This window comes from Asticcacaulis benevestitus DSM 16100 = ATCC BAA-896, from assembly GCF_000376105.1.
Taxonomy (GTDB): Bacteria; Pseudomonadota; Alphaproteobacteria; order Caulobacterales; family Caulobacteraceae; genus Asticcacaulis; species Asticcacaulis benevestitus.
In genome coordinates, this window is the sequence record NZ_AQWM01000003.1 from 110,860 (window position 1) to 224,133 (window position 113,274).

A 113,274-nucleotide genomic window follows, 5' to 3' on the forward strand; every position below is an offset into this window, starting at 1 on the left:
GGACATGCGCCAATCCACCGATCTCAATGACCGTATCACCAGCCTGCGCAGCGATCTCAACCAGGGCCAGCGCTCCGGCCGCATCAGCCGCAAGGAAGCGGCGCGCCTGACCGGCAGGCTAGATAACATCACCACCTTGAAGCGCAGCTATGAGCGTTCTGGTCGTGGTCTGACCCACAACGAGATCCGCACGCTCAATGCGAAGCTCGACACCCTGTCAGGCCAGATCCGCACGCAGAAGCTGGATCATAATCGCCACTAAGCTAGGATTATCCTCCCCTGTAGCGCAGCGCACGGCAACTTCGTTGTGAGGAAGGTGGCGGACTTGTCCCGCCGGAGGGGGCGCTCCCGTAATCTGTAAGAGCCCCCCTCCGTCACGGACTGCGCCGTGACACCTCCCCCGCTTCGCAGGGGAGGATAAAGGAACTCACAGCAACCAGTTATGGCGCAGGGGGCCATGGCCTTCGCCCAACCCCGGCGCCATCAGGATCGCACCCCCGACATAGTCACGCGCCAGCCCGACCGTTTCCTGAAGCGGCCGGGCTGCCCGCGTCAGGGCCGCGCACGCACTGGCAAGCGTGCAGCCGGTGCCATGGGTATGCTTCGTATCAATGCGTTCAGACGTGAAGCGATGCTCCCCTTCGGCGGTGAAGAGGAAATCGACGACTTCCGGCCCCTCCAAATGTCCGCCCTTAATCAGCACGTTCTTCGCGCCCATCCCGAGCAATGCCGCGCCGGCCTTGCGCACATCGTCTTCGTTTTCGATCCTGAGCCCGGTCAGGGCCATGGCTTCGGGCGTATTGGGGGTCAGCAGATCGGCCAGCGGCAGCATCAGCGCCTTCATGGCGTCGACCGCGCGGTCCTTCATCAGGGCGTGGCCCCCCTTGGCCACCATCACCGGATCGACCACGGTAAAGATGTGTGCGCTTTCCAGCACCAGCGACACCGCCTCCATCACCTCGATATCGGCCAGCATCCCTGTCTTGATAGCGTCGGCGCCGATATCATCGAGACAGGCCATGGCCTGCGCCGTGATAAAATCGGGCGGCACCGCCATGACATCGGAGACGCCAAGCGTATTTTGCACGGTCAGGGCGGTGATCGCGGTCATGGCGTAGCCGCCCAGGCAGGTGACCGTCTTGATATCGGCCTGGATGCCCGCCCCGCCGCTGGGGTCGGAACCGGCAATAATAAGAACGCGGTGCATAAGAACTCCGGGGCTTGGGTTTACGCGACTTAAATCACCGGACACTTGTCCTTGATGGCCAAATCGGCGCATTGTGCTCCCCACCAAATTCAAATAGGAGGTGTCCATGCCCCTGACAACCTCGTTTTACAAAAGCGCCATCGCGCGCGGCACCTATCGCCACTACAAGAACAAGCTCTATCAGGTCTTCGGCACCGTCACCCACTCGGAAAGCGAAGAGATCATGGTGCTGTATGCGCCTCTCGATCAGCCGGCCGGAGAGGCCCGCCTGTGGGTCAGGCCGCTGGATATGTTCACAGAAACGGTCGGGACGCCGGAGGGCACCGTGCCGCGTTTTGCCCTTATCGAAGCGGATGCCGAATCGTGAGCGACGCCGACCGCTGGATAGAGCTTGAGCCTGAGGCCTTCGCCGAGCGCGATCATCCGATCCTGAAAGCGATGCGTGGCACGCTGATTCTGGTGCGGCTCAATCAGATCGACGCCAATGACGAGATGATGAGTTTTGAAATCCTGGCCGGGCAACTGATCCGCGCCAACCGCTCGGAAGGCTTCGTGCTGTCGCTGGTGGGCAAGAAATCCGGCGAACTGCTGTTCCTGCCGCTGGTTCCGGCGGCCTTCAACCTGCAACCACCTGGGCAATACAGACTGACCTGCGGCACGGTCATTGAGGATCCGTTGTTTCTGGGCGCCTTTGATATCTATGCGGCGGCGCACTGATGACGATTCCCTGGGCCGACATGCTGCGCGATCCGTTCCTGCTGATCACCGGCGGGCTGTTCATCGCCATCGCCGTCTTTATGCTGGTTCAGAAAATGCGCCAGAAGCCTTAAACCTGTAGACCACGTTCATAACCGGGCTTGACTGCCCTATCGGCTTTGAAGCCGCCATGCAGGCGGCGTTTCCGAAGGCCCAGATGAACTATGGCGACCGTTTCTGGCCCGTTGTACGTGGCTTGGGTTTGGCAGCTAAGGAGCGGTGCCATTTCACTCTGAAATGATCTAAGAACGAGACTGGGGGAGAATTAAATGACTGAACATTTTCAAGCCATTGGCTACAAGCTCAAACTTGAGAACTACAATGGGTTCTTCAAAGCATGGCTTAAGAAAAATTATGTCACCAAATTCAAGCTGCTTATAGTCCTTGCATATGCTGCTTTTCTAGCAGCCATCCCGTGGACCAACAGGGGATGGGCGCATTTCGATATTGCCAGCATAATCACCTGTATATTGTTCTCAGCCCTTCTTGTTTTCGTGATTATACCCTTGGTCACCTATCTTTTGACCGTCGCTCAATATTTCAGTGGCGGAACTTCAAAAAAAGAAAACTCCATAGAAATTTCTTCTGCCGGCGTTGTTAAATCATCTGATACGACCCGGATTGAACTCAAATGGACTGCAATACACGACGTGATCGAGACACAAAAAACCATCCTCCTGTTCACGAACTGAAAGTGTGCGCTGATTATTCCCAAGCAAGCCTTTACATCTAAAGAAGAGGTTACAGCCTTTACAACGGCTGCCAGGAACTACTGGGCCCAGAACAAAACCTAAATAAAATTCCTGCATTTCCGCCTTGCGTCTCAGCCCACCTTACTGTATCAGCACGATAACACGCTACTACAGTGATACAGATGACGATTGACACCAAAATCAGCCATACGGATTCCGATGCCCTTGCCGAAGCGTTGCTTGGTATGGAGTCGATCGAAGAGGTGAAAGCCTTCCTCGATGACCTGTGCACGCCTTCGGAACTGCGGGCCTTCGCCGAACGTTTCAAGGTGGCGCGCCTGCTCGATGAAGGCCAGTTGTCGTATCGCGAAATTTCCGAGCGCACCGGCGCCAGCACCACCACCGTCACCCGCGTGGCGCGTTTCTTACGGGAAATGCCGCATCAGGGTTACCGGCGGGTGCTGGACAAGATGAAGACTGAAAAGAAGTAAGAAACCCCACCACCAACGCGCAAGCGCGCGTCGGTCCCCCTCCCCGGCAAGCGGGGAGGTATAGACACAAGAGTACGTTATGACTGAACCACGCTTACGCATCGCTGTTCAAAAATCCGGCCGTCTGGCGGATCGCTCCGGCGAGCTGATCTCCGGCGCGGGCCTGCGCATCATCAAGGGCGCCAACGAACTGCTGTATCGCATCGAAAACCAGCCGATCGACCTACTGCGCGTGCGTGACGACGACATCCCCACCTTCGTGGCCGATGGCGTCGCCGAACTGGGTATAGTCGGTTACAATGTGCTGGCCGAGCACTTCCCGGACCGCGATCTGGAAAGCATGATCGTCCAGCGCCTTGGCTTTGGTTCCTGCACGCTGAAAGTGGCCGTTCCGAACGATGTCGATTACACCGGCCCGCAGTGGCTGGAAGGCAAGCGTATCGCTACGTCCTACCCAAATATCCTAGGCAAGTGGCTGAAGGACCATGGCGTCACGGCGGAAATCGTCGAGATGCGCGGTGCGGTCGAGGTGGCCCCCCGCATGAAGATCGCCCACGCCATCTGCGATCTGGTCTCCACCGGCGCGACCCTCGAAGCCAACGGCATGAAGGCGACCGACCTGGTGCTGAAATCCGAGGCCGTGCTGATCAAGGCGCCTCATGCCCCCGCGCCCGAACTGGCCCACACCTATGACATGCTGCTGCGTCGCTTTGACGGCGTGACGGCCTCCACCGGCGCCAAGTACGTCATGATGAACGCGCCGCGCGTCCATCTTGATGAGATCATCAGGATGATCCCCGGCGCCGACGCCCCGACGATCATGCAACTGGCTGGCCGAGAAGACACGGTCGCCGTCCATGCGGTCTGTCAGGAAAACGTGTTCTGGGAGACGCTCGACAAGCTGAAAGCGGCGGGCGCCTCGGCGATCCTGGTGCTGCCGATTGAAAAGATGATGAAATAGGAGAGTTTCCCCCTTCCGTCATTTGCTCCGCAAATGCCACCTTCCCCGTAAACGGGGCAGGAAAATTCGGTTCTTATCCCGCCCCGTTTACGGGGAGGGGGGACCGCGAAGCGGTGGGAGGGGGAAGTCGTAGTGACAATGAAGACCTTTGTTTGGAAAAATCTCAGCGCGGCGGAACGGAAGGCGGCTTTGGCGCGTCCGGAAAACCGCCGCGATCCGCGCGTGGCCGAGACCGTGCGCACGATCTTTGATGACGTGGAAACCCGCGGTTTTGCCGCGCTCATCGACTGGTCGGTCAAGCTCGATGGCCACGCCCCGCGCTATGTGAAGCTTGGCCAAGACACGGTCGATGCCGCCCGCGCACAACTGGCGCCCGAAGACCTGGCCGCTATGGAACTGGCGGTCGACAACGTCCGCGCTTTCCAGCAAGCCGAGCTGCCGGCCGATGGCCCGCTGATCGCGCCGAAGCCCGGCCTCAGTCTGCAGCGCGTCTATCGCCCGATCACCACCGCCGGCCTCTATGTGCCCGGTGGCACCGCGCCCCTGTTCTCGACCCTGATCATGACCGCCGTGCCCGCACTGGTGGCAGGTGTCCCTAACCGCGTCTGCGTTATGCCGCCGGCGCGCGATGGCTCGATCGCGCCCATGATGATCGCCACGGCCGCCGCGTCCGGACTGGAATCCATGTGGCTCGTCGGCGGCGCGCATGCCATAGCCGGTCTGGCGCTCGGCGCTTTTGACGGCATCCCCGCCGCCGACAAGCTGTTTGGTCCGGGCAACAAGTATGTCGCCGAAGCCAAGCGTCTGGCCACCGAGCGCGTCTCCGGTCTGGCCATCGACATGCCCGCCGGTCCTTCGGAACTGCTGGTCATCGCCGACGATACCGCCAACGTGAAACTGGTCGCCGCCGACCTGCTCAGTCAGGCCGAACACGATGCCGACGCTCAGGTCATCCTCGTGGCGCTCTCCGCGGACATTGCCGCCAAAATCGCCGCGGAAGTCGAGGTTCAGGTGTCGCACCTGCCGCGTGAAACCATCGCGCGCGCCTCGCTCGAACAGGCCCGGCTGTTCATAGTGGCCTCCATCGCAGAGGCCGCCGAGGTCTCCAATCTCTATGGCCCGGAACACCTGGCCATCCAGATCGCCGATGTCGACGTCCTCATCCCGCAACTGACCGCCGCCGGCACCATTTTCGCCGGCGCCTATGCTGCGGAAACCTTCGGGGATTATGCCGCCGGCCCAAGCCACGTCCTGCCGACCGATGGCGCGGCCCGTGCCTGGGATGGCATCACCGTCCGCTCGTTCCTGACCAGCTTTGTCGTGCAGAAGGCGACCCGCGAAGGCGCTGCCGCCATCGCCCCCGCCGCGGCCCGCCTCGCCCGCCTCGAAGGCCTCGAAGCCCACGCGCTTGCGGCTGATTTTCGATTGGAAGTTTAAGATGTTTAACTCCCCCTTCTCTTCCCTGAATGCGTCCGGCGCGGGTCTCGAATCCCTGCCGCCATCGCTGGAGCCCCTGCGCGAGCGCATGGCCGATTATTACGGCGTGGAATCGCACCAGTTGCAGGTGACACGCGGCGCCTCGCACGCCATGGAGATACTCATGCGCCGCCTGCGCGTTCATGGCCATGAGTTCGTCTGGGCCGGGCCTGACCACTATCTCGAAGATCTGTGCAGCGTCTATAATCTCAGCATCCGCAAGCCGCCGGAAAATGCGCCCTTCACCAAGGGCGGCGGCTTCTGCCTGGTTCACAATCCACGCCAGACCGATGGCAAGGCATGGGACCTTATCGCCGCCCGCACGCTTGCGGTCGATCTCTTCCCGACGATCCTGGTCATCGATGAGAGCTATTTCGACGCCTGCACGGCGGACTCCATGGTCGAACTGGCGATCAACGAGCCCAACGTGGTGGTATTGAAAAGCCTGTCCTACCTCTTCGGCATGGCCGGTGCGCGCGTCGGTGCGCTGATCGCCAACACCAAGACCCTGCAAGGCCTGCTGAAATTCTGCGAACCGCACCCTCTGCCCACGCCCTCGGTGCGCGCCGCTGAGGCCGCCCTGTCGCCGTCGCGCGCCCTGACCGTGCAAGGCCGCGTCGATATGATCCGCACCGAACAGGCGCGCGTGCGCGAGGCCTTGTCGCGTTCAAAGCACCTGGAGAGCTTCGATCTCAACGACGGCCCCTTCATGCTGCTGCGCCCCAAGGCCCTGCTGCAAACCCAGACCGCGCTCAAGCGCTTGGGCCTGGCGCCGCAGGTCACGCCGACCGGCCTGTTACTTGCGCTCGGCGATATCGCCACCAATAACCGCATCCTGAAGGCGCTCGATGTCGCGCCGGCCGACAAGGCCCCGCGCGTCGGTGAAATCCTGCGTGACACCAAGGAAACCAAGATCTCGGTGCAGGTCAATCTCGACCAGCCCAAGCCGGTCAAGGTCCACACCGGTGTCGGCTTCTTCGATCACATGCTCGATCAGGTGGCCACGCACGGCGGCTTCTCTCTGCAACTGGCCTGCGAGGGTGATCTGGAGATCGACGCCCACCACACGGTCGAGGACTGTATGCTGGCCTTCGGTCAGGCGCTGAAGATCGCGCTTGGCGATCGCGTCGGCATGGCGCGCTTCGGCTTTGTGCTGCCGATGGACGAGACCGAGGCGAAGGTCTCTATCGATCTCGGCGGCCGTCCGTTCTGCGTCTTCAAGGGCGAATTCCAGTCCACGCACATCGGCGATTACCAGACCGAGATGACAGCGCACGCCTTCCGCTCACTGTCGGAAACGCTCGGCGCCTCGATCCATGTCGAGGTCAGTGGCGGTAATGATCACCACAAGACGGAAGCATGCTTCAAAGCGCTCGGCCGCGCCCTGCGTCAGGCCACGCGCGTCGAAGGCGACGCCCTGCCCTCGACCAAGGGAATGCTCGCCTGACCAGGGTCACGGACCCTGGACCCATTAGTTATTGGATTATAAAATGACCGGAAACGGTGCTGAAATTATTGTCGTCGAAATCGGATGTGCCAATACCGCTTCCGTCCTGTTCGCACTGGAACGGCTGGGTGCCAAAGCGCGCCTCAGCTCCGATCCGGCGGAAATCGCGGCCGCGACCAAGGTAGTGTTGCCCGGCGTCGGCGCAGCGGGTTTCGCCATGTCGCGTATACGTGAGTTGGGGCTCTATGACACCATTCGCGGATTGAAAGTGCCGCTGCTCGGTGTCTGTCTCGGCCAGCAACTGCTGTTTGAAGGGTCAGAAGAAGGCGATGTCGAATGCCTGGGCCTGATCCCCGGCCGGGTCACGAAAATGACCGCTTCTCAGGATTTGGTGGTGCCGCATATGGGCTGGAACCAGCTTGAGGTCATCGAGACCGATCCGTTGAACGCCGGTGTAAACGATGGCGACTACGCCTACTTCGTTCACAGTTTTGTCTGTCCGGTCAATGAGTTTACGCTCACAACCAGCACCTACGGCGCCCCGTTCGCCGCCATGGTGCGCAAGGGTAATGTGTTCGGCTGCCAGTTCCACCCGGAGCGCTCCTCGGCCACCGGCGCCAGGATTTTAGAGAATTTTCTGCGAGTAAGCCTGTGATCCTTTACCCCGCCATCGACCTGATCAACGGCGAATGCGTCCGCCTGGCGCAGGGGCGCTTCGACGCCGTGACCAAATACGATTCCGATCCTTTCAAGCGCCTCAACCTGTTCAATGAAGAGTTTGCCCAATGGGTGCATATCGTTGACCTCGATGGCGCCAAGGCCGGTTCGCCTCAGCAGCACGAACTGATCGGCCGTCTGGCCAGGGCGTCACGCGCCAAGATCCAGAGCGGCGGCGGGGTGCGCTCCCGCGAACACGTCCAGACCCTGCTTGATGCCGGCGTCTCGGCGGTCGTGGTCGGCTCGGCGGCGGTAAAGAACCCCGAAGAGGTGCGCGGCTGGCTGCGTGATTTCGGTAAGGACCGCATCACCCTGGCGCTGGATGTGCTGCCGACAGCCGATGGTGATTTCGACGCCGCCCTGCATGGCTGGGTCGAAGGCTCAGGTATCTCGCTGTGGGATGTGCTCGACTATTATCCCTTCGGCGTGGCGCAGCGCATTCTGGTTACCGACGTGTCGCGCGACGGCATGCTGATGGGCCCGAACATGGACTTGATGAAGGCCCTGCGCAAAAAGCGTCCCGACCTCGAAATTCAGGCGTCCGGTGGCGTGAAATCGGTCGAAGACCTGTATGATCTCAAGGCGCTGGGCGTACATGGCGCGATCGTTGGCAAGGCGATTTACGAAGGTCTCATAGACCTGAAAGCAGCGCTTAATGTCGGATAAGCTTCGCTTCCCGCCCTTAAGGCCATCCTTTTCTTATCGCGCTTTTGAGTCCAAAAAGTGCGTTACACTTTTTGGAAAGCGCTCGTAATGTTGGCTAAAAGTACACTGGCACGCCGCATCATCCCCTGTCTCGACGTCAAGGACGGCAAGGTCGTCAAGGGCGTGCAGTTTGTCGGCCACGAAATTCTCGGTGACGCCGTCGATATGGCCCTGCGCTACCGTGATGAAGGCGCGGACGAACTGGTGCTTTATGACATCACGGCCTCCAGCGAAGGCCGCACGGTCGATTACAACTGGGTGTCGCAGATCGCCCGCGCACTCGACATTCCGTTCTGCGTGGCCGGCGGCATCCGCAGTGCTGAGCAGGCCGTGAAATGTCTGAACAGCGGTGCCGACAAGGTGTCGATCAATTCCCCGGCGCTGGAACGTCCTGACCTGATCAATGAACTGGCCGAGATGGCCGGATCACAATGCGTGGTGGTCGGGATCGACAGCCGCGAAACCGATGGCGACTATTACGTCCACCAGTATTCCGGTGATCCGGACAAGATCCGCACGGTGGGGCGTCGCACGCTCGACTGGGTGGTCGAGGCCAAACAGCGTGGCGCCGGCGAGATCGTGCTCAACTGCATGAACCAGGACGGCGTGCGCAAGGGCTATGATATCAAGCAGTTGCGTCTGGTGCGCGACCTGATCGACATTCCTCTGGTGGCATCCGGTGGCGCTGGTGCGCCGGAGCATTTTGAAGACGTGTTCAATCAGGCCGACGTGTCCGGTGCGCTGGCCGCCAGCGTGTTTCATAAGAAAATCATTGCCATTCCGGATTTGAAGCGTGATCTTCGCGCCGCTGGAATTGTGGTACGACTGTAAGCAAGACACTCCACCACCACGCCGCATGTGCGGCGTGGTTCCCCTCCCCATCAGAGATGAGGAGGTATAAGAGAATGAACATGCCCGAAGCTCACAAACTGCCGAACGCCCTGACCATCAAGGATATCGACCAGATCGATTTCGCCAAGGAAGGCGGACTGGTGCCCGCTGTCGTGCAGCACGCCGACACGCTCCAGGTGCTGATGCTCGGCTATATGAACGCCGAAGCGCTGAAAGCCACCCTGCAAGGCGGCCTCGTCACCTTCTGGTCGCGCTCGAAAAACCGCCTGTGGAGGAAGGGCGAGACCTCCGGCGACACGCTGGAGCTCGACCACATCCTGACCGATTGCGACGAGGACGCCCTGCTGGTCTATGCCCGCCCCAAAGGCCCGACCTGCCACACCAAGACAACCTCCTGCTTTGGCACCGAGACCGCGCCCGGTATCGGCTTCATGGGCCATCTGGCGCATGTGGTGAAGGATCGCGCCAAGGCGCCGCCCGCCGATAGCTATACCGCCCGCCTGATGCAGAAGGGCATCGCCAAGATCGCCCAGAAGGTTGGCGAGGAAGGTCTGGAGACGGCCCTGGCCGGTCGCGCCGGTGATCTCGACGAACTGCACAACGAAGCCGCCGACCTGCTCTATCACCTCGAAGTGCTGTTGATGGCGCGCGACACCAGGCTGGAAAACGTGCTCGAAACCTTACGCGAACGCCACCGCGGCTAGGATTTACAGGCGCCCGTTTTTGTGATGACATGGCTCTCAAACGGGGGATGCGGCGTGATGGCCCAACATAGGTATCTTGTCGGCGCCAACGCCCTTTTTTCGCCGTCCGGGCGGATCAACCGGCTGCAATTCGCGCTCAATTTCTGGATGTTCCAGATCATCTATCTGCTGATACTGCTCGGCGTCGACATGCTGCCCGACGCTGTGAGCGACGAACTGATGTCAAAGCTCGACCAGCCGGTTACCTGGCTGACCATGGTGCTAACCGTGCTGCTTTACTACGCCATGTTCTGCCTGATGGCGATGCGCTTGCATGACATAGGCCTGACCGCCTGGCTGGCGCTCGTCCTCTTCGCCGGTATCGCCCCCAATCTGATCGGCGTGTTCGGCGGTCCGGCTTTGGCCGCCAACGAAGACCTGATGATCAACCTTTCCAATCTCTCCACGCTCGGCAATCTGGCGGTGCTGATCGCCGGCCTTCTGCTGACCTTCTGGCCAGGCATGGCCGGGGCCAATCCTTATGGTCAAAGCCCGAACGAAATCACTTTGCCGAGTTGCGAAATTTCTGATCGTTAAGCCTGTGGTTTTGGAAAAAGAAGCCCCAGACAAACGCTTTACAGCCTACCCGCGGCGGCTTAGGCTTGGGGTCTACGGATGGAGCTTTGAATGATCGGTTTTCTCTTTTCCCCGACCGGCCGCATAAGCTGCACGCAGTTTTTCAGCGCCATCGCGCTTGTCATGCTGACCATGCTCCTGATCGGCTTCGGCCTCGGCACCTTGCCGGCGCTCGATGCGTCCCTGATCCTGAGCGCCCTGTGGATCGTGCTGACCTGGCCGCTGGCCTGCGCCCTGATAAAGCGGCTGCATGATACCGGCCGCTCAGCCACATGGCTCTGGCTGTTGGCCCCGCAGGTCGCCATGGCGATTGCGTCGCTGGCCGTCGGCGGCTTCATGCCGGGTTTTGTTCTGTGGATCATGAATATCCTGGGCATCCTCAGCAATACCCTTTGCTGGGGCCTGATCCTGTTCCTTGCGGTCCGCACCGGTGACGTCGGCGATAATGCCTATGGTGCCGATCCGCATGACCAGCGTGGCGCAATTGCCGCAAATCTGCAATAATCTGCAACCGCACACATAAATTACTCGCATGTGGATTGCCACGGGGCGCGGTTCGGATCATGGTTACCGCCTTCATTCGCCGCTTCTGAGGTCCGATCCTGTGTCGTCTTTTTTTGACATGCTCACAGCCCTGATCGCCCTGATCATTTCGGCGGCCTTCCTGCATTTTGGCGGCGGCGAAAAGACGACCGCCCCCGACCCGGCGTCAGCCAGCCCGTCACAGCAGGAAACAGTGATGCCGTCGGATAATCACGCGGCCTCAAAGAATGACGACCAAAGGTCGTGAATCTAGCCTCGTCCGACAAAAAGCTTTGCTAAAAGCGTAAGTTGGCGATAACTTTCTCCTTCAGGGAGAAACCTGCTCAAATCTTAAATGCTGACATGCGATGGAGGATGCGCAAGCGACCGCACCGCATGGAAAGCTCGCAGCCGGAGACGTCCGGCTTCAGGATCACTTGGATGAAATCACGCCGCCCCCCGCTCAATCTGACCGAGCCGAAACTGAAATCGGCCGAAGCCCGCCTCAATGCCGCGGATGGCCTGTCAGACGATGCGGCGACATCAGACATGGAGATTGCTGCCCGCATCGCCGGGGAAACCTTGCGCGCACGCGATATCCTTGATGCGCCTCTGGATGCGCCGGATATCCGCCCTGAGCCAAGGCTGGAAGCGCAGCCGGGTTACCACTATAAGCCGCGTCCGGGTCCGTCCTTCCCTGAAGCGTCCCCCATTCATGAAACGCCACCTGAGAGCCAGATCATTCCACCGCCCGAAATCACACCACCCGTAACGACCGCGCCCGAGGAAAAGCCTGCTGAGACAAAACGTGACCTCAGCACGCTCAAGGTCAAACCCGAAGGCATCATGAAGATCACCGGCATGTCCGGCGCGCTGTTCTGGAGTCTCACCCTCTTTGTCAGCCTCCTGTGGGCGTGCGGTCTGACCGCCTTCGCCTTCGGGGCGCAGAGCAATCTCAGCGCCATGCTCTACGCACCATTCCGCATCGTGGTTCTGGCCTTCCTGGCGCTTTTCCCGGCGGGTCTGATCTTCGCCTCGGCCTTCGCCTTGCGTAACGCCGCCGCCCTGTCGCGTCAGGCCAGCCGTACCGCCGCCCTGGCCGATGCCTTGCTGGCGCCGGCCGCCGCCGCCGCGCACCAGACCGGCGATCTGGTCGATGCGCTGCGCGGTCAGGTCGATCACGCCGTCCGCGCCGTGCGACTTGCCCATGCCGATATTTCCGATCTCAGCACCAAGCTGAAACTCGAAACCGAACGCCTGCAGGACGCAGCCCAGATCGCCCGCGCCGCCACCCAGTCGGTGACGCGCTCGCTCGAATACGAACGTGAGGCCCTGGGTGCGCTCAGTGACTCGCTCGGCACGCAGGCCAACGGCATTATCGAAGCCGTCGACCGCCAGGCCCGCATGGTGGCCGACGCCTCCGACCTGGCTCAGACCCAACTGTGCGAAGCCGAGGCCAGCCTGGCGTCCAGCGCCGGCACCATGATGACCGCCGTCGCCGATGTCTCCGATGCCGCCCGCTCCGCCAGTGAAGATCTTGACCGTCAGGCCGTGCGGCTTGAAACCGCCGGCGCCGGCGTCGTCGATCAGATCCAAACGGTCGAGGAAGGGCTGGCGCAGCAGCGCGCCGGTCTTGTCTCCGCCGCCCTGTCCTTGCGCGCCGATCAGGACGATTTCGCCGTCCACATCGAAAACCAGCGCGCGCAACTCACCGAAGCCCTGTCGATCACCCGGCTCGCCACGGTCGATCTCGGCGAAACCTCGGCGCGCGGCATCGATGTGCTGCGCGATATCGTGGTGTCGGCGCAGGAGCATTTCCGCGCCGTCAATGGCGCCGCCGAGAACGAACGCACCGCCTTCGAGACACGCATCCACGGCACCTTGTCCAACATCTCGGTCATGGCCGCCGATGCGCGTGACGATCTGGTCGATGAAACCCGCCGTGCGCTCGAGCAGCTCAATATCGCCGCCGCCGAAGCCAAGCGCGCTGCCGATCAGGCCGCGCAGGCTGCGCAAGGCCGTGTCGACCGCCTCAACGAAACCATCTTCGAGGCCAGCAAGAAGGCCGATGAAGTGTTCGATGCCCGCTTCTCCGTTGCGCGCCGGCTGATCGAGGAATCCTCCGACCTGATCAGCGAAGCCGGTGACCAGACAGCGCAAAAAATCGACAACAGCTTCGCCCATACGCGCCAGACCCTGGCCGAGATGAACAGCGCGCTCATCGAACTCTCCAGTGGCGCCGATCAGTTGCCGAGCCTCGCCCAGGCGCGCATTGCCGAAATCCGCCAGAGCGTGGAAGACGGTATCAACGCCATGATGGCCGCCGCGCAAAAAGCCGCGCAGGAAACCGAGGCGGTCGACGCCGCCTTCCAGGAGCGCGTGAAGCGCAATTACGATATGCTGACCGAGGCCGTGCGCCTGATGGGCGTGATCGCCAACGACCTGCCGCCACCGCCGGTCGCAGTGGCACCGGCCACGACAGCACCTGCACCACGCGCCGAAACCCCCGCACCTCAGCCGGCGCCGCAACCCGCACCCGCCAGACCCGCCGCACCGCCCCTGCGCCTGCGTCTGACGCCGCAGACTTCGCCGCTTAACAATGGCGCCGAAACGCGCCCCTCGCCCGGCCCCCAATCAGCCCCCCAGCCCGCCCCGAAGCCTGTGGCCATGCCCGCCCCACCGTCGGTCGCCAAGCCATCGCCGGCGCGCGCCAACGCCAACACTCATGACGGCTGGTCATGGCGGGAGCTGCTGAACGGCATGGAGGGCCGTGAACCCGCCCCTGCGCCCGCTACCTCCGCGGCGCCGGCGACCGGTGCTCAGCCGCCGCTCGATCCGGAGTTCGACAGCCTCGATGATCTGATGATCGCCGAGGTCAACGCCATGGGGGTCGATGCCGCCTCGCTGCTCAGCCGTGCCCGCATCGAGGAAACCATCGGCGCGATCATCGCCGAGGACAATGAAGGTGCGCGCATGGTGGTCCGCCGCGTGGCGCCCGCCGCCATCCGAAGACTGAGCCGGCGGTTGCTGTCCGATGCGCAATTGCGTCAGCAGGCCAATGATTTCGCCACCTTCTACGACCAGCAGATCAATATGGCACTGATGTCGAAGGACGTCAGCAAGGCGCTGAATGAGGTGCTGTCGAACGATTCCGGCCGCGCCTATCTGTTGCTCGATGCCGCCATCAGTGACCTGATCTGATGCGCCTTATCATCCGCGACGAAACCTTCCCGATTGCCGGGCGCTTCACCATTGCCCGCGGGTCGAAAACCGAGGCGCGGGTGATCTATGTCGAGCTGGAAGACCAGGGCCATATCGGCCGCGGCGAGTCCGTGCCCTATGCGCGCTATGGTGAAAGCATCGGGCAATCCCTGGCCGATCTCGAACGCGCGCGTCACCAGATCGAAGGCGGCATCGGTTTCTCCGACCTGCACGATGTGCTGCCGGCCGGTGCGGCACGCAATGCGGTCGATTGTGCCCTGTGGGATCTGAACGCCAAGCTGACCGGCATCCCGGCCTGGCAGACGGCAGGCCTGAAACGCCTCGATCCGTTGAAAACGGCCTATACGCTCAGCCTCGATACGCCCGAAGCCATGGGGGCACAGGCCTCCGTCAATGGCCGTCGTCCGGTGTTGAAGCTGAAGATCGGCGGCCCGAACGATCTCGATCGTGTCGAGGCCGTGCGCAACAAGGCGCCGCACGCGCGCCTCATCGTCGATGGCAATGAAGGCCTGTCGTTCGAGGACCTGCAACGCATGGCGCCCGAAATGAAGAAGCTCGATGTCAAGCTGATCGAACAGCCGCTCAAGGTTTCCGAAGACGAGCAACTGCTCGGCTATGACAGCCCGGTGCCTTTGTGCGCCGACGAAAGCCTGCATACCCGCATGGAACTCGACCGCTGCTCGCGGCTTTATACCTATGTCAATATCAAGCTCGACAAGGCCGGCGGCCTGACCGAAGCCCTGGCGCTCAAGGCCGAGGCGAAAGAGGCCGGACTTGGCATCATGGTGGGCTGTATGGTGGCGACGTCGCTTTCCATGGCCCCGGCGATGATCGTGGCGCAGGGCGCGGATTTCGTCGATCTCGACGGGCCTTTATTATTAGCCCGAGATCGTGAACATGGTTTGGAGATCACCGGCTCGATCCTGCATCCGGCCAGGCCGGAGCTTTGGGGCTAAACGCTTGCCGCCATCAGCCGCTCGCGCTGGCTGTAAAGCCTTAGCCCGCAAAGCAATCCGACCAGAGCCACAACCGCCATCACGCCATAGCCGCGCCCAGCCAGCAGCGTATAGATGCCGCCCGACGCCAGGGTGCCGATGCCCATCATGACGCCATTGGCATAGGCGGCATTGACCGTCTGGCCAAGGCTCTGATAGCCCTTTGGCGTCAGGCGATGCACAAGTTCCAATCCGGCCAGAAAGGTGACCGCGAACGAAAAGGCGTGCAGACACTGCAGCGGATACAGCAGCCATAGCGGCGGCAAAAACGCCATGATGCTCCACCGCAGCACCGAGAAGACGCCGGCAATCACCAGCATGCGCCATGGCCCCACCTGACGGTGCAAACCTTCGCCGAAGGCCATGAAAGCCACCTCCGCCACCACGCCGATCGCCCACAAATAGCCGCAGGTGTCCGAGGACAGGCCGCGCTCTTTCCAGATGATCGTCGAAAAAGCGTAGTAGAAGCTGTGCGAGGCCTGCAGGCAGCCGACCGCCAGCAACAGCCAGACATAGCCCTCATCACGCATCAGCACTTTCAACCGGGCCAGGCCGCCTTCGCGCTGCGTGTCCGGCGCGATGTCAGGCCGCGTATGCTGCCCCAGAAGAAAGCGTGCGCACAGACCGCACATAAGCGCCGCCACGACAATCCAGATCAGGATGGCATCGCTCGGCGCCACCAGCAGCAGAAAACCGATGGTGATGTTGGCAACGATGAACGACGCCGAGCCCACCGCGCGCGGAATGGCTTAGGTGAACTCTTCCTTCATCGAGAGCTGCATGGTCATGGAATCGATCAGCGGCGCGATGCTGGTCATGCAACTGAAGGCCAGCGCGAACAGGCCAAGATAGATCGGGAAACGCGCCGTCGGAAACAGATCGCCCAGGCTCATCAGCGCATAGAAACAGCCGCCGCAGAGCGCCAGTCCGATGATCGGCGTGCGATAAAGCCGAAAGTTATCCGCCCACAAACCGCTGACAGGGCCGCTAAAGGCGCGCAGCAGCAGAGGCAGGGCCAGGATAGCGCCGATCTGGCCGGCGCTCATACCGTGGACTTTCAACCACAACGGCATAAAGGGCAAGGAGGCCCCCGTGCCGGCGAACAGAAGGCCATAGAATACGGCCTGGCGACGAAGGGTTGTGAGCGGGAAAGGGGTTGTGACAGCGGGCATTTTACGTCTTAGTAAGTTTGGACAACTCTACCACCCTGAACCTGAAAATGATGACCGATTCCATAAATTCCAAGCCAGCACGCGGCCTATATCCCGATATTGAGCCCTATGACAGCGGTCATATGCCCACCGGCGGCAAACACAAGATCTATTATGAGCAATCCGGCAATCCGGCCGGTATTCCGGTCGTGGTGCTGCATGGTGGCCCCGGTGGCGGCACCTCGCCCAACCTGCGCTGCTATTTCAATCCGGACGGCTATCGCATCATACTGCTGGATCAGCGCGGCTGCGGAAAATCGACGCCGCACGCCTCCGAGGACGTCTCGCTCGAAGACAACACCACCTGGCATCTGGTGGCCGATATCGAGGCGCTGCGCGAAAAGCTCGGCATCGAAAAATGGGTGGTCTTTGGCGGGTCTTGGGGCTCCACCCTCGCCCTCGCCTACAGCCTGACCCATCCTGATCGTGTGGCCGGCCTGATCCTGCGCGGCATCTTTCTTGTGCGACCGTCAGAGCTTGACTGGTTCTATCAGGATGGCGCCAGCCATATCTATCCGGATATCTGGGACAAGTTCATCGCCCCGATCCCCCAAGAGGAACGCGGCGACCTTCTCAGCGCCTATGTCAAGCGCCTGAACGGGCCCGACAAGGCCACGCAGGTGCGATGCGCCCTGGCCTGGAGCGGTTGGGAAGGCGATACCCTCTCCATCGAAGGGCCCAGCGACTCGGCGTCGAAATTCTCCGATCCGGCCTTCGCCCTGGCCTTTGCCCGCATCGAAAGCTGGTATTTCAAGAACGGCGGCTTCTTCGAGAGCGACAACTGGGTGCTGGAGAATATCGGACGTATCCGCGCCATTCCTGGCTGGATCGTGCAGGGTCGCTACGACGTGGTGACGCCGATGACGACCGCCTGGGAGCTGAAAAAGGCGTGGCCGGAAGCGAAGTTCAACCTGGTGCGCAAGGCCGGGCACTCTTCGAGCGATCCGGGCATTCTGGAAGGGCTTGTGGCGGCGGCCGATGAGGCGCTGGTGGCCTTGACCCGCTAATACAAAGCGTCATGAAGGGCGACTGCCTGCCGCCGCCTAAGCGGCGAGCCCTGCGGCGTTTGAGCTGAAAAAAGCGAATACCAATGAAGCGGTTCTACACCGCGCATGTTGGTATAAGTCAGGGCTCGTCGTGACGCACGCCGTCCCACGGCTCGCGTCGGGTCAGATATTGCAGCGGCCAGACATTTTCGCGTGTCCGTCCGCAGCGCGGGCAGTCCGGCTCATGCTTCTCGAAGACGCCATAGAAAAGATGGCCCTTGTCGGCGCCCTTGGTATCGACATGCTTGCCGCAACGCGGGCAGAGGAAGAAGAACTGCGACACCGCCACAAAGAAAAAGGCGAACGACCAGAACAGGCGCGCGGAGCCGCTCAGGGCGCCGATCAGACAGACCGGCAGCAGGATAAAACAGATAGCGGCGCGCGTTCGGTAGCTCATGAAGGTTCCAGGGCAGTCCAGAGACGCAAGGCCTGCTTCATGGCCAGAACGTCGTGGACTCGCACCATTTTTGCGCCTTTTGCGATAGAATGCAAATGCACCGCCAGCGTGCCGCCGACGCGCAGTTCCGGCTCGGCGGGCTCGGCGCACTCGCGTTCTTCCAGGGCGGCGATAAAGCGCTTGCGGGAAGCCGCCATCAGCAGCGGAAATCCATGCGAGGCCAGACGATTCGTAGCCCTGATCAGCGCCAGATTATGATCGAGCGTCTTGCCAAAGCCTATGCCGGGATCAAGCCAGATATGGCCGCGCGCGACTCCGGCGCGCAAGGCCACCTCGGCACGTTCGAGCAGATAGGATTCGACCTCGGCCACCACGTCCTCGTAATAAGGACTGGCCTGCATGGTGCGTGGCTCGCCCTGCATGTGCATCAGGATGACCTCGCGGCCGCTGCGCGCGGCTGCCTCCAGACTATGCGGCGTATAGCTGAGCGCGCTGACATCATTCCAGATGCTGGCGCCGGCCTTGAAGGCTTCCTCGGCCACTTCCGGCTTGAGCGTATCGATACTGATGGGGGTATCGCTGAGGCCGGAGAGCGCGGCGATCAGCGGCACGACGCGGCTGATCTCTTCCTCCAGCGTCACCGGATGGGCGCCGGGACGGGTTGATTCGCCGCCGATATCGAGCACATCGGCGCCCTCGGCGATCAGTTGCCGCGCGTGGCTGAGCGCGTGTTCAAAGCCGATAAAGCGCCCGCCGTCGGAAAAGCTATCCGGCGTAACGTTGACGATGCCCATGATCAGCGGGCCTTTGGCGGCATGGAGGTCGAGGAGCGTCATAACTTACCTTATCCTCCCCTGTTTACGGGGGAGGTGGCGCGGCGAAGTCCGTAAGGACACAGTCCGCGACGGAGGGGGCTTGCTGAAAGCGTCCCCCATATCGCGCATTTACCTTCCGTCATAGCCTAACCTCCGCCTGTGTCCGCCCCCTCCGTCAGCGACACCAGCCCTGCGGGCTTTGCCCGCAAGAACTGGGCGCTGCCACCTCCCCCGCTGCGCAGGGGAGGATCAATAAGAGGCTACGCCTTACCCAACCGCTTGATTTCCCAATGCAGATCGATGCCCAGTTTCGTCATGACATCGGCGCGGACGGCCTCGCCCAGACCTTCCAGTTCAGCCGCCGTGGCGTCGCCGGTATTGATCATAAAGTTGGCGTGCAGTTCGGAGAACTTGGCCGCGCCAAACAGCTTGCCGCGCCAGCCGGCCTCATCAACGCATTGCCAGGCGCTCTTACCTTCCGGATTCTTGAAGGTCGAGCCGCCGGTCTTTTCACGGATCGGCTGGGTCTGCTCACGGCGGGCCGTTATGGCCTCCATCCGCTCGGTGACCGCCGCCGCATCGTCAGGCGTGCCTTGGAACAGCGCGCCGGTATAGATGACGCCTTCGGGTTCCGAATGGCGATAGCGGAAACCCATATCGGCATTGGAGATCGTGATGCGCTCGCCAGAGCGCGTGATGGCATAGGCCTCGATCAGAATGTCCTTGGTTTCCGCCCCGTAGCAGCCGGCGTTCATGGTGAGCGCCCCGCCGATCGTGCCCGGCACGCCGCGATAGAATTCCAGTCCGGCAATGCCATTTTGCGCCGCCACCTTGGCAACATTGGCATCCAGCGCCGCCGCACCAGCTTCGATGCGCCCCTCGCCGCGCGGCGTCACATCGGCGAAATTACGACCAAGGCGAATGACCACGCCATCGATGCCACCATCGCGCACCAGCAGGTTCGAGCCGACGCCGATGGTCAGGACCGGAATGCCGGGATCGAGGTTTTTCAGGAATTCGCACAGGTCGGCGGCGTCTTCCGGCAGGAACACCATATCGGCCGGTCCGCCGACGCGAAACCAGGTGAAGGGCGCCAGATCAGCGCGATACATCATCTTGCCGCGCACCGGCGGCAGTTCGGCGATCCAGGCGTGAGAATCGTGACTCATGCTTTAAGGGCTTCCAGTTGTGCCGGCAAAGCATAGGCCCACTGCGTGATATCGCCCGCACCGAGCAGGACGACGATATCGCCTGCCTTGGCCTCGGCCGCCACCAGACCGGCCAGTTGCGACGGTCCATCAAGCGCTATGGCGTTGCGGTGACCAAAGCGGTGCAGCCCCTCGACCAGATGGGTCTTGTCGACACCCTCGATCGGCGGTTCGCCGGCGGAATAGACGTCGGCCACGATCACCGTGTCCGCGTCATGGAAGCACGACGAAAACTCGTTCATCAGATCACGCAGGCGGGTATAGCGGTGCGGCTGGACCACGGCGATAACCCGGCCAGCACTGACCTGTCGCGCGGCCTTCAAAACGGCAGCGATCTCGACGGGGTGGTGGCCATAGTCATCGATCACGCGGATACCATCCACCACGCCGGTCGTCGTGAAGCGGCGCTTGACGCCGCCGAAAGCACTCAGGCCGCGGCGGATATCATCCTCGCCGATTCCCAGTTCACGGGCGATGGCGATGGCGGCGGTGGCATTGGACACGTTGTGGTTGCCGGTCATCGGCAGCTTGAGCTTCTCCCAGGTGAAGGGCTCGATGCCCCCCAATTGACTAGAGGGCGGCGAGAACACGACATCGAACACGGCGCCTTCGGGGCCAAATTCGATGTTGGCGCAGCGCACCTCGGCCTGCGGGCTCGTGCCATAGGGGATCAGGCGGCGGTTGTCGATCTTGGCGGCCAGGGCCTGCACTTCCGGATGGTCGATGCAGACGGCGGCGAACCCATAGAAGGGAATATTCTCGACGAAATCGACAAAGCCTTTTTTGACGGCTTCGAAATCGCCCCAGTGATCGAGGTGTTCGGCGTCGATATTGGTGACGATGGCCAGGGTCGACTTCAGACGCAGGAAGGAGCCGTCGGATTCATCGGCCTCAACCACGATCCAGTCGCCATCGCCGACCTTGGCATTGGTGCCGTAGGCATTGATGATGCCGCCATTGACCACGGTCGGGTCCTTGCCGCCAGCATCAAGCAAACAGGCTACCATGGAGGTGGTCGTCGTCTTGCCGTGGGTGCCGCCGATCGCGATGGAAAATTGCAGGCGCATCAGTTCGGCCAGCATTTCGGCGCGGCGCACCAGCGGGATACGGCGGCGGCGCGCCTCGACCATTTCCGGATTGTCCTGCTTCACCGCGGTGGAATAGACCAGCGCGCAGACACCTTCCGACACGTGCGAGGCTTCGTGGCCGATGAAGATCTGCGCGCCCAGCTTTTCCAGACGCTCGGTATTGGCCGAGGCCTTGGCGTCGGAACCCTGCACCTTGTAGCCGATCTTGATCATGATTTCGGCGATGCCGCTCATGCCGATGCCGCCAATGCCGACAAAATGGACGGGACCGAGATCGAAAGGCGTCGGGCGCTTGGTGTGAAGGGTCATGCAGGGGTCGTTTCACAGAGAAAGAAATGGGAAGGGAACAGGGTTTAGACCATCCTTGCGAGCCTGTCACTGATCCTTTTCAGCCTTTCACAGCAACGGCTTTTATGGCAATAATGATGTCAGCAAAGAGGTTCCGCCATGGGCAAGATGTCAATATCGCTGGATGAGCAATCCCGGGCGTGGATAACCGGGCAGACGGAAGATGCCGAGACCTATGTCAATGCGCTGGTCCATCAGGATCAATTGCGCAAGGCGGCTGAGGCAGAGTTGCGTGATCTGCTTGAGAACGCACGAAACAGTGGCGTGACGAACCGCACGCCTCAGCAGATCATGATGGATGTCCAAGCGGAACTAAAGCTCAGTGGCCGCGTATAAACTGACGGCCGATGCCGAAGCCGACTTTCTGAGCCTCTATCTCTATTCAATCGAAACTTTTGGCCTGATACAGGCAAATAGCTACGCGCTTGATATGATAGATACTTTTGAAATACTGGCGATAAATCCTTTCGCCGGCCGAGATGTCAAAACGAATGCCCGCTGTTTCATACACGCATCTCACAGTATTTATTACGAGATCGAAGGCGAAGCTGTTTTAATTCTCCGCATCCTGCATCAGTCGCAGGACCCGATGCGCCACCTTTAATCCGCTTTTGGCGCCTTCGGTTTGAGCAGACTACGCGCAGGCCCCTTCCCCTTCCCTTGCGTCACATCTTCTCCATCATAAAGCTTGCGCACCAGGGTGTAGATGATCACGGTCAGCGGCATGGCAAAGAGCACGCCCATAGGCCCAAGCAATCCAGCGAAGCCAATCACGGCGAACAGGGTGATGATCACCGGAATGGAGGCGATCTGGCGCTGAACCGCCGGCGTGATGAAATTGCTCTCCATTTGGGATACGCCGACATAGATCAACAGCGCCCACAGGAAAGTCTGCCAGCCGGAGACCGCCGCCAGCAACAACCCGGGCCCCGCCGAGACCACCGGCCCAACGATCGGCACGAACTGCGCCAGACCCGACACCATGCCCAAAGCCAGCGCCGACGGCACGTGCAGGAACCACAGACCAAAGCCGGTCAGGGTGCCGACCAGCACCATAGAGATAAACTGACCGATAAACCAAAGGCGCAAGGCGCGGCCGGCCACGTTCATAGCGTCCCGCACCTTCTCTTTGTGGTCATCGGCAAACAGGAAAACCACGCCGTCACGGTACTTGCCGGGATCTATCGCCAGAATGATGCCGGCGATCGTGGCGACCAGCAGATTGGCCAGCGCCGAAAAGACGCTGCCAGCGATGAGCGGAAGCTTGGACGCCAGACCGCTGGCCTGCTGCCCCACCGTGTCCAGTTGCTTTTGCACTTCGTCGTTAAGGCCCAGTTGCTGCAGGCGCACCTGCAAGGCAGCCCAGGCCACAGGTATCTGCTTGGTCAGGTTCTGCGTCTGCGCCACCAGTTCGTAGCCGAACAGGAAGAAGGTCAGCGAAATCAGCGCCAGCACGCCGACCAGAACGGTCAGGACCGCCAGTGTGTCATTGAGCGGCGTATATTCGATCAGCGGTTCGGCCAGGGCCCGCAGCACAGTGGCGATCACGATGGCGCCGAAGATCAGCAGCCACAGGCTGAGCAGTTTGAAGATCAGCAGACTGGCGGCGATGGCCAAAATAATAAACAGCACGCGCTGAATGAAACCAATGTCGAGCGCCTTTTCGGTCATGACCCATCCTTGATTTTGGTTACGGTGCGTTCCACCAGATCGGCTAAAAGTTTGGCCGCATCAGGGCGCGCCACCGATTTCGCGGCACCGGCGCGCATCGGCAGCATCGATGAGGCCTCGATCATCAGGCGGATCTCTTCGCTCAAGCGTTCGGCGGTGAAGTCTTCCTCGCGGATGACGATGGCGGCCTTGGCCTCTTTCAGCACCTCGGCATTGTAGGTCTGGTGATCGTCAGCGGCGATCTTGAGCGGGATCAGCACCGAGGGCTTGCCGGCCACGGCCAGTTCGCAGACGGTCGAGGCCCCGGCCCGGCCGATAACGATATGGGCGCGGCCGAGGCGTTCGGCCATGTTGGAAAAGAACGGCGCCACCTCGGCGTCGATCTCCGACAGCGCATAGACCATCCGCGCCTGCTCGACCTGCTCGTCGCGCGCCTGCTGCTCAACGTGCAGATTGATTCGCAGCGACATCGGCAGCATGGCCAGGGCCTGCGGCACGGTTTCCGACAGGATCTTTGCGCCCTGCGACCCCCCGGTCACCAGAATATTGACGGTCGGATCAATGGCCGGATAGGGCTCATCGTAGAGCGCGCGGATATCCGGCCGCACCGGATTGCCGACCACCTGCACCTTGCCCTCAAGTTCATCGGGTGCCATGCGCAGCACCGGGAAAGCACAGGCGACGGCATCGACCTTCTTGACCAACTGGCGATTGGAACGGCCCAGCACGGAATTTTGTTCGTGGATCAGGGTGACATCCTTGCGACCGAGCGCGGCCATCAGAGCCGGATAGGACGGATAACCGCCAAAGCCGATCACCGCCCACGGCTTGAGCCTCGCGAAGGCCTTGCGCGCCTGCAGGATACCCTGCCCGATCTTGATCGCCGCCTTCGCCATGCCGATCGGATCGCCGTTCCTGAAGGTGGCGGCTTCCAGCGACAGGCGCTCGATGGCGGGAAAATGCTCGGCATAGGCGGCGCCGCGCTTGTCGGACGCCAGCACAACGTCCCAGCCGCGGCTGATGAGTTCGCGCGCCAGGGCTTCGGCGGGGAACATATGTCCGCCGGTGCCGCCCGCCGCCACGATGGCCAAAGGTTTGGTGGCAAAGGAAGAGGCCTTGCGGCGCGGTTTGGGTGGTTTAGGCGTCGCCAAGTGGAATCCCCGAAATCATCGTCGTCTGACCATAACGGCTCAGATATAAAAAGCTAAGGTCTTTTCGATGACATTTACCACTTCGTCGGATCGTCCTGTGGAATCTCTTCCTGACGCTTGCGGGTCAGGGCCAGAATAAAGCCGAGCGTAACCCCCAGCGCCAGCATGGAGGAACCGCCGTAGGAGATAAACGGCAGGGTCATGCCCTTGGGCGGAATGAGGCCGAGATTGACCGACACATTGATCAGCACCTGCGTCCCCAGCATGATGTAGAGGCCTGACGTGGCGATCTGGCGGAACGGGTCCTGCATCGCCATGGCCTTCAGCAGGCCGCGCACAATGATGAAGGTGAAGATGCCGATGATGATCAGGATCAGCCACAGGCCGTATTCTTCTGCCACCACCGAATAGATAAAATCGGTGTGGAGGTCTGGGATATAGCGCTTCATGGTGCCTTCATTGAGGCCGCGACCGAACAGCCCGCCATTGGCGATGGCCGCCTTGGCGCGCGCCACCTGGAAGCCGGAGTCAGCATCAGGCGAGATAAAGCCCATGATGCGGTTGCGGAAGTGCGGCTGGATGAAGAACAGCCCGACAAGCCCGACGCCAGCGGCCGACAACATGCCGATGATCCAGCGAAACGGCACGCCCGAGATAAAGAAACAGGCGCCAAAGGCAATGGTGATCAGGATCGATTGCCCGACATCGGGCTGGATCAGCAACAGGACGATGGCCAGCGCATAAAGGCAGAAGGCAACGGTCACGCCCGGCACGCCCTTGCCTTTCTGGCCCTCGCAGAACATCCAGGCGATCAGCACGATCAGGGCCGGCTTGAGGAATTCCGACGGCTGCACCGCGATCGGCCCCAGTTCGAGCCAGCGCCGGCCGCCCTTGGCGGCGTGGCCAATCAGCGGCAGCAGGGCCATGATCGAGATCGCACCACCATAGATCAGCACGCTGACGCGCTTGATGCCCTTGAGCGACAGCATCGAGATCATGATCATGCCCACCGCCGTCATCAGGGCGAAGACGAAATGACGCTTGGTGTAATAGAAGGTATCGTAGTGGCTGACATGCGGCGCCGCCACCGGCGACGACGAGAAGGAGAAGAAGAAGCCAAGCACCAGAAGGATCAGCGCCAGCGTAAGGGTGACGCGATCAAGCGTCCACCACCAGATGGCGGTCGGTGAGCGATCCGTGCGCGTAAACGGGTGGGCATAAGCCTGAGTCATGGCGCATCCTGGGGGCGATAATTGTACTGGAACATGCGCCAACAGGATTCAGCAAGTCACGGTTAATTTTGCCTTAACGCGCAGGTTGATTGCTGAAATTCCCACTGTTAGCAGCCCTGCTGATAATTATCTCGTGCTATGAAATGGGGAGCTTGACAGGCGCAAATCACAGGCCTATGGAGCCGATTATGCCGCCCTATTGCATTGCAGCATCGCGGATATTTCAAGGAACCTAACCCCATGCCCGGCGACAGTAGTCGATCTAATCCGCCGCAACGGACACGCATCCAGGCTTAGGGTTTCTTAGGCTCGCCTGTGGTGGTCGATGCGGCCTCTAACAAACAAGGTGAGCCATGGTCTTCTTTTTCGAAGATGCCAAAGGTGCGCGTCCGCTCGTTCGCATGTTGCGTCGTGGCGGCGGGCTACCGTGGGCCGATTTAGCGGCCTTCATCCTTCTGGCCGGCCTGACAGTGATGGTCATCCACGGCACGCAGCAGATGGAGGCGCCACTGGCGCAACTGAGCGCCAACCCCGTCACGCTCGATGCGGCGCGTCTGCCCGAATACGCCCTGCGCACAACCCTGCGCATGTTCGCGGCCCTGGGGGCGTCCTTACTGTTTACGTTCACGGTCGCCACCCTTGCCGCCAGAAGCAAGAAGGCCGAACTGATCATCGTGCCCGCGCTCGACATCCTGCAATCGGTGCCGGTGCTGGGCTTCCTGACCTTCACGGTGAGCATGTTCATGGGCTGGTTTCCCGGCAGCCAGCTTGGCGTTGAATGCGCGGCCATCTTCGCCATCTTCACCAGCCAGGCCTGGAACATGGCGTTCAGCTTCTACCAATCCCTGCGCACCGTGCCGACCGATCTCGATGAGGTGACGCGTCAGTTCGGCTTCTCGCCGTGGCGCCGTTTCGTCCGGCTGGAACTGCCCTACGCCATCCCCGGCCTCGTCTGGAACATGATGATGTCGATGTCGGGCGGCTGGTTCTTCGTGGTGGCGTCCGAAGCGATCACGGTTGGCAAAACGACCGTCACCCTGCCCGGCATCGGCTCGTGGCTGTCACTGGCCATCGCGCGCGAGGATTTCAGCGCTGTCTGGATCGGCGTGGGCGCCATGGCTGTGGTTATTATCCTTTACGATCAACTCGTTTTCCGCCCCATCGTGGCCTGGGCCGACAAGTTCCGCTTTGAGCAAACCGCCTCACAAAGCGCACCGCAATCCTGGCTCTATGATCTGGTTCGCCGCACCCGCCTCCTGCGTCAAGGCGTCGATATCCTGCTGTGGCCGCTACATAAACTGGCGGCGCTGGAGTGGTCGAAACTGCCGTCCGTGCCGAAGGTGCAGGTCTCGCTTGGCCAGAAAACCAACCGGGTATTGGATGTGGTCTGGATCGGCCTTGTCCTGACGGCCTGCGCTTGGGCTGTCTGGATTCTGGCTGATTTCATTGCCCGCCATCTGAGCTGGGGCGCTGTTATCATGGCGTTTGGACTTGGCCTCGCCACCCTCATCCGCGTCGTGGTCCTGATCGCCCTGGCCACCATCATCTGGGTGCCGATTGGCGTCTGGGTGGGCCTGCGTCCGGCCTGGGCCGAACGCCTGCAACCTATCGCGCAGTTCCTGGCGGCCTTTCCGGCCAATGTCCTGTTTCCGTTCGCGGTCATGGCGATCGTCGCCTTTCATCTCGATCCCAATATCTGGCTGTCGCCGCTGATGATCCTGGGCACCCAGTGGTACATCCTTTTCAATGTCATTGCCGGCGCCAGCGCTATCCCCGGTGACATGAAAGAGGTCGCCGGCATCTTTGGCATCAGGCGGTGGCAATGGTGGCGGCAGGTCGTCATTCCGGCGATCTTTCCCTACTACGTCACCGGCGCCCTGACTGCCTCAGGCGGTTCCTGGAACGCCAGCATCGTAGCTGAGGCCGTGACATGGGGCGATCGCCATCTTGAAGCCGCCGGCCTTGGCGCCTTCATCGCCAAGGCGACGGCCGCCGGTGACTATCCGCGCGTGGCGCTTGGCATCGCGGTCATGAGCGTCTTCGTCATCGCCTTCAATCGTTCCGTCTGGCGACCGATGTACCGCTTCGCCGAACGCCGTCTTCGTATCAATTAGTGCCTTGAGGAGTTTCCCAATGGCTATTGTCAATAACGCCCCCCGCACCGCCAGCCCACTGGTTGAGGTCCGCAATGTCCGTCACATCTATGGCAAATCGGGCGCCTCCGGCCTGCTGGTGCTCGATAATGTCGATCTGACCCTGCAGGACAATGAGATCGTCGGCCTGCTTGGCCGTTCCGGTTCCGGCAAATCGACCCTGCTGCGCTCCATCGCCGGCCTGATCAAGCCCACCGAAGGCACTGTTGCCTTCCCACCGGTTGCCGACTGTGCGCCCACCAGCGTCAGCATGGTCTTCCAGAGCTTCGCCCTGTTTCCCTGGCTGACGGTGCTTGAAAACGTCGAGGTTGGGCTGGAGGCCAAGCGCGTGCCCAAGGATGAGCGGCGCAAGCGCGCCCTGGCCGCCATCGACCTGATCGGGCTCGACGGCTTTGAAAGCGCCTATCCGAAGGAACTCTCCGGCGGCATGCGCCAGCGGGTCGGGCTGGCGCGCGCCCTGGTGGTCGATCCGTCGATCCTCCTGATGGACGAACCCTTCTCCGCGCTCGATGTCCTGACCGCCGAAACCCTGCGGACCGACCTGCTCGACCTGTGGTTCGAAGGCCGCATGCCGATCAAGTCCATCCTGATGGTCACGCACAACATCGAAGAGGCCGTGCTGATGTGCGACCGCATTCTGGTGTTTTCCAGCAATCCCGGCCGCGTCGTGGCCGAGATCAAGGTCAACCTGACGCAACCGCGCAACCGCCAGTCACCCGCCTTCCGCGCCCTGGTCGAAGACATCTATGCCCGCATGACCCAGCGCGCCACCGCCGATCAGCCGAAAGAAGGCCTGTTCTCCGGTATGGGCATCGGTATGGCCCTGCCGCGTGTTTCGACCAATACGCTGGCCGGCCTGATGGAGGCGCTTGTGGCCGATCCGTACAACGGCAAGGCCGATCTGCCGCAACTGGCCAGTGAGTTGCAATACGAAGCGGATGAATTGTTCCCGATCGCTGAAGTGCTGCAACTGTTGCGCTTTGCCGAACTGGAAGGCGGCGACCTGAAATTGCTGCCGGCGGCGCGTCACTATGTCGAGTCCGACGTCGATCAACGCAAGGCCTTGTTCGCGCAGCATCTGCTCAGCTATGTGCCGCTGGCCGGCCATATCCGCCGCGTGCTCGATGAACGCGCCAGCCACAAGGCGCCGGCGCGCCGCTTCCGCGATGAACTGGAAGATCTGATGTCGGAAGCCTATGCTGATGAGACCCTGAAGGTTGTCATTCAGTGGGGCCGCTATGCCGAGGCCTTCGCCTATGACGAAAGCGCCGATCAGTTCAGCCTTGAAAACCCCGAATGAACGGAGGCGACCATGACGATCAAAACGCACCGCCCTTCGGGGTGGATGGCTGGCCTGTGCGCTATTACGCTTATGGTGAGCCTCCTTGTGCCGGCGCCGGTCTATGCCGGCGGCGGAGCACACGTCATTGACGACGCTTCCGTCGAGACGCCCGGCGTCTGTCATCTGGAAAACTGGGTGACGCAATTTGATCAGGACCGAGGGCTGGTGAATCTGTCGCCTGCCTGCACGCGCAAAGTCTGGCCCAACCTGGAGATCGGGGCTTCGCTCCAGCACAGCTGGGATAGCGGGGAAGATACGACCATCGGTCCGGCGCTGAAGTACAACCTGCGTCCGGTTGAACGCGGCCTGGGCGTGGCCGTAAGCATGGGCGGTAACTGGAGTATCAGAAGCGGGCAGCTAGAGACGGCCAGCCTGATCGTGCCAGTCACCATTCCAATCGGCGACAAAGTGCAGGTCAATCTCAATGGTGGCTGGACCTATGGCAGCGCGCTGGAGCACCAGACCGCCGCCTTCTTTGGCGTTCAGGTTTTGGCTCAGGTCACACGCGACGTCAGCCTGATGGCGGAGGCCTTTCGCCGCGACCATGGCCGGGCGGGACATCAGATTGGGTTACGCTGGAACCCGCGCGGCGGGAATGTCGATATCGACATCCTTGTTGGCAGGCGTATTGATGGGGTTAATCCCGATGCCGTGACCGTTGGTCTGACGTTACGTCATTAAAATGAAAAGGCGATGGCCGACGCCTGCCTACCTTTTAAGCATTCGCACGGGCATCAAGTTCCCTCAGGAAGGCGACGCTGTCGTTCATCTGGTCAATGCCGTGGCGATGTTCGGCGGCCATGGCGCTGAGCCCGTTCAGCGAGCGCTCGATATGGCCACTTTGGGCGAAGATATCTTCAACCCTCAGCACTGTGTCCTGATAATGCTGGCTCTCATCCTTGAATTGCAGACGGGTAGCCTCAATTATACCGCCGAGCTGCTTTAAGGACGACTCGATCTCCCCGATAGCCGCCTGAGTATGTGTCAGGGTTGATTTGGTGTCGCTTGCCAGCTTTTTGACTTCGCCCGCCACGACACTAAAACCGCGGCCGGCCTCCCCCGCACGCGCCGCCTCGATGGTGGCATTGAGCGCCAGAAGGTTCGTCTGGGATGTTATGCCATCAATAACGGACAAGACCTGACGCAGGTTGGCAAGCGCCGCGTTCAGACTGGTGAATTTCTCGGAAAGCTGTTCTGTATTTGAATCATCCCCCGTCGCACGTTGCTTCTGATCGCTCTCCATCGCATGACGGATGCCGTCCATAATGCCGCCGATATCGCCGACCTCGGTGAGGACGGTTTCTATTTTGGCCGCGATGCCGAGATGGTTCGAGATTCCGTCAATAACGCCACCGCGCAATCTGTTGAGGATTTCCGCCCGGTTCAATTGACAGCGCGCGAAGTAGTTGACGAATTTGGCGTATTCGATCGGAAACTGATCAATAAAATCATCCTTGTAGTCCGAAGTTCCCGCTTCAAAAAACGCCACGGCGGTCAGGGTCTGGTTGACATTGATACCGAAGAGCTCTCCGAACGTGGAGAAGCCAACGGCCGGCGCCGGCCATATGTTTTTCGCGTTTTTGAGGATGGTCTCATTCGAAAGGCGGCGCAGGATACAGTCATTCAGCAGCACGCCGAGCAAAGGCGGCTTATCCTTCAGGAAGGCATCGACGTCACGACGGGTCTGATCAATAAAATCAGTGGCTTCCAGAAGGATAAGGTCGTCACCAGAGCCGACATCGCAATAGAAAGTCACCGTTTCGGTATTGAAATCGATGCCCGCGACCGAGCGTACAAACAACTCCCCGTCAATTTCGATCCCAAAGGCGCGGCCTTCAAGGGCCTTCTCCAAGCCTGAGGGCTGAACGCGCAGGGCGTCACAAAGCGCGCTGACAAACGGCACGACCTTGTTGGCGCTGGCATCATAGATGGCGCTGACGGTGCGCTTGTTCGGGTCGGCATCGACCACAACGAAATCATATCCGATTTTGCGGAAATTCTGGCTTTTCATCACGCTGTAGCGCTTGTCCTTCGCCACCTTGACAAAGGCGAGCACCGCATGGTTCTCGACAACCTTGTCACCGTCGAAGAGATAGGTGTTCTTGAAGTCAAGCTTACCGCCGGCAGAGCCGCCAATAAACAGGCAGGGGAAGCGCGCGGCCTTATAGACCCCTTCCATGAAATAGCTTTCCGATTTGGAAACACCATCGATAAAGGTCAGCGCGAAGGTGTCACGCGCATCAATGGACAGTCTGGGCCTGACATTTTCCAGGGATTTAACGATCCGCGAGACACGCTCTTTGCGCAGCAGGGTGGGCTGCCCTGAGCGAATATCTTCGCAGTGAAGGGGTACGCTGAACACTTCGACCTGCGACAGCAACTCCGGCGAAAAAATCTGCAACACGACATTGTCCCATGCGCCGCTCGCAGAACAGTAAAGCCCTTTTTCCGGGTCGTCGCACAACTCACCGGCTGTCGTGGTGGCGATGACGGGTGCCTGCCCGACAAGGTCTTTCAGCGCTTTGCAGGTTCGGGAGAAATCCACATGGGGTGAAATATAGGCCATAACAAGCGAGGGCGCCGCCCCCTTGAAATCGAAATCAGAAGCGGTGACTCCGGCAAAATCAGCATTGGTCCTGAGGGTGCGTATCCAGTTCGACGCAGGCACGGCCTCAAGTTTATCAGCCATGGCAAGAGGGGCTTGTGCCACATGATCAATTTTAACGGATTTCTCGTGGTTCCTGAAAAACATATTCGTCCTGCCCCGATCGCGTCGACTGAAAGTCCACTTTTGAGCAAGTCTTGTTTAAAAACCTTAACAACCCTATAAAATTTATGGCCTTGAGGCTGTGGTTATCACAGCGCTGAAACACCTTACGGACAAAGCACATCAGGCAAGCCCTTTCACAGCAAAGGCGCTCTGGATGTGACGGTAAAAGGTTAAGGTTCAGATCTTAGGGTCTCAGGCCCCAGTTCTCAGGCCTGGACGCCCAGCTTGATCTCAGACACGGCATCACGGAAGGCATCGCCACGCGCCTCGAAATCGGTGAACTGATCGAACGACGCGCAGGCCGGCGAGAACAGCACGATCTCTTCCCTGCCGCTCTTTTCGGCCGCCGCATAGGCCTGCGCCACGGCGGTGAACAGCAGGCGCGACTGCGTACAAGCCGCCGACTTGCCGATGGTGACTTCGAACAATTCGGCCGCCTCGCCGATCAGATAGGCGTGCTTGACGCGACCGAACAGGTCGCGCAGTTCGTCAATGCCGCCCGCCTTGGCCACGCCGCCGGCGATCCAGTAGAAGCTGTCGAACGACGACATCGCCTGACGCGCCGCGTCGGCATTGGTCGCCTTGGAATCGTTGATGAAGCGCACCTTGCCGATGCGGCCGATCTCCTGCATCCGGTGCGCCAGGCCGGGGAAGGTGCGCATACCGGCGACGATCTCTTCCATCTCAAGCCCGAGCGCCTTGCAGGCGCTATAGGCGGCGGCGGCGTTTTGCCAGTTGTGGCGGCCGGTCAGGGTGCGGACCTCCTTGAGATCGATCACCTGACGGGCGCGCACGCCCGTGCCATCGTAGAGCACGCCATTCAGCGCATAGACGCCCTGGCCAAGCGTGCGACGTGACGAGATCGAGATCAGTTTGACCGGCGAATTGACGCGCATGTCCGAGATCAGGGCCGCGGTGTAATCGTCGTCAGCGCCGATCACCGCCGTCTGTTTCGAGCTTTGCGCCATGAAGATGCGCTTCTTGGCCTTGATATAGCCTTCCATGCCGCCGTGACGGTCGAGGTGATCGGGCGTGATGTTCATCAGCACCGCCACATCGGGCGAGAAGCTCATGGTCAGATCAAGCTGATAGGACGAGGTCTCGATGACATAGATGCTGCCAGCGTGCATCTCAGGCAGGTCGAGGATGCCGATGCCGATATTGCCGCCGACATGAACGTCCCTGCCGGCCGCCTTGAGAATATGCCCGATCAGCGCCGTCGTGGTCGATTTACCATTGGTGCCGGTGATGGCCACCGTGCGCGGGCGCTTATGCGCCGGCAGCACCGCCAGGGTGCGGGCGAAGAGTTCGATATCGCCCATCACGGGCACGCCAGCGGCCTTAGCCAGCGGCACGGTCCAGTGCGGTTGCGGGTGGGTCAGCGGCACGCCGGGCGACAGCACGAGCGCGGCGAATTCGCTCCAGTCGGCGTTCTTCAGGTTCTCGACCGTAAAGCCCGCCTTGGTGGCCGGCAGCAGGTTGGACGGCTTGTCATCCCACAGCACCGGCTCGGCGCCGCCGGCCTTGAGCGCACGCGCCGCCGACAGGCCTGAACGGCCCAGTCCGAAGATAGCGACACGTTTGCCTTCAAAGCCTTTTACCGGGATCATGACACGTACTCTCTAGCGTAGTTTCAAGGTGGCGAGGCCCACCATGGCCAGCATGGCGGCGACGATCCAGAAGCGGATCACCACCGTCGATTCCGGCCAGCCGAGCTTTTCAAAATGGTGATGGATCGGTGCCATCAGGAACACGCGCTTCTTGGTGAGTTTGAAATAGCCGACCTGAATCATCACCGACAGCGCTTCCATGACGAATAGCCCGCCGATGATGGCCAGCACGATCTCGTGCTTGAGCGCCACGGCCACGGCACCGAGGCCACCGCCAAGCGCCAGCGAACCGGTATCGCCCATGAAGATCTTGGCCGGCGGCGCGTTGTACCACAAGAAGCCCATGCCGCCGCCGATAATCGCCGCCAGGATGACCGCCACTTCACCGGCACCCGGCACGTAGTGGATGATCAGATAGTTGGCGAACTTGGCGTTACCGACGAGATAGGCGATCAGGCTGAAAGCGCCCGCTGCGATCATCACCGGCACGATGGCCAGGCCATCGAGACCATCGGTCAGGTTGACCGCGTTGGATGCACCGACGATCACCACCGCACCGAAGACGATATAGAAATAGCCGAGATTGAAGATGAAATTCTTGAAGACGGGGATGACCAGCGAGGTTGCCAGATGCGGCGCATCGGCCGGCACCGGCGAATAGTACATCAGCACCAGCACCGCCACGACGGCAACAGCGACCTGCGCCACCAGTTTCTGGATTGAGGTCAGGCCGGCCGAGGTCTGCTTGGTCACCTTGGCATAATCGTCGATAAAGCCGAGCAGGCCATAGGCCATGGTGACGCCGAAAACGACCCAGGCGGCGGCCGAATGCGGATCGGCCCACAGGATGGTACCGACGGCGATGCCAGCCAGGATCATCAGCCCGCCCATGGTCGGCGTGCCCTTTTTGGTCAAAAGGTGGGTCGAGGGACCATCTTCACGGATCGGCTGTCCCTTGCCCTGACGGGCGCGCATCCAGCGGATAAAGCGCGAGCCCATGGCGACCGCAACGATCATGGCCGTGATCATGGCCAGGAAGATGCGCACGGTCTGATATTTCATCAGATTGATCAGGGGCCAGTGCTGGTGCAGGCTGGTGACGTGCTCGTACAGCAGATAAAACATGAAACGCCTTTTTAGAGGGCAGCAACGCGCCCGTGAAATCTACTCTGCCAATAATGCTTTTGCGATCAAACCGGCTTTGGAGCCGTTGGAGCCCTTTATCATGACCACATCCCCCCCTTGCAAGTCCTCAATGACCCGCGGCAGCAATTCGGCGGCGGTGTCGGCATGGCCACCGCGCAAGGCGGGCGGCAGGGCATCCCACAGATGACGCATCAAAGGCCCTGCCAGATACACCTTATCGATGTCATTGGCCGCGATAACAGGGGCCAGCGAGGCATGCAGAGCCGCCTCTTCCGTGCCCAGTTCGAGCATATCGGTCAGGACGACAATTTTTCGTGAGTCCGCCGCTTTGGGATGCTTACCGAGCGATTGCAGCGTGGCGGTCATCGACACCGGATTGGCGTTATAGCTCTCATCGATGACGGTGATCTGGCCGTCTTTGAACGCCTTGCGCCTAACCTTGCCGCGACCGTCGAGCGCTGCCGCCCCCTCCAGCGCCGCGATCGAGGATTCCAGATCGACATCGAGCGCTTCCAGCATCAGCAGCACCGACATGGCGTTCATCGCCTGATGCTTGCCGGTGTGGGAGAGCGAGAAGGCGATCTCCTTGCCATGGAAACGCGCGGTGATCTCGGCGCGATCGCCATTAATGACGTGCGAAACCAACTTCGCATCAACCCCACCGGCCTCACCAAAGGCCGCCACCAGCGCACCGGCGCCACGGGCTTCGCGTTGCAGGAAATCGAACCAGACATTATCGGCGTTAAGAATGGCGAGGCCGCCCGGTATCAGACCATCAAAGATCTCGGCCTTGGCGCGCGCCACCCCCTCGTCGCCATCGGGGAAGTTTTCGGTATGTGCGCCGCCGACCGTGGTGATGATGACGGCGTGCGGCGCCACGAACTCCGACAGGGGCGTGATCTCGTCAGCGTGGTTCATGCCGATCTCGAAGACGGCGCGCTCCGTATCGGCCGGCATCCGCGCCAAAGTGAGCGGCACGCCGATATGGTTGTTGAAGCTCTTGATGGCGGAATGCGCGCGGCCGGCACGTGTAAGCCCCTGCATCACCATCTGGGTGACGCTCGTCTTGCCGACCGAGCCGGTCACCGCCCCGCGTTTGGCCTTCACCGCGCGATCGCGGGCAAAGACCGCCATATGCTCCAGCGCTTTTTGCACATCGGGCACCAGCAGGCAGGGCCCGCCCTCAATGGGCCGTCGCGTGACGGCAATGGCCGCGCCCGACTGGAAAGCCTGCGCCACGAAATCATGACCGTCGCGCACGCCTTTCAGCGCCAGGAAGATATCACCCGGCTGCAGGGCACGGCTGTCGAAATTGATGCCGGATGCGGCGCCGGAAGCGCCTTCGCCAACACCGGTCAGGGTGCCGCCGGTGGCCTTGGCCAGTTCGTCAAAGGTCCAGAGAGGCGTAGGTTTCATGGCTCACGCACGCAGTTAAAACAGCAAAACGTCATTGAACCTGACTCACGGCTTTAGGCAAGCAAGAGTGTGTTAATAGTCTTTATTCAGGACCATCTCAGCGAGATTTTCGTTCGCATCGCTACCGCGTGAGTTGCCATTGCGGCAGGGCAGGACTATAATATTCAGGACAACAGAGGGAGGCTCTCATGTCCCGTAATACCGCAAAACCCTGGTTTGCCCCCAAGCGTTATGGCTATGGTTCAGGCCTGCCGATCGCCTGGCAGGGATGGGTGGTGCTCGTGGTCTATATTGTGGTTTGCACAGGGTGCGCGTCGGCCCTGCCGTTGATGCTCCACAACACAGTCCTTTCCGTTTTGGCCCCCATTGCCATCGTAGGCGTGGCAACGATCATCTTGGGGATTATTTGTGCCAAAACAACAAAAGGCGGGTGGCGTTGGCGCGCGGGCGAGGATGATTAATCTCGCCCTCAATAAACCGGGCAACTCATCCAGTGGTAAGCCCGCGCCCATGAAATCCCCATCGAGCGTACGATGACGAAACCTTTCGATTCCGACGGCCCGCTATCAAGCGTCGAACAGCGGCTCATATAGATGCCGGAAGGATCGTAATAGTCGAGACGACGGGCCGACAGGGTCTTGTCCGGGTTGAGCCGCACCTCGGCGACATCGTAGCTGATATAGCTGCCGGCATAGAGCCGGTCATCAACGCGGGCGCGCTCGTTCAGCACCACCACTGTGGCGGATGACCTGCCGGTGCGACGCAGATAGGGGCCGGCGCTGTCGAAACATTCGGCCGCCTGCGTATCGTCGCCGCCTTTCTTCCCGTCCTTGTCATCATGCGACCGCGGACGGCCTTTGCGCCAATCGCGCCCACAATCGACGATGAAATAATCATCGCCATAGGCTTCCCAGATCTCGGTCGGGATCGGGGCCAGGGGCGCACCGCAGCGATTCAGCGCCCGCTCATTGATGTAGAGCCCGTCGTTCTGGCCAGTCACCCACCAGCCGATGCTCTCCATCGGCACACAGCCCTCAACGCCGACCAGCAGTGATTTGTTGATCCAGCGGCTATCGGCCTTGAAACTGTTCTTCTTGCTCTTGCGCTTTAAAACCCACTGATCGATCTCTTTCTCGATCAGGACATCCCCGGCCGTGACCGGCTGGCGCGCCGCCACCAGATCGAGTTCCTTCACATCGGGATTATTGATCAGGTAGCTGACCGCCGGCTTGGCGCACCAGGTGACGCGGATGCTGTACTGCTCCTCGCATTGCCCAGGCACGGCAAGGTAGCGCATCGTGCCCTGCACACGCAGCCTTTCCGTCCGGTGCCAGCCACCGTTCGGACCGGGCGTCAGGGGCGGGCCTTCCGGCGTATAGGGTCCGTGCGCCTGACGCGGTCCGCCACCGCAGGCAACCGTCTGACTCTCCACCGCCACATCGCCGCCCTTTCGATGCTCTATCGCATAGCCGACGTCCTCTCCGGCGAGCGCATAACAATCACGCGGCACGATGACATCGGAGCTTTCGAACTCAAGCTCACGCGCCTGAAACCCTTCGGCGGTCGGGAAAAGATCGTAGAGCCGGTAATCGCGGCCATAGGCGCCGGAAATCCAGTCCTTTCCTGTCTGGGCGGCGATCGGTGCCAGCACGCGGGTTTCGCCCTGCGCCGCCGGTTTCAGGATCACCTTGTCGAAGCACGGCCCCTCCTTGAGCGGCTGGAACTTCGCCGGACAGTTGGCGCGCGGCACCGCTATCTGCAACTCGGCGCCCAGCACCTCATGGACCGTGCCGAAATGCGCCTCATCGACCAGAATGGGCTGCGCCGATTGCGCCATCGCGCTCACCGGCAATAGTCCCACGACAACCGCCGCACCGGCCCACAGATATGGTCTCATGATATGCCCCTCCGCATCCACCCCGGTTATTCATACCGCCGGAGGCGCAAAATGCCAAGGGCACGCGTCGGGGTGATACCGCAAGGACAGAATGCGAGCGCGGGTATGAACCGGCGCTGAACGGGTGACTGCCCGCTGCTGATGCGGCGCAAAGCCTAGCGGCGGTTGAGCTTTACTTTAAAGCGCTCTTGACCACGCTGACATCATCGAACGGCAGAACCACGCTGCCAACGATCTGGCCCTGTTCGTGGCCCTTGCCGGCCACCACCAGCACATCGCCGGTCTTGAGGCCTGCCACCGCCTCGAAAATGGCGGTCTTGCGGTCGGCGATCTCGACCGCGTCCTTGGCCATGCCGGCCAGCACTTCGGCGCGGATGGCGGCCGCGTCTTCGGTGCGCGGATTGTCATCGGTAACGATGGCGCGATCGGCCAGTTTCTGCGCGATGGCGCCCATCTGCGGACGCTTGCCGCGATCACGGTCACCACCGCAACCAAACACGCAGACCAGCTTGCCCTGCGTATGCGGACGCAGCGCCTTCAGCACCGTCTCCAGACCATCGGGCGTGTGGGCGTAATCGACATAGACCTCGGCGCCATTGCCCTTGGTGCCGGCGCTCTCCAGACGCCCGCGCGCCCCTTGCAAGGTCGACAGGGCATGGATCACCGCGCCCGCGTCTTCGCCGGCGGCGATGGCCAGACCGGCGGCGACCAGGGCGTTGGAAGCCTGGAACAGACCGGCCAGCGGCAGCTTGGTCTCATACTTTTTGCCCAGATATTCGAGATACAGAATCTGACCGTCGACGGTCAGGTCACGGCCGGTCATGCACAGGTGCGACGAGCGCTCGCCGACGCTCATGACATTGAGGCCCGACATGATCGACATGGCGGCAAAGGCGTTATAGGCATCGGAATCGGCGTTCAGCACCGCTGTGCGGCCACGCGGCAGGAGCTGTTCGAACAGGCGCAGCTTGGCTGTCCGGTAGGCCTCCATGGTGGCGTGATAATCGAGGTGATCCTGCGTCAGGTTGGTGAAACCCGCCGCTACGAGCGACACGCCATCAAGGCGGCGCTGGTCGATGCCGTGTGAAGAGGCTTCCAGCGTCAGATGGGTGACGCCATCGGCGGCCATGTCAGCCATGTGCTTCGCCAGATCAGCGGCGTCCGGCGTCGTCAGGCCGGGACCGGTGATGGCGTTTTCGACGCCGGCGGCATCTTGCGTGACCACGCCGAGCGTACCCACGCTGGCTGACGTGTGGCCCAGACGGCTGAAAATCTGGCGGCAGAAGGTGGCGACGCTCGTCTTGCCATTGGTGCCGGTGATGGCGACGCAGGTCTTCGGCTGCGCGCCGTAAAAGGCCTTGGCGGCCAAGGCATAGGCGCGCCGGACATCGGAGACATTGACCACGACCGAGCCGTTTTCACTGACCGTGCCTTCGGGCGCCAGGATCGCGGCGGCGCCTTGCCGGATCGCCTGCGGAATGAACTGGCGGCCGTCCATGGCATTACCCGGCAACGCGCAGAACAGCACGCCCTCGCCCACCTTGCGGCTGTCGGCGGTGACGCCCGTGACCATGGGATCGTTATCCAGGTCGCGGCGCAGAATATCCGACAGGCGTAAGGCGCGGCTCATTAGTGTTCGTCTCCGGTTAAGTCTTCGGCGGCGACAGGCGCCTTGTCCCAGCCAGGACCGGTGAACTTGTCTTCCTTGCGCGCCACCCCGACAAAGGGCGCGATACGTTCAATCACATGACCCGCCACCGGCGCAGCGACAGGCCCCCCCATCCGCGATCCATTGCTTTCCGGCGTACCTTGCGGCGAGTCGACAGTGATCAAAACACTATATCTATCGCCATCCACAGGTCCGTCGATCGGGAAGACGGCGAGGAAGGAAGAGATGTTTTCTCTGGTGTAGCGACCATTGCCCGGCTTTTGCGCTGTGCCCGTCTTGCCGCCGACACGCAGGCCTGGCGCATTGGCGCGCGTGCCGGTCCCCTTAAGAACATTCTGGCGCATCAACTCTAGCATGGTGCGCGAAGTCGCGGCTGAGAACACCTGCGTTCCCGGCACCGGCGAATGGCCGTCGTACTTCTTGATCGTCAGCGGGCGCAGATAACCGCCATTGAGCGTGGCGTTGGCGGCCTCTACGAAGCTGAGCGGCGTGATCGCCATACCCTGTCCAAAGGCCGAATTGGCCAGAGACCCCTCAGACCAGCGGCTGGGCAGAAGCGGCGAAGCCGGCTCCGAGAGTTCGATATCGGCCGAACGGAACAGGCCGAGCGCTTCATAATAGCGCGTCATGGCCGTGGCGCCGACATCGAGCGCCACACGCGAAGTGCCGATGTTGGACGACTTGATAAAAACATCGGTCAGGGTCAGCAATTCGCTCGACGCATGTTCGTCGTGGACGAAACGATTGCCGAGTTTCAGCGGCTGACGACCATCATAAACCGAACTCAGCGACGTTGTGCCGGTGTCTAGGCCGACCGAAATCGAGATGACCTTGAAGATAGAGCCGAGTTCATAACGATCGACGGCGGCATGATTGCGCTTGTCAGCATCGCTGTACTGACCTGGACGGTTGAGATCGAAATCGGGCCAGCTCGCCATGCCGAGCACCTCGCCGGTGCGGACATTGGTGACGATGCCTATGGCGCTTTGCGCACGCTGCGCCACGGCCATGGCGCGCAGTTCGTTTTCCAACGCGCCTTGTACGCGCAGATCCATGGCTACCATCACCGGCTGATTATGGATGGCATTACCGACGATCTGATCCTGCAAGGCCTTTTCGACCCCGGAGAGACCTTCGCCGCCGCGCTGGGTCATGCCGATATAAGCCGAACCGGTGTTGGCCAGCGGATAATCACGGACGCGGTGGGCTTCGAAGCTGATACCCGGCAGGCCATAGTTGAGGATTTCGTCACGCTTGGCGGTTTTCAGATTGCTGGTCAGCAGAACGCGGTTGCCTGTCTTGAAGGCCTGATCGACCTTATCACGCAGCAAGTCAGGGAAGATCTGGAACAGGGCGCGACGCACCATGGCGCGGTCTTCGCCGGTCATATCCTTCGGATCGACGAAGATGTTGTAATCGTTGACATCCGACGCCAGAAGCTGGCCATTGCGATCAACAAGCTGGGCGCGGGCATTGGGCTCGCCGGTCAGGGCCTGGATATCACCGCGGCCCTGCAACGAGGCACGCGTGGCGAAACCGGCCAGGCAGACATAGGCAAAGCTCATACCCACCAGAATACAGAAGATGCGCATGCGCGTGCTTGATGCCTTGACGCCGGCGGCATTGGCGCGCTCGAAGGCGTGCTCCACTTTCCAGACGCGGTCAGCGACCCACTGAAAGCCGGATTGGGTGGTTTCCAACAACGAAATGCCCATCAGTGCGCCTCGCTCTTAACGGCCGGTTTGACGGCGATCAGATCGTCCTGGCTGCCGACCTGAACCGTGGCGGTGGCCGCCGGTGCGGCAGCGGGGGCAGCAGCATTGCCGGCGACCGGACGGGCGGTCGCGCGGGAAATTTCACCCAGGCTTTCCAGGCGTGCTTCATGATTGGGCTCGACCGGCTTCATGCCAAGATAGGTGACGGCCAGTTGCTCAAGGCGGCCCGGACGCTCCAGTTGCGCCACCTTGATCTTGAGGGCGCCAACGGCTTCCTGTTCCTCGGCGATCTGACGATCGAGATCGCTGATACGGCGGATGTCCTCGCCCTCGCGCGCCTTGCTGACGCAGACCCATAAGATCAGGGCGAAGACCAGCACCACCCCGACCAGTTCGATCAGACGGATACCCCGGACACGCTGTTCAAAAAGTCGCATAAAGCCGTTCATGATCTTGCCTTCTTGAGCGGAAATACGGAGGAGACGAGCGGCGCAGAGGTGCGGCGCACGGCGCGCAGCTTGGCCGAACGGGCGCGCGGATTGACGGCGGTTTCGGCCTCACCCGCCTGCACCGCCTTGGGCGTGACCAGCGTATAAACCGACTGCTTGGCCTCGACCTTGTGCGGCGCATAACGCGAACCGGACGAAACCTTGCCCGCGCGCTCATTAAAGAAATTCTTGACGATGCGGTCTTCGAGCGAGTGGAAGGTCACCACCGCCAGCACGCCATCAGGCGTCAGCAGGGCTTCGGATACGTCAAGCGCGCGCTCCAGTTCACCCAGCTCGTCATTGACCGCGATACGCAGCGCCTGGAAGGTGCGCGTCGCCGGATGGACCGGGGCACCACGACGGCCGCCAAGGGCGCGTTCGACCACCTCGGCCAGATCAAGCGTGCGCTCGAACGGCACTTCGTTGCGGCGCTTGACGATGGCGGCGGCGACGCCGCGCGACTTGTGTTCCTCGCCATAGAGCCAGATGATGTGGGCGATGTCGTCCTTGTCGTCCTCGTTGACGATATCGGCAGCACTGCGGCCCTCCGTGCTCATGCGCATATCGAGCGGCCCGTCGCGCATGAAGGAGAAGCCGCGTTCGGCTTCGTCGAGCTGCATCGACGATACGCCGATATCGAGCACGATGGCGTCGCAGGTGTCATGCCCCAGATCGGCCAGGCCTTCCTTCATTTCGGAGAAGCAGCGATTGACCCACTGGAAGCGATCCGGGAACTCGCCTTTAAGCGCATCGACATAGGGCTTGACGCGAGCGTCGCGGTCAAAGGCGATAACGTGCGCGCCGCGTGACAGGATAGCACGCGAATAACCGCCGGCGCCAAAGGTGCCATCAACGACCAGCTTGCCCGACACATCGCCAAGCGCGGCCAGCACTTCGGGCAGCAGGACGGAGGCGTGCGCTTGCTGGCTCATATTTGGCCCTCGCGTCTGGCAAAGGCGGCCTCGACCAGCTTGTCCTGCTCGACGGCATAGGCGGCATAGGCGGCAGGCCCCCATATCTGGAAGCTTTCACCGAGGCCCGCGATCACCACATCGCCACTCAGGCCGAACTGCTCGCACAGCTTTTCCGGCAGGGTGATGCGGCCGGCCGTATCGAAGCTCAGGCGGTGCATCGAAGCGTAAAAGCGGCGCTGCATCGCCGTGCGGGTTGGAGACATGGGCGGATACTCGTCAATCACGTCGCGGTACATGGCGAAAAACGCGCCACCCCCACATTCGAGACAGGCGGCGTTGATCGCGGCGAAACAATACAAACCTTCAAAGGGCTCGACACCCGGATGGGGCGCCAAAGCGGCGGCGCGGAAGTCCTGCGGGACCAGAAGTCTCCGTTTCGCATCCAGTTGCTTCTCGTGGGTCGAGAGAAACACGCGCCCGCCTCAGGCCGTTTTAGCCTGCTCCTCTGTCCGTCAAAATCCATGGCCAGCCCTCCCGGCCAAACTGCTTCGGGACGCATTAGGGTTAACATGGGATTAAATGGGACGCAATGACTCTGAATGACACATACATCGTATTTTGCGTATAAATACGCCCAAAGACGGATAAGTGTAGAACACATGAAGAACATTCTGTATGCTTTACTCTACGCTACTGGGGGCACTGGACATAGGTTACGCCACGACTGTTCAGGCAGACGCACATGACATCCCCGTGGCGACGCGACACCAAAGGTTGTAAGCCCGTAGGCTTAATGCGATCTTAAGGTGGGGGATGGGCTTTTGAGGCACAGGCGGGCCAGATGACCTGTAAGCCGGGTTCTGTTCAGGGATTGCTCCCCTTGGCGATCATTCCTCTTGGCCGCCCATCGCTGGACGGCTCACGCAACCTACCCGAACGGTCTGGGGCGGTAATGCCCTGCTTTTGTCGCCAAAAGCGCGCCGTTCCTATTTGGTCTTGCTCCGGACGAGGCTTGCCATGCCGTCTCCGTTACCGGACACGCGGTGCGCTCTTACCGCACCCTTTCACCCTTGCCCTGACGGATCAGGGCGGTCTGCTCTCTGTGGCGCTATCTCTGGGGTCACCCCCGGCGGGCGTTACCCGCCGTCCTATTACCGTGGAGCCCGGACTTTCCTCAAGGCAGGTTTCCCTGCCCCGCGATCACCCGGTCATCTGGCCCGCAGGCCTTTTGCGCGTAAATATCCAGGAAATCAAGCTTGGGATGCGGCACCCTAAGTATTGAAGATACTTCGCAGAAGCTCGGGCGCACGGTCGCGCTTGCCAAAACTACCTTTTGGAGGGCTCAACCAGCGCACCAATCACCACCGCCAGCCAGCCCAGAATGGCGATCGTGCCACCGATCGGCGCCAGACCGGGAATGACGATACCTATGATCGCATGGATCAGGATTTCGAGCGCGAAGACGCCGCTGCCGGTCAGGAGCAGGGCCAAAGGCAGGGCGCGCCGCCAGCCGGTGATCAGGACAGTGCTTAAAAGGCCAATTACCGCCGCAGCGTGAAACAACAGAAACTGACCGCCGACGGCCAGATTGCCGGTCTGGGGCGGATGCGAGCCGGCCGCCAGCATGATCACGCCGGTCAGGCCCCACAGGCCGGCGATCGCCAGAATGATACGTTGTCCGGTCATTATCTTGTCCTCATGGCTTGATCTCGATAGGCGTACCGTTGGCCACCATCGCCCACAGGGCCTCGATCTCGGCATTGCTGATAGCGATACAGCCGGCGGTCCAGTCATAGGGGATTTTGAGTTTGCCCGGCAAGGTGCCGTTTGGCTGGCCATGAATAAAGATATCACCGCCGGGCGAAACGCCACGTGCCTTCGCCTGAGCACGATCCGCCGCATTGGGATAGGAAACCCTCAAGGACAAATGATAGGCACTGGTCTTGTTGCGGCCGGATATCCGGTAAAGGCCCTCTGGCGTCCTGCCATCGCCCTCTTCCGATTTGTGCCCCTTGGGGCTTGGTCCCAGGGCAATATGGAAAGTTTTGAGCGCGCGCCCGGCAGCATCATAGGCCACCATGCGACGCTCCGATTTCCACACGACAATGCGGGCAGCCGCCTGATTCTGAGGCTGAGCCTGCGCTTGCCCTGCAAGGAGCAACCACGCCGCCGGCAATGCCAGAATCTGTCGCTTGCTAAACATCAGACATCCAGCAAGGTCATATGGCGCAGCAGCGCCATCAGCGTCACGCGCAGTTTGGCGTCGGCACGGCCTTCGATATCTGTGCCGATCTGTTCGGGCAGCCAGTGGCGCTGGAAGGCGGTGACGATGGTGGCCGTCTCGGCGTCATAAGATCCGCCGGCCAGAATATTATAGCCCAGCTTGCCGAGCGCCGATTGCAGCGAAAAGACACCCAGTCCGGTTTCGCCCATTCCCAGGGGCGGCCCCATCGCGCCCTCGGGCGGCATATCCGGCGTCACCCACAGGCCATGGCCGTGCTCGGCCAGCACCTGCCACGGGAAGCGCTCACCCGGATCAGCTTTACGCGCCGGTGCGACATCAGAATGACCAAGGATACGCCAGTCGGGAATATCCCAGCGCTCGCGGATGCCATCGAGCAGGCCGATGACCGCATCGATCTGTGCTTGCGGAAAGTCACGATAGCCGAACTCATGGCCGGGATTGACGATCTCGATGCCGATGGAGGCGCCGTTGATATCGGTCTCGCCCTTCCAGAAGCCGACGCCGGCGTGCCAGGCGCGCCGTTCTTCGGCCACCAGCCGATAGATCGCGCCATCCTCTTCGACCACATAATGCGCCGAAACCTTCGCTTTAGGGTCGCACAGGCGGGCGATGGCCGCAGGCCCGCTCGTCATGCCGGTATAGTGCAGCACCACCATGTCCGGCGGGCCCTTGCGTTCATTGAAATTGGGTGATGGCTGTTCGAACATGGGCCTGTCTTAGCGGCATTTTCATCGATTGGACAAATAAAAACGCCGCCATCTTGCGACAGCGGCGTTTTCGAATATCGCGGAAAGACGGGTTTAGTAGACCGTCCAGGTCGAACCATCCTTGCGGGCTTCATAGACGCCCTTGCCGTCATCGGTATTGACGCGCACCTTGGACGGCTTGCGGCGGATCAGCGCCATGGCGCCCATCAGGCTGACCAAGACAGCGCCGATCACGGCCACCGAAGCGGCGAAGACGGCCAGAAGCGCGATCACGCCCAAAACAGCCAGACCGGCGACGGCCATGCCCATGGCATAGACGATGCGGGCGATCAGGTTCTTGCGGCGGAGCTGACCCCAGGGCTTGTAGGCGCCGGAAGCAAAACTGGCAAAAGACATGTCACGCTTGGTCATCAACTTGATACCTCTAAACGATGGAGACAATACGCGCCTCGCATTAACAGATTGGCATGAATACGTCCCGCGTCAACCTCTGCCACCAGTTGAGGGGATAAATTTTAATAACATTTTAAGACAGAAACCGCGCATTTAAGCGAAAATCATGCCTTCGGAAGACAAAAACTCCGTAAAATTAAGCCGTTAGGCCAGCGCACTCCGTTCCTTCACAATCTGGTCATAAGCCGAATTAATCAGGGCGGTTTTCTGCGTATAAAGCGCTTCAAAGTCGATCGGCAGGCCGCGCGCACGGATTCTGTCCGGATGGAAATCGCTGAGGCGCGAACGACGCGCCAGACGGATATCATCGTCCGAGGCATCCGGCATGAGCCCCAGAATGTAGTAGGGATCATCATCACTCAATGGCACGTAACCGGCGCGCACGCGGCGATAGGCGGCCGTCTTGATGCCGAAAAGATCGGCCACCGTTTCGAGATAGACCTCTTCCTGATGGCTCAGGCGACCATCGGATACGGCGATATGAAACAGGCCTTCGAGCACATCCTCAAGGATTTGCGGGCAACTCGCATAACGCTTGGCCAGCCGACGGGCGTAGGATTCAAAGCCGAGGCTGGTCTGGCGCGCCAGATCATAAAGACGCATCACATCGCGGCGCGCCTTGTCGTCCGGCTGGAACACATGCAGGAAAGCGGTCTGCTCGACCTCATGCGCCAGGCCATCGGCCATGGCCAGCTTGGCGCCAAGCGCCGTCACCGCCGTGGCGAACGCCGGGTCAGCGCCCGGAGGCCCCTTGGGGCATTCCGTGCATTCCGCAGCGTCGAAACGCCCAACGGCCAGTTGCGCCAGATTTTTCCAGAACGACATTTCTACTCAAAAAAGACGGGTTCAGCGATATAGTTAGGGGGCAATCGTAGCCGAATTACGGCGCAATGTGTTCTTAAGTTTTGGTAAGGCGCTCAAAAAAACATCACACATGGCGATTTTATGCCTTACTTGCTGTATAGATTGCCTTAACCGCAGAAGACATGTGCGCTTTTGCCGCAATATTCCCAGGGGCGCCTGACGCCTTATGAAGCCCGGAGCTTACCTTGCACCTGCTGAGATCGTCTGTTCTACGCGCCTCCCTTCTGTCTCTGGGCGTGTGCGCCTTCGCCCTGCCGGCGGCTGTACCGGCCGACGCAGCCAAGTCGCGCGCCGCAGCGGTCAAGAAGAGCCCGGCCAAGGCCAAGCCTGCCGCGCCCACAGCCGACAAGGCGGCGATCACCGGCCGCAATGCCGATGGCAGCCTGCATTCGCCAACCCTCGAAGACGCGCCCAAGGACGACTTCCTGCGCGTCGCCTGGTGCCACGGCATCCTCTCCGGCAATATGGACATGGCCGAACGGGTCGATTCCATCATGCCCATCGACGATCAGATTCAGACCATCGGCCTCTCCTACCTGCGCGCCTATGAGGCGGCACTGACCCTGTCCGGCAAGGGCAAGGACGCCGCCCAGCACAAGAAGGCCGAAGAGGTGCGCGACTACGGTTATAACGAATGGGCCGCCGCCCGCGCCGCGCCGACACCCGAAGCGGCTTACGCCTACGCCAACTGGCAATTGCCGGGCGATTGCGAACACGCCGCCGTCCGCCTGTCCGGTCACCCCAACCTGTTTGCCGAAATGGCGACCGACAAGGAATTGGATGCCATCGAACTGGCGCTCAAGTCGGGCGGACCGCACGACTACGCCGAAAAGCCCAAACCCGTCCTGACCGCGCAAGCCGCGCCGGTCGATGGGGACGGCCCGGTGGCCAGCAACACCCTGGGCCGCCGCGTCAATGCCGCCACCACCCTGCCCGTCCTGCCGACAGCCGTCAGCGACGAACCGGCAGACCGCGAAACCACCCTGCCCGCCGGCACCGTGCCCAACCCGAACCACGTCGAAAAACGCAAGTGGTCCGAAGGGCTCGGCTATCGTCTCGGCTGGAGCGACAAGCCCAAACAATAGCCAGTGAACCGGCCCATGTTACCGCAAAACCTTGATATTGCAGCGCAAACCGCATTAACCACATCTTAATCGCCTGTGGATAGACTACAGCTTGTAAGTGTAGAGTTTTGGGAGTTTAACAGTCTGCGGTAGAAAGCCGGTTTATCATGAGCTCGATCGAAGCCTTAAGTGCGTGTACCTCGCCTCTCCAGACCGCTATCATCTTCAATCCGATCCGACCGGAATATTACCGCGCCGACGAATTGAAAGCCGCCAAGGCTGAGAAGGCCGCTGCCGACCCGGCGGTCACCATCACGCTTTCGGATCAGGCGCAGGCGAAACTGAAACGCTGATCAGCGATCTTCGCGCATATGCCAGATGCGCAGAATGACGATCGTATCGCCCGTAATTTCGTAGCGGACTTCATAGTCATCCACCAGCAACCGGCGCACATCTCTCGGACTGTGAATATCGATGATATGTCCTATACGAGGATGCTCTGGTAATTTACGAACCGACGCTACAAGATTCTGAACAATTCGTGCTGCAGCGCGTGGATTGACGTCCTTCAGGAAATCATAGAGGCGCACCAGATCACGCTGTGAAACCGATAGCCAGCGGATGTGCATGGCCGTCATTCGAGACCTGCCACCCACGTCTCAATGACGTCGTGTTCGACGAAATCTCCCTCATCTGCTGCTTTCAAGGCTTCCAACGTCATCTGGTGGCGCCGCTCTTCCAGACTAATCCAGTTTTGCAGCGCCTGCTTGACGATCCAGCCGCGTGGACGCTCCAGGCGCTCGGCGGCGGCATCGATCTGCTCGGCAAGTTCAACCGGGATATGGGCAGTGACCGTGCGTGTTGACATGACGAAATCTCCAGGGGCAGCCTTAATATCCACCCGGCATCAAATTTCGTCAATCTGATTAAATCTGATTACGGCACGTAGTTCAGGATCGGACTGAGCCAGCGCTCGGCCTCATCGACCTGCCAGCCCTTGCGGCGGGCATAGTCCGCCACCTGATCCTTCTCGATCTTGCCGACGCCGAAATAATGCGCCTTGGGATGAGCGAAATACATGCCCGAAACCGAGGCCGGCGGCGTCATGGCCAGAGATTCCGTCAGTGCCATGCCGGTGCGGGCGCGGGCGTCAAGCAGATCAAACAGCGGCCACTTCTCGGTGTGATCGGGCTGGGCGGGATAGCCCGGCGCCGGACGGATACCGAGATATTTCTCACCAATCAGTTCCTCGACCGACAGGGTTTCATCGGCCGCATAACCCCACAGTTCGCGGCGTACCTTCTTGTGCAGGGCCTCAGCGAAAGCTTCAGCCAGACGATCGGCCAGGGCAGTGGCCAAAATGGCATTATAGTCGTCGCCTGCCGCCTTGAACTTGTGCGCAATCTCCATCTCGCCATGACCAGCGGTGACGGCGAAACCGCCGATCCAGTCGGGCGTACCTTTCGGCGCGATAAAATCCGACAGCGCCGTATTGCTCTGGTCGGCGCGCGGCTTCTTCATCTGTTGACGCAGGGTCTGGAAACGCGCCAGCACCTCGGTGCGGCCCTCGTCGGTGTAGAGTTCGATATCGTCGTCATCGGTGGCGTTGGCCGGCCAGAAACCGACAACGCCTGAGGCCGTGAACCACTTCTCTTCCAGAATCTGCGCCAGCATCTTTTGCGCGTCCTTGAAGAGATCGGTGGCCGCTTCGCCGACGATTTCGTCCTCAAGAATGGCCGGATACTTGCCGGCCAGTTCCCAGGTGGCGAAGAAGGGCGTCCAGTCGATATGGTCGGCCAAATCGTGCAGATCGTAAGGGCTGAAGGTCTTCAGACCGAGGAAAGACGGCGCCACGGGCGGCTCGGCAGCGAAATCGATCCTGAATTTGTTGGCACGCGCCTCAGACAGAGACGAACGCGGCGCTGAATTGCCCTTGCCATAGGCTTCGCGCACCTTGATGTATTCGGCCTTGGTGCTGTCCACGAAGCTGTCGCGGTCGGTTTCCGAGAGCAGTTGCGACACCACGCCGACCGCGCGCGACGCATCGAGTACGTAAACCACCTGATTGTTCTTGTAGCCCGGCTCGATCTTGACCGCCGTATGCGTTTTTGAGGTGGTGGCGCCGCCAATCAGCAGCGGGATGTTAAAGCCGGTGCGCTGCATTTCACGCGCCACAAACACCATCTCATCGAGCGACGGCGTGATGAGGCCGGAAAGCCCGATCATATGGACGCCCTGTTCCTTCGCTTCCGCCAGAATCCGGTCGCACGGCACCATGACGCCGAGGTCGATGACCTCGTAATTGTTACATTGCAGCACGACGCCGACGATGTTCTTGCCGATATCGTGGACATCGCCCTTGACCGTTGCCATCAGAACCTTGCCGGCCGCCTGATAGGTGCCACCGGCGGCGACATGCGCTTCCTTTTCAGCCTCCATATAGGGCATGAGATAGGCCACGGACTGCTTCATCACGCGCGCCGATTTCACCACCTGCGGCAGGAACATCTTGCCGGCGCCAAACAGATCGCCGACCACGTTCATGCCGGCCATCAGCGGGCCTTCGATGACGTGCAGCGGGCGCTCGGCCTGTTGCCGCGCTTCCTCGGTATCCTGATCGATATATTCGGTGATGCCATTGACCAGCGCGTGCTTCAGCCGCTCTTCAACCGAGCCTTCGCGCCACACCAGATTGACCACCCTGGCCTCGGCCTTGTCGCCCTTGTACTTCGGCGCCAGATCGACCAGCCACTCCGTATTGCTGACATCGTGGCGCTGCGGGCGATTGAGGATAACGTCCTCGACCGCCTCGCGCAGTTCCGGCTCGATGCTGTCATAGACCGGCAGGTCACCGGCATTGACGATGCCCATATCCATGCCGGCGGCGATGGCGTGATAGAGGAAGACGCCGTGGATGGCGCGCCTGACCGGCTCATTGCCCCGGAAGGAGAACGACACGTTCGACACGCCGCCGGACACCCGCGCATAGGGCAGGGTCTGCTTGATGGCGCGTGTGCCTTCGATGAAATCGACGGCGTAATTGTTGTGCTCGTCGATCCCCGTCGCCACGGCAAAGATATTGGGGTCGAAGATGATATCTTCCGGCGGGAAGCCGACCTCATCGACCAATACGCGGTAGGCCTTGGTGCAGATTTCAATCTTGCGTTCGGCGGTATCGGCCTGACCTATCTCGTCGAAGGCCATCACCACGACGGCAGCGCCGTATTTCAGGCACAGGCGCGCCTGTTCCTTGAACTTGTCGATCCCTTCCTTCATCGAGATCGAATTGACGATCGGCTTACCCTGCACGCATTTCAGACCGGCCTCGATTACCTCCCACTTGGACGAGTCGATCATCACCGGCACGCGGGCGATATCGGGCTCCGCCGCCATCAGGTTCAGGAAGGTGCGCATGGCCACTTCGGAATCAAGCAGCCCCTCGTCCATATTGACGTCGATGACCTGAGCGCCGGCCTCCACCTGCTGGCGCGCCACATCGAGCGCCGCGGTATAGTTGCCCTCGACGATCAGCTTCTTGAACTTGGCGGAACCGGTGACGTTGGTGCGCTCGCCGATATTGATAAAGGTAGGGGTCATCAGCTCACAAATCGATTGGATTTAATTAATAAAAACAAAGCACCGGTTTCACTTGGCGGACGATATGCACCGACGGCATCGAGAACGCGAACCGCAACGGCTGTCAGTTCCCATCCCAGTTGGTTCAAGTCAACGTCTGTGACATAGCCACTGATCAATTCCTGGATGCTGTTTTCTTCGCCAAAACTGACGACGCGCTCCAAATCAGCAACAACAGGTTCCGGCCAATGCGTGTTCGCCCATCCCCAAAGCCAGTCTTTTGGGCTAACCGTACCTACAACTTGAATGTCCGCTACAACCTTGACCACTCCGTTTTCTGAGAAGGTTAATTGTTGTGCTTCCACGTCATAATCGTATCTTGGCAGATCATTGATGCCGTAAATTTTTCGCACATGCGCTTGCTTATCCATAAGCTGATGCACGGCCTCATGACGCCATTCCGCATACCATTCGGGCGCGCCAAGAACATCCCCATCGTCGTCAATGTCGCTCAATTCAAAGCCTCATCGATGGCGGCGATCGTACCCAGCCATGTGTTGTAGGAACCACTATCGAGATAGAGTTCGCGGATTTCGGAATCGCCCGTGCTCAGGCGCTTCAAAGCGATTTTGGCCACGGCAGCCAGGTCTTCGGGTGGCGGCCCCATGGCCTCCAGCGTCATATGGATATCCTGCGCCGATACGTCGCTCTTACCGAGCGCCACGGTGAGCAAGGCCGCCGCCGCGCAACCGCGTGCACCTTCGGGCAATTCGACATAGTCCTCATTGGCCATGACATCCGCAAAGGCCAGCCGCACCATCTCCCATGACGGCGCCGCCTCCAGTTCCATCAGGAAGTCGGCGGCGTCATCATTGTCGAACGGTCCGCTGGCCCATGACGCCATGCTTAAACCTTTTCTTCCAGCACGGCCTGTATGTCGTCCAGCGTTTGCAGCCAGCCCGCATATCCATCATTAGCTTCTTGCCAAAGTTCAGCGAGTTCAGATTCGGGCCCGCGCACGCGACCAAGAGCTACAATAGCCAGCTTCACCATATCCGCTGGTAAAGGTCCCAGCTTGGAGGTCAAATCCTTGTAGTTATCAGGCAGAAAATTACGGCGCCCAAGACAGGAGGCTACGAGAGCCGCGCTGGCGACCGCTTGAGATCCATCCGGAGCTTCCAGATATCCTTTTGAATTTGCCGCCTGCTCAAGTTCAAGCCTGACGCTTACCCATGTCGGATCCTCTTCGAGAGCATCGACAAAATCGAGGGCATCATCATCCGCAAAGGGTTCTTTTCCCCACGTACCCATTATTTTCCGACCCTCTTCACCGCCAGATCGATCTGGCCCTGCAAAAAGTCGATGAACTCGATGCCCTGCGCCTTCAGCGATTTTGGATAGAGCGACGCCTTGGTGAGGCCCGGCAAGGTGTTGGTCTCCAGATAGACCGGCCCCTTGTCCGAGATGATGAAGTCCGAGCGCGAATACCCCCGGCAGGACATCGCCTTGTGCGCCTTGACCGCCAGACGTTGCAGTTCGGCGTTGATCTCGGGTGCGAAACGCGCCGGGCAGATTTCCTGCGTCGTCGATTTGAGATACTTGCCGGCGTAATCGAAGGCGCCGTCACCCGGCACGATCTCGACCGGCGGCAGGGCGATGATCGAGCCATCAGCCTGTTCCAGAACGCCGCAGGTCGCTTCCGGGCCGGAAATGAAGGGCTCGATCAGATAGGCAATGCTGGCGGATTCACGCCGCACCGCCGCGATATCCTGAGACGAATTGACGTAGATCAGGCCGTAGCTTGACCCTTCCGACGCCGGCTTGGCGATCAGGCGGCCATAGTGCGACAGCGCCTCATCGGCCTCATCCAGCGTGACGGTTGACGGCGAATAGACACCCGCCAGACCGGCGAACAGTTTAGCCGCCGTCTTGTCGAACGCCAGGTGCGAAGCCGCCGAACCGGAACCCGTGAAGGGCACGTTACGCGCCTCGGCCAGCACCTGAAACTGGCCGTTTTCGGCGGTGCCGCCATGCAGGCCCAACACCAGAACGCGGTCCTCGGCGGCCGCCTTGTCGAGCGCTTCAGCTATCGCGCCCAGGCGCGCGCCATCGGCCTTGAACGGCACCTCGAAAGGCTTGTCATGACCGAGCAGCGCGGCTTGCGAGGTTTCAGACACCGTGCCGTCGAGGTCCCAGAACCACAGGTCCGCCTCAGGCAGAGCCTGGGTCAGGGCCTGCGCACTGGCGACGGAGACAAGACGTTCGCGGCTGGTGCCGCCAAAGAGGATAGTCGTCTGCATACGGAAATTGCCTAAGCTAGTTCGAACGGCTCCAGCCCCGACAGGCGCAAAGCCTTGGGGCGATCGGGTATCTGACGCGGCGCGACATCGCGCACCTCGTCAGCCACATGCTTTATGTGATCCGGCGTCGTGCCGCAACAGCCACCGAGGATATTGACGATACCGTCCTTGGCCCACTCGTGCAGTTCGTGCGAGGTCTCGTGCGGCTGCTCGTCATACTGGCCCATGGCATTAGGCAGGCCGGCATTGGGATAAGCGGCGACGAGGCAATCGGCGACGCGCGCCATTTCGGCGATGTGCGGACGCATCAGGTCCGCCCCTAAGGCACAGTTAAAGCCAACGGCGAACGGCTTTGCGTGCTTGACCGAGTTCCAGAAGGCTTCGGCCGTCTGGCCCGAAAGCGTGCGGCCCGAACGGTCGGTGATGGTGCCCGAAATCCAGATCGGCAGGGTCTCTTGGCCCTCCTCCTCCAGATCGAGGATGGCCTTGATCGCCGCCTTGCAGTTCAGCGTGTCGGTGATGGTCTCGATGAGATAGAGATCGACCCCGCCCTCATAAAGCGCCGCCACCTGCTCACGATAGGCCTGATAGACCTGATCGAAGGTCACCAGACGCGCGCCCGGATCATTCACATCCGACGACATGGACAGCATCTTGTTGAGCGGCCCGATCGAACCGGCCACGAAGCGCGGCTTGTGCGGCTCTTTCAAAGTCCATTCATCGGCCTTCGCACGGGCGATCTTCGCGCCTTCGCGGTTGATGTCGATGACCGCCTGCAGGTCGAGATGATAGTCGTCCTGCGCGATGGTGGTGGCCGAGAAGGTGTTGGTTTCCGAGATATCGGCGCCGGCGGCATAATACTGATCGTGCAGATCGGCGATGATGTCCGGCCGCGTCAGGCACAGGATATCGTTATTGCCCTTCATCTGGCCCTTATGGCCCTTGAAACGCTCCCCGAGGAAGTCCTCTTCGGACAGTTCGCGGCGCTGGATCATCACGCCCCACGAGCCGTCGAGAATCAGGATGCGCTCTTTCGCGGCCTGTTTCAGCGCGGCAATACGGTCTGTGCGGTTCATATCTTACTCTCCTTCAATCCCAGTATCCGCCCGATGGCAAACACCAGATCGGCGCGATTGAGCGTATAGAAGTGAAAGTTCTCCACCCCTTCGCGCTCAAGCCCCAGACACATCTCCACCGCCACCGCCGAGGCCAGCAGCTTGCGCGTTTCGGCGTCGTCGTCGAGCCCTTCGAACAAACGCTCCATCCAGCCGGGCACCGCCGCCTCGCAGGCCGCCGCCATCCGGCGCAGGCCCTTGTAATTGGTCACCGGCATGATGCCCGGCGTAAGGTCGATACGAATGCCGGCGTCGGCCACCGCGTCACGGTAACGCAGGAAGGTATGCGGCTCGAAGAAGAACTGGCTGATGCCACGCGTCGCGCCGGCGTCGACCTTCTGGCGCAGGACGTCGAGATCGAAATCAAGCGACGGCGATTGCGGGTGCTTTTCCGGATAGACCCCGACGCTGACCTCGAAATCGCCGATCTTTTTGATGGCGGCGGTCAGTTCGGTGGCGTTCTGATAGCCGTCAGCACGCGGCGTGTAATCGCCGAAACCTGTCGGCGGATCACCGCGCAGCGACACGATATGGCGCACGCCGGCCTCCCAGTAGCCACGGATCACCTCATCGACCTCGTCGCGCGAGGCATCGACGCACGTCAGGTGCGCCGCCGGCTTGAGGTGCGTCTCGTCGAGGATGCGCTTGACCGTGCGGTGCGTGCGCTCGCGCGTCGAACCGCCGGCGCCATAGGTCACCGAAACAAACTCAGGGTTTAACGGCGCCAGACGTCGGATAGACTCCCACAATGTGGTCTCCATCTCTTCCGACTTCGGCGGGAAAAATTCAAACGACACCTTCAGATTCTGGCCGCCGCCGGCGAGCGAACGCGCGATCGGGGCCAGATCGGAAGTGAGATTGGGGTTCAGCGAGGGGCTCATAATATTTGGTCTCAATTCAGCCTGTGAAGGCGACAGATCAGAGGGTCTTTTCGGCGAGCCATATCTTGACGGTCAGGCCGACGCGGCTGGGTCTGGATCTGGCTTTCGGCGGCAGGGCGACCGATGCACTCAGCGTCAGGCCCGCGGCGTCCAGCCAGCTTCGCATGTCCTCGTCCAGCATGCCGAGGCGACGGTGCTGATACTGCTCGCGCATGATTTCGAAATTATGATGCTCAAAATCGGCGATCAGCAGACGACCTCCGGGTTTGAGCAGGCGGGAGGCCTCAGTGATGGCGCGACCCGGATCTGCCAGGAAGTGCAGCACCTGATGGACCACCACCAGATCGGCCGATTGCGCCGGCAGGCGGGTATCGCAAATATCGCCGTGGCGGAAATCGACGCCCTCAAGCTGCGCCTCGAAGGCCTTGGAGCGGGCGATGTTGAGCATGTGCTGCGACAGGTCGATACCGATGGCCGATTGTGCACGGGCCGCCAGCAGGGTCAGCATACGGCCGGAGCCGGTGCCGAGATCGATCAGGGCATTGATCGGCCGGTCGCCCAGCGCCTTGACCACCGCCGCCTCGACATCGGCCTCGGAGACATAATGGCTGCGAATTTCGTCCCACTTCGGCGCGATCGTCTCGAAGTAGCCTTCCGCCGACTTGCGCCTTGATTGCCGCACCGCTTCAAGCTGTTGCAGGTCTTCGCCATAGGCGTCATCGAGCTGATGAAGAATGGCATCGACCAGAGGGCGGATGGTGGGGGCCGACGACAGGCGGTAAAACACCCAGGCGCCGTCGGGGAAACGCTCGATCAGGCCGGCCTCGCTCATCAGCTTGAGGTGGCGCGAGATGCGCGGCTGGCTCTGGCTGAGGATTGATACCAGTTCCATCACCGACAGTTCCTCACGCGCCAGCAAACGCAGCAGACGCAGGCGCGTCGGCTCACCAGCGGCTTTCAGCGCTTCGAGCAGGGTGTTGAAATCGGTTTTGACGTGATCGGATGTCATATAACCATATAAAGATATCTTTATATGGTATGCAAGCGTTATTTGGCCACGCCAAAAAATTAGGTGCGTCAGCTTAGCGCATGGCTTTTTTGCTCTTTATATTCCATTATGACGGTTCAGCATAGAAGGCATCCCTATGAGAAACGGCGTCAAACTCACCACAGCCCTGCTGCGCGGCCTCCAGCGCAAGTGCCCGTGCTGTGGCGAAGCGCCGGCATTTCGCGGCTATCTCAAGGTGGTCGATGCGTGCAGCCACTGCCAGACCCCGCTCAGCCTCTACCCCACCGATGACGGCCCGGCCTATGTCACCATGATTCTGGTTGGCCACCTGATCATCGCGCCGGCCTTCATGTTCGGCTTTTTCTATGAGTATCCGCTTCAGGTCGTGGTGCCCACCATGGTGATCTCGCTTGGGTTCGTCACACTGGCCGCCCTGCCCTATGTCAAGGGTGCCTTCCTCGGCCTGATGTGGTATCTCGGCCTGAAACAGGCGCGCTAAAGCTTGCCCATCACCTCTTAATCTGCCAGCTTTGCGCAGCGATTAAACCAGGGGAAGCGCATGATCACCGGCAAGTCCATCACACTTATGTGCCTCCTGGGCGTCATCGCCCTGCCCGTCCATGCCGATGTTTCTTATGAGGCCGCCGCGAAGCGCCTGTTCGCCAGCCCGGGAATCGCCGCCGCCAAAGCGCATCTGACCAGCGATTATCCCCGCATCGTCGACGATATCGTCACCCTGACCGAAATCCCCGCCCCGCCCTTCAAGGAACAGGCGCGCGCCGAGGCCTTCATGGCGCTGTTGAAAGCGCACGGCCTGAGCGATGTCCGCATGGACGCCGAGGGCAATGTCATGGGCCTGCGCAAGGGCACCGGCGGCGGCCCGCTTGTGGCGGTCGGCGCGCATCTCGATACGGTCTTCCCCGAAGGCACCGACGTCAAGGTCAGGCGCACGCCGACCCGACTGAGCGCGCCCGGTATCGGCGACGATACCTCCAGCCTGGGCGTCATGCTCGGCATGATTCGCGCCCTCGATGCCGCCGCCATCACCACAAAGGGCGACATCCTGTTTGTCGGCGATGTCGGCGAAGAAGGCCTGGGTGACCTGCGCGGGGTCCGCTACCTGTTCACCAAGGGCGATTACGCCGGCAAGATCGACGCCTTCATCGCGCTTGAACCTGGCGGCTTGCGCCCGCTGATGACCGGCGCGCCGGGCTCGAAGCGTTACCGCGCCACCTTCTCCGGCCCCGGCGGCCATTCGATGCTCGATTTTGGCATCGTCAACCCCGCCTACGCCATGGGCGACGCCATCACCCGCTTCGCCGCCACGCAAGCGCCTCCCGGCCACGGCAACGTCTTTAATGTCGGCATTGTCGAAGGCGGCACCTCGGTCAATTCGATCCCGTCACAGGTCTCGATGTCGGTCGATATGCGCTCGGAAGATGTGGCCTCGCTGAAAGATCTGGAAACCGGCTTCCTCGCCAAGGTCAAGGACGCCGTGACCGCCGAGAACGCCCGCCGCTCGACCGCCAAGGGTGCCATCACCCTCAAACTCGATGTCATCGGCGATCGGCCGGTGGCCAAAATCGACCCGCAGGCGCCGATCATCCGGACGGCCGCCGCGGCCATCGCGGTCAATGGCGGCAAGGTGGCTTATGAGGCCAGTTCGACCGACGGCAACCTGCCGATGAGCCTCGGCATCCCCACCACCACGCTCGGTTCCGGCTTTTCGGTTAAGGGCATGCACTCGCCCGAGGAATATCTCGATCTCCAGCCGGAAGCCGACATAAAGGCCATGATCACCACGCTTGGCACCATCCTCCTGCTGGCCGACAGCAAAAAATAGGACAGCTTTATTCCATGCGTCTGGAAAGGTCTAAGTTTCGCCGTAAGGCGGTGGTGATATGCCTCAAACAACAACCAGAGAGGGCTCATCCATGCGTACATTCCTGCTTTTAAGCATCACGGCGGGCCTTCTGGCCGCCACCGGCACCGCGGCCTTCGCCCAAACCGCCCCTGTCGCCGCCTCGCCCTATGACAAGGCGCCGTGGTGGATGAAGGAAAGCGTCATCACCCAGACCGGCTATGTCTATACCGAGGTGCCGGCCAACCGCGCCAGTTTCTCGGCCACCTTCCTGACCGTGGCCGATACGGCGGAAAAGGCGCAGGCTCAGGCGATCGCCCAGACGCGCGGCCTCAATCAGGCCCTGGCCAAGCTCGGCTCGGACAAGGTGCGGATCACCACCAGCTTCTCGATGCGCGCGCTCTATGAGCAGTACCGCGACAAGAACGGCAACAAAATCGAAGACCAGCGCGGCGACAAGATCGACAAGTATCAGGTGTCGCTCAACCTGTCGGTCGAGGTGCGCGACACCGCCCAGTTAGAGAAGGCCTATGCGCTGGTGCTGGCGGCGGCCCCCACCTCATCGACGCCGATCAATTTCAGCCTGCAGGCCGATAACGCCACCAACACCTGGCTCTATACCGAAGCCACCAAGGACGCCCACACCCGCGCCCTGCAATCGGCGGCGGCGGCGGGCGGCAAGCTTGGCGCCATCAAGGTGATCGACCCGACCGGACGCGCCTGCGAGACCGATATCCTCGCCCGCGCCCCGGAAGGAAGCTGGGATAATACCCAGGCTCGGGAGGTAGAAGTGATGGTGAGTGGCACGCGTGCCTATGCCCCGGCGCCACCACCCGCGCCCATGGCTATGGCGGATTATGCGCCCGGCTCGGTTGAATATCTTGAAGCCAAGGCGCTGCAAAACCCCTTTATCCAAGTCCCGCCGCTGCAACGGCTCGATGCCAAGTCCTGCGTGGTCTACGGCCTGAACTGATCACGCCTTGAATTTAACTTATTGCAGTGCAATATAATCCCGGTATCGCGTTCCTGATATCGGGATTTTTGTGCCATGTCGTTTGAAAAAGACCTCCCCATTCTCTCCGATCCTGTCGTGGATCAGACCTACGACCAGACCGTGCTGGTGCTGCAAGGCGGTGGCGCGCTGGGCGCCTATCAGGCCGGCGCCTACGAGGTGCTGCATGAAAACGGCGTCGAGCCCGACTGGATCGCCGGCATCTCCATCGGCGCCATCAATGCCGCCATCATCGCCGGCAACGCGCCGGAACACCGCATCCACCATCTGCGCGCCTTCTGGAATGAGATCGGCACCACCGTGCCCGGCGAAGCCCTCGCCAGCAAGCACGATGTCAGCGACCTGAGCTTCCGTCAGATAAGCGGCCTGATGAGCCTGATGGCGGGGGTGAAAAACTTCTACCGCCCGTGGTTCTTCCTGCCGTGGTTCAACAAGCGCGGCACGCCCGAAGCGACCAGCTTTTACGACACCGCGCCTTTGCGCGAAACGCTCTTGCGCCATGTCGATTTCGACCGCATCAACAACGGCACAACCCGCCTGAGCCTGGGCGCCGTCCATATCCGTTCGGGCAATTTCGTCTATTTCGACAGCCGTGATCAGGTCATACGGCCCGAGCATGTCATGGCCAGCGCTGCGCTGCCTCCCGGTTTCCCGGCGGTCTATATCGATGGCGAGCCCTACTGGGACGGCGGCCTCGTCTCCAACACCCCGCTCAGCTATGTGCTCGATGCCGGCGTGGCGAAAGACACCCTCATCTTCCAGATCGACCTGTTCAGCGCCGAAGGGCCTGATCCGGCCACGATGGACGAGGTGCAGGAGCGGATGAAGGACGTCACCTATTCGAGCCGCACGCGCCTGAACACCGACGCCTTCCTGGAAAAGTACCGCCTGCGCCAGGCCATCCGCCAACTGGCGGCCCATGTACCGCCCGACGTGCTTGAAAGCATCTGTGGCGCAAAACAGACTGGTCTCAATGGCGGACGCGTCAGCCTGGTCCACCTGATCAATCGCCAGAACCGCCGGGAAATCCAGTCCAAGGACTATGAGTTCTGGCAGGTGTCGATCGACGAGCACTGGAAGGACGGCATGAAGGACGCGCGAGTCGCCATGGCCGAAAAGAGCTGGCGCACCTTCAGCGATCCTGACGCCGGTCTTGCGGTTTATGACTATATCCGCCCGGAATCGCACAAACTGCCGCTCAAACTGTGGCCTTGAAGCCACGCATTGTGACCGAAATGCTTACCGCGGCACACAATGGCCAAATACCTGCGCGCCGCTACTGGCAGAAATTAACACATCGCTCCATATAACCGGCAGTATCGTAATCGACGGCCGGAGGCGTGTCATGAAGTATCACAGTGCAATCGCCGGCCTTATGACCGCTGCCTTTCTGAGCTTAAGCGCCCCCGCTTTCGCGGAAAGTGCTGCTCAGCATCAATGCGGCGCGTCGCGGACGGTGGTTGAAGCCACCGATATCGCTGACCTGAAAGCCCGCGCCGAAGCCGGCGATGCGATGGCGCAGACCGAACTCGGCATGGCCTACTGCAAGGGCTACGGCGTGGCGGTCGATAGCGACAAGGCGCTGGCATGGACGCTGAAAGCCGCCAATCAGGGCTATGTCGGTGCGCAATATAATCTGGGCGTTGCCTATGATAATGGTCTGGTCGTCAAGGCAGATCAGGCGCAGGCCTTTCTCTGGTACAAGAAGGCGGCCGAACAGGGCTACGATATCGCCCAATTCAACATCGCCACCATGTACGAGAACGGCGAAGGTGTGGCGAAGGATATCGCGCAGGCCGTTGTCTGGTACAAAAAATCGGCGGCGCAAAACTACGCGCCGGCAGAGTATAATCTCGGCAATATGTATTTTATCGGCCGCGATGTGCCGCGTGACGAAGCGCAAGGCGTGGCCCTGATCACCAGCGCCGCCAAACAGGGCCTGCCGCTGGCGCAGAGCCGCCTCGCCGATCTCTATTATCTGGGCGAAGGCGTCAAACAGGACAAGGTGCAGGCCTATGCCTGGGCGCTTCTGGCCGCCGATGGTGGCGATGAGGATGCCGACAAACTGCTGGATATGATGGACAATGCCCGCGCCCTGAGCGACGACGACCGCCGTCAGGCCGGCGCCCTGGCCGATCAATACGTGGCGATGCAGTAGCCCGCACTGGCCGCTACTTGCGACTTCTTCGAAAAAAACCCGCATGCCGTGTGATGAGAATCGCGTTACTTTTCGTGATAATTGATTCATGGAGTCCATCAGGGACGGGAGCGGGATTATGAAAAAAGCTTTAGCCGAACTCATCGGCACGTTTGTTTTGGTGTTTTTTGGCTGCGGCTCAGCGGTTTTCGCTGGTGATCAGGCCGGGATGTTGCCGCTGGGCATCGCCTTTGCCTTCGGACTGGCTATTGTTGCCATGGCCTATGGCATCGGACCGGTTTCGGGCTGTCACGTCAATCCGGCCGTCTCGCTTGGCGCATGGATCGCCGGCCGCATGAACACGAGGGATCTTGGCATCTATGTTGTGGCCCAGGTCATCGGCGCCATTCTCGGCGCGGCGGCGCTCTATGTTATTCTGTCGGGCCAGATCGGCGCCGGACCGGTCACCGGCCTCGGCCAAAACGGCTGGGGCGAAGGCTATCAAGGCGGCTATGGTGTGGGCGCGGCCTTCCTGTTTGAAGTGCTGGCGACTTTTATTTTTCTCGTTGTTATCCTTGGCTCAACGCACAAATTGGCGCCGACAGGTTTCGCCGGACTGGCCATCGGCCTGACCCTGACAGCGATTCATATCGTTGGCATCCGCATCACGGGTGTGTCGGTCAATCCAGCACGCAGTCTGGGGCCTGCGTTACTGATCGGCGGACAGGCCCTGTCGCAACTTTGGCTGTTTATCGTGGCCCCCTTCATCGGGGCGGCACTTGCCGGCCTGCTGTTCCGCCTTGGCATCCTTGAAGGCAAGGCCTGACAAGTAAATCGGGGGCTCTTTATCTTTTCCCCAAAAAAACTGTTCGAGGCGCTTGCTAACCGGCAAAGGCTTGGCTATACACCCGCTCTCCCTCACGGGGTTCTTCCAATGAAGATGGGCGCTTAGCTCAGCGGGAGAGCACTTCGTTGACATCGAAGGGGTCACAGGTTCAATCCCTGTAGCGCCCACCATCTTCAGCAAAAAAGGCGTCTGGTTCCGACCAGACGCCTTTTTTGTTGTTCTGAGTGGATAAACGCCTAAGCCACTTACGCCGCTATAAGACGTTCGATCCCGGTGACGATGTCGCTCGCAGCCCTCAAGCAGCGCAAGCGGTAGGGCAAGCAAAAAGCATTTGCGCTTACGCAGCGATAAGACGCTCGACCTCTGTGACGATCTCGCGCAAATGCACCGGCTTTTCCAGCACCTTGGCGTTCGGCGAAGCCTTTTGCGCATTGAGCGCCACGGCGGCGAAACCCGTGATGAACATGATCTTGAGATCCGGCTGCAATTGCGCCGCGCGCTTGGCCACCTCGATGCCGTCAGCGCCGGGCATGACGATATCGGTCAGCAGCAGATCATAAGGACCCTGGTCGAGCGCCAGAATGGCAGTATCACCATCGGGGCAGCTCACCACGTCATAGCCGGCGCGCTGCAGGGCGCGCGTCAGGAAGCTGCGGACAGAATCTTCGTCTTCGGCAAGCAGAATTTTTTTCATCACTTCGGTCATCAGGGAGCCCCATGCGCCATTGGCATCATATCCGCGAATGCGCAGAAGTCACTATCTTTGCCGCAGGCGTGTAAATTTGAGGTGAAGACGTGACAGGAATGTCCTACTAAAGTGCTAATATGAGCGCGGTCGAAACCTCCCCCTGGCACCTTGTCCACCATGTCGAACACACCCCCCTGGTCGTCAGGCCGGGTATCGGCGCACCCGTGGGCGTCCATCGCGTGGTCTACAGCCTGCCGCACAGCGGGCGCTACTATCCGGAAAGCTTTATCGCCGAGGCCCGGCAAAGCCCGCTGGGCCTGCGCGCCAGCGAGGACGCCTTTGTCGATGACATGGTGGGGCTGTCGCCGGAACTTGGCGTCTACGGTGTGGCCAGCCGCTACGCCCGCGCCTTTTGCGACGTCAACCGCAGCGCGCTGGAACTGGACGCCCGCCTGATCCGCGGCGACCTGCCCAAGGCGGCCCTGAGCCTTAGCGCGCGCGTCAAGGCCGGTTTCGGCGTCATCGCCCGCCGCCTGAGCGTCGATCAGGACATCTATCGCCAGCCGCTCGACATGGCTGAGGTCAACCGCCGCCTCGACCTGATCCACCGCCCCTATCACGATGCGCTGCGAGCCCTGCTGAGCGAAGCCAAACTCGCACGAAGCGACAGCGCGCCGGTCATCCTGATCGACTGGCATTCGATGCCGAGCACCGCGCTCAATCATTTCCGCGCCGGTGAGCCCAAGCCGGACATCGTGCTGGGCAATCGCCACGGCGAAACCTGTTCGGACGGGCTGGTGCGCAAGGTGCGGGGCGTGCTGGAAGGCGCAGGCTTGCGCGTCGGCCTCAACAAGCCGTTTGCCGGCGGCTATATCGTTGAGACCTATGGCCGGCCACAGGCGGGCATCGAAGCGCTGCAGATCGAGATCAACCGCGCCCTCTATATGGACGAAGCGCTTGTAGAGCCCCGCGCCGGCGCCGAGCGGCTCAAGGGCATCTTCCGCACCCTGACCGAAAAACTCATCACATCCTGATCCTGGCCTTAGTCGGCGCTATAAGGCAAAAAAAAGCCGCGCTCAACGGCGCGGCAAAGTCTACAGGGAGGAAACGCCCAGGAAGGGCATCAGCGCCTAAGCGCCGAACAAGTTAAATTTAGTTTGCGGTGCGAAAGATTGCAAGTCCAAATATAAGACAATTGGATCACGTATCGTTACAAGACGAAGCAGGCTCACGCTTTGACTGTGAAGACTGGTTTTAATAGCCACCTTTCGCATTGTGCGTTGCAGCATTTTCTTTCTTGTTTTGCGCAGATGCGGGATCATCCGCTGAATTGATCGGGCGCGGCGGCGTCGGGTACGGGTGCTCCTCCAGCAATTCGCGCAACTGGCGCAAGCCACGCGCCGACTGCGAGCGCGACTGGCGCCACCCCAGCAGAAGCACGGCGCCCACACTGGCGATGCTGAGATAGATGGGCCCCCACAGCCAGGCCGCGGCTGCCAGCGAGAAGTAATAGGCGCGCACGCCTTGCGAGAAGCTGGTCATGGCCGGCTCCAGTATATTGGTGACGGCATTGCCGAACTTGGCGGCGGTGTCGGCGTCCATGTTTTCCGGCAGGGACCCCATGGCGGCGGCGCAATAGTTCATCTGGCGCAAAGACCAGATGAAATCGAGCAGACCGCGCGACAGGCAGACCAGCACAAGCGCCAGCTTAATCTGGAAAAGCTGGGTGGAGGAAACGTCAAAACCCAAGGCTGTCATGGATTTGAGCGGCAAATGACCACCGAACAGCACGCCTGCCACGGCGGCGATCAGCAGCAGGTTGGCCGAGGAAAAGTTGGTGGCCGAATTGACCGCATGCGCCATCAGGTTGGAATCGAACAGCTTGACCTCGCGCACGGTCATTTCCTTCATCCAGGCCCGGCGCACCACGCTCATATCCTTGGTGATCAGGCCACGGCTCTTGGAGATTCGGCGCAGGAAGGGTTCATAACCGAGCCAGCAGAAGACGAAGATAGCCAGGCCCGCGATATCAAGGGGGCTGTTCTTCGCCGCGTCGATCAAGGTGTTGAGGAGGGACATGACGATCTCTGGAGCGAATGGAGCAGGAAGCAACACCTATAAGGCGCTTCTACCCCCTCTGTAATAGGTTTTGTCGGAAAAGTTTGGCTTTTTATGGTTTCTTCGCTTGTGCGAAACATGCCCAGCGCTTATGAAAGCGCACCCTTTTTGGCTCCAGATCAAAGTCACATAATGAATATCGATAAAATTTCCGTTGGCCCGAACGCACCCTGGGACGTCCACGCTGTTATCGAAATACCGCAAGGCGGTATGCCGGTGAAGTACGAAATGGACAAGGATTCCGGCGCTCTGTTCGTCGATCGCTTCCTTTATACCTCGATGTACTATCCGGGTAACTACGGCTTCATCCCCCATACCCTGGCTGACGATGGCGATCCGTGCGACGTCATGGTGGTCGGCCCGACGCCGGTTTATCCGGGCGTTGTCATCCGCGTGCGCCCGATCGGCGCGCTGATCATGGAAGACGAAGCCGGCAAGGACGAAAAGATCCTGGCCGTGCCGGTCGATAAGCTGCACCCCTACTACACCAACGTGCAGAGCTATCGTCAGATGCCGTCGATCCTGATCGACCAGATCACCCACTTCTTTGCTCACTACAAGGATCTGGAAAAGAACAAGATGACCCATGTGACCGGTTGGGTCGAGCCTGAAGAGGCCGCGCAACTGATCCGTGATGGCCAGGAGCGTCTGGCCCGCAAGGTCGGCTAAGTTTCCTGATAGAGACACTGAAGCAAAGCCGGTGCGTTCGCGTACCGGCTTTGCTTTTGCCACCTGCCCTGCCTTGAAGAGCGGCGATGAAAAACCGCTCCACACCACGCTTGCGGGCGGACTACGTCCTCACGGGTTAGGCGTGGCCTGAAATCCGCCACCTTTTAAGCGTAAAAAGCGAAAAGTGCCGCATTTAAGACATATTTGAAAAAACACCCTCAGATATGCAATGATAATAATTCCAATAATGTGCAATATTTTTGAAAATGATAGCGCTATCAAACAATAAATTTGCTTAAATCATACAATTGAAAATAAATTTTCCCGCCTGACCTGAAAAACAGCAGGCAATACAGTCAGATAGCCCGCAAGGGATGTAAAGCGGTAGGTGCGTAATGGCTGCATTTGAACACATTTATCGCTATAATAGATGTGATTAAGCGTATGCGTTGCGGGCTTGGACGTGCCTTGTGTGTTTGGCGTCCTCAGTTTCGGCCCGAGTTGAGAGTTCGTATTAACCCATGTCAAAAAAGAAAATGATGGCTAATTCCTCCCCGAATGTGGCCTCGCGTCTCTATGCCCTGGCTGTCGCACGCGACACCGCCAATCTGGTTGACGCCGATGCCGCCCTGGCGCTCGCACGCGCTTCCACCCGCACCCTGATGGCCTTGTCGCCCCAGGCGGCGTTGTTGATGCGCAGCTTTGCCCAGGAAGAAATCGACCGCTTGTCGATGGAGTGCACCGAAGAATCGGAAGGTTCGATCGCCCTTATTCAGGATGCGCTCACCATGGCCTGACGGTCATGCTTACCCCTTTGTCAAAAGGCGCCTCGTTCACGGGGCGCCTTTTGCTTTTTGGGTATCAGTCGGTCTGGTCATCCACCTCGGCATTGGGGCCGTTTTTCAGCACCGAATCGATGGCGTTCTTGGCCGAGGCCTTTGAGCTGTAACCTTCGGTCCACCAGATGCTTTCGCCATTATAGGTGAAATAGGCGACGAACTCGCCGGCCTTGTTCTTGCGGATTTCAAACTTGTGGGCCATGTCGCACTCCCTTGTTTTTGCGTAATATGGATCCGCATTTCGTCCAGTGCGCGAAGCCTTGTCAAGGCACTAAGATGTGATGGTTTTGCGTCAGGACGCCTTGGCCTGATGCGCTGTTTTCCACGCCGCCGCGCGCTTTTCCCCCTCGGCGGCCTCAGCCGGTTTCAACTGCGGCCTCAGCCAGTCCAGCGCCGAATCGACGTCCTCACGCTTGGGATCGGCGAGCAGCAACCACTTATAGGCTTCGGCGCGATCCTGAGTGACGCCGCGACCGCTGTAATACATATAGCTGTAATCGAGTTGTGAGCGCGTATCGCCCTCTTCCGCTGCCTTGCCCAGCCATTGCAGCGCCTTGGCGTCATCCTTCAGGCGGCTGTAGTGATTATAATAGAGATTGCCGAGCGCAGCGCTCGAACCCTTGACGCCTTGCGCTGACGCCTTGAGCAGCCAGGTTTCAGCCTCTTCATACTGCCCTGCTCCGGCGAAATTGCGACCGAAGATCAGTTGCGCCTTGCCGTCGCCGGCCGCGGCGGCCTCACCCATCAGCTTGTCGGCGCGCTGGATATCGGGCTCACCCTTGCCGCGGCCGATGCCGATATACGCCGCCAGCTTGCGCTTGGCTTCCAGACTGCCGGCATCGCTGGCCTTTTGATACCAGGCGATCGCCTGATCGCCGGCCTCTTCGGTCGTGACGGTGTCGTAATGGTCACCGAGCGCCAGCATGGCCTTGACGTGGCCCTTGGCGGCGGCTTTTTCGAACCAGGCCACCGCCTTATCGCCCTGCGCCTTGAGGCCAAGCTGATACAAGGCGTCCGGATCGCCGGTCTGCGCCTCGATCTGCTGCAGGATAGCGTTTTCGCCGGTCTTCCAATTGTGGCTGGCCGCAAATATGCCCCCTGCCACCACCGCCAGCACGATCAGTGTGACGATAAATCCGTTCGAACCGTTCTTCTTTTTCATGACGTTCCCCCAAACATGGGAGAGTCATATCAAGGCTTCCAGCGCAGGTCCAGTGTATGCGGGTAATCGGGATTGATCACCACCGGCGGCACCTTGATGCGGCCGGCCGTATGGGTCGGCGCCTCGAAGCGCGACAGGCGACGCCCTTCGGCCTCGTTCTCGTTGAGCGGCAGGGTGTCGTAGTTGCGCCCGCCCGGGTGCATGACGTGATATTTGCAGCCGCCGAGCGACCGTTCCAGCCGCGTATCGAGCACATCGAATTTCAGCGGCGTATTGATCGGCAGGTTGGGATGCAAGGCAGACCACGGATTCCACGCCTTGTAACGGATGCCCGCCACCTGAACATTGCCGTCGCGCGTGGGGGAAAGCGGCAGGCGCAGGCCGTTGCAGGTGACGACGTGCTGCGACGACACAGCCCCTTTGAGCAGGATTTCCATGCGCTCGACCGATGAGTCGACCCCGCGCGACGTGCCGCCGGCGCTCGATTCCTCGCCCATCACCGGCCACGGCTCCAACGCGTTTTTCAGTTCGAGCGTCACCCCGCCGATCTGCACCTGCCCGACGCTCGGGAAGCGGAAATCGAAGAAGGGCACGAACCAGTCCGGCGAGAACTTGAAGCCGCTGCGGCCGAGATAGTCGAGCACCTCGGTCAGGTCTTCATGGACATAATGCCCCAGCATGAAGCGGTCGTGCAGTTGCGTGCCCCAGCGCACCAGCGGCGCCTTGTAGGGTTTCTTCCAGAAGGACGCGACAAGCGCCCGGATCAGCAGGGCCTGGATCAGGTTCATTTGCGGATGCGGGCTCATCTCGTAGCCGCGCATTTCCAGCAACCCTAATCGCCCGCGATCTGAGTCCGGCGAATAGAGCTTGTCGATGCAGAATTCAGCGCGGTGAGTGTTGCCGGTCAGGTCGACCAAGAGGTTGCGCAACAGGCGATCGACCAGCCACGGCGCGGTCTCCTCGGTGCCATCCGGCATATTTTTCAGAGCGATTTCAAGCTCATAGAGCGTATCGTGGCGCGCTTCATCGATGCGCGGCGCCTGAGAGGTGGGCCCGATATAGAGGCCGGAGAAAAGATAGCTTAAGGACGGATGGTTCTGCCAGAAGGTGATCATCGAGCCCAGCACATCCGGCCGGCGCAGGAAGGGGCTGTCTTCCGGCCTTGAGGCGCCCATGACGATATGGTTGCCGCCGCCGGTGCCGATGCGCTTGCCGTCGATCATGAACTTGTCGGCGATCAGGCGTGCCTGCGTCGCCTCTTCATAGACCGTGGTGATGATGTTTTTCAACTCGCTCCATGAGCGCGCCGGCTGGATATTGACCTCGATGACGCCGGGATCAGGCGTGACCGACATGCTCTCGACGCGGTGATCGCGCGGTGGCGAATAGCCTTCGATCACCACCGGGATTTTCAGCGATGTCGCCACGGCCTCGATGGCGTGGATCAGGTCGAGATAGTGCTCGATATAGGTCAGGGGCGGCAGGAAGAGGAACAGCTTGCCGTGACGGATTTCAGCGCAGATCGCCGAACGGATCAGGCCGTTGGAGCCATTACCCTTCCCTTCCGCCACCGCCTTCGCCGTAACCGGGGCGGCGGAAGCCAGGCCGTCCCTGTAGGCTTTTACGGTTTTCGCGCTATCCGCCAGTGCCCCGGTTTCGGCAAAAGGCGAGCGCGGCGGGAAGAAATGCTCTTCCGCCAGCACCGGATCCACCACCGGCAGCGCGCCCAGCGGCAGACGCAGGCCCACCGGAGAGTCTCCCGGTATCAGCATCATCTTGTCGGTGCGGAATTTCCAGGCATTGCTGATCCAGCCGTCGGTCTTGGCCGAAAATGCCAACGGCAGGACATAGCCGGTCGGTTTGCCGACATTCTCATCCAGCCTGGCCTGCAGGCGCTTGCGCTCGGTCGCTTCAAAGAGATCGGCCTTGAGCATTTCGCCCTCGGCCGGAATGCGCTGCTCTTTCCACAGCAGATAAGGAATATCCTCATAGGCCGACAGCACGTAATCCGCGCCGACGCCCAGCACATCAGCCAGTTTAGCAAGGAAATCCCCCGCCACCGCCGCCTTGAGGTCGCTCCTGGCTTCCGGATCGGCCAGCAAGGCCTGATCGAGCCACACCGGCTGACCGTCATGACGCCAGTACATATTCATCGCCCAGCGCGGCAGGATTTCGCCGGGATACCACTTGCCCTGCGCGTGCTGCGCCAGGGCGCCGGTGGCGAAACGCGCCGAAAGCCGCTGGAAAAGATCGTAGCCCAGCTTCTTTTTGTTGTCGGAAAGCGCCGAGAAATGCCACTCATCGCCCAGACGATCATCAAGACTGACAAAGGTCGGCTCGCCACCCATGGTCAGGCGGACATCGCCCTCGACCAGCTTTTGATCGACCTGTTCGCCGAGCGCATCGATCGCCTGCCATTCGGAATCCGAATAGGGCTTGGTGACGCGGCGGCTTTCATAAATGCGCGTGACGCCCATCTCGTGCGCGAAGGTCGATTCCGCTCGCTCGTGCGCGCCGGTGATCGGCGCGGCACTGGTCGGGTTGGGGGCGCAGCACAGCGGAATATGGCCTTCGCCGGTGAACATGCCGGACGTCGGATCAAGACCGATCCAGCCGGCGCCCGGCAGATAGACCTCGTACCAGGCGTGCAGGTCGGTGACGTCCTGCGACACCCCCGAAGGCCCGTCGAGCGATTCGATATCGGCCTTGAGCTGGATCGAGTAACCGGAGACAAACCGCGTCGCCAGCCCCTTGTGGCGCAGGATCTGACAGGCCAGCCAGGCCATATCGCGGCACGAGCCCTGCAAAAGGTTCAGCGTCTGGGCCGAGGTCTGGATGCCCGGCTCCATGCGCAGGGTATAGCCAAGGTCCTGATTGAGCTTCTGGTTGAAGGCGACGAGGTAATCGACGGTCGGCTTTTGATCATCCGGAATCGAGCGGACATAGTCCATCAGGACGTCGTCGTTTTCCTTGATCTCAAGATAGGGCGCCAGTTCTTCATGAAGCGCGGCGTCATAGGTGAAGGGGAAGGTCTGGGCACTGTCTTCCAGAAAGAAGTCGAACGGATTGAAGACCTTGATCTCCAGCACCAGATCGACCGTCACCTTGAAGGACGAGATCTTTTCCGGAAAGATGATGCGCGCCAGGTAGTTGCCAAAGGGGTCCTGCTGCCAGTTGATGAAGTGGCCTTCGGGCTCGACCTTCAGGGCGTAGGACTGCACATGGGCCCGGGTGTGCGGTGCCGGGCGCAGGCGGATGACCTGAGGCCCCAGGGTGATCGGACGATCGTAGCGATAATCCGAAACATGATGCAACGCAGCCAGAATACTCATCGAATAGCGTCTCCAGTCAGATTCCGAAGACAGGCCTGTCTCCGGCTAAGGCGGCCGCCGGTCGCGCCCTGCGGCGCTACCCTTGCGGTGATTGAGCTATAAAGATTTACGGAATCGCAAAAAAAGTGTCATGTGCAAATCTTTAGGGACTAGACAGCCGCAATTTTAAAAAGTCTAGTTGCATTGCAATATCCCCATGAAAAAGACAGACTTTTCATGCGGGCAGTAAGGAGCGGGCAACATGGAAAGAAATTTCTTTTGAGCGCGATATCGAGTGACATTCTGGCTTTCAGCTTCGACGGTTTGAGTTCGCCGGCGATCGACCTTAAGTTCCGCAAGGCCGGGGTCAAGGGGGAACACACGCTGGGCTGGGGCCTTGCCTGGTATCCGGGCGACACCAAGGCCGCCATCGTGGCCAAGGACCCCTCCGCACGCGACACCAAATCGCTGCATGGCGCCATGCACGACTGGGACAGCTTCCGCTCGACCGTCTTCTTCTGCAAGGTGCGCGGCGCGGCGTCCGGCTACACCCATTTAGAGACACAGCCCTTCTCGCGCAGCTTTGCCGGTCAGGACTGGGTGTTCATGCACAATGGCGATCTCGACAAGACCGCCATGACCAAGCTGCACTTCAACAAGTCGATCTTCCTTGAGCCAATGGGCCGCACGGATTCAGAACTCGCCTTCTGCTTCCTGCTCGGCAAGGTGCAGGACTATGGCGCCCGCGCGCTGGCCGATATCGATCATCAGGTGCTGCTGAGCTGGTTCCTCCAGCTCGACGATATGGGCAGTGCCGACATGGTGATCTCCGATGGCACCACGGTGGCCGCCTTCTACGGCTCGCAGTCGGAAACCCAGATGTTTTACGGCCGCCTCAAGCCGCCGCACGGCGAGCGCGGCTATCATTCTGAATCCGCCTCCTTCGCGCTCAATAACCCGCGCGATACCTTCCGCACCGCCATGGTGTTCTGCTCCGCACCCTTCCGCGAAGGCGACTGGAAGCCGATGCAGAAGGCGCAACTGATCATCGCCCGCCGCGGCAATCTCGTCTGGACCAACAAGAAGGACGACAAGACCCTGCCGGCGCAGCAGCCCCTGCATGAGCAGGAAGGCCACCTGCAGGGCACGCGCACCGTCCAGCCCAACCTCTTCGCCGACCAGCAAGCACAGGCCCAGCAGCTTTCCATCGTGCAATCCCTGCAGCAGATGAAGACGGTGCAGCACAACATCCTCAATGTGCGCTCCCTGACCCACGCCCCCGATGGCACGCCCCTCACCTTCCGCACCTATGATGTCGTGCACTCGACCGAATATAATTATGAGCATGAGGTCGAGCATTCGACCCACAGCTTCCGCCTGATGCCGGTAGAAGACGCCGTGCAGGAGGTGGTCAACTGCACGCTCAGCATCTCGGCCGAGGGCGAGGACATGCGCTTTCAGGATGTGTTCGGCAATCAGAGCATCCATTACAGCATCATCAAGCCCTACAAGAAGCTGACCATTTCCTGCCGCTCGCTGGTCAAGATCTTCGGCCGCGCCACCGATGACTTCTCGCCGGAAAAGCGCCAGCATTTCATCCCGCTGGCCCTGATGCCGTGGCAACAGCTCATGATGGAGCCTTACCTGCGTCCGCCGGAACTGCCGGAAACCCAGATCCAGGAACTGCTGATCTACGCCATGAGCTTCGCCGAGCGTAACGGCCGTCACCTGATGGATACGCTGAACGACATCAATCAGAGCATCTACCGCGATTATCGCTATGTGCCGGGCTCGACCTCGCTGAAGACGACGCCGTTCGACGTCTATGCTTCGCGCGAAGGCGTCTGTCAGGATTTCGCCAACCTGTTCATCTGTCTGGCGCGCCTGCTCGGCATCCCGGCGCGCTACCGCGTCGGCTACGTCTTCACCGGCGCCAACTATGAAAACAAGATGCAGTCCGATGCCAGCCACGCCTGGGTGGAGATCTATATCCCCTATCTCGGCTGGCGCGGCTTTGACCCCACCAACGGCATTCTGGTGGCGCAGGATCATATCCGCGTCGCCTGCGGCCGCAACTATCTCGATGCGACCCCCACCGCCGGCACCATCTATCGCGGCGGCGGCAAGGAAGCCCTGCGGGTTCAGGTCACCATGAACGAGGTTTTTAACTGATGTAGACTAGCGGAGCCCCTGTGTGCGCGTACCTGGCACGGGGCGATAACAGACATACTGGATGACGCTCTTGACGCTTGAGACTTATAAGACCGACGGCTTCTACGACGAGCTTTTTGCCGAGAACGGCGTGGCGCATCCAAGCGCCCGGCCGCTGATCGAGCAGATCGACACCCTGACACGCGCTGGCCTCGGCCGGCGGCAAAAACAGGCGGAAGATATCCTTTATCAGTCCGGTAACACCTTCAATGTCTATGGCGACAAGAAGGGCACCGAGAAGATCCTGCCGTTCGACATCATTCCGCGCATCGTCTCCGGCGCCGACTGGGCCAAGCTGGAGCGCGGCATCGCCCAGCGCATCACGGCGCTCAACCTGTTCATCCAGGACATCTACAACGATCAGAAGATCATCAAGGACAAGGTGGTGCCGGCAGAGTTGATTTTCTCGTCGGCCTGCTACCTCAAGCCCTGCGAAGGCCTGAAGCCGCCCAAGGGCGTATGGACGCATATTTCCGGCACCGATTTCGTCCGGGACGGTGACGGCGAGTTCTACGTGCTGGAGGATAACCTGCGCTGCCCGTCGGGCATTTCCTACGTGCTGGAAAACCGCGCCGTGCTCAAACGCATCCTGCCGGCCCTCTTCCACACCATGAAGATCCGTCCGGTCTCCGATTATGGCGACCACCTGTACAAGACGCTGAAGCACATCGCGCCCGAAGGCCGGGACGATCCCAACATCATCGTGCTGACCCCCGGCATCTACAATTCGGCCTATTTCGAGCACGCCTATCTGGCGCAGCAAATGGGCGTGCCGCTGGCGCAGGGCTCCGACCTCGTGGTCGATGACGATGTCGTCTACATGCGCACCACCGCCGGCCTGCAGCGCGTCGATGTCATCTACCGCCGCATCGATGACGAGTTCATCGACCCGACCGTCTTCCGCAAGGAATCGCTCTTGGGCGTGCCCGGTATCATGAACGCCTACCGTAAGGGCAATGTGGCCCTGGCCAATGCGCCTGGCACCGGCATCGCCGACGACAAGGCGATCTATGCCTATGTGCCAAAGATCATCAAATATTACCTCGGTGAAGAGGCGATTTCGCACAATGTGCCGACCTATATCTGCGAGGACGATAAGGAGCGCGAGTACGTTTTGGCCAATCTCGACAAGCTGGTGGTCAAGGCGGTCAATCTCTCCGGCGGTTATGGCATGCTGATCGGGCCGAAATCGACCAAGGCCGAGCAGAAGGAATTCGCCGCCCTGATCAAGGCCAAGCCGCGCGACTATATCGCCCAGCCGACGCTGTCGCTGTCACGCGCCCCGACCCTCATCGGCAACGGCATCGAAGGCCGCCATGTCGATTTCCGCCCCTATTCGCTCTACGGCGAGGAGATCTTCACCCTGCCCGGCGGCCTGACCCGCGTCGCCATCAAGAAGGGCTCGCTGGTGGTGAACTCATCGCAGGGCGGCGGCTCAAAGGACACCTGGGTGCTTGAAGATGAAGCGGAGGCAAACTGATGCTGAGCCGTGTCGCCAACTCCATCTACTGGATGGCCCGCTATCTCGAACGCGCCGATTGCGTGGCGCGCTTCATCGACGTCAACACCCATCTGATGCTCGATCTGGCGCTCGATCAGAACTCGGCCCAGTGGTATCCTCTGATCGCCACCTCCGGCGACGACGAGGACTTCACCCGCCGCTACAAGCAGGCGGATGAAAGCACCGTGGTCAAGTTCATGACCTTCGATCGCAATAATCCCAATTCGATCCTGCAATGTATCTTCCGCGCCCGCGAAAACGCCCGCACGGTGCGCGAGGTCATTCCGGTCGAGATGTGGGAGAAGATCAACGAGCTTTACCACCTGACGCAAAGCCAGAGCCGCAAGCGCTCCGTGGCCGATCTGCAGGACTATTACCGCGAGGTGCGCCAGTCCGGCCACCTGTTCACCGGCCTGATGCACAACACGATGAGCCGTGACATGGGCTGGCAGTTCGCCCACCTCGGCCAGATGCTGGAGCGCGCCGACAAGACCGCCCGCCTGCTCGATGTGAAATACTTCCTGCTGCTGCCGCACAATGACGTCTGGAAGGACAGCGCCTATGACGCCGTGCAGTGGGGCGCCGTGCTCAAATCGGTCAATGCGCTGGAAATGTACCGCCAGCAGTTCCACACCATCAACTACAAGGACGTGACGCAGTTCCTGCTGTTCTCCAAGGCCTTCCCGCGCTCGGTCCTCTTCTGTCTGGAAGACGCCTCCGCCGCGCTCGATACCCTGACGCACGACAAGGCCGAGGCCAACAAGGCGACACGCGAAATGGCGATCCTGTGCAAGACCATCCATAGCTCCGACGCCAGCCATATCATCTCGGCCGGCCTGCACGAGTTCATCGATATCTTCCAGTACAACCTCAACCTGGTCGACGAAGCGATCTACGAAAGCTATTTCAAGGATTAGAGCGTCTTCCGATCTGATTGGATCAGATCGGCGCTCTAAATTTTTGTTTTGACGCACTTTTTAATCCGAAAAATGCGCCACACTTTTCGGAAAGCGCTCTGAGCTTCGTCTTTCAAAGCTTCCGGTTCCCGCGGTCATATGATACGGTATATCCTTATCATATGGGGAAATCATGCGTTATCCGGCCTGTTTAATCGTCCTTGCCGCCAGCCTTGCCTTTCCGGCTCTCGCTCAGGATAATGCCGACATCGAAGCCCTCAAGGCGGCGGTGACGCAAAACGCCGATCCGGATTATCATGTCCTGCCATTGGCGCTTGAAGAGAGCGGCAAGATGCTCCAGCATTTTACCCAGACCAAGAGCACCACACGCGGCAGTGTCACCCAAAGCGGCACCGGCACGGCGGATTACAGCCTTGTCTATGCGCAGACTGAAGATGGCTACCGCGTCACCAAGACCCTGCTCAAGTTCGCGATCTCCGATGTCACCGATCCGGCCATCAAAGAGGGTATGAAGGACCCGGCCGCGGCGAAGATGATGGAAAACCTGACCTCCGCCCTGTCGCCGCTCAGCTACAGCGCCGATGAAAGCCTGTCACCGGTCCTGATCGAGGACTGGGAAGGCACGAAGGCGCGCGTCATGAAGGCCGTGAACGACATGGCGGCGAGTGTCGGTGCCTCGCCTCAGGAAGCCGCGCAACTCAAACAAGCCATGAATGCCGTCTATGGCCAGCTCACGCCGGAAACCGCCACCGGCATGTTCCTTGAAACCGATCGCATGATGGCGCTGCCGCACAATATCGGCCTAAGCCTGAACAAGCCGATCACCGCCACCAGCCAGATCCAGATGCCGCTGGGCGGTCAGCCGATCGACGCTCAGGTAAGCATCGCCCTCATAAGCTGGAATGATGCCGGCAATACGGCGCATGTCAGCTATGACTACGCCCCGACACCGGAGTCATTGAAGACCTACCTTACCACCTTCCTGCCCACATTCATGAAACAGGCGGGCGCGCCCGCCGCCGCCATTGCCGAGCTGGAAACCGCGATGTCGTCCGCGTCGCCAGATGACTATATGAAGATCACCACGCACTGCGATTACGACATGGCCATCGATACAGGCGTCGTGACCAAGGGCGTCTGTGACAAGATCGTGGCGATGAATTTGATGGGTGAAAAAGGCGGCTCAACCGAGCGTCAGGTATACAGCGAATCCTTCGTCGACTGACAAAAACGCACGCTCACAGCCCTAAGATTAGTCTTACAATTTAAGGCGATACGTCCTATAGAATAAAAGTGAGGCAAGGCGTTGCCGGTTAAGGGAATGGCCGGAAAATCTTACCGCATAAGCGCCACCAGGGCGTGCATAGAAACGGCCTGTAGCGGAAATATCCGCACGGGGAAATGCTGATACTTACCCCGGAGGGGTTGCAAATGGGTGCGGATAACACAGGTGCGGATCATAGAGATGCAGATGGGCGCACGGTTGCGGGCAAATCGGAACCCAGGGTGCATACCCTTGGTGACTCGCTGTCAGGCACCAATCTGGAGCGCGCCGGCGACCATAATCAGCGCGTCACCCTGCAGGCCGTGCGCGCCGCTGGCGCCCCCATCACCCGCGCCGATATCGCCGATCTGACCGGGCTGACCGCCCCGGCCATCGCCAACATCACCAAGCGCCTGCTCAATGACGGCATGATCCTCAAGGCCGGACGGCAATTCGGCGGGCGCGGCCAGCCGGCCACCAAGCTGGTGGTCAATCCCGACGGTGCCTTCTCCATCGGCCTCAATATCGATCGCGACCACATCGCCATCGTGGCGCTCGATTTCCTCGGCAATGTGCGCGCCCGCGCCTGCCGCGAAGTCCATTTCGCCATGCCCGATGAGGTCGTGGCCTTCTTCAAAGCCGAAGTCGACAAGATCGTCGCCGACAAGATCATCGATCTGGAGCGCCTCGTCGGTATCGGCATCGGCCTGCCCGATGATCTCGGCCGTGTGCCGGTGGCCAATCGCCCGGACGCCTATCAGGTGTGGTCGGAGATTGACGTCGCCGCGCTGTTTAATGAAGTGCTGCCGGTGCCGGTCTACATCGAAAACGACGCCGCCGCCGCCTCGATCGGCGAGATGCAGTTCGGCCATGGCCTGCGCAACCGCAGTTTCATCTACACCATCATCAGCGCGGGTCTGGGCGGTGGTCTGGTCATTGACGGCCACTATTATCGCGGCGCCGATGGCCGTTCGGGCGAGATCGGTTTCCTGCCGGTGAAGGACGAAAACGGTCAATCGCAATCGCTGGAAGACATGGTGTCGCTCTATGCGCTCTATGATTATCTGCGCAAGGCCGGCTTCGAGGTTTCGACACCGGAGGATCTGGAAAACCTGCCCGCGGAAGCGCAAAGTCGGGTCGATGCCTGGCTTGACCGCGCCGCCAACCATCTGTTCGAGCCGTTTCTGGTCATGAGTTGCGCCATCAATCCGGAAGCGCACTTTATCGGCGGCCGCCTGCCCGCCACCTATATCGAGGCTCTGTGTACGCGTCTGAACAGGAAGTTTGAATCCTATCACGGCCGGATCAAGACGCTTGCGCCGGTCAAGCGCGCCGAACTGGCGGTCGATGCCGCCGCGCGCGGCGCCGGTATCCTGCCGTTCAATGACCGCTATCTGCCGATCCGCGAAGCCCTGATGAAGACGAGCTGATGGGAAAGCTTAAGCTCCGCGCCATTGAGCTACTTTGGTTTGCAGCCATTATTGCCGCCGCCGCGACGACGTTTTTTCTGGCAAACAAGTTGATTGAACCTTTAATAATCTACTCGTTTTAGATTTTCCTGGGCTTACCATTTTAGAAGCTTCGCGCCCAACAGCGCCGCGATGGCGCTGGAAACTGCCACGGCCGTGCCGTAAAACAGCAGAAGATAGATCGCCGCATCCATATTGCAGTGGATCGCATAGGCCGCCGCCATCAGGGACGCCGCCGCCAGACCGCTCATGGCGCCCAGCAGCACCGGATGCGAGGTCGCCGTCCGGCGCAACCACAACCGCCACATCGCGACCAGCCCCGCCATACCACCACAAAGAATGGTGATGAAACAGACATGGCCGCCGCCGTTAAGCTGGCGGGCAAAATTGTCGGTGCCGAAAATCGCCATCTCCGACAACAGATTGCCCAGAACCAACCCAAAAACGGCCAATACCGGCAGCAGATGCAGCAGTTTCAAGCGCCCTTCCGGACGGGCCAGATCCGCAACCGCCCATAGTGCGCTGAAACCCATCACCAGAAAGATCGCAGGCTTGCCGATCACCATCGGATTGACCAGCGCGCCACCGCGCATCAGGGCGACGATATCGCCACGCGGACCGTAGAACACAAAAATGTAGATAAGCGCCACCACGAGACCGACCGCCGCGCCGATCCACAGCGGGGCGCTGCGCAACCGCTTCACCGGTGTCAGGCCAGAGGTCAGGCTATCGAGCAAGACGTCGTCAGGACTACTCATCCGCCGCCTCCCGCTTTGACACGCCGACCAGGGCCTGCAATTTCTTGAGCCCGCGATGCACGATCACCTTGACCGCCGAGGGGCTCTTGCCGGTGGCGCGAGACACCTCGTCGACGCTCATATCCTGCAGTTTGTGCAGGCTGATCACCCGCGCCTGATCCTTCGGCAACTGCGCCAGCAGCACCGCCACATCGCGCGCCGCCAGATCTGGCTGCATGCCATCGGCGAGACCCAGTTCCTCATTCAACTCGACATGGACGTGACGGCCGGTCTTACGCACATAGTCGATCAGCTTGTGACGCGCCACCGCGGCGATCCACGGCATGAACGGCGCGTCAGGATTATAGGTGTGGCGTTTCTCGTGTAAGCTCAACAGGGTCATTTGTACCAGATCTTCACCCTCGCTGCCGTGCAGGCGGCGTCGGAAATAGGAAAGCAGCCAGGGCCGCAAAGCGCTGAGCAGCGATCTGTACGCCTGCGCATCACCGGCTTGTGCGGCGCGCATCAGATCCTGCCATTCCTGAGAGTTATACGTCGGCATGGGGCCTATGGTTACAATCGCGCGGCATCAGTTGAACAACTGCAGCAAGACACGCGGCGCCGAATTGGCAATGGCGAGGCTTTGCTGGATCAGACTCTGCTGTGTCTGATCTGCCTGCCACAGAGCGGACTGCTTTGCAAGGTCGGCATCGACCAGGTCACCGTGGGCGGTCTCCAGAACATCGGCGCGTTTCACGCTGGACGCTGACATCCGCTCCAGCCTGTTTTGCAGGGTGCCGAAATAGGCCGCGCTGTCGAGGGTGGTCGATAGCGCCGCCTCGACCGTACTGAGAACCGTAGCGGCATCGAGACTATTCAGATCATTCAGGCCCAGATCGGCCGAGCCCATGGGCTTGTGGGTCATGGACACGGTTTCGCCCGAAGCGTAGGCGGTAATCTCGGTCGTGTCGGCCGGAATAAAATTGACCCCCGGAATATGGAAGCCGCTCGTGCCCCCGGCCCCGCCTGGCCCCGAGGCGGAAATAGAATAGGTCATGGTATGGTTATCCCAACCGGCCTCATAGTCGTGCTGGATGACCTTGTTGTCGGTGAACGCCGGTCCCGAACTGTAGTTGAACGTGTACTGGCTGCCGTCCCCCCAGTCTATATTGACGTTGGCACTGTTGACGTTATGGAGATTAAGGTAAAAGTCCATGCGACCGGCGCCATTACCCGCATCATAATTGACGTAGGATGACCCGCCGCCGACAATGCCCCCATAGGGTCGACCCCAGTTCTTCGTGGCCTTGCCGCTGGTTTGCAGCAGATTAATGCCGTTGAAATCACTGGTTTTGGCCGTGCTGTCGAGCTGGCTGTTGAGGGCGTTCAGATCATCCCTGACCGATTGCAGGGCCTCAGGCGACAGCGATGTGTCATTGAGCATGGGCGCGCGCTCGTGCATCTGGCCCAGCAGATCCGTGATCGTCTCGGCCGAACCCCGCGCGACATCCACAATGGACTGCGCGCGGGAGAGGTTGTTCTGCACCACACCTTGCGACATCTGATCGCTTTTGACGCGGGTGGCGATGGCGTAGGCGGCGCCATTATCGCGGGCTGACTGCACCTTGAGGCCCGAAGCGATCTGGGCGCGGGTTGTATCCATCTTCTGATTCAGGCTGGCCAGTCCCTGACGGGCTGACATCGAACCTTCATTGCTCAGGAGGGATAACATAAAACGCGCGTTCCTAACGTCATCTCCAGAAACGCGGAGTCAGAAAAATACCTTTCCTAAATTTACCTAACAAATTTTAAATGTGAATTAAAACATATCCAGAAAACGCAGGCGCCTTACAAGACGATGAGGAGCAACGCCTAGGAATCGAACAGGTCCGACGTCGGTGCGGCCTGCGCCGGCGGCGTCAGGCCGAGATGCAGATAGGCGCGCGCGCAGGCCGTGCGGCCGCGCTGGGTGCGCTGGATAAAGCCCTGCTGCAACAGGTAGGGCTCGATCATGTCCTCGACCGCGTCCTTGGCCTCGGCGATCGCCGCCGCCAGGGTTTCCAGCCCCACCGGTCCGCCGCCATAGTTCTCGATGAGGGCGCGCAGATAACGCCGGTCTGAGTGATCAAGCCCAACCGCATCGACTTCGAGACGCGCCAAAGCCTTGGCCGCCGCCTTCTTGTCGATCACCGCCGTGCCATCGGCCGCCGCGAAATCTCGCACGCGGCGCAGCAAACGCCCGGCCACGCGCGGTGTGCCGCGTGAGCGCGAGGCGATCTCGAGTGCGCCGTCTTCCGAGACCTGGGCGCCCATCTTGCGGCCGGTGCCCATGACCACGCGCACCAGTTCTTCAGGCGTATAGAATTCGAGCCTAAGCGGTATGCCGAAGCGATCACGCAAGGGGGTCGACAGCAGACCAGCCCGCGTCGTGGCGCCCACCAGCGTGAACGGCGCCAGATCGATGCGCACCGTGCGCGCCGCCGGCCCGTCACCGATGATCAGGTCGAGCACATAGTCTTCCATAGCCGGATAGAGGATTTCCTCGACCACCGGATGCAGGCGGTGGATTTCATCGATAAACAGCACATCGTTGGGTTCGAGATTGGAAAGGATCGCCGCCAGATCGCCCGCCTTGGCCAGCACCGGCCCGGACGTGGCGCGAAAACCAACACCCAGTTCACGCGCCACGATCTGCGCCAGCGTCGTCTTGCCCAGCCCCGGCGGCCCATAAAACAGCACGTGATCAAGCGCCTCGGCGCGCTGCGCCGCCGCCGCCACAAAGACCTTCAGATTGGCCTTGAGCGGCGCCTGCCCGACGAAATCGTCGAAATTCTGCGGCCGCAGCGCACGATCCTGTGCGCGCTCCTCGAAATCGCTATCGGATTCGCCTGAAATAAGCCTCGCCATTTACTTGCCCAACGCCTTCAGCGAGGCACGGATCACCGCCGCCAGCTCCGCCTCAGGCCCCAGAGTCTTCAAGGCGGTGTCGACCGCGATGCGTGATTGCTGCTCGGAAACGCCCAGCCCCATCAAGGCGGCGACGCTCTCGCCATTGACCGTCGGCGTCACGGCCGCCGGCGCATAACCGCCAGAGGCGATCGGCGCAAATTCGGCGCTCATCAGCACCTTGCCCTTAAGTTCGATAACGATGCGCTGCGCCAGCTTGGGCCCGACGCCATTGGCGCGCCCCACCGCCGTCTTGTCCTCATGCGCCACCGCCTGCGCCAGTTGCTGCGGCGTCAGGATATCGAGCACGCTCAGCGCTGCCTTCGGCCCCACGCCCTGCACGCCCTGCAGCACCACATAGGCCTTGCGCTCATCCTTGTTGAGGAAGCCGTAAAGCCGAGTGCCATCCTCGCGCGTCTGGCTTTCGATATGCAGGATCACCTCGGCGCCCAGTTCGGGCATGTTGGCGATGGTGCGGATACCGCAGCGCACGACGTAACCAACGCCGCCACATTCGACCAGCACCTCCTCGTCGGTGGTTTCCAGCAAAAGTCCGCGCAAACGCCCGATCATGCGACACTCCGTTTCAAACTCGCCATCTTGCGCTTATGGGCGTGCGTGATGGCGCACGCAAGCGCATCGGCCGCATCGGCCTTCATCTTCGGATCGGCCTTGGGCAGCAGGCGCTTGACCATGAACAACACCTGATCCTTGTCGGCGCGGCCGGCGCCCACCACCGATTTCTTGATATCGAGCGCGGCGTATTCCGCTACCAGCATACCGGCCTTCGCGGGCGCCAGCATGGCGGCGGCACGCGCGTGACCGAGCTTGAGCGTCGAGGCCGGGTTCACATTGACGAACACCTCTTCAATGGCCGCCTCATCGGGCGTCCATTCGGCAATGACATCGCTCAGGCGATCGAACAGCTCCAGCAGGCGCACCGACAGATCGGCGTCCGTCGCCGGCTCGATGACGCCATGCGCCACCCAGCTCAGGCGCGCGCCCTCGACATCGATCAGCCCCCAGCCGAGCCGTCTCAAACCGGGATCGAGCCCTAATATCCGCACTACGTTCTTCATATGTTCGCTTTTATCCGCAAGTTCTGACTCGCGCAATGGCCAAGCCGGCAGTTTGGCCGCAAAGTTGCACAACAGCCTCTTATCAGGCCAGAAATCGTCTTTCTGGCACAGGTTTTAGAGATAAGCCCCACGAGAGCATTGCCATAAGGCCAAAGCTGGGGTTAATGTTTTATGAAGATTAGCGTTGCGGGGGCCGCATGAGCAGTTCGAACTTGACCTTGAATGCCGATAACCGTGGGACGAGCACGACACGCAAGCCCGGCGCTGCGGGGTTTCTGATTCTCGCCGTGCTGGCCGCCGCCCTGAGCGCCTTCGCGCTCTACAAGGGTCAGGCCCCGGTTCGCACCCCCTTCCCCGAAGACTGGATCATCTGGGCGCGCGGCACCGCTGCCTGGGCTGGCATCCTGGCGCTGGGTGCCTTTCTGCTGCTGATCGGCGTGATCGGCACCCTCCGCAACCTGCTGCCTGCGCCCAAACCCGCCGTGTCTGCGCCGCGCCGTAAATCCAGACCGGAAGCCGTCGAGGCCGCGCCCGCGCCGGTCATGGCCGTGGCTGAGGACATGCAGGAGGACATGCAGTCGGCCACCCGCGCCGCCGAGAGCCGCGGCACCCTGCATTTCAACGCCCATACGCTGGAGAGGGCTCCGGCTTTTGAAAGCCCTCAGGCCGTTGAGGCGATGCCTGACAATGTCCATATCGAAGCAGCCGCCGTCGCTGTCGAGCCGCCGCACATCGAGGTTCAGTCGCTGGAGCCTGCCATCTTCACCGATCACGCCGCCTTCTCCGATAACGCGTCGGACAGCTTCATGACGCGCCACCCTGAAGTCGTGGTCGAGACCGTCGCCGAGGTGCCTGTTTTCGATTCCAGCGCCGCCCTGGCCGATACCCACGGCCTGACCATCACCACGCCCACGGCGCAGATCATTCCGCTGCATCCGCCTGTCGAAACCGTGGCCGCGCAGGATGAGGATCACGATCCGCTGGCCGCCGCCCTGCTGCGCGAAACCCCCGATGTCGTGACGCACGCCCCGCAAGGCGATATCAACGCCGTTATCAGTTCGGCCATGCGTTTCGCCCCGCAAAGCGAACCGCACGTCGCTGTCGTGCCGGCAGCCGCACCTGAGGCCGCGCCAGAGGCCATACCGGTCGCGCTGACAGAGGTCGTGACACAGGAAATCGCCTCTGCCGAAATCGTCGCTGATGTCCAGCCCGCGCCGGTCGTGCCCGTGCCCGTTGTCATCGACGATGAAGCGGAAATCCGTCAGGCCGTACAAACCGCCCTGTCGGTCTGGCCCGACGCCACCCGCGCCATCGCCGCCGACGAACTGAGCACGCGCATTTCACGCCTCTATTATGATAAGTCGGCTGCCAGCCAGAAGGCCTTCCAGCTTATCGCTTCCGGTGACCTGTCCGCCGCTTCCGCCGCCCTGGCCAATCACGCCGATGCCCTGGCGCTGGCGGGCAACCATGCCGAGGCCGCCGAGTTGTGGCGCGTATCTGGCGCACTCCATATGGGCCGCGATGACAGCAAGGCCATGGCTGCCTATGAGCATGTGTCCGAACTTGACCCGAACGACGCCAACATCCACCTCTACCTGACGCGCCGGTATCAGATGTCGGGCGACACCGCCAAACTGCCTGCCGTCATCGGCCGTGCACTCGGCGCCATTAGCGATCCGGCCACGCGCGCCGAACTGCTGGCGCCCTATGCCGATCTCAAGCTCAAGGCGGGCGATGCCAGGGCCGCCGGCGATGCCTTTGAGGAGCTGAGCCGCCTGCACGAAACCACCGCCTATCTCAAGCCCGATGATGTCGGGGCGCGCTCGACCCACGCCATCACCCTGGCGCGTTACGCCCAGGCGCGCGAAATGCAGGGCGCTTTCGATCAGGCCGGTCCGCTCTACAAGAAGGCCTATGGGGTTTTCGCCGATCTCTCGGCCCTGAAACCGGAGCATCCCGGCCTGCGCGCCATGGCGGAAAACGCCCTGAAAGACGCCCAGCGCTTCAATATGGCATAAGGCCTGCTTGGATTTTATTTGCGCCGCGCTAACAACGTGAGAATGTCTGCGTGAATCCCTGGAGCCTCCCCTTCTTTGAATACTGCTTTCAGGTGCCGGCCAACCGTATCGGTTACAGCACCTTTTCAGCCGCCCAGCTCAAGACCATCCAGGAAGTCATTATCCTGGTGGTTTTCGTCATCTTTTCCGCGCTTTATCTTGGCGAACCGCTGAAATGGCAGACCGCCATCGGCTTCACCCTGATCGCCTGTGGCGCCGGGTTTGTGTTCTACATGCCCTAAAAAACAGCCCAGATAACAGCGTCATCAATTTGCCTGTTTTCGCGCCGATCCTCGGTAAATAGCAAGGGAGGCGCGGTTATGAGCTCAGGACTTACACGTTTCAGCTTTCTCTCCGGCGGACTGGCCTTTGCGGCCCTTCCCGCCCTGGCGGCAACAGCAAGCCGGACAGAGGCACGCACTATTGCCTCGAAACACTTTATCCATAACAAGATCGGCCTGAGTCCGGATCGCGCGATTAGCGTCTACCTGCCGGCCGGTTATGATACCGGCAAGCAACGCTATCCGGTCATCTATATCCTGCCCAATCTCTTCGATACCGATACGACGCTTTTCGCCACCTATGGCGCGCAGGCGGTCTTCGATGCCGCCATCACCAAAGGCCTGATCGGCGAGGTCATCATCGTCTCGGCCGATTTCAGCACGCCGCTCGGTTCCTCGCTCTATGTCAATTCCCCCGTCACCGGCAACTGGGAAGACTATATGGTCAGCGAACTGGTGCCCTATATCGACAGAACCTACCGCACCCTGCCCGCCGCCGCCTCACGCGGTGTGGCCGGCGATCGCATGGGCGGTCACGGCGCCATCCGTTTCGGCATGAAGCATCCCGATATGTTCGGCTCGATCTATGCGCTCCATCCGGTCGGTACAGGCAACGGCGTCCAGATCATGCAAGGGCGGCCGAACTGGGATCTCCTCAGTCAGGCGACATCACTCGAAGACGTCAAGGCCGATATTTTCTCGCAGATCTTCACCGCCATCTATCAGGCCCATCTGCCCAATCCGGGCAAGGCGCCGCTGTTCGTTGATCTGCCCGCTAAAAAGGTCAACGGCGAACTGGTGATCGATACCGCCCTCACCGCCAAGCTCCAGGACGGTTTTTTCCTCGAACGCATGATCCCGGCCTATGCCGACAATCTGAAACGCCTGCGCGGTTTCAAGTTCGACTGGGGCCGCAATGATGGCAATTTCGACCATGTCTATTCCAATCAGGCCTTCGCCCATAAGCTCGACGAATTCGGCGTCGCTTACGAGGCCGAGGAATATCGCGGATCATGGGGTGAGCGCCATTGGGGACCGAACGGCCGCGTTATGACCGACGTGCTGCCCTTCTTCGCGCAGCATCTGGCCTTCGCATAAACCGTCTAAAAGCTGAAACCCTTACAGAGACAGCGTTCGCCAAACCTTACTACTATTTAATGATATATACCTTGCATCAATAGGTAGCTTGTCATATTCAATGACCAAGCGGCCTCCTCCCCGGCCGCGACACTTTCAGCGCGTCGAGGACTTCGAATGCCGGAAACCATTGATATACAATTGAAAAAAGGCGTGCTTGGCCTGTGCGTCCTGGCCGTCCTGGCGCGCAATGAGAGCTATGCCTACGAGATCGCCAGCCACCTCTCCGATGCCATTGGCATGGGAGAGGGCACGATTTACCCGCTGATGCGCCGCATGCAGACCGACGGCCTGGTCACCACCTATCTGGTGGAATCCTCATCCGGCCCTTCGCGCAAATATTACAAACTGACCGATGCCGGTCGCGCCGCCCTGGACGCCCAGGCCGCCGAATGGCGCGGTTTCGCCGCAGCTGTCGACGCCCTGCTAGAGCCCGTTCCCGTCGCCAACGCTCCCTTAGAAGAGGCCTGAATCATGACCCGTATCGAATTTCTGGACCGGCTGTGCAAGGGCCTGACCGGGCTCCCGCCCGCCACGCTCAAAGAAATCATGGCCGACTATGAGGCCCACTTCAAGGATGCCGCCGCCGAAGGGCGCTCCGAATCCGAAGTGGCCGCCGCCCTCGGCGATCCCGAACGTCTCGCCCGCGAACTGAAGGCCGAAGCCGGCGTCAAAAGCTGGGATGAGGCCAAGACGCCCTCCAACGCCACCGCCGCCATCGTCGGTATCCTGGGGCTCGGCGCGCTCGATATCCTGATCCTGCTGCCGCTGCTCGGCGGTGTGGTCGGCACGCTGATCGGCATCTTCGCCGCAGCGATCGGCGGCTTTATCGCCGGCGGTGTCGTCTTCGCGGCCGGTCCTTTCCTCGGCTTCCCCGGTGGGATCTTCGCCGCCCTGCTCGGTGGTTTCGGCGTCATGCTGCTGTCCGCCGCCGTCGGCGCCATCACCCTGGCCCTGACCATCTGGATGGTCAACGGTGTGGTCTGGTTCGCCCGCCTGCATTACCGCGTGCTCAAGCCCGCGCTTGAATCTTAAGGAGACGACCATGATCCGCAAACTTTTTCTCTTCTCCGGTGGCGCCTTCGTTCTGTCGCTGGTCTGCCTGGCCGGGGCCGCCGCCCTTGTCTCCAATGAAGTCGGCACCAAGGGCTGGAACTGGGGCTGGATACAGGATGGCGACACCGTCCGTTTCCGCAACGGCCCCTCGGCCAAGCCCGAACCGAACACCAGCAAGACGCTGGCCTGGTCCGGCGGTGACCTTCTGGCCGTCGATCTGCCCGCCGATGTCGTCTATACCCAAGGCCCTGCTGCTTCGGTGACGATCACCGGCCCGCAGTCGCTCGTCGATCGCATCAAGCTGGAAAACGGCCGCCTGTCGATCGCCGATGGCGCTGACCACAAGGAAAGCATCAACTTCACCTGGGGCAAGGACGGCTTCGACGCCCGCACCAGCCATGAAGGTGCCCGCATCACCGTCACCGCACCGGCGGTCAAGCGCTTCGAGATGACCGGCAGCGGCGATCTCGACCTGCGCGGCTATGATCAGCCGTCGATCGATATCAATATCGCCGGCTCCGGTTCGGTCCATGCTGTCGGCCGCACCCAGACGCTCAAGCTCAATGTATCGGGCAGTGGCGACGCCGATCTGGCCGCCCTTCAGGCCAAGGACGCCGACGTCTCGGTCAGCGGTTCGGGCGGCGCCGATGTCTACGCCACCGACAAGGCCAAGATCGATATTTCCGGCTCCGGCAATGTCGATCTGGCCACCAAGCCGGCCAAGGTCGACACCACGATCTCGGGCTCCGGCACGGTCGATCAGGATGATGACAACTAGAGCAGCACTTTAGGAGCGCGTTCTGTTAACCCCTCTCCCCATGACCATGGGGAGAGGCAAGCTTGAAGCCAGCCCGTGTCCTTATGCGCTAAATGAAAACGCCGGTTCTTAAGGAATCGGCGCTTTTCGTGGAATCCATATGGCAGATTCCGAGTCGCCAAAGGGAATAGCCCTTCCTTCAAGCGCGCAAATACCCACCCACGCACAAATTATCGCGTCTAGTGTATCTTCGTAGGCCTTTAGCTGCGCAACTTTACTGGACAGGGTTATTTTGGGCAGCGACATGCTGACACCAGATATCTCAGGCTCAAGAAGATTTTCGATCGTTTGCCAAGTTTTGAATAGCTTATACCGCCGCTTCTCGGCACTTAAGTCTTTCCAATACTTCCCCATATTCCCAGCTTTATACTCAAGACGTCGCGGAGCATCTGCCAGTTCGACGAGCGCCGGATGGGGATAAACCTCTATCAAGGCTTGAGACCTTAACTCTTGAGTACACAAACCATAACCAACTTCAGTAAAATCCTTACGCAGGTTGTCGCTTATCGCTCCGGGCCTGACAGCGCTCGGTGAATGTGTCGAGCAATGCTTTGCGCCATAACAACGCGATACTTCGTTATCAGAATAACGCCGAGCAAGGATAGGCGAATGCGCCAAGGGCATATCCACGGCCACCAACGTGACCGAATATCCGGCCAATTGCTTTGCCGTTGTTATCAGGACATCTGCCTTTGGTAAGGATGTCGGGCAATTGCTTTCAGAGCTATAGGCAAGATGATGAAAGGTCGCGTAAGATTCGGACGCTGCTACAAGTTTCCAGCCGGCATGGGTTTCTAAAGCCAGCGCAAAACCGCTTGGATTTTTCGTGGTCCATGCCGCATCTATCCCTAAAACCACTCTCATATTCCCAACCTCCGGATTGGCATTATGATAATCAAGGGTAAAGAAAAAGCGCCGGCCTTGCGACCGACGCTCTTAAACTTCTAGGTGCAGTTGCGTGCCCCTGCTTAACGCGAGAACTTCTGGAACTTGATCCGATGCGGGATCAACGAATCCACGCCCAGGCGGCGCTTCTTGTCTTCCTCATACATTTCGAAGTTACCTTCAAACCATTCGACATGGCTATCGCCTTCGAAGGCCAGGATGTGCGTGGCCAGACGATCGAGGAACCAGCGATCGTGGGAGATGACCACGGCGCAGCCCGCGAATTCTTCCAGCGCCTCTTCGAGGGCCTGCAAGGTTTCGATATCCAGGTCGTTGGTCGGTTCGTCGAGCAGGATGACGTTGCCGCCGGCCGCCAGGGTCTTGGCCAGGTGGACGCGGTTGCGCTCACCGCCGGAGAGCAGGCCCACCTTCTTCTGCTGGTCGCCGCCCTTGAAGTTGAACCCGCCAACATAGGCACGGCTGTTGATTTCGCGCTTACCGACCAGCATGATGTCAGTGCCGCCCGAGATCGCCTGCCACACCGTGTCGTTCGGCTGCAGGTCATCGCGCGACTGATCGACATAGGCGAGCTTGACCGTTTCGCCGAGGCGCACCGTGCCGGCATCGGGCTTTTCCTGCCCGGTGATCAGCTTGAACAGGGTCGATTTACCGGCGCCGTTGGGGCCGATGACGCCGACGATACCGTTGGGCGGCAGCTTGAAGGTCAGGCCCTTGAAGAGCACCTTGTCGCCGAATTCCTTTTCAAGATCGGTGACTTCAAGCACCAGATTGCCGAGGCGCGGCCCGGGCGGGATCTGGATGGTGGCGAAGCTTTGGGCGCCACGCGAATTTTCCTGTTCGCGCACCATGTCCTCATAGGCCGCCAGACGGGCCTTGGACTTGGACTGACGGGCCTTGGCGCCGGAACGTACCCATTCCAGTTCCTTGGTGAGCGCGCGCTGGCGGGCTTCGGATTCCGATTGCTCCTGCACGACGCGCTTTTGCTTCTGCTCCAGCCAGCCGGAATAGTTGCCTTCATAGGGAACGCCCTTGCCGCGGTCGAGTTCGAGCGTCCACTTGGTCACCTGATCGAGGAAGTAACGATCGTGGGTGACGAGGATGACGCAGCCGGGGAAGCTCTCCAGGTGGTGCTGCAGCCAGGCCACGGACTCGGCGTCCAGGTGGTTGGTCGGCTCATCGAGCAGCAGCATGTCGGGCTTGGAAAGCAGCAGGCGGGCCAGCGCGACACGGCGCTTTTCACCACCGGAAAGCTTGTCGACGGCTGAATCGTTCGGCGGACAACGTAAGGCGTCCATGGCCATTTCGATGCGCGAGTCGATGTCCCACAGGTCACCGGCGTCGATCTTTTCCTGGAGCTTGTTCATCTCCTCCATCAGCTCATCGGTGTATTCCTCACCCATAAGTTCGGCCACCTTGTTGAAGCGGTCGAAGATCTTCTTTTCCTCGCACCACGAGATGACGTTTTCCCAGACATTGAGGCTGTCATCGAGGTGAGGCTCCTGTTCCAGGTAGCCCATCTTGGTGCCGTCGGCAGCCTTGGCCTCGCCGGAAAATTCCTTGTCGATACCGGCCATGATCTTCAGCAGGGTCGATTTACCCGAACCGTTGACACCGACCACGCCGATCTTGGCGTCGGAATAGAAGCTGAGCCAGATGTTTTCAAAGACCTTCTTACCGCCGGGGTAATGCTTGGTCAGGCCTTGCATCTGATAGATATATTGTTGCGCCATGGAGTCGCAGAGCCTTTATTTGTTATATATAAAAGGGATGGGCGCGGTTTAGCCGAGCAGGCCTAAAATCGCAAGGTGAAATACGGGAGGGACCTGTGAGCGACTACATCCTGCTGATGCATAAAACGCCGGACGGGGAGCCAGCCGAGGCCTGGGATCGTTATATTGCCACGCTGGAACAGGCCGGTCATTTGCGCGGCGGCAGTGCGATCGGCGGCGGGATCGCCTGCCACAAGGACGGGGCTGATGCCGCAATCACCGCCCATCTGACGGGGTTTATCCGTATCGAGGCCGAGAGCTTTGAAGCCGCGCGCGGCTTGCTGGCCGGCAATCCGGTCTATGAGGCCGGCGGCATTGTCGAGATACGCGAACTGCCCAAGACGAACTGACAGGCATTGATGTTGTCCCTTCTCCAAACGCTTCGCATTCAGGGAGGTATAAATATTTTTCTTGTACCTCCCCACCTTTGGTGGGGAGGGGGACCGCGCCTCTCTTGAGGCGTGGTGGTGGGGTTTGTTACTTAAACCGCAAACACCGCCTTCATCAGCTTTTCGAGATTGACCGCGTCTTCCTCATCATAGGTGCCGAAGCTCTCGGAATCGGAATCAAACACCGCGATCAGGTCACCCGCAGCATCGAACACCGGCACCACGATCTCCGAATTGGAGCGGGAATCGCAGGCGATATGATCGGCGAAGGCGTACACATCGGGCACCACCTGTGTGACGCCGGTCGTCGCCGCGGCCCCGCAAACCCCACGCCCGAAAGCGATGCGCAGACATCCCAGAGTGCCATTATACGGCCCGACCACCAGTTCATTGACGCCGGCGGCTTTCTTAACCATATCCACGACATAAAAGCCGGTCCAGAACCAGGCGTCGAACGCCTGATTGAGCAGGGAGACGGTCGTGGCCATGCGCGCCACCCTATCGGGCTCGCCCTCAAGCACCGCCAGAACGTCCCTTATAACTTCTTGATATTTTTCGGCTTTACTCATCATTGCAACAGCCGGTTTAACCACGTAACTCAACTTCAACTCCTGATTTTTCCCCTGAGCCGGGCATTTAGGGGCATTCTTGGCGGACTTTGGCACGCAGGGCGCGAAACTCAGCCCTTGCTGACATGATTAACACTTTTTTCTGGCCAAGGCATGGCTTTTGAAGCATGATGATAAATGTGTGCTTCGGCACGCAGGGGTTCGGATTACGAGGGGGTTTCGCGCGCGTATCGGCGCGACAATCCGGCAACGCTCACCGAAATTGGGGTGAGCTTTTGAGAGCATGGGGGGCCAAAGCTTGACAGTCTTCGTAATCCTTCACAATAACTACGTTAACCATATTTATACCGACGTCGTCGGAGCGTTTACTGATGTCAGAATGTGATCAGACGAGATCATCCTGGCGCGCCTTGAAACAGGCTGCGGCGGGGATCTTCGCAGGCCAGAGAGTGCCCGCCCGCATGGGTGTCGCGCTGATGGCGGGTCTGTGCCTGAGCACCTCCCTGTCGGGTTGCGACAATATGGACTGGCGCTGGTTGCAAGGCCGCAAGGCCGGCGTCGATGGCCAATACGCCTGCCCGCGTCCGCCCGAACCGTTCCAGACGCAAGGTTTCAACGGCCAGGAACGCGAAATCCGCTATTATCGCCACCTCGCCTTCTCCAATGACTTCTTCGCCCAGCTTGAGCTGGCCAATCGCTATTCGGCGGCCGATGCCTCCGACAAGAACCTTGAGGATCACATCGAATCCTCGGTCTGGCTGGTGATGGCCCTCGCCAACCAGCAGGGTTACGCGCCGATGAGCCGTGCCATGGACCCGCGCGGCGGCGTTCTGGCGTCGCGCTACGATAAATGCCGCGCCTTCGAGCGTGAACGCGCCTACCGCATCCTCAACAACGAACTGTCGATGATGGATTCCGGTGAGCGCGACAAGGTGCGCGATCGCGTCATCTATATCCAGTCGACGCTCGGCGCCGATGGCTTCCGCACGCTTGGCCGTCTCTATGACGATCAATACGGCCCGATGGGTGAGCCGGCCGATAACCAGCAGGCCATCCGCGCCATGATGCGCGGCCGCAATTACGGCACCTCCAATGTCCGCACGCTGTTCGAGCGCTCGGACGTCGACGCCTATCTCTATAACTATAAAGCCTCGGAAACCGGCGATGTCGGCGCCTATGTGCTGCTGAAGGATTTCGAGAAGTCCGCGCCCTCGCGCACGCGCTACGCTTCCTTCGTTGAATCGAAGGCGCGCCGCTGGACCTCGCCTTACGAATTCTATCCGCCCGACGCGCCTCCGGGCGGCGTGCCCCATTCCGACGAAAGCCGTCCGGACGATGGCGCCTCCTACGCCCTGTCGCGCATGGAGGAACTGCCGTTCATCCACGTCGTGCGCGCGCTCGACTATCTCAATCTGCTCAATGTCGCCTGTTTCGAGCCGAAGGACGTGCCGAAGCAAACGATCGACGCCCTGCGCTCGATGATCGGCATGCCGGGCGGCGAACGCCTGACCTATCTCGATCGCGTTCGCGCCATCCAGCTTGCCGCCGTCAACGGCGACTCGCGGTCGCAACTGGTGCTGGCGGTCATGTATTCCGAAGGCGTCGGCGTCGAGGTCGATTATGCCCGCGCCTTCTACTGGTATCAGCAGGCCGAAAAGCAGGGCTCGCCCGAGGCGCGCTACGCCATGTCGACCTATTTCGATCTCGGTGTGAAGGGCGTGGCCGATCAGGACAAGGCCGAATCGGTCGTGATGCAGCTCGACGCCGCCCTCGCCGGCTTCAAGCCGTCGGCCGGTCGTTTGCAGGCCGTGCTGGCGCAAGTATCGCGTACACCGGAAAACTAGAGTTTTTACCGCTCAGTCGCCATCAGAGGGGGCATGAGGTTTAAGGAAAACGAGCATGTGGATGCGTAAAGATCGTCAGATAGGTGCAAAAGGCCAGGGCCTAGTCCTTGGCATGGCCGCGCTTTTGCTGAGCGGCGTCGCGCCCCACGCCGCCCAGGCCGATGACGCCTATCGCGGCAACAACGCCGCCCGCGTGAATTCGACCATCCGTCCGTGTTTCGGCATGTTGCTCGATGCCCAGCTCCGCACCTGCGGCTCGCAACGCCATTATCGCCAGAACGGTCACTATTACGGCTATCGCGGCGGCAACCGCTATGACGCCACGATCGATTGCGACCGCGCCCCTCAGGGCTATGTCGAGCGCGTGGCCGAAAGCATCCGTTCCGGCGGCGTGTTGTATCTCAAGGCGCGCAACCGTTCCTGCGTCGCCAGCCTCGATATCAAGCGCTCGATCACCATCGTTGGCCAGGGCTATGGCCCGCAACAGATTCCGGTCCTGATCGCGCCGACCGGCCAAAACTGCCTGCGCATCTCGCCGCAGGCCGACAAGGTCATCCTCAAGGACGTCTATTTCTCCAGCCCGCGTGGCGAGGAAGCGGCCTGTATCGAAGGCTCCGGCGGCGAACTGACGCTGCAAAATTCGCAGATCCGCTATCAGGGCAATAATGCCGCCGTTCATCAGTCCGGCGGCCGCCTCAACCTGATCGAAAATACCCACATCATCGCCAAGACGCGCTCGGTCGCCGTGGCGGTCAACAATTCGGCGCTCTACGCTGAAAACTCCGAAATCGCCACCACCGCCGGCGGTCTTTACGCCGTGCTCGATGGCGATTCGTCCATCCTCGGCGTCAGCGTTCAGCAACTGGCCGATTGGCACGGTTTCGAGCGCGGCGATGGCGCCATCGGCCTGGACATCAAGCTCGATAGCGCCGGTTCGATCCTGACCATGAACGACATGAAGGTGCTGTACTTCGCCGACGCCATCGCGCTTGACGGCGCCGGTGAGGCCCTGCTGTCGCACACCCTGATCTCGCGCAGCGACCACGGCATCGTGTCATCGCTCAACCGTACGCGCATCATCGAAAACACCATCATCGCCAGCGAAATCGGCATCAATGTCGAGCGTGGCGAGGCCTTCATCGGCCGCAATCAGATCGCCAATATGCGCACCGCCGGTATCCTGGCCGGCAGCCGCGGTGAAATCCGCGCCGTCGATAACCGGATTGATCCCAATGGTGCCGGCTGCCCGACGCTGAAATGGGGCAATCTCGATCCGGCGCAGCGCACCTGCACGCCGTGGTACAAGGGCTCGGAATTCGATGTGCCGGGCGATGCCGACGATCAGTATCTCTTCGATCAGTACTGGCCGCGCCTCAACAGCGTGGCGATGAACACCAGCGAGATGTCCTATAAGGTGCCGGGCCAAAATACCGGCAATGCCGCCAAGCCTTAGGCCGCCACTCTACCGCCAATAAAAAAGCCCCGGATGTCGCCATCCGGGGCTTTTTCAATCTTCCCCCCCTCCCCGTGAAAATGGGCAGAGGTAAGTTATGCTCGTCTTAGTGCTGCGAATTCCACTGTGTCTTGTAACGGCGGTCCTTCGGCAGGGCCGAGCCCGGGATCGGATCGGCGTCGGTGCAGGCTTCAGGAATACGGCCGCCCACCTTGCCGCCCATACCCATGGCGGTATTGTCCTCGGCGTTCTGGGCCGTGACGTCGACGCGCTTGCCGTCAGTGTTCATATGGACTTCGGTCTTGGTGTCGCTGTCATAGGTCATGATCTGCGGGGCCTGACCATTGGGCTCAAAGGCGGCCACGCATTGCGCCGCCTTTTCCTTCTGGGTGCGCACATCGACATAGCGCGTGCTGTAGCGGTCGCCGCGATAGGTCTCGCAACCGCCAAGACCCGCACAGACAACCCCCAGCCCGGCTAAAATCAGGATTGAAGCTCTCATTTTAATCCCCCACCCAACGGTGCTAAAACATGGTTAACGCCGATAATCGCATAGATCACGACATAAACAAAGTCTTGAATTCATGACAAAGCCCACTTGTGGCGGGCTTCGTCACTTAATGATCACGCTTTTACAAAAGGGACGATAAACCGGCCTAGCCCAGGGCTTCCAGCTCTTCGTCCGAGATATCGAAATTGGCGTAGACGTTCTGCACGTCGTCGTCGTCATTCAGCGCATCGATCAGTTTCATCAGCGTCTTGACCGGATCTCCGGTCAGCGGCGTCAGGGTCTGCGGCTTCCAGACGAACTTGGTCGCCTTCGGATCGCCCAGCGCCTTGCCGAGGCTTTCGGCCACGGCGTTCAGGTCTTCATAGGCGGTGTAGATGATGTGGCCGCCCTCTTCCGGATCTTCATCGGTCTCGACATCGGCGGCGCCGGCGTCGATGGCCGCTTCCATGATGGCGTCGGCGCTGCCGGCCTTGAGCGGATATTCGATCTGACCCAGGCGATCCCACATGAAGCTGACCGAGTTCGATTCACCCATATTGCCGTTGTACTTCGAGAAGTAGCTGCGCACGTTCGAGGCCGAACGGTTGCGGTTGTCGGTCAGGACCTCGACGATGATGCCGACGCCGCCGGGGCCAAAGCCTTCGTAGCGGATGTCTTCGTAGGTATCGGCTTCGCCCATGGCGCCCTTCTTGATGGCGCGTTCGATATTGTCCTTGGGCATGGATTCGGCGCGGGCGTTATTGACCGCCAGGCGCAGGCGCGGGTTCATGTTCGGGTCGGGCATGCCCGACTTGGCCGCCACGGTGATATCGCGCGACAGCTTGGAGAACAGCTTGGAGCGCACCTTATCGGCGCGGCCCTTGCGGTGCATGATGTTCTTGAATTTGGAATGGCCGGCCATGGTAGTCCTGGATAGAAACATTTGATGCCATCCGTCCTTCACACGTGAAGTCCGGCAAGCACGACTGCACGCCCGAGCCGTTGCGAGGTAAGCCCGCGCGGCGTTTGAACGCAAAAAGGGGTTTTAGCCTGAAAGCAGAAGCGGTGGCAAGTCCTGGCTTTCTGTGCCACCCTGCCCCGATCATGCTGACACACTCTATACTTCCGGCAATTCTGGCGGCCCTCAGCCTGTGGCTGCTGGTCCATTTCGACCGCCTGAATCGTGGCAATATCGACCACATCCGCGGCCAGCATGGCGCGCACAGCCCGGTCTATGCGTGGTTTGAAAAGACCTGCGGATCGGCCAGGTTCGCCCTGACCGCTATCGGCTGGATCGCCTTTAACCGGCCTGGAATTCAGCGACCTTGAGCGACGGGATGCTCTGGCTTAAGCGCCCCCCGATGCGGATGGGCTCGATACGCGTGGCAAGGCCAGTGCGGTCATCGCTCTCGACATAGACGCCGCAGATCGTGGCTGGCCCCGAGGCCGGCCGGTAGCGCTCCTTGCCGATCCGCGTGGTGAAGCGGCGCAAGGGTTCTTCCTTGTCCATGCCTATCACGCTATCATAGTCGGCGCAGGCGCCGGCATCGGTCTGGTAGGCTGTGCCACCCGGCAGGATCTGGTGGTCACCGGTGGGGACGTGGGTGTGCGTGCCGACAACCAGCGTGGCGCGGCCATCGCAGAAGTGGCCCATGGCCATCTTTTCCGACGTCGCCTCGGCGTGCATATCGACCACGATAGCATCGCAGGCCATGCCGATCGGGCAGGATTCCAGTTGCTTATCCACGGCCGCGAAGGGATCATCCATCGAGGCCATGTTGACGAGGCCCAGCACATTCATCACCAGAATGCGCTTGCCCGACGCCGTTTCAAACAGGTTGGCGCCGCGCCCCGGCGCATCGGCCAGCGGCGGATAGTTGATCGGGCGGATCAGGCGCGGTTCGCGCACAATATAGGTCAGCGCCTCTTTCTGATCCCACGAATGGTTGCCCAGCGTCAGGCAATCGGCGCCGGCATCGAACAACTGACGCGCCGAATTTTCCGACACGCCGAAGCCGGCCGAGGCATTTTCCGCGTTGATAATGACGAATTCGAGGTCGAGCTTGCGCTTCAGACCGGGCAGGTGTTCAGCGAGGGCATCGCGTCCGGCGCGACCCACCACATCACCAAAAAAAGCAAAACGCATAATAATCCAGTTTCTAAGCCCCGCTAAGGTGGGGGCTAGACCGTCGGGCGCGCTTCAATCACGCCCTTATCGGTAAAAATACCGTCCAAGGGCTGATCATGCACCTCAAACGGAATTTCGGCAAGTTGCTGACCGGAAAAAGCGACTCCGTAGGTGCGGATCGCCTTGTCGGTGTTAAGGCGAGCCAGCGTGCGGTCGTAATAGCCGCCGCCATAGCCCAGCCGCCAGCCTTGCGCATCGAAGGCCAGAAGCGGCACCAGCACGACATCGGGCAGGATTTCATCGGCGGTTTCATCGGGCTGCTGGATGCCATAAGGCCCGTCCACCAGCTCATCACCGAGGCTGAAACGGCGGAAGATCATGGTGAAACCATCGCCCTCCCCCACCAGACACGGCAGGGCCACGGCATAGCCGCGCTCCTCGAAAATCTGCAACAGGGGAAAGGGATTGATCTCGCTCTGGATCGGCCAGTAACCGGCGATGATCGCGTCCTTGTCAGGCCAGCTCTGGCTGCCATCGAGCGTATCGGCGGCGATTTCGGCCAGCATGTCCCCCGCCAGAGGCGAGGCCTGAGCCATAGCGACGCGCCGCGTTTTCATCTCGGCCCGCAACAGGGACTTATGCACGACAAGACCGTTGAGATCATCCATTTTGGACACGCCTGTGAAGCCTCTAAGAGGTTATAGGGCCATAAAAATTGTCAGGAGTCGATATACACCGTTGTCACGATGGAAAAGAGGTTGGCGGCGCCATGAAGAGTCGTGTCGATGCGGTTAAATCCTCTCAGACCTGACTAGTCAGGTGGGAACCAGGTAACTAGGACCACGGTCCAGATCAGAGCCAGTCCCCGTTCTAAGTGATTAAGGTCAGAAGGAATAGTGATCGCCACGGAAGCCACAGCAAGACCCGCCGTCAACAGATATAGGCCTCTATGGCGCGAAACTCAAGGGAAGCGTCAGGTAATTCACGTCTTCGCCACAACTTATCCCCGCCGCTAGAACAATGGCGTGAGCGTCTGGCGCCTTTGCCGACCGTGTGCTGATCCAGCTTTACAGCAAGGTCAGCGCGTCAAAGCCCCCGTCCAGCCTCTTGTGAGCAGCGCGCCCGCCTATCGGCCTTAGGACAGGTCTGCCCGCGGCTCGATTGGCGTCAGCGGCGACAAGATGATCGACGGCCTGTGCTTCCAGCGGCAGGCCGAAGCCTACAAGCCCTACTACATCACCAAGTTTCAGTTCGAATAGTCAGCCGCGATGGCGTTTTTTCCAGTTCTTAAATGTAAGATCACGCCACCAGTCCGCGATACTATCTACTGATGATGGCCCACCCCCATCGTCATGATATTCACCGTCCCAAGTTTCAGGCTTTAGCACATACTGAAACGGCCACACTCTTCGCCTGCTGCGCCCGCAGATGTAACACCACTGGGCACTTGGACCACCGCGCCAGCGCTGTTCTCGCGTCGCAATGTGCATAGAGCAACGTGGGCAGCGCGCAGCGACGCCCACCATTAATAAAAACGTCGCCACAATATGCAGTACCGCAGACACGGCATTTATATCATTGAGCAACAGACGCGCCACCAAAACGCCGATGGTACTGATCACCAGCAACCGCAGTTGCCCTAAGGCCGCAGGCAGGAAAACGGCTGGAATAACTATCAAAAACAGCCATGCAATGTGCGAGCTGGACGCTGCGCCGAACAACAGAAACATTCCGGGCAAGATGAAAAAGGCTGGATAGATAATCATAGTCCCCCCGTGCGCGGTCTCCGCCGCTCTGCGCCTGATCACGATAAAGCATGTGCTGCCATATTGCCATTGAAACCCGTTTCCGCGAGCCTATAGTGGCGCGATAATTTCCGCTGCAACGAGACTTCCACATGACCGCCGATACGCTTCAAGCGACCGCATCCTTCCAGCATTTCGATGTCACCACCCAGCCGTCGCAGGGGGTAACCCACGTCCGCGCCTTACGCGACGAAATGCGTAAGCTGGGGCTCGACGGTTTTATCGTGCCGCACGAGGACGAGCATCAGAACGAATATCTGCCGGACGCCAATGAGCGCCTAGCCTGGGTATCGGGCTTCACCGGCTCGGCCGGCGCCGCGATCATCTTCATGGACCGCGCCATCCTCTTCGCCGATGGCCGCTACACCCTGCAATCGCGTGAACAGACCGATCCGTCGGTTTTTGCGGTCGAGGATTTCCACGCCACGGCCCTGGCTGATACGGTTTCGGTCGCGCCCAGAGGTTCGGTCATCGGCTATGATCCCGGCCTTGTCAGCTCATTCGGCCTGAACGCCCTGCAAGCCGCCGCCGATGGCGCCGGCGTCACGCTGAAAGCCGTTTCGCCCAATCCGCTCGATCTGGCATGGCAGTCTTCTGGGGGAAGCGCACGCCCGGCGCAGCCCATGGCTCTGATCGTGCCGCAGCCGCTCGACTATGCCGGCGTGGCCTCTGGTGACAAGCGCACCCACCTCGCCAACGTGCTGAAAAGCAACCACATCGCCGCGGCCCTGATCACCGCGCCGTCATCGCTGGCCTGGCTGTTCAATATCCGCGGCGGCGACGTCATCCGCTCGCCCCTGCCGCTCGGACAGGCGATCCTGAAAGCCGATGGCTCGGCCGAACTGTTCATCGAACCCGCCAAGATCAGCGAGGGCCTGCTCGAATGGCTGGGCAATGAGGTCAGCGTCGGCGGACCAAACGATGTGCAGGCCAGCCTGAAAGTCTTCGCCGGCCAAAACGTGCTGATCGACGCCGATCTCTCCTCGGCCTACTGGCTGGAGGCCATCCAAACGGCCGGCGCGGCGCCCCTTCTCGCCGATGATCCGTGCCTGCTGCCGCGCGCCTGCAAGAACGATGTCGAAATCGCCGGCACCACCGCCGCCCATATCCGCGACGGCGCACTGCTGACCACCTTCCTGCACTGGGTAGCGACCGAAGCGCAAGAGACGCTGCCGACCGAGATCGAGGTGGCGCAGAAGCTGGAGAGCGTCCGCAAAGCCGGACCAAAAAACAAAGGAAGCGATATCCGTGACCTGTCGTTTGATACCATTTCCGGCTTCGGCCCGCATGGCGCGCTGCCGCATTACAAGGTCAATGTGGCGAGCGATCTCAAGACCGCCAAGGGCAATCTGCTGCTGGTCGATTCCGGCGGCCAGTTTCTCGATGGCACCACCGACGTGACGCGCACCATGGCCATGGGCGAGCCTACCCTTGAGCACAAGCGCATGTTCACCCTGGTGCTTAAGGGCCATATCGCGCTGGCCACGGTGAAATTCCCCGCCGGCACCACCGGCACCCATCTCGATGCCCTGGCGCGCCAGTTCCTATGGGCCGAGGGCTTTGACTATGATCACGGCACCGGCCACGGCGTCGGGGTCTATCTGGGCGTTCATGAGGGGCCACAGCGCATCGCGAAGGCACTCAACCGCTACGCCCTGCAAACCGGCATGATTGTCTCCAACGAGCCCGGCTTCTACAAGGCCGGCGAATTCGGCATCCGTATCGAGAACCTGCAATATGTCACAGAGGCGGAAATCCCCGAAGGCGGCGAACGCCCGATGCACCGCTTTGAAAACCTGACGTGGGCGCCCATCGACCGCAAGCTGATCGACGTCGCCCTGCTCACCCCGACTGAGCGCGCCTATATGGACCGCTACCATGCGCGCTGCGTCGAGCTGCTCAGCCCTCTGGTTACCCCTGAGGTGCGAGACTGGCTGATCGAGGTGTGCAAGCCGCTATAGTAGACTTATGCGGGTGGTATGATAACGTACGTCGTTGAAATATGACGAGGGGGCCATATTGTCTATCATCCGCGCAGTCACCGCCGCCGCCGTGTTTCTGGCGACCATCCCGGCGGCCACAGCCTATGCAGCCGCGCCTGCAGCACCGCGAGCCGGCGTTTACGAGAACGTCACCTCCTTTACGGAAAACGGTGACTTTGTAGGCATGGCCGTCGAACTGAAAATCAACCCGAAACCGTCTATCGTTGTGACGACCTGCGAAGGCACGTGTTATGGCGGAAAAACCTGGCCGGTTAAAATAAAGGGCGCCAACATTGCTTTCACAGTTTGCGATGGTGGCTATGTGGACAATAAGGGGCGTACATTGCCATGCACACCTTTGCACTACAGCGGCACATTTCGTACCAGCAATACACTTGAACTTGTCATAGATGGCGCGCCTGACACCCGGTTCGTCCTCAAACGTGTGCCTCACCCACAACCGCGTCAAGTCGAAGCCTTGGCGTGTCTATTCCATGATTGCTAGTCCAACCGGACTAAAAATCTGAAAGACCTCATTCCGATTATTGACGATCATGATGGTTTCAGACTGTTGAACTTGCCTTGCCGGGATGGCTGCCGGCGCGCTGGGACAGGATCTTGATCAGCGTTACCGCCGAGGAAGTCCAGCAGGGCTTAATGAGCACGCCTTGTAGCCGGCGGCATGGAGACGGCCGGCCCTCATGCCGATAGCGCCGGGAATATGCCCGATGTGCGCGACCTCCAGATCGCCGGCGATGGCCAGCGCCACACGGCCGCACATCTCCGCATCCTCCGCTGCGTTGTGGTGTTTGAAGCGAAGCCCGATATGCGCCGATAAATCCGAGAGCCGGTGCGAGGCCAGCCTGTGCCAGACCTTGCGCGACATTTGCAGCGTGCACAGATAGTCGAATTCGGGGTAGCCGAGGCCATACTGATCGCAGGCCTTGCGTATCACGCTCATATCGAAGGCGGCGTTATGCGCAATCATGATCGCCGACGCGAAATCCTGCCGGAACTCCTCCATAACGGCCGGAAATTGCGGCGCATCCTCCACATGTTCGGGACGGATGCCATGGATGGCGATGTTCATGCCGGAAAAGCGCATATCCTTCGGACGGATCAGGCGCTCCTCGACGCGCGTCACCTGATTGTTCTCGATCCAGGCCAGCCCGACCGAGCAGGCGCTGCCTCTCTGCTCATTGGCCGTCTCGAAGTCGATCGCTATAAATTTCATCAGGGGGCGCTTTTTCAGATCAGGAAAGCACCCGTCTATGATGATTCCACCATGGCGAGCCACTCATCCTCGGTAAGCGTGGTGACGCCCAGTTCGACGGCCTTTTTGAGCTTGGAACCCGCACCTGGCCCGGCCACGAGATAGTCGGTCTTAGCCGAGACCGAACCGGCCACCTTGGCGCCTAAACGTTCGGCCTGCGCCTTGGCCTCGTCGCGCGTGAAGCGTTCCAGCGCGCCGGTAAAGACCACCGTCTTGCCGCTGACCGCATGATCGCCGGCCACGACTTCGGCGTCCTGCACATCGATGATCTGCGCTTTCAGGCGGTCATAGAGGGCGCGCTGATAGGGATGGGCGAAATAACTGATGACGGCACCGGCGACCACCGGCCCGATCTGGTCGTGGTGCTCAAGGCCTTCGCGCGCGGCTTCGTCACCTTCGGCGGCGGCCACCATGGCCTCATAGAAATGGCGTTCGCTGCCATAGGCGCGCGCCAGCAAACGCGCCGTGGTCTCGCCGACATGCTTGATGCCGAGTGCCGCGATAAAGCGGTCGAGCGCCAGATGGCGGCGGCTCTCGATGGCGGCGAACAGGTTCTTCACCGACAGATCGCCGAAGCCATCGCGGTTCTTGAGCTTGGTCAGCGAAGCGGTGTCGCGCGCCTCCAGCGTGAAGATATCCGCTGGCTCCTTGATCAGGCCTTCCTCATAAAACCGCGCCAACTGCTTTTCGCCAAGGCCTTCGATATCGAGCACGCGACGGCTGACGACGTACTTCAGGTATTCGACGCGCTGGTGCGGACAGGCCTGATCGCCGGAGCACTTGCGCGCCACGCCGTCCTCGCCCTTGGCATTGGTCTCGCGCACCACCTCGGTTTTGAGCGGGCACGGGCAAACGACAGGGAACTGATAGGGCACGGCATCTACAGGCCGTTCGGACAGTTCGACCCCGACGATCTGCGGGATAACATCGCCGGCGCGCTGCACGCGCACCATGTCGCCGATATGGATGTCCTTGCGCTCGATCTCGTCGGCATTGTGCAGGGTCACATTGGTGACGACCACGCCGCCGACATTGATCGGCTCCAAACGCGCCACTGGCGTAAGCGTCCCCATGCGGCCGACCTGGATATCGACGGCGGTCAGGCGCGTCAGGGCCTGCTGCGCCGGAAATTTATGCGCGATGGCCCAGCGCGGGCTGCGCGACAAGAAGCCGAGACGACGCTGCCAGTCGAGACGATCGACCTTGTAGACCACGCCGTCGATATCATAGCCAAGGCCGGAACGTGCCTTGCCGATATGGTCATAGACCTCCAGCAGGCCTTGCGCGCCTTCGACGCGCACCGAGTTCGGATTAACGGCGAAGCCCCACTGGCGGAACTTTTCCAGCGCTGCGGACTGGGTGGTGACGAAATCCGCATCGCTGACTTCACCCCAGGCATAGGCGAAGAAGCGTAGAGGCCGCGAAGCGGTGATGCCGGCATCGATTTGGCGCAGCGCGCCCGAGGCCGAATTGCGCGGATTGGCGAAGACCTTGGTGCCGTCGGCCTCAGCCCTGGCGTTCATCTCGGCAAATTCCTTCAGCGGCATATAGACCTCGCCGCGCACCTCAATACGGTCTGGTATTTTGGCTGGATGATCAGTGCCTTTAAGGTGATGCGGGATATCTTTTATGGTCCTCGCGTTCTCGGTAATGTCCTCGCCGGTGCGGCCATCGCCGCGCGTGGCGGCGCGCACCAGTTCACCCTTCACATAGAGCAGGCTGCACGACACGCCATCGATCTTGGGTTCCGCGGCGAAGGCCACCGGTTCATCGGCCGGCAGCTTGAGAAAGCGGCGGATGCGCTCCTCGAAATCCGTCACATCTTCGGCGGCGAAGGCGTTATCGAGCGACAGCATGGGGATGCCGTGCGTCACCGGCGAGAACTTGGCCGAGGCCGATCCGCCGACCGTCTGGGTCGGGCTGTCCGGTGTTTTCAGCTCGGGAAACTCGGCTTCCAGCGCCCGCAGTTGCGCCTCCAGCGCGTCATACTCCGCGTCGGTCAGTTCCGGCGTTTCCTGAGTGTAGTAGAGGTCGCGGTGATGCTGGATCTGCGCGGCTAGGTCGGCATGGGCAGAACGGGCGTCGTCGATAGTCATGGGAATCCCTGTAAGCGATACCCCACCCTACTGCCACACTGTTCAAATGTTGTCAGGATTATTCCAGGGCGTATCACCAGGTTCCTGCAGGGTTTTACGCGTCAGGTGGTAACACAGCAGGATCAGGCAAAAGAGCGCGCCCGCCGCCACCCCCGCCTTGATATAGATCATCAAGGTGGCGTGAAATTCCGGCGTGCTGCTGTAGGGCATGCCGCGGTGATAAAGCGTCACCGCCACGGCGCCGATCACCACAACGAGCGCGGCACCCACGAACTGTAGCATGAAAAAGAAGGTATGCCGGATGAGGTTCATCATGGCGAGGTATCCTTAAGCCCCCGTCCGATTATATCACACAGCCTCGGCGCTTTTAAGCCTGATCGCTGCGGCACGCGCTTCGGGCGTGATTTCCGCGCCGGAGAGCATCCGCGCCAGTTCTTCCAGCGCTTCATCCGGCGCCAGCATGGTCACGGTCGAGCGCACGCTGTCCTGATGCTCGGCCTTCGAGACCTTGAGGTGCTGATCGCCGCGCGCCGCCACTTGCGGGCTATGCGTCACCACGATGACCTGCTGGTTCTGCGCCAGGCGCTTGAGGCGCAGGCCCACCGCATCGGCCACGGCGCCGCCGACGCCCTGATCGACTTCATCGAAAATCATGACAGGACCAACAGTATCTTCGCCGCCGCGTGACGCCAGCGCGGCTTTCAAAGCCAAAGCAAAGCGCGCCAGTTCGCCGCCGGATGCGATGGCGCCAAGGCCGCCCCATTCGGCACCGGGATTGGTCTTGACCTCGAATTCGACGACATCGCCGCCGTTCAGGCTATAGCGTTCCGGCTCCAGCGCCTTAACACTGACGCGGAAGCGCGCCTTGTCGAGCTTGAGCGGCACCAGTTCGTCCATCACCGCCGCCGCCAGCGTCACGCCGGCCTGCTCACGTTTGACATGGAGCGCTTCGACCGCCGCATAGAAGGTCTTTTGCGCCTCGTGCATGGCGATGGTCAGGCGCGCCAGATGGGCATCGAGATCCTCGATCTGGTTCAGGCTGGCGGCGATGCGCACGCGCTCCTTCGGCAAATCCTCGACCAGTACACTTAACTTGCGCGCCATGGCCCGCAAAGCGAACAGGCGCTCCTCGCAGCGGTCAAGCTGACCGGGTTCGACATCCAGGCTATCGGCCGCCTGATCCATCAGGGCCAAGGCCTCATCGGCCGCGATCAGGGTGCGGTCAAGCGCATCGGCAGCCAGGGTCAGGCGCTTCAAAACCTCATCCTCGGAGGTGGCACCGGCCTGCATGGCGCGCGTGCGAGCGTGATCGAGCGCACGGAACGCCTTGACCAGACGCTGCGACAACTGATCGCCACCCACCGCATTGCGCGCCTCGGAAATATCCTCCAGCGCCCGCTCACCAGCGCCCAGAAGCGCGCGTTCGGACGCCAGCGTCGCCTCCTCGTCGGCTTGCGGATTGAGGCGATCCAGTTCCTGTAAACGTAAGGTAAGAGTTTCCAGTTCGGCCTTGTCGGCATGTGCGCGCTTCATCAGGTCGCGGTGTTCGTCGCGGATGGCTTTCAGCGCCTTCCAGCTTTCCGATACCCTGGCCAGTTCGCGGCTATTGGCGCCGTAAGTATCGAGCATCCCCAGATGCGAACGGGCATCGAGCAGGCCCACGGTTTCGTGCTGGCCATGCACTTCCAGCAGGCTGTCGCCCAGCGCCTTGAGCACGGCGACGCTGACCGCCTGATCGTTGACAAAGGCCTTGGAGCGGCCATCGCGCGACACCACGCGGCGCAGCAGCAAGGGCTCACCGGCTTCCAGCGCCAGCCCCTTGTCTTCTAGGAAATCATAAAGCGGATGCCTGGCGGCGATCTCGAATTCGGCGGTAACCGAGGCCTGCGCCGCGCCCGCACGGATCAGGCCGGCATCGGCGCGCGCACCGGTGGCCAGACCCAGCGAATCGAGCAGGATCGATTTGCCCGCGCCGGTTTCGCCGGTCAGCACACTTAAGCCGGAACGGATATCCAGTTCCAGGCGATCGACCAGGACCACATCGGCAATCGTCAGACGAGTTAACATGCGTGACCAACCAAAAAGGCGACCACCGATTCATCGGCAGCCGCCCCATTAAACCCTATTTCTTACGTTTCGCCAAGAACATTTAGCGAACAAATTTCAAAAAACAGCCTAGGCCTGAGGCTTTTTCAGGCTGAACCAGCTCTTTTTCTTCTTGGTGTCGGGCGCTTCCGGGCCCTTCTTGCCGTTCGGATCAGGCTTAATGGCCGGCTTTTCACCCTTTTCCGTCATCAGCTTGTAGGCCGCCGAATACCAGCGGTCGCCCGGATAGTTATAGCCCAGCACGGCGGCGTCGCGTGTCGCCTCTTCGTGCAAGCCCATCATTTCGTTGGCTTCGACCAGACGATAGAGCGCCTCAGGCGTATGGCTGGTGGTCTGGTAATCGCTGGCGACGGTCTTGAAGCGGCCGATGGCAGCGAGCGGCTGATTGTCGTTCAGATACCAGCGTCCGACGTCCATTTCCTTGCCTGCGAGCTGGTCCTGCACCATGTCGAGCTTGACGCGCGCATCCTTGGCGTACTCGGTGGTCGGGTAGCGGCGCACAACATCGTTCAGCAGGGCCTTGGCGCTGTCGGTATAGGCCTGATCGCGGCCGACATCGACAATCTGTTCAAAGGAGCAGATGGCCTTCATATAATAGGCGTAAGGTGTCAGTTCGCTGCCCGGATAGAGCTTGATGAATTGATCGGCGGCGGCGGTGGCCTCGACATACTTATCGGACTGATAGTTGGCGTAGATGATCATGACGATGGCGCGGCGCGACCATTCCGAATAAGGGTGCTGGCGCTGCACTTCCTCGAAATAGCTGACCGCATCGCTCCAGGATTTGTCGTCGAGCTTTTGCATGCCGGTTTCGTACAACTGTTCCACCGGACGCTCTTCGTAGACCAGATGCTCGGTTTTCGACTTGCCGGCGCAGGCGGTCAGGCCCGCAACAGAGACGCTGGCCAACAGCACGACAATGGCCGATTTCTTGAGAAGCCCCACAACGCTCACGTAATAACCCTCTTCTAGGCGACCGCTTTCCGGCGCTGACTCATTATCTGGAGGATACATCTACACGAGCGCAACGCGCACGCCAACCGTAATTAACCAGTCAGCCGACATCCGCCAGAGCCGCGCCGCGGGTGACGATGCGGTAGGCATCCGGACGCGACAGTAGTGCGCGGACCAAGGCATTATTAAGGCCATGGCCAGCCCGGATTCCTTCAAACCTGCCAAGAATGGGCATGCCCAGGACGTACAGGTCGCCAATGGCGTCGAGCGCCTTGTGACGGACGAATTCATCAACAAAACGCAGACCGCCTTCGTTGAGGATGACGTCACCATCGATGACGATGGCATTATCGAGCGAGCCGCCACGGGCCAGACCGGCCTTACGTAAGGCTTCGACGCCATCGAGGAAGCCGAAGGTGCGGGCGGCGGCCAGTTCTTCGCGGAAGGACTGTTCGGTGATGGCGAGGTCGACGACCTGATGGCCGATCGGGGTGCCGGGGAAATCGATCTCGAAACGGACTTCAAACTGATCCGCCGGGGTCAGCGAGGCGCGCTTGTCGTCTTCGATCACTTCGACCGGCGACAGGATTTCGATATAGCTTTGCGGCATGACCTGACGGCGGAAACCGGCCTGATCGAGCAACTGCACGAACGGCAGGGCCGAACCATCCATGATCGGCACTTCAGGACCGTCGAGTTCGACATAGACGTTGTCGATGCTCAGGGCGGCGAAGGCAGCCATGGCGTGCTCGATGGTCGAGACGGAAACGCCGGCGGCGTTGGTGATGACGGTGCCAAGGCGCGTTTGCGTGACGAGGTGGGCGAGCGCCGGCACCTTGTTGTCGCGGTCGGTGATATCGGAGCGCACAAAGACGACGCCGGTGCCCGAAGGCGCGGGACGCACGACCATGCGCACGGGCACGCCCGTATGCAGGCCCATGCCGGCAATAATGGCCGCGTGAGCCAAGGTCTGTTCGTTCTGATCAGGTAACATTAGACGCAACCCATACAAACTTGCACCGCCCCCACAGGCGTAAAAAAATGCGGGCGCATTTCTGGCCCGCATCCTGTATCTCATTTTCGGCGTCCGCGAACAAACGAACTTGTATTTCCGTTTGTAACGCTTTGCTTAACAGGGCTTTAAGCATGTCAAACACAGCCTTTGCGTCGTGGCCGGCGCATCCTTTTCACCGCCTCTTACACGAAAAAATCCAGACCAACGGCCTGGATTTTCTTCTGTTTAGAACTTGTTAGCTGCGCCCTAAAGACAACCTGCTAACAGAAAAGGCTCCGGACATGTCCGAAGCCCTTCTGATATCAGTTAGCGAGGCGCCGTAAGAAAGACGGGATTTCCAGATCGTCTTCGCTGTCCATCGAAGGCTGGACCTCGGCACGTGTGGCCGGGTTCAGGTTGGACTTGGCCGACGAACCGGCGACATAACGATCAGCTTCATCCTCAACCGGACGGCTGGGCGCGATCGGCGCCGAAGCCACGGGTGCGCTCTGACGCTGCGGGAACAGGCCGCGCCAGAAAGATTCACGCCCCTCCTCTTCGGTATTCAGACGCGGTGCAGGTGCCGGCGTATTCGGACGCGGCGCGGCGGTGCCGGCATAAGGGTTTGGACGCGATATCTGCGGCGACGCCGGACGCGCGGCGGGCGCGGCGGCAGCCGGAGCCGGCATGACGAAGTTTTCGTCCTCGACCGAAGGATCGACGATCTTCGGCACGACACGCTCTTCAACCGGGGCGGCGGCCGCAGGGGCAGTGGCGCTACGGTCTTCAAACAGGCTGGAACGCGGAGCAACCGGGGTGACGGGGGCGCTGACAGGTGCAGCAGCAGGAGCGCTATAGGGCGCGGACGCCGCAACCGTCGGGGTTACCGGGGCGGTTGCGGCCGGACGCGCTTCAACGACGGGCGCAGGCGCCGGTGCGGCGGCGGCAGGCGTTTCGGTACGGCCATAGCCGAGGCCGAAGGTCGGATTCTGCGGGGTGGCCTTGGCGGGCACGTTCAGCGGGGTTTGCAGCGCCACACCGTCCATGCCGGTGGCGACGACGGAGACGCGCAGCTTGCCTTCGAGGTTCGGATCGAACGCGGCGCCGAAGATGATGTTGGCTTCCGGATCGACTTCCGACGAGATGGCGTTGGCCGCTTCGTCGACTTCATGCAGGGTCATGTCGAGACCGCCGGTGACGTTCACCAGAACAGCCTTGGCGCCCTTGAGAGAGGTTTCGTCGAGCAGCGGGTTCTGAATGGCGTTTTGCGCCGCGAGCAGCGCGCGGTCTTCACCCGAAGCCTCGCCGGTGCCCATCATGGCCTTGCCCATATCGGACATGACCGAACGGACGTCGGCGAAATCAAGGTTGATCAGGCCGGGCAGGACCATCAGGTCGGTGATCGAGCGAACGCCGGCGTGCAGCACCTGGTCGGCCATGCCAAAGGCTTCGGCGAAAGTGGTGCGCTCGTTGGCGATGCGGAACAGGTTCTGGTTCGGTATGACGATCAGGGTATCGACGTAGCGTTGCAGCTCGGAGATACCGGCATCGGCCAGACGCATACGGTGGCGGCCTTCAAAGGTGAAGGGCTTGGTGACCACGCCGACCGTCAGGATGCCGCGTTCGCGCGCGCACTTGGCGATGATGGGGGCCGCACCGGTGCCGGTGCCACCGCCCATACCGGCGGTGATGAAGACCATGTGCGCACCTTCGAGGTGCTCGGCGATGATGTCGCCCGACTCTTCGGCAGCCGTCATACCCACTTCGGGATGCGCGCCGGCGCCAAGGCCCTGCGTGATGCCGACACCCAGCTGGATGCGGGCGTCTGTGCGCGAGAACTGAAGCTGCTGCGCGTCGGTGTTCGCAACCACGAACTCCACGCCTTCGAGCCCGGCTTCGATCATGTTGTTAACGGCGTTGCCTCCGGCACCACCGACACCAAACACGACAATGCGCGGTTTCAATTCCGTTGCGCGTGGCGCAGAAAGATGAATAGCCATGGTTTCGGACCAACCTTTCACAATCTCTCCCTTCGGGGACGCGTTGAACGCTTCGGACCCCAGTGTCAGGATCCATGAGACTACAATTATGCTTAACGATTGGTTACCCGATAACTTGAGTCGGGTAAAAATGAAGCTGTTTTGGTAATATTTTTTAACAGAGATTACCGAAGTGTGACTTTTTACCGAAACATTGAGTCCGAAAGGAGTCACGCAAGTTGTCTTTTTCGCGCAAAGCGTGAATGAGGCCAATTTGCGGCACAAAAAGTCCTAATGAAAGACTAACCGGCGATGGTAAGCGGTTAGTGATTTGCAGGGGCATTTTTCAACTCAGGCGACGGGCATTGCCCTTGCTAAGGCGCGATAAGTAAGATTATCGCGCCTTGTATTCAGAGATTGCTCTTCAGCCAGTCGATGACACGTGCCAGGATATTGCCCTGCCCGGCGCTCGGCGCATCGCGCGGACCGATCTTGGCCGCCATGATCTTCTTCACCGGCACCACGTCGCGCGGACCATAGAGCGTGCGCAGGATAACGCCGGCGGTGGCGGCAAACGACGGACCCGCCGCTGCATCACCGAGGTGCGGGGTGCGCATCGGCTTGCCGAGACGGCACGGACGGTCGAAGACGCGGATCGCGAGTTCGCGCACGCCGGCCAGTTGCGAAGCGCCGCCGGTCAGCACGATACCCGCGCCGGGCTCGATCTGGACGCCGGAAGCCTTGATCTTCTCGCGCAACAGCTCGAACGTTTCTTCGACGCGCGGGGCAATAATGCCCTTGAGGATGGAGCGCGGCACGATGATCGGCGCGCCGCCCTTATCATCGCCACGCGGCGGGGCCTCGACCGTTTCGCGGTCTTCATGGGCGCTTGCAATGGCCGAGCCGTGCAGGGTCTTGATGCGTTCGGCGCCGGCAAGCGTGGTGGAAAGACCGCGTGCGATATCGGCCGTAACATGGGCGCCGCCGACATTCAGGCAATCGACATGGACCAGGGTGCCGTTGGCGAAGATGGCCGCGGTCGTGCTCGACGCGCCCATATCGATGCAGATGCAGCCCAGCTCCTTCTCGTCCTCTTCCAGCGCCGCCACGGCAGCCGCAAGCGGGGCGCAGACAATCGCCTGCACTTCGAGGTGAGCCTGCGAAACGCAGGTATTGATGTTGTTGAAGACGCTCTCGTCGATGGTCACGACCAGCAGTTCGAGACCGAGCGCCCGGCCGTTCAGACCACGCGGATCACGAACGCCATGCTGATCATCGACGCTCCACGCTACCGGCAGCAGGTGGATGGCGCGGCGGTTAGGGAAACGGACCTGCGCAAGAGCCGAGGCAATGGCGCGGTTGAGATCGAAATCGGAGATCGGCTTGAGGCCGAGCGACACCTGCGCCGACACCTTGTGCGAGGCGGTCTGAGCGCCGGGAATAGTGACGCGCACGCCGTGAATCGCCACATTGGCCATGGCCTCGGCACGTTCCACCGCCTGCGCGATCGCCTGAGACGCCGCTTCCATATCGATGATCGAACCGGCGCGGATGCCCT

112 protein-coding genes, 1 tRNA gene, 1 other RNA gene and 1 pseudogene (2 of these 115 cut by a window edge) are annotated in these 113,274 nt (G+C 60.6%); 53 read left to right on the forward strand and 62 right to left on the reverse strand.

The window, feature by feature from the left end; genetic code table 11:
• A protein-coding gene (locus tag B060_RS26005; protein ID WP_018080897.1) for a hypothetical protein crosses the window boundary here: on the forward strand, positions 1-262 show its 3' portion. 137 nt of this gene lie to the left of the window's left edge; 262 of the gene's 399 nt are visible here — the last part of the coding sequence; its start codon lies off the left edge, out of view; it ends in the stop codon at positions 260-262.
• 165 nt (positions 263-427) lie between these two features.
• On the opposite strand, the gene thiD is transcribed toward B060_RS26005, so the two are convergent.
• Positions 428-1,207, reverse strand: a complete 780-nt coding sequence (thiD, locus tag B060_RS0106190) for a bifunctional hydroxymethylpyrimidine kinase/phosphomethylpyrimidine kinase (RefSeq protein ID WP_018080898.1) — start codon at positions 1,205-1,207, stop codon at positions 428-430.
• 106 nt (positions 1,208-1,313) lie between these two features.
• Between thiD and B060_RS0106195 the strand changes: the two genes are divergently transcribed.
• The 16 genes from B060_RS0106195 (at position 1,314) to dgcA (ending at position 15,323) form a co-directional block, all read left to right on the forward strand.
• Positions 1,314-1,574, forward strand: a complete 261-nt coding sequence (locus B060_RS0106195; protein WP_018080899.1) for a DUF1653 domain-containing protein — start codon at positions 1,314-1,316, stop codon at positions 1,572-1,574.
• Positions 1,571-1,924: a hypothetical protein gene (locus tag B060_RS0106200; RefSeq protein WP_018080900.1), complete on the forward strand. Its 354-nt coding sequence runs from the start codon at positions 1,571-1,573 to the stop codon at positions 1,922-1,924. The genes B060_RS0106195 and B060_RS0106200 overlap by 4 nt, the downstream gene beginning before the upstream one ends.
• Positions 1,925-2,232: 308 nt before the next feature.
• Positions 2,233-2,655 (forward strand): hypothetical protein, encoded by a 423-nt coding sequence (locus B060_RS0106210; RefSeq protein ID WP_018080902.1) that lies wholly within the window; start codon positions 2,233-2,235, stop codon positions 2,653-2,655.
• Between the two features lie 182 nt (positions 2,656-2,837).
• Entirely contained in the window at positions 2,838-3,146 is a 309-nt protein-coding gene (locus B060_RS0106215) for a YerC/YecD family TrpR-related protein (RefSeq protein WP_018080903.1), read from the forward strand.
• Between the two features lie 79 nt (positions 3,147-3,225).
• Positions 3,226-4,107: an ATP phosphoribosyltransferase gene (gene hisG / locus B060_RS0106220; protein ID WP_018080904.1), complete on the forward strand. Its 882-nt coding sequence runs from the start codon at positions 3,226-3,228 to the stop codon at positions 4,105-4,107.
• A gap of 138 nt (positions 4,108-4,245) precedes the next feature.
• A complete protein-coding gene (gene hisD / locus B060_RS0106225) occupies positions 4,246-5,544 on the forward strand; it encodes a histidinol dehydrogenase (RefSeq protein WP_018080905.1) in 1,299 nt (432 codons plus the stop codon).
• 1 nt (position 5,545) lies between these two features.
• On the forward strand, positions 5,546-7,030 hold the full coding sequence (hisB, locus tag B060_RS0106230; protein ID WP_018080906.1) for an imidazoleglycerol-phosphate dehydratase HisB: 1,485 nt from the start codon (positions 5,546-5,548) through the stop codon (positions 7,028-7,030).
• 43 nt (positions 7,031-7,073) lie between these two features.
• Positions 7,074-7,685, forward strand: a complete 612-nt coding sequence (gene hisH / locus B060_RS0106235) for an imidazole glycerol phosphate synthase subunit HisH (protein WP_018080907.1) — start codon at positions 7,074-7,076, stop codon at positions 7,683-7,685.
• Complete coding sequence (hisA, locus tag B060_RS0106240; RefSeq protein WP_018080908.1) at positions 7,682-8,413, forward strand: 1-(5-phosphoribosyl)-5-[(5-phosphoribosylamino)methylideneamino]imidazole-4-carboxamide isomerase; 732 nt, start codon at positions 7,682-7,684, stop codon at positions 8,411-8,413. The genes hisH and hisA overlap by 4 nt, the downstream gene beginning before the upstream one ends.
• Before the next feature lie 87 nt (positions 8,414-8,500).
• Positions 8,501-9,283 carry an imidazole glycerol phosphate synthase subunit HisF gene (gene hisF / locus B060_RS0106245; protein ID WP_018080909.1) on the forward strand — a complete coding sequence of 261 codons (783 nt, stop codon included), beginning with the start codon at positions 8,501-8,503 and terminating at the stop codon, positions 9,281-9,283.
• Between the two features lie 80 nt (positions 9,284-9,363).
• Complete coding sequence (hisIE, locus tag B060_RS0106250; protein ID WP_026172649.1) at positions 9,364-10,008, forward strand: bifunctional phosphoribosyl-AMP cyclohydrolase/phosphoribosyl-ATP diphosphatase HisIE; 645 nt, start codon at positions 9,364-9,366, stop codon at positions 10,006-10,008.
• 57 nt (positions 10,009-10,065) lie between these two features.
• Positions 10,066-10,584 carry a DUF805 domain-containing protein gene (locus tag B060_RS0106255; protein ID WP_018080911.1) on the forward strand — a complete coding sequence of 173 codons (519 nt, stop codon included), beginning with the start codon at positions 10,066-10,068 and terminating at the stop codon, positions 10,582-10,584.
• Positions 10,585-10,674: 90 nt separating this feature from the next.
• Positions 10,675-11,127 (forward strand): DUF805 domain-containing protein, encoded by a 453-nt coding sequence (locus B060_RS0106260; RefSeq protein ID WP_018080912.1) that lies wholly within the window; start codon positions 10,675-10,677, stop codon positions 11,125-11,127.
• 100 nt (positions 11,128-11,227) lie between these two features.
• Positions 11,228-11,413: a hypothetical protein gene (locus B060_RS0106265; RefSeq protein WP_155847905.1), complete on the forward strand. Its 186-nt coding sequence runs from the start codon at positions 11,228-11,230 to the stop codon at positions 11,411-11,413.
• A 173-nt stretch (positions 11,414-11,586) separates the two neighbouring features.
• Positions 11,587-14,346, forward strand: a complete 2,760-nt coding sequence (locus B060_RS0106270; RefSeq protein WP_018080914.1) for a hypothetical protein — start codon at positions 11,587-11,589, stop codon at positions 14,344-14,346.
• The gene (dgcA, locus tag B060_RS0106275) at positions 14,346-15,323 is read left to right on the forward strand and encodes an N-acetyl-D-Glu racemase DgcA (RefSeq protein ID WP_018080915.1); all 978 of its coding nucleotides are present in this window, start codon (positions 14,346-14,348) and stop codon (positions 15,321-15,323) included. The genes B060_RS0106270 and dgcA overlap by 1 nt, the downstream gene beginning before the upstream one ends.
• On the opposite strand, the pseudogene B060_RS28305 reads toward dgcA, so the two are convergent.
• Positions 15,320-16,534, reverse strand: a pseudogene (locus tag B060_RS28305) (MFS transporter). The gene dgcA and the pseudogene B060_RS28305 sit on opposite strands and share 4 nt — an antisense overlap.
• A 50-nt stretch (positions 16,535-16,584) precedes the next feature.
• Here B060_RS28305 and pip point away from each other — a divergent pair.
• On the forward strand, positions 16,585-17,580 hold the full coding sequence (gene pip, locus B060_RS0106285) for a prolyl aminopeptidase (protein WP_023447310.1): 996 nt from the start codon (positions 16,585-16,587) through the stop codon (positions 17,578-17,580).
• Between the two features lie 118 nt (positions 17,581-17,698).
• Here the strand turns inward: pip and B060_RS0106290 are convergent, their stop codons facing one another.
• The 4 genes from B060_RS0106290 to murC form a co-directional block, all read right to left on the reverse strand.
• Positions 17,699-18,016 carry a hypothetical protein gene (locus tag B060_RS0106290; RefSeq protein WP_018080919.1) on the reverse strand — a complete coding sequence of 106 codons (318 nt, stop codon included), beginning with the start codon at positions 18,014-18,016 and terminating at the stop codon, positions 17,699-17,701.
• Entirely contained in the window at positions 18,013-18,852 is an 840-nt protein-coding gene (folP, locus tag B060_RS0106295; RefSeq protein WP_018080920.1) for a dihydropteroate synthase, read from the reverse strand. Before folP ends, B060_RS0106290 begins: the two co-directional genes overlap by 4 nt.
• Positions 18,853-19,091: 239 nt before the next feature.
• Positions 19,092-20,000: a UDP-N-acetylmuramate dehydrogenase gene (murB, locus tag B060_RS0106300; RefSeq protein ID WP_018080921.1), complete on the reverse strand. Its 909-nt coding sequence runs from the start codon at positions 19,998-20,000 to the stop codon at positions 19,092-19,094.
• On the reverse strand, positions 19,997-21,436 hold the full coding sequence (murC, locus tag B060_RS0106305; RefSeq protein ID WP_018080922.1) for a UDP-N-acetylmuramate--L-alanine ligase: 1,440 nt from the start codon (positions 21,434-21,436) through the stop codon (positions 19,997-19,999). The genes murB and murC overlap by 4 nt, the downstream gene beginning before the upstream one ends.
• Before the next feature lie 138 nt (positions 21,437-21,574).
• Between murC and B060_RS0106310 the strand changes: the two genes are divergently transcribed.
• Together B060_RS0106310 and B060_RS0106315 are read left to right on the forward strand one after the other, a co-directional pair.
• Complete coding sequence (locus B060_RS0106310) at positions 21,575-21,811, forward strand: ribbon-helix-helix domain-containing protein (protein ID WP_018080923.1); 237 nt, start codon at positions 21,575-21,577, stop codon at positions 21,809-21,811.
• Positions 21,798-22,079, forward strand: a complete 282-nt coding sequence (locus B060_RS0106315) for a type II toxin-antitoxin system RelE/ParE family toxin (protein ID WP_018080924.1) — start codon at positions 21,798-21,800, stop codon at positions 22,077-22,079. The genes B060_RS0106310 and B060_RS0106315 overlap by 14 nt, the downstream gene beginning before the upstream one ends.
• Here B060_RS0106315 and B060_RS0106320 read toward each other — a convergent pair.
• From B060_RS0106320 to B060_RS0106330, 3 genes are all read right to left on the reverse strand, one after another.
• Positions 22,076-23,146 (reverse strand): AI-2E family transporter, encoded by a 1,071-nt coding sequence (locus tag B060_RS0106320; protein WP_018080925.1) that lies wholly within the window; start codon positions 23,144-23,146, stop codon positions 22,076-22,078. The genes B060_RS0106315 and B060_RS0106320 overlap by 4 nt on opposite strands.
• The gene (gene murG, locus B060_RS0106325; protein WP_018080926.1) at positions 23,143-24,297 is read right to left on the reverse strand and encodes an undecaprenyldiphospho-muramoylpentapeptide beta-N-acetylglucosaminyltransferase; all 1,155 of its coding nucleotides are present in this window, start codon (positions 24,295-24,297) and stop codon (positions 23,143-23,145) included. Before murG ends, B060_RS0106320 begins: the two co-directional genes overlap by 4 nt.
• A 74-nt stretch (positions 24,298-24,371) precedes the next feature.
• Positions 24,372-25,529 (reverse strand): FtsW/RodA/SpoVE family cell cycle protein, encoded by a 1,158-nt coding sequence (locus B060_RS0106330; protein ID WP_018080927.1) that lies wholly within the window; start codon positions 25,527-25,529, stop codon positions 24,372-24,374.
• A gap of 353 nt (positions 25,530-25,882) precedes the next feature.
• Here B060_RS0106330 and B060_RS0106335 point away from each other — a divergent pair, with 353 nt between their 5' ends.
• The 3 genes from B060_RS0106335 to B060_RS0106345 are packed head-to-tail and all read left to right on the forward strand — an operon-like array spanning position 25,883 to position 29,705.
• Positions 25,883-27,643, forward strand: a complete 1,761-nt coding sequence (locus tag B060_RS0106335; protein WP_018080928.1) for an ABC transporter permease — start codon at positions 25,883-25,885, stop codon at positions 27,641-27,643.
• Between the two features lie 19 nt (positions 27,644-27,662).
• Positions 27,663-28,982: an ABC transporter ATP-binding protein gene (locus B060_RS0106340; protein WP_018080929.1), complete on the forward strand. Its 1,320-nt coding sequence runs from the start codon at positions 27,663-27,665 to the stop codon at positions 28,980-28,982.
• Positions 28,983-28,994: 12 nt separating this feature from the next.
• Positions 28,995-29,705, forward strand: a complete 711-nt coding sequence (locus B060_RS0106345) for a hypothetical protein (protein ID WP_018080930.1) — start codon at positions 28,995-28,997, stop codon at positions 29,703-29,705.
• 34 nt (positions 29,706-29,739) lie between these two features.
• Here B060_RS0106345 and B060_RS28200 read toward each other — a convergent pair whose 3' ends face one another.
• The 4 genes from B060_RS28200 to B060_RS0106365 form a co-directional block, all read right to left on the reverse strand.
• A complete protein-coding gene (locus B060_RS28200) occupies positions 29,740-31,713 on the reverse strand; it encodes a methyl-accepting chemotaxis protein (RefSeq protein WP_018080931.1) in 1,974 nt (657 codons plus the stop codon).
• A gap of 287 nt (positions 31,714-32,000) precedes the next feature.
• On the reverse strand, positions 32,001-33,404 hold the full coding sequence (gene murD / locus B060_RS0106355; protein ID WP_018080932.1) for a UDP-N-acetylmuramoyl-L-alanine--D-glutamate ligase: 1,404 nt from the start codon (positions 33,402-33,404) through the stop codon (positions 32,001-32,003).
• A gap of 12 nt (positions 33,405-33,416) precedes the next feature.
• The gene (gene mraY / locus B060_RS0106360) at positions 33,417-34,529 is read right to left on the reverse strand and encodes a phospho-N-acetylmuramoyl-pentapeptide-transferase (RefSeq protein WP_018080933.1); all 1,113 of its coding nucleotides are present in this window, start codon (positions 34,527-34,529) and stop codon (positions 33,417-33,419) included.
• Between the two features lie 39 nt (positions 34,530-34,568).
• The gene (locus B060_RS0106365) at positions 34,569-35,966 is read right to left on the reverse strand and encodes a UDP-N-acetylmuramoyl-tripeptide--D-alanyl-D-alanine ligase (RefSeq protein ID WP_018080934.1); all 1,398 of its coding nucleotides are present in this window, start codon (positions 35,964-35,966) and stop codon (positions 34,569-34,571) included.
• Positions 35,967-36,154: 188 nt separating this feature from the next.
• On the opposite strand from B060_RS0106365, the gene B060_RS0106370 reads away from it, so the two are divergent.
• Entirely contained in the window at positions 36,155-36,427 is a 273-nt protein-coding gene (locus tag B060_RS0106370; protein ID WP_018080935.1) for a hypothetical protein, read from the forward strand.
• Between the two features lie 8 nt (positions 36,428-36,435).
• Here B060_RS0106370 and B060_RS0106375 read toward each other — a convergent pair whose 3' ends face one another.
• From B060_RS0106375 to B060_RS0106425, 12 genes are all read right to left on the reverse strand, one after another.
• Positions 36,436-37,863 (reverse strand): hypothetical protein, encoded by a 1,428-nt coding sequence (locus B060_RS0106375; RefSeq protein WP_018080936.1) that lies wholly within the window; start codon positions 37,861-37,863, stop codon positions 36,436-36,438.
• A 172-nt stretch (positions 37,864-38,035) separates the two neighbouring features.
• The gene (locus tag B060_RS0106380; protein WP_018080937.1) at positions 38,036-39,493 is read right to left on the reverse strand and encodes a UDP-N-acetylmuramoyl-L-alanyl-D-glutamate--2,6-diaminopimelate ligase; all 1,458 of its coding nucleotides are present in this window, start codon (positions 39,491-39,493) and stop codon (positions 38,036-38,038) included.
• Positions 39,493-41,247 (reverse strand): peptidoglycan D,D-transpeptidase FtsI family protein, encoded by a 1,755-nt coding sequence (locus B060_RS0106385; protein ID WP_018080938.1) that lies wholly within the window; start codon positions 41,245-41,247, stop codon positions 39,493-39,495. Before B060_RS0106385 ends, B060_RS0106380 begins: the two co-directional genes overlap by 1 nt.
• On the reverse strand, positions 41,247-41,684 hold the full coding sequence (ftsL, locus tag B060_RS23950) for a cell division protein FtsL (RefSeq protein ID WP_174407882.1): 438 nt from the start codon (positions 41,682-41,684) through the stop codon (positions 41,247-41,249). Before ftsL ends, B060_RS0106385 begins: the two co-directional genes overlap by 1 nt.
• Positions 41,685-41,692: 8 nt before the next feature.
• Positions 41,693-42,667 (reverse strand): 16S rRNA (cytosine(1402)-N(4))-methyltransferase RsmH, encoded by a 975-nt coding sequence (gene rsmH, locus B060_RS0106395; protein WP_018080940.1) that lies wholly within the window; start codon positions 42,665-42,667, stop codon positions 41,693-41,695.
• Complete coding sequence (locus B060_RS0106400; protein WP_018080941.1) at positions 42,664-43,122, reverse strand: division/cell wall cluster transcriptional repressor MraZ; 459 nt, start codon at positions 43,120-43,122, stop codon at positions 42,664-42,666. The genes rsmH and B060_RS0106400 overlap by 4 nt, the downstream gene beginning before the upstream one ends.
• A 360-nt stretch (positions 43,123-43,482) precedes the next feature.
• An RNA gene (gene rnpB / locus B060_RS26030) (RNase P RNA component class A) lies at positions 43,483-43,865 on the reverse strand.
• Positions 43,866-43,975: 110 nt separating this feature from the next.
• Positions 43,976-44,335 (reverse strand): DUF423 domain-containing protein, encoded by a 360-nt coding sequence (locus B060_RS0106405; RefSeq protein ID WP_018080942.1) that lies wholly within the window; start codon positions 44,333-44,335, stop codon positions 43,976-43,978.
• A gap of 10 nt (positions 44,336-44,345) precedes the next feature.
• Positions 44,346-44,852, reverse strand: a complete 507-nt coding sequence (locus tag B060_RS0106410; RefSeq protein ID WP_018080943.1) for a L,D-transpeptidase family protein — start codon at positions 44,850-44,852, stop codon at positions 44,346-44,348.
• Entirely contained in the window at positions 44,852-45,601 is a 750-nt protein-coding gene (locus B060_RS0106415) for an N-acetylmuramoyl-L-alanine amidase (RefSeq protein WP_018080944.1), read from the reverse strand. The genes B060_RS0106410 and B060_RS0106415 overlap by 1 nt, the downstream gene beginning before the upstream one ends.
• A gap of 93 nt (positions 45,602-45,694) precedes the next feature.
• Complete coding sequence (locus B060_RS0106420; protein WP_018080945.1) at positions 45,695-46,012, reverse strand: hypothetical protein; 318 nt, start codon at positions 46,010-46,012, stop codon at positions 45,695-45,697.
• 186 nt (positions 46,013-46,198) lie between these two features.
• Complete coding sequence (locus B060_RS0106425; RefSeq protein WP_018080946.1) at positions 46,199-46,879, reverse strand: TerB family tellurite resistance protein; 681 nt, start codon at positions 46,877-46,879, stop codon at positions 46,199-46,201.
• 224 nt (positions 46,880-47,103) lie between these two features.
• On the opposite strand from B060_RS0106425, the gene B060_RS0106430 reads away from it, so the two are divergent.
• Complete coding sequence (locus B060_RS0106430; RefSeq protein ID WP_018080947.1) at positions 47,104-48,003, forward strand: hypothetical protein; 900 nt, start codon at positions 47,104-47,106, stop codon at positions 48,001-48,003.
• A 146-nt stretch (positions 48,004-48,149) separates the two neighbouring features.
• Positions 48,150-48,335 (forward strand): hypothetical protein, encoded by a 186-nt coding sequence (locus B060_RS0106435; protein ID WP_018080948.1) that lies wholly within the window; start codon positions 48,150-48,152, stop codon positions 48,333-48,335.
• On the opposite strand, the gene B060_RS0106440 is transcribed toward B060_RS0106435, so the two are convergent.
• From B060_RS0106440 to B060_RS0106485, 10 genes are all read right to left on the reverse strand, one after another.
• Positions 48,336-48,620: a type II toxin-antitoxin system RelE/ParE family toxin gene (locus B060_RS0106440; RefSeq protein WP_018080949.1), complete on the reverse strand. Its 285-nt coding sequence runs from the start codon at positions 48,618-48,620 to the stop codon at positions 48,336-48,338.
• On the reverse strand, positions 48,617-48,850 hold the full coding sequence (locus B060_RS0106445) for a CopG family ribbon-helix-helix protein (RefSeq protein WP_018080950.1): 234 nt from the start codon (positions 48,848-48,850) through the stop codon (positions 48,617-48,619). The genes B060_RS0106440 and B060_RS0106445 overlap by 4 nt, the downstream gene beginning before the upstream one ends.
• Before the next feature lie 68 nt (positions 48,851-48,918).
• Positions 48,919-51,579 (reverse strand): methionine synthase, encoded by a 2,661-nt coding sequence (metH, locus tag B060_RS23955; RefSeq protein ID WP_018080951.1) that lies wholly within the window; start codon positions 51,577-51,579, stop codon positions 48,919-48,921.
• Positions 51,579-52,073, reverse strand: a complete 495-nt coding sequence (locus B060_RS0106455) for a DUF6882 domain-containing protein (protein ID WP_018080952.1) — start codon at positions 52,071-52,073, stop codon at positions 51,579-51,581. The genes metH and B060_RS0106455 overlap by 1 nt, the downstream gene beginning before the upstream one ends.
• Positions 52,070-52,462: a DUF4259 domain-containing protein gene (locus tag B060_RS0106460; RefSeq protein WP_018080953.1), complete on the reverse strand. Its 393-nt coding sequence runs from the start codon at positions 52,460-52,462 to the stop codon at positions 52,070-52,072. The genes B060_RS0106455 and B060_RS0106460 overlap by 4 nt, the downstream gene beginning before the upstream one ends.
• A 2-nt stretch (positions 52,463-52,464) precedes the next feature.
• A complete protein-coding gene (locus tag B060_RS0106465; RefSeq protein ID WP_018080954.1) occupies positions 52,465-52,869 on the reverse strand; it encodes a DUF4259 domain-containing protein in 405 nt (134 codons plus the stop codon).
• Positions 52,869-53,858 (reverse strand): D-alanine--D-alanine ligase family protein, encoded by a 990-nt coding sequence (locus tag B060_RS0106470; RefSeq protein ID WP_018080955.1) that lies wholly within the window; start codon positions 53,856-53,858, stop codon positions 52,869-52,871. The genes B060_RS0106465 and B060_RS0106470 overlap by 1 nt, the downstream gene beginning before the upstream one ends.
• 11 nt (positions 53,859-53,869) lie before the next feature.
• Positions 53,870-54,934, reverse strand: a complete 1,065-nt coding sequence (locus tag B060_RS0106475) for a homocysteine S-methyltransferase family protein (RefSeq protein WP_018080956.1) — start codon at positions 54,932-54,934, stop codon at positions 53,870-53,872.
• Positions 54,931-55,854, reverse strand: a complete 924-nt coding sequence (gene metF, locus B060_RS0106480) for a methylenetetrahydrofolate reductase [NAD(P)H] (RefSeq protein WP_018080957.1) — start codon at positions 55,852-55,854, stop codon at positions 54,931-54,933. The genes B060_RS0106475 and metF overlap by 4 nt, the downstream gene beginning before the upstream one ends.
• 37 nt (positions 55,855-55,891) lie before the next feature.
• Positions 55,892-56,863 carry an ArsR/SmtB family transcription factor gene (locus B060_RS0106485; RefSeq protein ID WP_018080958.1) on the reverse strand — a complete coding sequence of 324 codons (972 nt, stop codon included), beginning with the start codon at positions 56,861-56,863 and terminating at the stop codon, positions 55,892-55,894.
• A gap of 136 nt (positions 56,864-56,999) precedes the next feature.
• On the opposite strand from B060_RS0106485, the gene B060_RS0106490 reads away from it, so the two are divergent.
• The 7 genes from B060_RS0106490 to B060_RS0106520 all read left to right on the forward strand — a co-directional run bounded on the left by B060_RS0106490 (position 57,000) and on the right by B060_RS0106520 (position 62,890).
• Positions 57,000-57,362: a DUF983 domain-containing protein gene (locus B060_RS0106490; RefSeq protein WP_018080959.1), complete on the forward strand. Its 363-nt coding sequence runs from the start codon at positions 57,000-57,002 to the stop codon at positions 57,360-57,362.
• Positions 57,363-57,422: 60 nt separating this feature from the next.
• Entirely contained in the window at positions 57,423-58,706 is a 1,284-nt protein-coding gene (locus B060_RS0106495; RefSeq protein WP_018080960.1) for a M20/M25/M40 family metallo-hydrolase, read from the forward strand.
• A 91-nt stretch (positions 58,707-58,797) separates the two neighbouring features.
• Positions 58,798-59,697, forward strand: coding sequence for an SIMPL domain-containing protein (locus tag B060_RS0106500; protein WP_018080961.1), 900 nt, complete (start codon positions 58,798-58,800; stop codon positions 59,695-59,697).
• A 75-nt stretch (positions 59,698-59,772) separates the two neighbouring features.
• A complete protein-coding gene (locus B060_RS0106505) occupies positions 59,773-60,951 on the forward strand; it encodes a patatin-like phospholipase family protein (protein WP_018080962.1) in 1,179 nt (392 codons plus the stop codon).
• Between the two features lie 130 nt (positions 60,952-61,081).
• Entirely contained in the window at positions 61,082-61,894 is an 813-nt protein-coding gene (locus tag B060_RS23960) for a tetratricopeptide repeat protein (protein ID WP_018080963.1), read from the forward strand.
• A 118-nt stretch (positions 61,895-62,012) separates the two neighbouring features.
• A complete protein-coding gene (locus tag B060_RS0106515; RefSeq protein ID WP_018080964.1) occupies positions 62,013-62,699 on the forward strand; it encodes an MIP family channel protein in 687 nt (228 codons plus the stop codon).
• Positions 62,700-62,815: 116 nt separating this feature from the next.
• A tRNA-Val gene (locus B060_RS0106520) sits at positions 62,816-62,890 on the forward strand.
• 167 nt (positions 62,891-63,057) lie between these two features.
• On the opposite strand, the gene B060_RS0106525 is transcribed toward B060_RS0106520, so the two are convergent.
• On the reverse strand, positions 63,058-63,414 hold the full coding sequence (locus tag B060_RS0106525; RefSeq protein ID WP_026172656.1) for a response regulator: 357 nt from the start codon (positions 63,412-63,414) through the stop codon (positions 63,058-63,060).
• A 131-nt stretch (positions 63,415-63,545) separates the two neighbouring features.
• Here B060_RS0106525 and B060_RS0106530 point away from each other — a divergent pair, with 131 nt between their 5' ends.
• The gene (locus B060_RS0106530) at positions 63,546-64,442 is read left to right on the forward strand and encodes an N-formylglutamate amidohydrolase (RefSeq protein ID WP_018080966.1); all 897 of its coding nucleotides are present in this window, start codon (positions 63,546-63,548) and stop codon (positions 64,440-64,442) included.
• A gap of 220 nt (positions 64,443-64,662) precedes the next feature.
• Here the strand turns inward: B060_RS0106530 and B060_RS23965 are convergent, their stop codons facing one another.
• Entirely contained in the window at positions 64,663-65,487 is an 825-nt protein-coding gene (locus tag B060_RS23965; protein WP_018080967.1) for a DUF599 domain-containing protein, read from the reverse strand.
• Positions 65,488-65,658: 171 nt separating this feature from the next.
• Here B060_RS23965 and ppa point away from each other — a divergent pair, with 171 nt between their 5' ends.
• Positions 65,659-66,195, forward strand: a complete 537-nt coding sequence (ppa, locus tag B060_RS0106540; protein WP_018080968.1) for an inorganic diphosphatase — start codon at positions 65,659-65,661, stop codon at positions 66,193-66,195.
• A gap of 539 nt (positions 66,196-66,734) precedes the next feature.
• Complete coding sequence (locus tag B060_RS0106545; RefSeq protein WP_155847665.1) at positions 66,735-66,992, forward strand: hypothetical protein; 258 nt, start codon at positions 66,735-66,737, stop codon at positions 66,990-66,992.
• A 64-nt stretch (positions 66,993-67,056) separates the two neighbouring features.
• On the opposite strand, the gene B060_RS0106550 is transcribed toward B060_RS0106545, so the two are convergent.
• From B060_RS0106550 to B060_RS0106560, 3 genes are all read right to left on the reverse strand, one after another.
• Positions 67,057-67,236: a YegP family protein gene (locus B060_RS0106550; protein ID WP_018080970.1), complete on the reverse strand. Its 180-nt coding sequence runs from the start codon at positions 67,234-67,236 to the stop codon at positions 67,057-67,059.
• Positions 67,237-67,326: 90 nt separating this feature from the next.
• The gene (locus tag B060_RS0106555) at positions 67,327-68,196 is read right to left on the reverse strand and encodes a tetratricopeptide repeat protein (protein WP_018080971.1); all 870 of its coding nucleotides are present in this window, start codon (positions 68,194-68,196) and stop codon (positions 67,327-67,329) included.
• Positions 68,197-68,225: 29 nt separating this feature from the next.
• Positions 68,226-71,528, reverse strand: a complete 3,303-nt coding sequence (locus B060_RS0106560; protein WP_018080972.1) for a transglutaminase family protein — start codon at positions 71,526-71,528, stop codon at positions 68,226-68,228.
• Between the two features lie 258 nt (positions 71,529-71,786).
• Between B060_RS0106560 and B060_RS0106565 the strand changes: the two genes are divergently transcribed.
• From B060_RS0106565 to B060_RS0106585, 5 genes are all read left to right on the forward strand, one after another.
• Positions 71,787-73,679: a class II glutamine amidotransferase gene (locus tag B060_RS0106565; RefSeq protein ID WP_018080973.1), complete on the forward strand. Its 1,893-nt coding sequence runs from the start codon at positions 71,787-71,789 to the stop codon at positions 73,677-73,679.
• A 61-nt stretch (positions 73,680-73,740) separates the two neighbouring features.
• Positions 73,741-75,198 carry a circularly permuted type 2 ATP-grasp protein gene (locus B060_RS0106570; protein WP_018080974.1) on the forward strand — a complete coding sequence of 486 codons (1,458 nt, stop codon included), beginning with the start codon at positions 73,741-73,743 and terminating at the stop codon, positions 75,196-75,198.
• Positions 75,198-76,136 (forward strand): alpha-E domain-containing protein, encoded by a 939-nt coding sequence (locus B060_RS0106575; protein ID WP_018080975.1) that lies wholly within the window; start codon positions 75,198-75,200, stop codon positions 76,134-76,136. Before B060_RS0106570 ends, B060_RS0106575 begins: the two co-directional genes overlap by 1 nt.
• Before the next feature lie 172 nt (positions 76,137-76,308).
• A complete protein-coding gene (locus B060_RS0106580; RefSeq protein WP_018080976.1) occupies positions 76,309-77,361 on the forward strand; it encodes a hypothetical protein in 1,053 nt (350 codons plus the stop codon).
• 281 nt (positions 77,362-77,642) lie between these two features.
• Positions 77,643-78,830: an ROK family transcriptional regulator gene (locus B060_RS0106585; RefSeq protein WP_035423123.1), complete on the forward strand. Its 1,188-nt coding sequence runs from the start codon at positions 77,643-77,645 to the stop codon at positions 78,828-78,830.
• A gap of 134 nt (positions 78,831-78,964) precedes the next feature.
• Here the strand turns inward: B060_RS0106585 and B060_RS0106595 are convergent, their stop codons facing one another.
• The 6 genes from B060_RS0106595 to ruvC all read right to left on the reverse strand — a co-directional run bounded on the left by B060_RS0106595 (position 78,965) and on the right by ruvC (position 83,631).
• Positions 78,965-79,627: an NrsF family protein gene (locus B060_RS0106595; RefSeq protein WP_018080979.1), complete on the reverse strand. Its 663-nt coding sequence runs from the start codon at positions 79,625-79,627 to the stop codon at positions 78,965-78,967.
• Positions 79,620-80,168: a sigma-70 family RNA polymerase sigma factor gene (locus tag B060_RS0106600; protein ID WP_031220470.1), complete on the reverse strand. Its 549-nt coding sequence runs from the start codon at positions 80,166-80,168 to the stop codon at positions 79,620-79,622. Before B060_RS0106600 ends, B060_RS0106595 begins: the two co-directional genes overlap by 8 nt.
• A gap of 27 nt (positions 80,169-80,195) precedes the next feature.
• Entirely contained in the window at positions 80,196-81,338 is a 1,143-nt protein-coding gene (locus B060_RS0106605; RefSeq protein WP_018080981.1) for a flagellin, read from the reverse strand.
• Between the two features lie 140 nt (positions 81,339-81,478).
• A complete protein-coding gene (gene ruvB / locus B060_RS0106610; RefSeq protein ID WP_018080982.1) occupies positions 81,479-82,513 on the reverse strand; it encodes a Holliday junction branch migration DNA helicase RuvB in 1,035 nt (344 codons plus the stop codon).
• Positions 82,514-83,125, reverse strand: a complete 612-nt coding sequence (gene ruvA, locus B060_RS0106615; RefSeq protein WP_018080983.1) for a Holliday junction branch migration protein RuvA — start codon at positions 83,123-83,125, stop codon at positions 82,514-82,516.
• The gene (gene ruvC, locus B060_RS0106620) at positions 83,122-83,631 is read right to left on the reverse strand and encodes a crossover junction endodeoxyribonuclease RuvC (RefSeq protein ID WP_026172658.1); all 510 of its coding nucleotides are present in this window, start codon (positions 83,629-83,631) and stop codon (positions 83,122-83,124) included. The genes ruvA and ruvC overlap by 4 nt, the downstream gene beginning before the upstream one ends.
• Positions 83,632-83,828: 197 nt before the next feature.
• Between ruvC and B060_RS0106625 the strand changes: the two genes are divergently transcribed.
• The 6 genes from B060_RS0106625 to B060_RS0106650 all read left to right on the forward strand — a co-directional run bounded on the left by B060_RS0106625 (position 83,829) and on the right by B060_RS0106650 (position 88,940).
• Positions 83,829-85,649: a tetratricopeptide repeat protein gene (locus B060_RS0106625; protein ID WP_023447309.1), complete on the forward strand. Its 1,821-nt coding sequence runs from the start codon at positions 83,829-83,831 to the stop codon at positions 85,647-85,649.
• A gap of 50 nt (positions 85,650-85,699) precedes the next feature.
• Complete coding sequence (locus B060_RS23970; protein WP_018080985.1) at positions 85,700-85,930, forward strand: DMT family protein; 231 nt, start codon at positions 85,700-85,702, stop codon at positions 85,928-85,930.
• Between the two features lie 78 nt (positions 85,931-86,008).
• On the forward strand, positions 86,009-87,067 hold the full coding sequence (locus B060_RS0106635) for an alpha/beta hydrolase (RefSeq protein WP_018080986.1): 1,059 nt from the start codon (positions 86,009-86,011) through the stop codon (positions 87,065-87,067).
• A gap of 156 nt (positions 87,068-87,223) precedes the next feature.
• Entirely contained in the window at positions 87,224-87,577 is a 354-nt protein-coding gene (locus tag B060_RS0106640) for a PadR family transcriptional regulator (protein WP_018080987.1), read from the forward strand.
• A 3-nt stretch (positions 87,578-87,580) separates the two neighbouring features.
• Positions 87,581-88,141 carry a DUF1700 domain-containing protein gene (locus B060_RS0106645; RefSeq protein WP_018080988.1) on the forward strand — a complete coding sequence of 187 codons (561 nt, stop codon included), beginning with the start codon at positions 87,581-87,583 and terminating at the stop codon, positions 88,139-88,141.
• A gap of 10 nt (positions 88,142-88,151) precedes the next feature.
• Positions 88,152-88,940: a GIN domain-containing protein gene (locus tag B060_RS0106650; RefSeq protein ID WP_018080989.1), complete on the forward strand. Its 789-nt coding sequence runs from the start codon at positions 88,152-88,154 to the stop codon at positions 88,938-88,940.
• A gap of 108 nt (positions 88,941-89,048) precedes the next feature.
• Here B060_RS0106650 and B060_RS26445 read toward each other — a convergent pair whose 3' ends face one another.
• Positions 89,049-89,843, reverse strand: a complete 795-nt coding sequence (locus tag B060_RS26445; protein WP_031220465.1) for a DUF429 domain-containing protein — start codon at positions 89,841-89,843, stop codon at positions 89,049-89,051.
• A gap of 104 nt (positions 89,844-89,947) precedes the next feature.
• Positions 89,948-91,615 carry an energy-dependent translational throttle protein EttA gene (ettA, locus tag B060_RS0106660; protein WP_018080991.1) on the reverse strand — a complete coding sequence of 556 codons (1,668 nt, stop codon included), beginning with the start codon at positions 91,613-91,615 and terminating at the stop codon, positions 89,948-89,950.
• Positions 91,616-91,710: 95 nt separating this feature from the next.
• Here ettA and B060_RS0106665 point away from each other — a divergent pair, with 95 nt between their 5' ends.
• Positions 91,711-92,004 carry a YciI family protein gene (locus tag B060_RS0106665; RefSeq protein ID WP_018080992.1) on the forward strand — a complete coding sequence of 98 codons (294 nt, stop codon included), beginning with the start codon at positions 91,711-91,713 and terminating at the stop codon, positions 92,002-92,004.
• Between the two features lie 131 nt (positions 92,005-92,135).
• Here B060_RS0106665 and B060_RS0106670 read toward each other — a convergent pair whose 3' ends face one another.
• On the reverse strand, positions 92,136-92,615 hold the full coding sequence (locus B060_RS0106670) for a GAF domain-containing protein (RefSeq protein ID WP_018080993.1): 480 nt from the start codon (positions 92,613-92,615) through the stop codon (positions 92,136-92,138).
• Positions 92,616-92,983: 368 nt separating this feature from the next.
• On the opposite strand from B060_RS0106670, the gene B060_RS0106675 reads away from it, so the two are divergent.
• Positions 92,984-94,456: a tetratricopeptide repeat protein gene (locus B060_RS0106675; protein WP_051081016.1), complete on the forward strand. Its 1,473-nt coding sequence runs from the start codon at positions 92,984-92,986 to the stop codon at positions 94,454-94,456.
• Positions 94,457-94,511: 55 nt separating this feature from the next.
• The gene (locus B060_RS0106680) at positions 94,512-95,909 is read left to right on the forward strand and encodes a right-handed parallel beta-helix repeat-containing protein (protein WP_018080995.1); all 1,398 of its coding nucleotides are present in this window, start codon (positions 94,512-94,514) and stop codon (positions 95,907-95,909) included.
• A gap of 106 nt (positions 95,910-96,015) precedes the next feature.
• On the opposite strand, the gene B060_RS0106685 is transcribed toward B060_RS0106680, so the two are convergent.
• Together B060_RS0106685 and B060_RS0106690 are read right to left on the reverse strand one after the other, a co-directional pair.
• Positions 96,016-96,411: a hypothetical protein gene (locus B060_RS0106685; RefSeq protein ID WP_018080996.1), complete on the reverse strand. Its 396-nt coding sequence runs from the start codon at positions 96,409-96,411 to the stop codon at positions 96,016-96,018.
• Positions 96,412-96,565: 154 nt separating this feature from the next.
• A complete protein-coding gene (locus tag B060_RS0106690; RefSeq protein ID WP_018080997.1) occupies positions 96,566-97,321 on the reverse strand; it encodes a YebC/PmpR family DNA-binding transcriptional regulator in 756 nt (251 codons plus the stop codon).
• Between the two features lie 182 nt (positions 97,322-97,503).
• On the opposite strand from B060_RS0106690, the gene B060_RS0106695 reads away from it, so the two are divergent.
• Positions 97,504-97,728: a hypothetical protein gene (locus tag B060_RS0106695; protein WP_023447307.1), complete on the forward strand. Its 225-nt coding sequence runs from the start codon at positions 97,504-97,506 to the stop codon at positions 97,726-97,728.
• Here B060_RS0106695 and B060_RS0106700 read toward each other — a convergent pair.
• From B060_RS0106700 to B060_RS0106710, 3 genes are all read right to left on the reverse strand, one after another.
• Entirely contained in the window at positions 97,700-98,545 is an 846-nt protein-coding gene (locus B060_RS0106700) for a TIGR00282 family metallophosphoesterase (RefSeq protein ID WP_018080999.1), read from the reverse strand. The genes B060_RS0106695 and B060_RS0106700 overlap by 29 nt on opposite strands.
• A gap of 35 nt (positions 98,546-98,580) precedes the next feature.
• Positions 98,581-99,195 carry a 5-formyltetrahydrofolate cyclo-ligase gene (locus B060_RS0106705; protein WP_018081000.1) on the reverse strand — a complete coding sequence of 205 codons (615 nt, stop codon included), beginning with the start codon at positions 99,193-99,195 and terminating at the stop codon, positions 98,581-98,583.
• A 591-nt stretch (positions 99,196-99,786) separates the two neighbouring features.
• A complete protein-coding gene (locus B060_RS0106710; RefSeq protein ID WP_018081001.1) occupies positions 99,787-100,293 on the reverse strand; it encodes a hypothetical protein in 507 nt (168 codons plus the stop codon).
• A gap of 131 nt (positions 100,294-100,424) precedes the next feature.
• Between B060_RS0106710 and B060_RS0106715 the strand changes: the two genes are divergently transcribed.
• Positions 100,425-102,293, forward strand: coding sequence for an aminopeptidase P family protein (locus tag B060_RS0106715; protein WP_018081002.1), 1,869 nt, complete (start codon positions 100,425-100,427; stop codon positions 102,291-102,293).
• A 58-nt stretch (positions 102,294-102,351) separates the two neighbouring features.
• On the forward strand, positions 102,352-102,819 hold the full coding sequence (locus tag B060_RS0106720) for a hypothetical protein (protein WP_157405621.1): 468 nt from the start codon (positions 102,352-102,354) through the stop codon (positions 102,817-102,819).
• 123 nt (positions 102,820-102,942) lie between these two features.
• Here the strand turns inward: B060_RS0106720 and B060_RS0106725 are convergent, their stop codons facing one another.
• From B060_RS0106725 to ftsA, 8 genes are all read right to left on the reverse strand, one after another.
• On the reverse strand, positions 102,943-103,548 hold the full coding sequence (locus tag B060_RS0106725; RefSeq protein WP_018081004.1) for a 3'-5' exonuclease: 606 nt from the start codon (positions 103,546-103,548) through the stop codon (positions 102,943-102,945).
• 35 nt (positions 103,549-103,583) lie between these two features.
• A complete protein-coding gene (gene ligA / locus B060_RS0106730) occupies positions 103,584-105,683 on the reverse strand; it encodes an NAD-dependent DNA ligase LigA (RefSeq protein WP_018081005.1) in 2,100 nt (699 codons plus the stop codon).
• Positions 105,684-105,725: 42 nt separating this feature from the next.
• The gene (locus B060_RS0106735) at positions 105,726-105,998 is read right to left on the reverse strand and encodes a hypothetical protein (protein WP_018081006.1); all 273 of its coding nucleotides are present in this window, start codon (positions 105,996-105,998) and stop codon (positions 105,726-105,728) included.
• 33 nt (positions 105,999-106,031) lie between these two features.
• The gene (locus B060_RS0106740) at positions 106,032-107,750 is read right to left on the reverse strand and encodes a DNA repair protein RecN (protein WP_018081007.1); all 1,719 of its coding nucleotides are present in this window, start codon (positions 107,748-107,750) and stop codon (positions 106,032-106,034) included.
• A gap of 108 nt (positions 107,751-107,858) precedes the next feature.
• Positions 107,859-108,743, reverse strand: coding sequence for an outer membrane protein assembly factor BamD (locus B060_RS0106745; RefSeq protein ID WP_018081008.1), 885 nt, complete (start codon positions 108,741-108,743; stop codon positions 107,859-107,861).
• 100 nt (positions 108,744-108,843) lie between these two features.
• A complete protein-coding gene (gene lpxC, locus B060_RS0106750; RefSeq protein WP_018081009.1) occupies positions 108,844-109,737 on the reverse strand; it encodes a UDP-3-O-acyl-N-acetylglucosamine deacetylase in 894 nt (297 codons plus the stop codon).
• Positions 109,738-110,060: 323 nt separating this feature from the next.
• On the reverse strand, positions 110,061-111,737 hold the full coding sequence (ftsZ, locus tag B060_RS0106760) for a cell division protein FtsZ (RefSeq protein ID WP_018081011.1): 1,677 nt from the start codon (positions 111,735-111,737) through the stop codon (positions 110,061-110,063).
• Positions 111,738-112,126: 389 nt separating this feature from the next.
• Positions 112,127-113,274 carry the 3' portion of a cell division protein FtsA gene (ftsA, locus tag B060_RS0106770; RefSeq protein WP_018081013.1) on the reverse strand. 259 nt of this gene lie beyond the right edge of the window, so only the last 1,148 of its 1,407 coding nucleotides appear in the window; its start codon lies beyond the right edge, outside the window; its stop codon occupies positions 112,127-112,129.

Bases quoted from the DNA above. Each gene is read 5' to 3' on its own strand.
- B060_RS23960 (WP_018080963.1), top strand. From the start codon at position 61,082: ATGAAGTATCACAGTGCAATCGCCGGCCTTATGACCGCTGCCTTTCTG.
- B060_RS0106470 (WP_018080955.1), bottom strand. From the start codon at position 53,858: ATGCAGACGACTATCCTCTTTGGCGGCACCAGCCGCGAACGTCTTGTC.
- B060_RS0106570 (WP_018080974.1), top strand. From the start codon at position 73,741: ATGACGCTCTTGACGCTTGAGACTTATAAGACCGACGGCTTCTACGAC.
- B060_RS23965 (WP_018080967.1), bottom strand. From the start codon at position 65,487: ATGTCCCTCCTCAACACCTTGATCGACGCGGCGAAGAACAGCCCCCTT.
- B060_RS0106525 (WP_026172656.1), bottom strand. From the start codon at position 63,414: ATGAAAAAAATTCTGCTTGCCGAAGACGAAGATTCTGTCCGCAGCTTC.
- hisF (WP_018080909.1), top strand. From the start codon at position 8,501: ATGTTGGCTAAAAGTACACTGGCACGCCGCATCATCCCCTGTCTCGAC.
- B060_RS0106290 (WP_018080919.1), bottom strand. From the start codon at position 18,016: ATGAGCTACCGAACGCGCGCCGCTATCTGTTTTATCCTGCTGCCGGTC.
- B060_RS0106270 (WP_018080914.1), top strand. From the start codon at position 11,587: ATGAAATCACGCCGCCCCCCGCTCAATCTGACCGAGCCGAAACTGAAA.
- murB (WP_018080921.1), bottom strand. From the start codon at position 20,000: ATGAGTCACGATTCTCACGCCTGGATCGCCGAACTGCCGCCGGTGCGC.
- hisB (WP_018080906.1), top strand. From the start codon at position 5,546: ATGTTTAACTCCCCCTTCTCTTCCCTGAATGCGTCCGGCGCGGGTCTC.
- B060_RS0106705 (WP_018081000.1), bottom strand. From the start codon at position 99,195: ATGGATGATCTCAACGGTCTTGTCGTGCATAAGTCCCTGTTGCGGGCC.
- B060_RS0106695 (WP_023447307.1), top strand. From the start codon at position 97,504: ATGCTGACACACTCTATACTTCCGGCAATTCTGGCGGCCCTCAGCCTG.
- B060_RS0106645 (WP_018080988.1), top strand. From the start codon at position 87,581: ATGACCCGTATCGAATTTCTGGACCGGCTGTGCAAGGGCCTGACCGGG.
- B060_RS0106680 (WP_018080995.1), top strand. From the start codon at position 94,512: ATGTGGATGCGTAAAGATCGTCAGATAGGTGCAAAAGGCCAGGGCCTA.
- B060_RS0106345 (WP_018080930.1), top strand. From the start codon at position 28,995: ATGACGATCAAAACGCACCGCCCTTCGGGGTGGATGGCTGGCCTGTGC.
- B060_RS0106500 (WP_018080961.1), top strand. From the start codon at position 58,798: ATGCGTACATTCCTGCTTTTAAGCATCACGGCGGGCCTTCTGGCCGCC.
- B060_RS0106435 (WP_018080948.1), top strand. From the start codon at position 48,150: ATGAGCTCGATCGAAGCCTTAAGTGCGTGTACCTCGCCTCTCCAGACC.
- B060_RS0106440 (WP_018080949.1), bottom strand. From the start codon at position 48,620: ATGACGGCCATGCACATCCGCTGGCTATCGGTTTCACAGCGTGATCTG.
- B060_RS0106375 (WP_018080936.1), bottom strand. From the start codon at position 37,863: ATGAGACCATATCTGTGGGCCGGTGCGGCGGTTGTCGTGGGACTATTG.
- B060_RS0106495 (WP_018080960.1), top strand. From the start codon at position 57,423: ATGATCACCGGCAAGTCCATCACACTTATGTGCCTCCTGGGCGTCATC.
- B060_RS28200 (WP_018080931.1), bottom strand. From the start codon at position 31,713: ATGGCTGATAAACTTGAGGCCGTGCCTGCGTCGAACTGGATACGCACC.
- pip (WP_023447310.1), top strand. From the start codon at position 16,585: ATGACCGATTCCATAAATTCCAAGCCAGCACGCGGCCTATATCCCGAT.
- metF (WP_018080957.1), bottom strand. From the start codon at position 55,854: ATGAGCCCCTCGCTGAACCCCAATCTCACTTCCGATCTGGCCCCGATC.
- lpxC (WP_018081009.1), bottom strand. From the start codon at position 109,737: ATGTTACCTGATCAGAACGAACAGACCTTGGCTCACGCGGCCATTATT.
- ftsZ (WP_018081011.1), bottom strand. From the start codon at position 111,737: ATGGCTATTCATCTTTCTGCGCCACGCGCAACGGAATTGAAACCGCGC.
- B060_RS0106365 (WP_018080934.1), bottom strand. From the start codon at position 35,966: ATGAAACCTACGCCTCTCTGGACCTTTGACGAACTGGCCAAGGCCACC.
- hisG (WP_018080904.1), top strand. From the start codon at position 3,226: ATGACTGAACCACGCTTACGCATCGCTGTTCAAAAATCCGGCCGTCTG.
- B060_RS0106700 (WP_018080999.1), bottom strand. From the start codon at position 98,545: ATGCGTTTTGCTTTTTTTGGTGATGTGGTGGGTCGCGCCGGACGCGAT.
- B060_RS0106475 (WP_018080956.1), bottom strand. From the start codon at position 54,934: ATGAACCGCACAGACCGTATTGCCGCGCTGAAACAGGCCGCGAAAGAG.
- B060_RS0106420 (WP_018080945.1), bottom strand. From the start codon at position 46,012: ATGACCAAGCGTGACATGTCTTTTGCCAGTTTTGCTTCCGGCGCCTAC.
- ligA (WP_018081005.1), bottom strand. From the start codon at position 105,683: ATGACTATCGACGACGCCCGTTCTGCCCATGCCGACCTAGCCGCGCAG.
- B060_RS0106640 (WP_018080987.1), top strand. From the start codon at position 87,224: ATGCCGGAAACCATTGATATACAATTGAAAAAAGGCGTGCTTGGCCTG.
- B060_RS0106605 (WP_018080981.1), bottom strand. From the start codon at position 81,338: ATGTTATCCCTCCTGAGCAATGAAGGTTCGATGTCAGCCCGTCAGGGA.
- B060_RS0106725 (WP_018081004.1), bottom strand. From the start codon at position 103,548: ATGAAATTTATAGCGATCGACTTCGAGACGGCCAATGAGCAGAGAGGC.
- murD (WP_018080932.1), bottom strand. From the start codon at position 33,404: ATGATCCCGGTAAAAGGCTTTGAAGGCAAACGTGTCGCTATCTTCGGA.
- B060_RS0106740 (WP_018081007.1), bottom strand. From the start codon at position 107,750: ATGTTAACTCGTCTGACGATTGCCGATGTGGTCCTGGTCGATCGCCTG.
- B060_RS0106465 (WP_018080954.1), bottom strand. From the start codon at position 52,869: ATGGGTACGTGGGGAAAAGAACCCTTTGCGGATGATGATGCCCTCGAT.
- B060_RS0106215 (WP_018080903.1), top strand. From the start codon at position 2,838: ATGACGATTGACACCAAAATCAGCCATACGGATTCCGATGCCCTTGCC.
- B060_RS0106685 (WP_018080996.1), bottom strand. From the start codon at position 96,411: ATGAGAGCTTCAATCCTGATTTTAGCCGGGCTGGGGGTTGTCTGTGCG.
- B060_RS0106530 (WP_018080966.1), top strand. From the start codon at position 63,546: ATGAGCGCGGTCGAAACCTCCCCCTGGCACCTTGTCCACCATGTCGAA.
- ppa (WP_018080968.1), top strand. From the start codon at position 65,659: ATGAATATCGATAAAATTTCCGTTGGCCCGAACGCACCCTGGGACGTC.
- B060_RS0106670 (WP_018080993.1), bottom strand. From the start codon at position 92,615: ATGATGAGTAAAGCCGAAAAATATCAAGAAGTTATAAGGGACGTTCTG.
- B060_RS0106405 (WP_018080942.1), bottom strand. From the start codon at position 44,335: ATGACCGGACAACGTATCATTCTGGCGATCGCCGGCCTGTGGGGCCTG.
- B060_RS0106505 (WP_018080962.1), top strand. From the start codon at position 59,773: ATGTCGTTTGAAAAAGACCTCCCCATTCTCTCCGATCCTGTCGTGGAT.
- metH (WP_018080951.1), bottom strand. From the start codon at position 51,579: ATGACCCCTACCTTTATCAATATCGGCGAGCGCACCAACGTCACCGGT.
- B060_RS0106320 (WP_018080925.1), bottom strand. From the start codon at position 23,146: ATGACCGAAAAGGCGCTCGACATTGGTTTCATTCAGCGCGTGCTGTTT.
- B060_RS0106370 (WP_018080935.1), top strand. From the start codon at position 36,155: ATGTCCCGTAATACCGCAAAACCCTGGTTTGCCCCCAAGCGTTATGGC.
- B060_RS0106690 (WP_018080997.1), bottom strand. From the start codon at position 97,321: ATGGCCGGCCATTCCAAATTCAAGAACATCATGCACCGCAAGGGCCGC.
- B060_RS0106560 (WP_018080972.1), bottom strand. From the start codon at position 71,528: ATGAGTATTCTGGCTGCGTTGCATCATGTTTCGGATTATCGCTACGAT.
- hisIE (WP_026172649.1), top strand. From the start codon at position 9,364: ATGCCCGAAGCTCACAAACTGCCGAACGCCCTGACCATCAAGGATATC.
- B060_RS0106490 (WP_018080959.1), top strand. From the start codon at position 57,000: ATGAGAAACGGCGTCAAACTCACCACAGCCCTGCTGCGCGGCCTCCAG.
- B060_RS0106340 (WP_018080929.1), top strand. From the start codon at position 27,663: ATGGCTATTGTCAATAACGCCCCCCGCACCGCCAGCCCACTGGTTGAG.
- B060_RS0106410 (WP_018080943.1), bottom strand. From the start codon at position 44,852: ATGTTTAGCAAGCGACAGATTCTGGCATTGCCGGCGGCGTGGTTGCTC.
- B060_RS0106550 (WP_018080970.1), bottom strand. From the start codon at position 67,236: ATGGCCCACAAGTTTGAAATCCGCAAGAACAAGGCCGGCGAGTTCGTC.
- B060_RS26445 (WP_031220465.1), bottom strand. From the start codon at position 89,843: ATGAGAGTGGTTTTAGGGATAGATGCGGCATGGACCACGAAAAATCCA.
- B060_RS0106385 (WP_018080938.1), bottom strand. From the start codon at position 41,247: ATGGGCATTTCGTTGTTGGAAACCACCCAATCCGGCTTTCAGTGGGTC.
- mraY (WP_018080933.1), bottom strand. From the start codon at position 34,529: ATGTTTTATCTGCTGTACGAGCACGTCACCAGCCTGCACCAGCACTGG.
- B060_RS0106575 (WP_018080975.1), top strand. From the start codon at position 75,198: ATGCTGAGCCGTGTCGCCAACTCCATCTACTGGATGGCCCGCTATCTC.
- hisH (WP_018080907.1), top strand. From the start codon at position 7,074: ATGACCGGAAACGGTGCTGAAATTATTGTCGTCGAAATCGGATGTGCC.
- hisD (WP_018080905.1), top strand. From the start codon at position 4,246: ATGAAGACCTTTGTTTGGAAAAATCTCAGCGCGGCGGAACGGAAGGCG.
- B060_RS0106600 (WP_031220470.1), bottom strand. From the start codon at position 80,168: ATGCCGACGTATAACTCTCAGGAATGGCAGGATCTGATGCGCGCCGCA.
- B060_RS0106415 (WP_018080944.1), bottom strand. From the start codon at position 45,601: ATGTTCGAACAGCCATCACCCAATTTCAATGAACGCAAGGGCCCGCCG.
- B060_RS0106580 (WP_018080976.1), top strand. From the start codon at position 76,309: ATGCGTTATCCGGCCTGTTTAATCGTCCTTGCCGCCAGCCTTGCCTTT.
- ettA (WP_018080991.1), bottom strand. From the start codon at position 91,615: ATGGCGCAACAATATATCTATCAGATGCAAGGCCTGACCAAGCATTAC.
- B060_RS0106210 (WP_018080902.1), top strand. From the start codon at position 2,233: ATGACTGAACATTTTCAAGCCATTGGCTACAAGCTCAAACTTGAGAAC.
- B060_RS0106515 (WP_018080964.1), top strand. From the start codon at position 62,013: ATGAAAAAAGCTTTAGCCGAACTCATCGGCACGTTTGTTTTGGTGTTT.
- dgcA (WP_018080915.1), top strand. From the start codon at position 14,346: ATGCGCCTTATCATCCGCGACGAAACCTTCCCGATTGCCGGGCGCTTC.
- B060_RS0106710 (WP_018081001.1), bottom strand. From the start codon at position 100,293: ATGATTATCTATCCAGCCTTTTTCATCTTGCCCGGAATGTTTCTGTTG.
- B060_RS0106335 (WP_018080928.1), top strand. From the start codon at position 25,883: ATGGTCTTCTTTTTCGAAGATGCCAAAGGTGCGCGTCCGCTCGTTCGC.
- B060_RS0106675 (WP_051081016.1), top strand. From the start codon at position 92,984: ATGTCAGAATGTGATCAGACGAGATCATCCTGGCGCGCCTTGAAACAG.
- B060_RS0106595 (WP_018080979.1), bottom strand. From the start codon at position 79,627: ATGAGTAGTCCTGACGACGTCTTGCTCGATAGCCTGACCTCTGGCCTG.
- ftsL (WP_174407882.1), bottom strand. From the start codon at position 41,684: ATGCGACTTTTTGAACAGCGTGTCCGGGGTATCCGTCTGATCGAACTG.
- rsmH (WP_018080940.1), bottom strand. From the start codon at position 42,667: ATGAGCCAGCAAGCGCACGCCTCCGTCCTGCTGCCCGAAGTGCTGGCC.
- B060_RS0106485 (WP_018080958.1), bottom strand. From the start codon at position 56,863: ATGACATCCGATCACGTCAAAACCGATTTCAACACCCTGCTCGAAGCG.
- B060_RS0106445 (WP_018080950.1), bottom strand. From the start codon at position 48,850: ATGTCAACACGCACGGTCACTGCCCATATCCCGGTTGAACTTGCCGAG.
- ruvC (WP_026172658.1), bottom strand. From the start codon at position 83,631: ATGAAGAACGTAGTGCGGATATTAGGGCTCGATCCCGGTTTGAGACGG.
- B060_RS0106715 (WP_018081002.1), top strand. From the start codon at position 100,425: ATGACCGCCGATACGCTTCAAGCGACCGCATCCTTCCAGCATTTCGAT.
- B060_RS0106555 (WP_018080971.1), bottom strand. From the start codon at position 68,196: ATGAAAAAGAAGAACGGTTCGAACGGATTTATCGTCACACTGATCGTG.
- ruvB (WP_018080982.1), bottom strand. From the start codon at position 82,513: ATGGCGAGGCTTATTTCAGGCGAATCCGATAGCGATTTCGAGGAGCGC.
- murC (WP_018080922.1), bottom strand. From the start codon at position 21,436: ATGACCCTTCACACCAAGCGCCCGACGCCTTTCGATCTCGGTCCCGTC.
- ruvA (WP_018080983.1), bottom strand. From the start codon at position 83,125: ATGATCGGGCGTTTGCGCGGACTTTTGCTGGAAACCACCGACGAGGAG.
- B060_RS0106310 (WP_018080923.1), top strand. From the start codon at position 21,575: ATGGGCAAGATGTCAATATCGCTGGATGAGCAATCCCGGGCGTGGATA.
- B060_RS0106255 (WP_018080911.1), top strand. From the start codon at position 10,066: ATGGCCCAACATAGGTATCTTGTCGGCGCCAACGCCCTTTTTTCGCCG.
- B060_RS0106195 (WP_018080899.1), top strand. From the start codon at position 1,314: ATGCCCCTGACAACCTCGTTTTACAAAAGCGCCATCGCGCGCGGCACC.
- B060_RS0106380 (WP_018080937.1), bottom strand. From the start codon at position 39,493: ATGAGCCGCGCCTTACGCCTGTCGGATATTCTGCGCCGCGACCTGGAT.
- B060_RS0106260 (WP_018080912.1), top strand. From the start codon at position 10,675: ATGATCGGTTTTCTCTTTTCCCCGACCGGCCGCATAAGCTGCACGCAG.
- B060_RS0106735 (WP_018081006.1), bottom strand. From the start codon at position 105,998: ATGATGAACCTCATCCGGCATACCTTCTTTTTCATGCTACAGTTCGTG.
- B060_RS0106330 (WP_018080927.1), bottom strand. From the start codon at position 25,529: ATGACTCAGGCTTATGCCCACCCGTTTACGCGCACGGATCGCTCACCG.
- B060_RS0106625 (WP_023447309.1), top strand. From the start codon at position 83,829: ATGAGCAGTTCGAACTTGACCTTGAATGCCGATAACCGTGGGACGAGC.
- B060_RS0106650 (WP_018080989.1), top strand. From the start codon at position 88,152: ATGATCCGCAAACTTTTTCTCTTCTCCGGTGGCGCCTTCGTTCTGTCG.
- B060_RS0106460 (WP_018080953.1), bottom strand. From the start codon at position 52,462: ATGGCGTCATGGGCCAGCGGACCGTTCGACAATGATGACGCCGCCGAC.
- B060_RS0106425 (WP_018080946.1), bottom strand. From the start codon at position 46,879: ATGTCGTTCTGGAAAAATCTGGCGCAACTGGCCGTTGGGCGTTTCGAC.
- B060_RS0106635 (WP_018080986.1), top strand. From the start codon at position 86,009: ATGAGCTCAGGACTTACACGTTTCAGCTTTCTCTCCGGCGGACTGGCC.
- folP (WP_018080920.1), bottom strand. From the start codon at position 18,852: ATGACGCTCCTCGACCTCCATGCCGCCAAAGGCCCGCTGATCATGGGC.
- B060_RS0106545 (WP_155847665.1), top strand. From the start codon at position 66,735: ATGGCTAATTCCTCCCCGAATGTGGCCTCGCGTCTCTATGCCCTGGCT.
- thiD (WP_018080898.1), bottom strand. From the start codon at position 1,207: ATGCACCGCGTTCTTATTATTGCCGGTTCCGACCCCAGCGGCGGGGCG.